Below are 82,513 nucleotides of genomic sequence, written 5' to 3'. Positions count from 1 at the left end.
AGAGCCCCCCCCAGCCCGCTGCCGCGCGCACCCCGTCACCCCGGCCGCAACCCCCGCGCCCCCGCGCCCCGCCGCTCCCGAAGGGAACCCCCATGAACCGCGCCCGCCTCACCACCACCGCCCTCACCGCCCTCGCTCCCCTCTCCTGGGGCTCCACCTACTTCGTCACCACGCAGTTCCTCCCCGCCGACCGGCCGTTGTTCACCGGCATGATGCGCGCCCTGCCCGCCGGACTCGCGCTGGTGGCGCTCACCAGACGGCTGCCACGCGGCGCCTGGTGGTGGAAGGCGGCGGTGCTCGGCGCGCTCAACATCGGGGCGTTCTTCCCGCTGCTCTTCCTCTCCGCCTACCGCCTCCCCGGCGGCATGGCCGCCGTGATCGGGTCCGTCGGACCGCTCTGGGTGGCCGGGCTCGCCGCCCTGTTCCTGGGGGAGAAGCCCACCTCGCGCACCCTGCTCACCGGCATCGCCGCCGCCCTCGGCGTGAGCCTGGTGGTCCTCAAGGCGACCGGCTCCTTCGATGCGGTGGGGGTGATCGCCGCGCTGGGTTCGTCCGCCTCGATGTCCGCCGGGACCGTGTTCACCAAGCGGTGGGGGCGGCCCGAGGGCGCGGGGCCACTCGTCCTGACCGGCTGGCAGCTCACCGCGGGCGGCCTCCTCATCGCACCGGTCGCCTTCCTCGTGGAGGGCGCGCCGCCCGCGCTGGACGGGCGCGAGATCGCGGGGTACGTCTACCTCGCCCTGGTGAACACGGCCGTCGCGTACTGGCTCTGGTTCCGTGGCATCGGCCGCATGAGCGCGACCTCCGTCACCCTCCTCGGCCCGCTCTCCCCGCTCAGCGCCGCCGTCATCGGCTGGGCGGCGCTCGGCCAGGCCCTCGCCCCGGTGCAGGTGCTCGGCATGGTGATCGCCCTCGGCGCCACCCTGGCCGGCCAGGCCGCGCCCCGGGGAGCCGCCCGGACGCGGAAGCCGGCCACCCCGATCCGACCTTTCACTTCTACTGAAGAGACCGCACGGAAACTTTCGATGGACGTGATCGGTCAGCCGGTGCGACGGTAGGGGCCGACCGACACGAGGTCGGGCCGGCGACGGAGCGCCGCCCCCAGCTCTCGCCCCGTCCCCACCCCGCCCCCCCGCACACCCGAAACGGAGTCACCGTGACCGTCCTGGACCACGTCCGCAACACACCGCGCGCCACCGAGACCGGAAGGGGCGAGGGGAGGGGCGACGGGAGGGGCGCCGGGAGGACGGGCGGTTCCGCCGGGCTCGGGCTCGTCCTCGCGGGCGTCGCGACGGTCGTCTGGTCCGGGAGCTTCGTCGCGAGCCGCGCCCTGCACGACTCCGTGCCACCCGTGCAGGCCGCCTTCTGGCGCTGGCTGATCGCCATCGCGGCGGTGGCGCCGTTCGCCGTGGGTGGGGCCTGGCGTCAACGGGCCCTGATCCGGCGGCACTTGGGGTTCCTGACCGTCGCCTCCCTGCTCGGCATCACCGTGTACAACACCCTCGTCAACCAGGCCGGCACCTCCACGTCGGCCGGGAACATGGGCTTGATCATGGCCGCGTCGCCGGTCCTGATGGCCGTCCACGAACGCCTCACCGGGGGACGCCTCGGCGTCCGGCGCACCCTCGGACTGCTCATCGCCGTCGTGGGCGTACTCCTCCTGGTCAGCAAGGGCTCGCTCGGCCTCGACCTCGCGCCGGGGGACCTGTGGATGGTCGCGGCCGCCGTCAGCTTCACCTCGTACAGCGTGCTGCTGCGCCGCCGGCCGGCCGAACTGGGCTCGCTCACCTTCCTGTTCACCACGTTCGTGCTGGGCGCGCTCATGCTGGCGCCCGCCTACGGGGTCAGCCTCGCGGTCCAGGGCGGGTTCAGCGCGACACCCGCCACCGTCGGGCCGCTCCTCTATGTGGGCGTGCTCTCCTCCGCCGTCGCCTTCTTCGCGTGGAACAAGGCGCTCTCCCTGATCGGCGCCGCCCGCGCCGGCGTCGTCTACTACCTCCAGCCGGTCTGCGTGGCGCTGCTCTCCTACCCCCTGCTCGGCGAGGCGACGGGACCCGCGCAAGCGGGGTGCATGGCGCTCGTCCTCGGCGGCGTCGTCCTGGGAAGCCGCAGGTGAGCCGGGCCCCACAGCCGCCGCTAGGGTGCGTGGCATGAGCGAGTGGGATATCAGGAAACTCCACATCCTGCGGACCCTGCGCGAGCAGGGCACCGTGACCGCGACCGCCGAGGTGCTGCGCATGACGCCCTCGGCGGTCTCGCAGCAGCTGTCCAACCTCGCCAAGCAGCTCGGCGTACCCCTGCTCGAAGCGCACGGCCGCCGGGTGCGTCTCACCGACGCCGCCCATCTCGTCCTGCGGCACGCCGAGGCCGTCTTCGCCCAACTGGAGCGCGCGGACGCCGAGTTGGCGGGCTACTTGCAGGGCGAGGCGGGCGAGGTACGGGTCGGGGCGTTCTCCACCGCCGTGCCCGCGCTCGTCGTCCCCGCCGTACGGCAGCTGCGCCGCAGCCACCCCGCCCTTGAGGTACGCGTACGGGAGGCGGAGGCGGCCGAGGCGTTCGAGCTGCTGTCGGCGGGGGCGGTCGACCTCGCCCTGTCGCTCGCCGCGCACGCCCCCAGCGCCCGCGACCCCAAGTTCGCGCTGCTGCCCCTGCTCGCCGACCCCCTCGACGTGGCGCTCCCCGCCGGGCACCCGCTCGCCGCCGAGCCGGGTCTGCGCCTGGCCGACCTGGCGCACGAGGCATGGATCTTCGGCGGCAGCGGCCCCTGGTCGCAGATCACCACGGCGGCCTGCGAGGCGGCCGGGTTCGTGCCCGAGCAGGCGCACAGCGCGGCCGGGTGGACCGCGATCCTGGCCATGGTGGAGGCCGGGATGGGCGTGGCGCTCGTACCGCGCATGGCGGCGGCCGAACGCCGCGCGGGTGTCGTCATGCGGGTGCTCAGCGCGGACCAGCCCCGGCGCCATGTCGTGGCGGCGGTACGGCGCGGCGCGCAGGAGGGCCCGGCGGTGGCCCGGGTCCTGGCGGCCCTGCGCGAGGCGGCCGACGTACGCCCCGGGAGCTGAGCCCCACCGCGCGCCTGCCGCCGCGCACGCGACCGGCCGGGACCCCCACGCGCGTCAGGGGCGCCGCGCCTCCAGGCGGGTCAGTTCGCCGGTGGTCAGGCGCAGTGCGCCCGCCGCCACGTTGTCGGCGAGGTGGTCCAGGTCGCCGGTGCCGGGGATGGCCAGGACGTGCGGCCCTCGGTGCAGTGTCCATGCGAGCCGTACGCGCGCCGCGCTCACCCCGTGCTCACGCGCGATCGCCAGCACCTCCTCGTCCTGCGCGCCGTCCGCGCCCGCGTCCGCGCCCGCCTCGCGCCCCGCCCCCGCGATCGCGTAGAACGGCACGAACGCGATGCCCCGCTCGCCGCACAGCCGCAGCATGGCCTCCTGCTCGGCGGACGCGCCGACGCCGTACGGATTCTGTACGCACACGACGGGCGCGATGGCCTGGGCCTCGTCGAGGTGGGCCGGGCGCGCATTGGACAGGCCCAAGTGGCGGATGAGCCCCGCTTCGCGCAGCTCGGCGAGCGCGCCGAACCGCTCGGCGACCGAATCCGGCCCGGCCACCCGCAGGTTGACCACGTCCAGGTGGTCGCGGCCGAGCTGGCGCAAATTCTCCTCGACCTGCGCGCGCAGCGCCCCCGGCGTGCTGGCGTGCTCGCCCCACTCGCCCGAGGGGAGCCGGGCCGGCCCGACCTTGGTGGCGATGACGAGGTCGTCGGCGTAGGGGGCGAGCGCCCGGTTGATCAGCTCGTTGGCGGAGCGCAGCGGGGAGAAGTAGAAGGCGGCGGTGTCGAGGTGGTTGACCCCGAGCTCAACTGCCCTGCGCAGGACGGCGATTGCCTGCTCACGGTCCCGGGGAACGGCGTCGGGGCGCAGGGCCGCGCCCCGCTGCGGCAGCCGCATGGTGCCGAAGCCGATGCGGTTGACGTCGAGATCGCCGAGCTTCCAGGTGCCCGCGGCGGCCGCGGTGATGGTGGGTGAAGTCATGCGGGGAGCATGCCAGCGGGAAGGGCGACCGCCGCGAGGTGGCCAGAAGTGGCCAGGGGCCCGGGTGCGCGCCCCAGCCAGTCGATCCGGGTGCGCGGCCCGGCCAGACGTCTCGGGTGGGCGCCCCCGGCCAGTCGATCCGGGTGCGCGCCACCGGCCAGACGTCCTGGGTGCGCGCCCTGGCCAGTCGATCCGGGTGCGCGCCCCGGCCAGACGTCTCGGGTGGGCGCCCCCGGCCAGTCGTTCCGGGTGCGCGTCCCGCCAGGCGACCCGGGTGAGCGGCCCTCGCCTTGGCGATCTGGGCGCGTGGCCCCCCGGCCTTGCGGCCCGGGTGCGCGGCCCCCCGACCACGCGACCCGTGCGCGGTTCCTGCCCGGACGATCCGGGTGCGCGGTTCCTGCCCGGACGATCCGACTCCTGCCGAGACGATCCGACAGCGACGCGCTCAACCGTTCACCAGAACTGAAAGGTATGTCCCAAAACTTTCGATGGACGTGGGACCCGGAAGGCGACGAAAGTCTGAGCCATGACCTCCGCCACCGAGCACCCCGGGAACCTCGCCCCCGCATCCTCAGCCGACCCGCACGCCAACGACGCCGCGCCCTACGGCGGCGGCGACCCGTACGCCGACTACCGCTCGGGCCACTTCGCCTTCACCGAGCTCGTCGACCTCGCGGACCGCAGGCTCGGCGCGGGGGTCATCGCCGCCAACGACGAGTTCTTCGCCGAGCGCGAGAACCTGCTCGTACGCGAGCGCCCCGTCTTCGACCCGGAGCACTTCGGGCACAAGGGCAAGATCATGGACGGCTGGGAGACCCGCCGCAGGCGCGGGGTGGACGCCGACCACGTCTTCCCCGCGCCGGAGGACCACGACTGGGCGCTCGTACGCCTCGGCGCGCCCGGCGTGATCAAGGGCGTCGTCGTCGACACGGCGCACTTCCGCGGCAACTACCCGCAGCGGATATCCCTCCAGGCCACCGCGGTCGAGGGCTCGCCCAGCCCCGGCCAACTCCTCGCCGACGACGTGAAGTGGGACGAGCTGGTCCCGCCCACCCCGGTGCGCGGCCACGCCGAGAACGGCTTCGAGATCACGACGGGCCGCCGCTACACCCACGTACGGCTCTGCCAGCACCCCGACGGCGGCGTGGCGCGCCTGCGCGTGCACGGCGAGGTCGTGCCGGACCCGGAGTGGCTGGACACGCTGGGCACCATCGACCTCGTGGCGGCCGTCAACGGCGGCTCCTACGAGGACGCGAGCGACAAGTTCTACTCCTCGCCCACGCAGATCATCCTGCCCGGCACCTCGCGCAAGATGGACGACGGCTGGGAGAATCGGCGCCGCCGCGTCCGCGACACCAACGACTGGGTGCGCTTCCGACTGGTCGCACGGGGGGCGATCAGGGCGGTCGAGATCGACACGGCGTACCTGAAGGGCAACTCGGCGGGGTGGATCGCGCTGAGCGGGCGCGACGGCGAGACGGGCGAGTGGTTCGAGATCATCCCGCGTACGCGCCTCCAGCCCGACACGCTGCACCGGTTCCGCCTCCCGTCCCTGGCGGTGGCGACCCATGTCCGCCTCGACGCGTTCCCCGACGGTGGAGTGGCGCGGATGCGTCTGCACGGCACCCTCACGGCCGAGGGCGTGGCCGAACTACGCCGCCGCCACACGGAGTTGACGGGCTGACCCCGCCACCCCCTCCCACCTCCGCCCGGCGGAACGGTTGCGCAACGACGCCCGTCCGCCGGGCGGTTCTCAATTCCCCACCCCGCTTCCTCCCGAAGGTCCGGAGTGGGTGTTCCGGCCTGCCCGACCGAAAATCCGACGCAGGCGTACGGCTAACGCAGCGCTGCGGCCACCCGCACGCGCAACGTACCGTCAGCGATGGTGTCCAAGCTGCGCCACGCGTACCCGCTGACCTCTTCCTCCTGGAGCTTGACGGTCTGGGCGCCGGTCGTGCGGAAGAGGTAGCGGAAGTCCGCGTGCCAGTGGGCGGCCTCGCCCTTGCTGTCGTTCGCGGGAATGGGATGCACGTCGATGTGTACGGGGGCCGCCTGCACGGGCGCGATGCTGAGCGTGATCCCCGTCTCCTCGACCAACTCGCGGAGAGCCGCACCCAAGAGGTTCACGTCCTCGGGCTCAAGGTGCCCGCCCGGGGTCAGCCACTGATCGAGCGCGTTGTGATGGATGAACAGCGCCTCGCCCTTGTCGTTGACGAGCACCGCCCCCGCCGTGACGTGCCCACGGAACTCCTTCCGGCTGGTCACGTCGGCGCCCTGGTCCAGCAACTCACCGAGCGGGGCAAGGGCGCGCTTGTGCTCGGGGTGCGCGTCGGTGTACTCGCCGAGGGTCGTACGGATGTGGTCTGCGGTGATGGGCATGGGGTCACCTGTTGTAGTAGTGGAGCCAGGTAGCCGCGATGGCTTCCCGGTCGGTGGTCGGCACCTCGTGCATGGTGGTGTCCAACCCCCCGCGAGCCAGCATGGCGGCACCCGCGAGGATTTCGGACTGAACGAGGAAGATGAACGGTCCAACGCTCGCGCCGTGGATGAAGTTGACGGCCTCGCCCCCGTTCAGCAGATAGAAGTAGTGCCCTCGCGTGCTGTAGCAGCTCACGTGTTCGCCGGCACTGTCGCGCGTGTAGCCCGAGGGCAGTCCGTTCAACTCCAACTCGTCCTCGGAGCTGGTGACGGTGGCCACGTAGGCGCCGTTTTTGAGTTGCGGGAAGTCCTCGCCACGGAGCGAGAGCGCCCCGGTCGCGCACAGGACGAGTCCAGCCGTGGCCAGGGCCTGATCCCTGTCTCGTGCCACCTCGAACCCTTGTGACATGGCCTGTGCGCGCCGTACGGGGTCGATGTCGTGGACGACGACGCGCACGCCTTTGACATGCAGCAGGCGGGCGATCGAGCTGCCGAGCTTGCCGAACCCGATGACCAGGGCGGGCCGCCCGTGCAGGATGTCCCCGCGCTGCCGTAACAGCGCTTCTGCGGAGAACACGACCGACTGACCGACCAAGAAGTCCTCCGGGTCCTTGAGCGGGCTCCGGGCCACCGAGACAATCGGGCAGGGGAGCTTGTCCCGCTCGGCATAGCGCTTGTGGCCGTTCTCGGTGTCCTCGACCACGCCGAGGATGGTCCCCGAGAACCGTTCACACAGCGCGTCAAGCGCGGGAGCGAAGTACCCGCCTACGTCGAGCAGCACCACTTTCTCGCCGGCCGCCCTCGTCTCCAGGTAACTCGCCGCGGTGTCGGGCGCGTTGAGCATGTCGCGGGACAGCTCGTCGCACGCCACCGACTTCTCGATTTCTCGGCGAACACTGGCGTAAATGGATTTGGGCTTGGGCAGCACGGCGCGGAGTTGAGTCACCTTGCTCACGGCACGTACGAACGCGGGGCGCCCGGGCAGGAGGTGAGTGATCAGCAGCGAGGACGGACGCTCGGGCGGTACGAACATCTCGGCGATCTTTCCGAAGAACGTATCGAGTCGCGCGCGCTCGGAGGTTTCCATGGACACCCCTTCTGTCTGTCGTGGTTGCGGTCCCGTCCGGCCGCGACGACCGCCGCCATCGTGTGTCCGTCCGATCGCCGGTTGTGCCTGTGCGGATGCCCAGTACAGAGCGCCGCCCGGAGGTGGACCAGCGCACCGGTGCCGCATCTCCGCCGCATTCCTGCCGCATACTGGGGGCGGCAGACCCTCTGAGCTGGTAGAACGGCGATTCGGAGAGTGGGGAGGCGGGATGGCGACCAGGCGCGAGAGCTTCGTAAAGCGACGCAGGGCGTTGGGCTTCAGTCAAGAATCCCTAGCTGATGCCGTGGGCGTTGACCGTTCCACAGTGGGTCGCTGGGAAACTGGGGAGACAGAGCCACAGGCACTCCACCGACCCGGACTTTGTCGAGAGCTAAGAATTTCCGCAGCGCAACTGGAATCTATGATCTCGGTGTCGGCAGAAGGTGCGCCTCTTCAATCCGGCCGTGCGCAACAGAGTGATCCGAGCGGCTCAGGATACGATGATGAAATTGAAGCTCTCGAACTCGCTCGCAGAGTTGAAGCCAGTGACGTGGGAAACGAAACGCTTTCCCGCCTCGAGGGCGTATTCAACGATCTCGCCACGGCGTACCCGACCGCGCATCCACAGGATCTGCTGGGACGCATCCGGAAATATTCTGGATACATCACGCGACTCCTGGACGCCAAGAAGACGCTCGCTGAACACCGACAGTTGCTCGTGCTTGGAGGATGGTTTTCTCTTCTGGGTGCAACGCTGCATATCGACCTCGATCAAGAGGATGCGGCGACGGCCAGGCTGCGAACGGCGATGGCGCTTGCTGGGCATGCCGGGCACTCGGAAATCCAGGCTTGGTGCTTCGAAACTGATGCTTGGCGTGTGCTCACGGAAGGCCGTTACTCGAAGGCCGTGGAACTGAGCAAAGCCGCTCAGGCGCTGGCTCCGAAGGGAAGCTCTGTCGAAATCCAGGCGACAGCGCAAGAGGGGCGAGCGCATGCAAGGCTTGGGGCTTCGAAAGAAACCTACGGCGCGATAGGGAGAGTGCAGAGCCTCGTTTCCTCCATGCGGTTCCCGGACCGCCCCGAGCACCACTATCAGTACGATCCGGGAAAGTGCATCTCGTATACCGCTACGACTCTCGCATGGGTCGGTGATCCGGCGGCTGAGAGATATGCGCGGGAAGTGGTTTCGCGACTCTCGCCATCAGGTGATATCTCGAAGTGGCCGCGCCGTGTGGCATCGGCAAATATTGACCTCGCCCTGTCGCTCATCGTATCGGGCCGGGTGGACGAAGCCTGCAACGCCGCACAAAAGGCTATCCTTTCGGGGCGAGTCGTCCCGTCCAATCGTTGGCGCGCGCTCGAGGTTGTGCGAGCCGTGGAAGATCGAGGCATTTCCGATGCTCGAGAGCTGAGAGACGCGTACGAGGGAATGCGACCCGCTATAGATCCAGCCGGATGAATCCAGCCCAGCCTGCGGCGGAAGACTCCGGCGTACGGGCGGGCGGGGCGGGAGGGCGGCGACAGAGGCACGCGGGCCACTGGGGCTCCATCTGGAGCCCGCTCCTCAAGCGCCGGAGGGGCTGACGGGTTCCGGGCCCCTCGGGTGTTGGGGGCGGGGCGGCTCCAGGCTTTCCTGGAGGCGGGTGGTGGGCGCCCGGTTTCTCGGGGAGTTCGGGACCAGGCGGCCCCGGCTTTCCTGGAGCGGGGGAGGCGGTCCCTCGGCACCACTGGGGGTGGTGGGCGGGGCTCCGTCGCGTAGGGGCGCGGGGGCGGTGTGACGCGTGGGTACGGGATCGCTGCGGGCGCCGCTGCTCAAGCGCCGCATGGGGCAGGCGGGGTGCCGAATCCGGCGGTGGCCAATTCCGTGCGACGCGCCGGGGGTTGAGGGGCGCCCTGCATGGGGGCGCCCCTCTCGGGCGTTACGCGGCGGACGCCGCGTCCGCCGCGCGGGCCCGCAGGGCGCGTTCCACGCCTGCTCGGGATTCCGAGATCAGGCGGCGCAGGGCCGCGTTGGGCTCGGCCTTGGCCAGCCACGCGTCCGTCGCGTCCAGGGTCTCCTGAGAGACCAGCAGCGACGGGTACAGGCCCACCGCGATCTGCTGGGCGATCTCGTGCGAGCGGGTCTCCCAGACGTCCTTGACCGCGTCGAAGAACTTCGGCGCGTACGGCGCGAGCAGTTCGCGCTGGTCGGTCTGGACGAAGCCGCCGATGACCGCCTCCTGGACCGCGTTCGGGAGCGCGTCGCCCTCCACCACCGACGCCCACGCCTCGGCCTTCGCCTCCGGCGTCGGCCGCGCGGCCCGGGCGGTCGCCGCGTGCCGCTCGCCCGCCGCCGTCCGGTCGCGCTCCAGCTCCGCGGCGATGTCCGGCTCGTCGAAGACGCCGGTCGCGGCCAGCCGCTCCACGAACGCCCAGCGCAGCTCGGTGTCCACGACCAGGCCCTCGATGACCTGGGCGCCCGTCAGCAGGTCCTGGAGCAGGTCGATCTGCTGCGGGGTGCGCGCCGTGGCGGCGAACGCGCGGGCCCACGCCAACTGGTGGTCGCTGCCCGGCTCCGCGGTGCGCAGGTGCGCGAGCGTGGCCTCGGTCCACTGGGTCAGACCCGCGTCGCGCCACTCGGGCGCCGCGTACAGGTCGAGGGCCAGCTTCACCTGGCGGTGCAGGGACTGCACCACACCGATGTCCGACTCCTTGGTCACGCCCGACAGGACGAGCGCCAGGTAGTCACGCGTGGGCAGCTCGCCGTCGCGGGTCATGTCCCAGGCAGACGCCCAGCACAGCGCGCGCGGCAGGGACTCGGCGAAGTCGCCCAGGTGCTCGGTGACGACGCGCAGGGACTCCTCGTCCAGGCGGACCTTCGCGTAGGAGAGGTCGTCGTCGTTGAGCAGCACGACCGCCGGGCGGGCCTTGCCCACCAGGGCGTCCACGGCGGTCAGTTCGCCGTCGATGTCCAGCTCGGCGCGGTCGGTGCGCACCAGCTTGCCGGCCTCGTCCAGAGCGTAGAAGCCGATCGCGATGCGGTGCGGCCGCAGCGTGGGCTCGCCCTTGGCGCCGGCGGGCAGCGCGGGGGCCTCCTGGCGGACGGCGAAGGAGGTGATGACGCCCGACTCGTCGACCGTGATCTCGGGCCGCAGCACATTGATGCCGGCCGTTTCCAGCCACGCCTTGGACCACGTCTTCAGGTCACGCCCGCTCGTCTTCTCCAGCGCGCCGAGCAGGTCCGAGAGGCGGGTGTTGCCGAACGCGTGCGCCTTGAAGTAGGCCTGCACGCCCTGGAAGAACTCGTCCATGCCGACGTAGGCGACGAGCTGCTTGAGCACCGAGGCGCCCTTGGCGTACGTGATGCCGTCGAAGTTGACCAGGACGTCGTCCAGGTCGCTGATGTCCGCCATGATCGGGTGCGTGGAGGGCAGCTGGTCCTGGCGGTAGGCCCAGGTCTTCATCGTGTTGGCGAACGTCGTCCACGAGTGCGGCCAGCGCGAACCCGGCGCGTGGGCCTGGCAGGCGATCGAGGTGTACGTGGCGAACGACTCGTTCAGCCACAGGTCGTTCCACCACTCCATCGTCACCAGGTCGCCGAACCACATGTGGGCGAGCTCGTGCAGGATGGTCTCGGCGCGGACCTCGTAGGCGGCGTCGGTCACCTTCGAGCGGAAGACGTACTGGTCGCGGATGGTGACCGCGCCCGCGTTCTCCATCGCGCCCGCGTTGAACTCCGGCACGAAGAGCTGGTCGTACTTGGCGAACGGGTAGGCGTAGTCGAACTTCTCCTGGAACCAGTCGAAGCCCTGGCGGGTCACCGCGAAGATCTCGTCCGCGTCGAGGAATTCGGCGAGCGAGGGGCGGCAGTAGATGCCCAGCGGGACGCTCTGGCCGTCCTTCTCGTAGCTGCTGTGCACCGAGTGGTACGGGCCGGCGATCAGGGCGGTGATGTAGGAGGAGATGCGCGGCGTGGGCTCGAAGACCCAGACGTCGTCCTTCGGCTCCGGGGTCGGCGAGTTGGAGATCACCGTCCAGCCGCTCGGCGCCTTCACGGTGAACTGGAAGCTCGCCTTCAGGTCCGGCTGCTCGAAGGAGGCGAAGACGCGGCGCGCGTCGGGGACCTCGAACTGCGTGTACAGGTAGGCCTGTTGGTCCACCGGGTCCACGAAGCGGTGCAGGCCCTCGCCGGTGTTGGTGTACGCGCAGTCCGCGACCACCCTCAGTTCGTTCGCGCCCGCGGCGAGCCCGGTCAGGGTGATCCGCGAGTCGGCGAAGGCGGCGGCCGCGTCCAGGGCGGTGCCGTTCAGGACGACCTCGCGCACGGTCGGTGCGACGAGGTCGATGAAGGTCTCCGCCCCGGCCTCGGCGCACTCGAAGCGCACGGTTGTGACGGAGCTGTACGTTCCGCCCTCCTGTGCGCCGCTCAGGTCGAGCTCGATCGTGTACGAGTCGACGGTGAGCAGGGCTGCCCGTCGCTGCGCCTCTTCACGGGTCAGATTCGTGCCAGGCACCCGGTCATCTCCTTCAGATGCTTCAGTTCCATCAGATCGTGACGTTCCGGCCATCCTTGCACGGGGGGTGTGGGCGGCGCGATGGCCGTTTTCGGGGTTGCGTTTTCCGGCGACGAGCCGCCGGGTGCCCCTTGGGGGGTGCGTTCTCCCATGCGGGCCGGTGGGGGCGTTCGCGCAGTTCCCCGCGCCCCTTAAGAGGTGCGTTCTCCCGTGCGGGCCGGTGGGGGGCGTTCGCGCAGTTCCCCGCGCCCCTTAAGAGGTGCGTTCTTCAGTGCGGGCTGTTTGTGGTTGCTCGCGCCGTTCCTCGCGCCCCTTGGGGGCGCGTCCCCTTGCGGTGCTGGGCAGCCACGGCTTTTAGGGGCGCGGGGAACTGCGCGGGCAACCCCCGCCGACCCGCAGGCGGACCGGCGCTGGGGGTGCCCAGGGTGTTAGGGGCGCGGGGAACTGCGCGGGCGGCCGCGCCCCGTCGGCGCTGGGGGTGTCCAGGGTGGCAGGGAGCCGGCGGGGTCAGGACGTTAGTTCGGTGGCGACCAGTTCCGCGATCTGGACGGCGTTGAGTGCCGCCCCCTTACGGAGGTTGTCGTTGGACATGAACAGCGCGAGACCGTTCTCCACGGTCTCGTCGACCCGGACGCGGCCCACATACGACGCGTCCTTGCCCGCCGCCTGAAGCGGCGTCGGAATCTCGGAGAGCTCGACCCCGGGCGCCGAGCCCAGCACCTCATACGCGCGCTCCACGCTGATCGGCCGCGCGAAACGGGCGTTGACCTGGAGCGAGTGCCCGGAGAAGACCGGCACGCGCACACACGTGCCGGACACCTTGAGGTCCGGGATCTCCAGGATCTTGCGGGACTCGTTGCGGAGCTTCTGCTCCTCGTCGGTCTCGAAGGAGCCGTCGTCCACCAGGTTGCCCGCGAACGGCAGCACGTTGAAGGCGATGGGCCGCTTGTAGACGCCGGGCTCGGGGAACTCGACGGCGTCCCCGTCGAAGGTCAGCTGGTCGGCGGCCTCGGCGACCTTGCAGGCCTGCTCGTGCAGCTCGGCCACGCCCGCCAGGCCCGAGCCGGAGACGGCCTGGTAGGTGGTGGCGACCATGGCGGTGAGGCCCGCCTCGTCGTGCAGCGGACGCAGCACCGGCATCGCGGCCATCGTGGTGCAGTTCGGGTTGGCGATGATGCCCTTGGGGCGGTTCGCGACGGCGTGCGGGTTGACCTCGGAGACCACGAGCGGCACCTCGGGGTGGCCACGCCACGCGGAGGAGTTGTCGATCACCACGGCGCCCTGCGAGGCGACCTTCTCGGCCAGGGCGCGCGAGGTCGCGCCGCCCGCCGAGAACAGCACGATGTCCAGGCCCGAGTAGTCGGCCGTGGACGCGTCCTCGACCGTCACACCGTCCAGGACCGTACCGGCGGAGCGCGCGGAGGCGAACAGGCGCAGCTCGTCGACCGGGAACGCCCGCTCGACGAGGATCTTGCGCATGACTGAGCCGACCTGCCCGGTGGCTCCGACGATTCCGACCCTCACGGTGACTCCTTTGGTGCTCACGTGCAGCTCACGTGGTCTTCGAACGACTCCGGCGCATCCATGATGCGTCGGCGCCCGGCGGACTTGTCCAATCCATTGTCCGGGGTGTGGGACACCTGCCCACTTGTGACAAGTCCATGGCATCCGTGTTGCATCCGCCCCGAAATGCCCCATGAGACGGTTTTCGCTGGTTACGGTCCTGGCAAGCCGGTCGATCATCGGCGACACCGCACCGCATACCGGAGGATTTCCCGTGCCCGTATCCCACCGCAACCGGGTCATAGCGGCTCTGGCCGCCGCCCCCGTCCTGGTGGCCCTCGCGACCCCGGCCACCGCCCACCCCGCCCCCGGCCGCCACCTCGCCAGGACGCTGGTCGAGGACGCCTCGGGAGAGAGCGCCTACCGCCACCTCGTGAAGTTCCAGGAGATCGCCGACGCCAACGGCGGCAACCGCGCCGCGGGCACCCCCGGCTACGACGCCTCGGCCGCCTATGTGTACGGGCAGCTCCAGCGGGCCGGGTACGACGTCTCGTACCAGGACTTCAACATCTACGAGTCGAAGACGCTGCGCGAGAAGCTGACCGTGGACGGCGCGAACGGGGCCGGCGGCCGTCAACTGCCCGTCTCCGCATTCCAGTTCAGCAAGTCGACCCCCGAGGGCGGACTGACCGCCGAGGTGAAGGCGGCGCGGGTGGACGACACCCCGGGCTGCTCGCTCGACGACTACGCCTCCGGCGCCTTCACCGGCAAGATCGCCCTGGTCAAGCGCGGCAGCTGCACCTTCAAGGAGAAGGAGGCCGTCGCGGCCCGGGCCGGCGCGGCCGGCCTCATCCTCTACGACCACTCAGGGACCGCGCCGGTACGCGGCACGGTCGAGGCGCCGGACAACGCGCACATTCCGGCCGCCGGGATCTCCCTGGCCGACGGCGAAGCGCTCGCCGCGCGGGTGGCCAAGGGCCCGGTGAAGGTCACCCTCGACGTGGCCACCCGGTCCATCGCCAAGAAGACCCGCAATGTGATCGCCGAGACCCGCACGGGCAGCCCCGACGAGGTCGTCGCGCTCGGCAGCCACCTCGACTCGGTGCCCGCGGGCCCCGGCATCAACGACAACGGTTCCGGCTCGGCCGGCCTGCTCGAAGTGGCGCTCAAGCTGGCCGATGAGACCAAGCAGACCAGGAAGCACCCCAAGAGCCTCCCGCACAAGGTGCGGTTCGCCTGGTGGTCGGGCGAAGAGCTCGGCCTGCTCGGCTCGGACCACTATGTGAAGAGCCTCACCGAGCGGCAGAAGCAGCAGATCAAGCTGTATCTGAACTTCGACATGATCGGCTCGCCCAACGCCGCCCAGCTCGTCTACGACGGCGACGACTCCGACAAGAAGGGCGCGGGCCCCGGACCGGCCGGCTCGGCCGGCATCGAGAACCTGATCAACGGCTACCTCGACCAGCGCCACGTACCGCACGAGGGCTATGACTTCGACGGCCGCTCCGACTACGGCCCCTTCATCGAGGTCGGCATCCCCGCCGGCGGCACCTACACGGGCGCCGAGGAGATCAAGACGCCCGAGCAGGCCGCCAAGTGGGGCGGCCGCGCGGGCGAGGCCTTCGACCCGCACTACCACGCGGCCGGCGACACCCTGGACAACATCGACAGGAAGTACTTCGACCTCAACATCGACGTCATCGCGCACGCGGTGGGCACCTACGCCTACGACCTGAGCTCGCTCCGCCACTGAGCCGGGGCGCGCGAAAAAGCGGGGCGGGTGCTCGTGAAGAGCGCCCGCCCCGCCGTCGTTCCCGCGCGGGGCCCTACCGCCGGCCCGCGCGTCCCGCTACTTGGTGACCTTCCCGATGAGCACGCTGCCGGTGCCGGCCGCGGTGCCGCGCTCGTTCACCAGCTGCACGGTGCCGAAGAACTGACGTCCCTCGGGAGCCGCGCCCGCCGCCACGACATCGGCGCTCACCTGCGCCGACGCGCCGCTCGCGAGCGTGACGCTCTTGCTCTCGTCGACCTTGACGGTGCCGAGCGAGGGCGCGAAGTACACGTCCTTGTAGGCGTACGTCGTCGACCCGGACGGGACCGCGTAGCCGGCCACCTGGATCGTGTACGTGCCCGCCGCCGGCTTGACCAGGCTGACCGACTCGTTGGCGCTGCTCGTCGTCGACTGGGCGACCGCCTTGCCGTTCTGGTCGAGGACGTACAGGTCGAGGTCGGCGCCGGTGTCCGAGGTGGAGCCGATGGAGACGTCCAGGTGCTCGACGCCCGCGCCGATGGTGACCGTGCTGGTCTGCGTCTCACCGGTCTTGATGGTGGGGGTCGCGACCTTGGCGGAGCCCAGCGAGCCGCCCTTCAGCTTGCCCTCCAGCGCGGCGAAGCCGTTGGTGACCTTCCACTGCACGGGGGCGGGGGTGCCGGTCTTCGCCTCGGGCACCGTCTGGGTGGCCGGGTCGAAGGTGACGCCGAGCGCCGAGACGTCCAGCTTGAAGGAGTTGTCCAGGTACGGCGACGTACGGCGCGCCTCGACCTCGATCTCCCAGACGCCGGCCTGCGGATTGGCGTAGGACCGCAGGTCGGGGCGGCAGGTGTTGGCCGGGTTGTCGTAGTTGGGGTAGCAGTTCGGCGTGGACGTCGTGTCCAGGGCGACGCCGTAGGGGTGCAGGGAGATGAACCGGGTCTGGCTGCCCGAGCGCAGGGCGCTCATGCGGACCTCCAGGTTCTTCGCGCCCGCCGGGACGTTGACGAAGTACGACTTGGTGGAGTCGCGCTGCACCGTCGAGGAGGCCGAGAAGGTGTAGCCCGGGCCCGCGAGCGGCGTCGCGACGACGACCGTGGCCATGATCTGCTGGTCGACGCCGACCGTCTTGGCGTCGTCGACCTGGAGGATCGCGCTGTGCACGCCCACCGACTTCGGCTGCGCCTGCACCTTGACGGTGACGGGCTTGCCGAGCGGCAGGCTCACCTCCTTGGCGCCGAGCACCGTGAACGTGCCGTCGTCGTTCTTCAGCGACAGCTTGTGCTTGACGTTCGAGTCCGGGCCCGTGGTGCGGGTGATCGTGACGTCGTACGTCTTCTTCTGGCCCGTCTTTAGTCCGCTCTCGCGGTCGTAGATGCCGGTGCCGACGTTCGGGGTCTTGAGCGCGGCGCTCAGGGCGCTGGAGACCGGCGCCGTCACCGTGTACTCGTGGGCCGGGGCGTGCTTCTTCGCGGTCTGCTCGACCGCGTCCCAGGCGCCCACCACGTTGATCAGGCCCGCGCCCTCGGCGTAGGGCTGAACGCCCTTGATGTGCTTGGCCGTTGACGTCAGCGCGGTGCGCAGGTCGGCCGGCGGCAGGTCGATGCCCCGCTGCTTGGCGGCCGAGATCAGCAGCGCGGAGGCGCCGGCGGCCTGCGGGGAGGCCATCGAGGTGCCCTGGAGCATCGAGTAGCCGGCCGGCAGGTCGTAACCCGCCTCCTTGACCGGGCTGCCGGGCAGCCAGGTCTCGGTGGAGTTGATGGCCGCGCCGGGCGCGGTCAGGGTCGGCGTGAAGCCGCCGTCCTCACGCGGGCCGCGCGAGGAGAAGGGCATCATCTGGTACTCCGTGGAGACGCCGGAGCCGTAGTTGGCGGCCCAGGTGTCCTTGGAGATGCCGGCGCCGACCGAGATGACGTGGTCGGCGAGGCCCGGGTCGCCGATGGTGTTGACGCCGGGACCGTCGTTGCCGGCCGAGATGACCAGCTGGACGCCGTAGGTGTCGATGAGGCGCTTGTAGAGCTCCGAGCGCGCGTTGTTGCCGTCGTTGAGCGCCGGCAGGCCGCCGATCGACATGTTCACGATGTCGACGTGGCGGTTGGTGACGAGGTCGATCATGCCCTCGGTCAGCGCGATGTTGGTGCAGCCGCCGTCCCAGTTGCAGGCGCGCGAGGAGACGAGCTTGGCGCCGGGCGCGGCCCCGCTCATCTTGCCGCCGAACAGGCCGTTGGCGGCGGTGATGCCCGCGACGTGGGTGCCGTGCTCGGACTCGATGACGCCGATGTTGACGTAGTCCGAGGTGTGCCCGGCCGCGTCGTAGGCGACGTTCTTGCGGATCTCCACGGTGAACGGGATCCGCTCGGAGACATCGGTGGCCGGGTTGTCGGTGCCGAAGTAGCCGACCTGGTAGCCGTCCTTGTACGGCTTCATCGGGGTGTCGTCCGAGAAGTCGTTGTTGTTGTTCAGGTCCACCCGGACCGTGCCGGCGACCGGGTCGTAGAGCACGCCCCAGCTGTCGGTGGTGTCGCCGTCCCGGTTCAGGTCGCCCTTGGCGTCGCCGCCGGCGGTGACCTTCTCGGCGAAGGTGGAGAAGTCGTAGGAGCCCGCCGGGGCCCGCCACGTCTTGCCGGCCGCGGTGAACGTGGGCCCGCTGACGGCCGTGTTGGCGCGCAGCCAGGTGCCGTCGTTGTCCTGCACGGGGTCCGTCGACGTGACCCAGTCGACGATCTTGCGCTCGCCGGTGGTGGTCTTCTGGAGCGCCGGGTGGCCGAGGTCGACGCCGGAGTCCAGGATGCCGATGGTGACCCCGCGGCCGTCGGCCTGGGGGTGCTGCTTGACGAAGTCGACCGCGCCCGTCTCGAAGTTCGGGTTGTACGGGTTCTTCGCGGGGGTGTCCTTGCCCGGCGCCGGGTAGCTGCTGGAGGTCCGCAGCTGCTTGGCGGAGCGCGTGGTGTCGCCCGAGGGGGTCGGGTCGTCCAGCTGGATGTCCTGCTTGAGGTCGATGCCGTGCACCGAGGGCAGCTTCGCGGCCGCCTTCAGGGCGGCTTCGGCCTGCGCCATCGGGAGCGTCGCGCGGACGTAGCCGAGCTTGTCGTCCTGCTTGCCCACGGTCGCCCCCGCGACCGCGTGCATCTGCTTGGTGACGTCGGACGTGGCGCCCGGGGCGGTGGCCACCATCACGGTGACGCTCTTCTCGCCCTTGGCCTGCGCGTCGGCCAGACGCTGCTCGTCGGCCCTGCCCAGCTTGTCCTCGGGGGTCTTGGCCGGAGCGGTCTTCACCGGCGGCGCGGCCGACGGGCCGTCCCCGCCGGTGGTGGCGAACGCCGGGGCGGCGCCCGCCGTGACGAGCGCGGCCACCAGGCCGGCCGCCGCTATTCGGGCCGCGCGTCTGGCCCCGGATATGGAGCGCGGGGATTCAGTGGTCATCAGCATCCCTGTGAAGTGATTAAGGGTCCGGCTCGTGCACGTTCGTAATTCGGTGCCGGATGACCGCTGAGCATTGCGTATATGACTGTTGTTTGTGGAGAGTTGACCGTTGTGTGATGTGAACATGGCACATTCCCGCCAGGGTGCGGGGCCCGCCACCGGAGCCCGGCGGGCCCCTCGCGCCAAGGGGCGGCGCCCGCGTGCGCCGCCCCGTAACCTCACCCAATGAACACGGAGTTGCGGGTGGCGGCCTACGCCGTATGCGTACGGGAAACCGAGGGTGTCCAGGAGATCCTGCTCGCCCGCTGGGTGGCCGGGGACGGCACCAGACGCTGGACGCTGCCGGGCGGCGGCATGGACCACGGCGAGGACCCCCTCGACACCGTGGTGCGCGAACTCGACGAGGAGACGGGCTATGTGGTCGAACCCGTCCGGCTGCTCGGCATCGACTCCATCAACCGGCGCTATCCGCGCAAGCTCGGCCGGTTCGCCGATTTCCAGGGCCTGCGCGTCGTCTACGAGGGCCGGGTGACGGGCGGCGAGCTGCGCCACGAGACCAACGGCTCCACCGACCTGGCCGCCTGGCACCGCCTCGACGAGGTGTCCGGCCTCGAACGGGTCGAACTCGTCGACGTGGGGCTCCAGTTGTGGCGCACCCGGCCGCCGACCGGCAAGGCGGAGCCCGCCGGGGGCTGACGCCTCACCTGCGGTCGCGGGCGGCGCGCCGCACGGACACCGGGCCGCCGCCCGGGAGCGGGATCAACGTGGCAGCACCACGACATAGGCGGCGGGCTCCCGTTCGGCGGCCGCCATCAGCGCGGTCCGCACCACGGTGGCCTGCTGGTCGGGGCAGTCGCGCAGCTTCTTCGGCGTGAGGTGCACGACGGTGATCCCGAGCCGTTCCAGCGCCTCCCGCTTGCGGCTGCACCGCGACCACACCGCCGCCTGCTCCTCCTGGCCCTGCCGGGGCGCCCGGGTGTCCAGCTCCAGCGCCACCCCCTGCTCGGGCCAGTACGCGTCAAGACCGCCCAGGAGCGGACCGCCCGGCAGCCGCAGGTCCACATTCCACAGCGGGGCCGGCAGGCCGAACTCGCGCACCAGGGCATACAGCCGGTCCTCCGCGATGGAGCGCCCCTCGGCGAGCAGCGCGTCCACCGTGTCCACCACATGCGCCCGCGACAACAGCCGCGCCCGCGTCAACTCCCCCACGATCGCGGCCGGTTCGGTGTGCCCCTGGCGCACCGCCTCGGTGAGCAGACGGCGTACGGTCTCGGCGTCGTCCAGGACCGCGACCGCGTCGGCGAGCGCCCTCGGCACCGGGGCCACCGCGATCCCCGCGATCATCTCGGCGCCGGGCATCGCGTGCGCCCGCACGAGCCGCACCCACCCCGTGGAGCGCAGCCTGCGGGTGCGCGCGACCAGGACGTCGATCCGGTCGAGCGCGAGCAGCGGGGGAGCGCAGGAGAAGCGGTGCAGGGCGAGCGCCGCCAGGCCCGTGACGACAGCGGCCGGCGGCTCGTCGGGGGCGTGGCCCTGCGCGGGGACGGACGCGGCGCGCCCGGCGGCCGGCCGGTCCGCGTACAGCAGCGCGGCGTGCAGGCGCTCCTCGCTGGTGGCGGGCCCCGAGTGCAGCACGTACACGCCCGGCAGCAGCTGCTGCCAGGGGCCGCCCGGCCGGCACTGGGCTGCGGCGCGCGCGGCCGAAATCCCGTGCGCGCGCAGCTGGTCGGCGGACAGCACGCGGCGCTGGACGTCGATGAGGTGGCTCAGGGGGCGGGGGGAGAGCGGGGTGTCTTGGTTCATGCCGGGGGGTTTTCCGCACCCCGGCCGCCCGCTAACCGCTGTTACACACCCGTCGGCAAATCCGGACAACCCCGTCCTAAAGTACGGGCGTTCGAGTGCCGATCAGGGGGCCCGGCGCCGGACCCCCCGAACGGGTGCCACCGAGGTCAGGCGGCGCTCGCCGCCGCCGCGTCGCACGCCTGGCCGCGCAGGGTGCGCGCCAGGTCGTCGCGGGCCTCGATGACCAGGCGGCGCAGGGCCGGGGCGGCGTCCTCGTGCGCGGCGAGCCACGCGTCGGTCGCCCGCAGCGTCGCCTCGTCGCCCTGGAGCCCGGGGAAGAGTCCCCTGACGACGTCCATGCCGATCTGGATCGAACGCTCGGCCCAGATCCGCTCGATCACCTCGAAGTACTTCGGGGCGTAGGGAGCGGTCAGCTCGCGCTGCGAGGGCTGGTCGAAGCCCGAAATGGTCGCCTCCACCAGCGCGTTGGAGAGCGTGTCCGACTCCACGACCTGCGCCCAGGCCTGCGCCTTGACCGCCGCCGAGGGGCGCGCGGCCAGACAGCGCACGTGGTGGCGCTTGCCGGAGGCGGTGTCGTCGCGGGCCAGCTCCGCGTCGATGGCGGCCTCGTCGACGACGCCGTGCGCGGCCAGCGGTTCCAGCAGCGCCCAGCGCAGCTCCTGGTCCACGTCCAGGCCGTCGATCTTCGCGGTGCCCGCGAGCAGCCCCGCAAGGAGCTGGAAGTCGGAGCCGGAGACGGCCGTCGCCGCGAAGAAGCGGGCCCAGGTCAGCTGGTGCTCGCTGCCCGGCTCGGCCAGGCGCAGCTCGTGCAGGGCGCCCGCCGACAGCAGCGGACCGCCCTCGGCGCGCCACTGGGGCGTCGCGTAGTGCGTGAGCGCCGACTGGGCCCAGGCGTGCAGCATCTGGAGTACGCCGATGTCCGACTCGCGTCCCGCGTGCGCGAGGACGAGCGCCACGAAGTCGCGGGCCGGCATGAGCGCGTCCCGCGTCAGGCTCCACAGGGCCGACCAGCACAGGGCGCGGGCCAGCGGGTCGGTCATGTCACCGAGGTGGGCGCGCAGCGTGCCGAGCGAGCCCTCGTCGAAACGGATCTTGCAGTAGGTCAGGTCGTCGTCGTTGACCAGGATCAGATCGGGCCGCTCGGCGCCGACGAGCTCGCTCACCACGGTGCGCGGGCCCTCGACGTCGACCTCGGCGCGGGCGTACCGCACGAGCGCGCCCCCCTCACTGCGGTACAGGCCCACCGCGACCCGGTGCGGGCGCAGTTCGGGGTGCGACGGCGCGGCCTCCTGGATGACGGCGAGTTCGGTGACGCGTCCGTTCGCGTCGTAAGTGACCACCGGGGTAAGGGAGTTGACGCCCGCCGTCTGCAACCAGGAGCGCGACCAGGCCGACATGTCACGCCCGGAGACCTCTTCGAGGACCGACAGCAGGTCACCGAGGCGGGTGTTGCCGTAGGCGTGACGCTTGAAGTAGCGCCGCGCGCCCTCCAGGAAGTCCTCCCGGCCGACGTAGGCGACGAGCTGCTTGAGGACCGAGGCGCCCTTGGCGTACGTGATGCCGTCGAAGTTGAGCTTGGCGTCCTCCAGGTCACGGATGTCGGCCGTGATCGGGTGCGTGGAGGGCAGCTGGTCGGCGCGGTAGGCCCACGCCTTGCGGTTGTTGGCGAAGGTCACCCAGCTGTTGGTGAAGCGGGTGGCCTCGGCGAGCGAGAAGGAACCCATGAAGTCGGCGAAGGACTCCTTGAGCCACAGGTCGTCCCACCACACCATGGTGACCAGGTCGCCGAACCACATGTGCGCCATCTCGTGCAGGATGACGTTGGCCCGGCGCTCATAGGCGGCCTGGGTCACCTTGCCCCGGTAGATGTACTCCTCGCGGAAGGTCACAAGGCCCGGGTTCTCCATCGCGCCCAGGTTGTACTCCGGCACGAACGCCTGGTCGTACTTCCCGAACGGGTAGGGGAAGTCGAAGTGGTCGTGGAAGAAGTCCAGGCCCTGCTTGGTGATCAGGAAGATGTCGTCGGCATCGAAGTGCCTGGCCAGACCCTTGCGGCACATCGCGCCCAGCGGGATGTCCAGGGTGCGGCCGTCGTCGAGGGTCCGCGTGTAGGAGTCGGTGACGTAGTGGTAGGGGCCGGCGACGACGCAGGTGATGTACGTCGAGATGGGCTCGGTCGGCGCGAAGCGCCACACGCCGTCGCTCTCCTGGCCGCCCGCGCCGTTGGACCACACCGTCCAGCCCTCGGGGGCCAGCGCCTCGAAGACGAAGGGCGCCTTCAGGTCGGGCTGCTCGAAGGTGGCGAACACCCGGCGCGCGTCGGCCGGTTCGTACTGCGTGTAGAGGTAGACCTCGCCGTCCTCCGGGTCCACGAAGCGGTGCATGCCCTCGCCGGTCCTGCTGTAGGCGCACTGGGCGTCGACCACGAGGACGTTGTCGGCGGCCAGGTCCTCCAGGGCGATCCGGCTGCCGTCGAAGACCTTGGCCGGGTCGAGCTCGCGGCCGTTGAGCGTCACCGAGGTCACCGACGGGGCGATGAGGTCGGCGAAGGCCGAGGCGCCGGGGCGGGCCGCGCGGAAGCGGATCGTCGTCAGGGACCGGAACGTGCGGGGCCCGTCCGGGGCGTCACCGACCGCGGACCGCAGGTCGAGGAAGACGTCGTAGCCCTCGACGGACAGCAGTTCGGCCCGCGCGCGGGCCTCGTCGCGGGACAGATTCTCACCGGGCACGGGCACTCCTTCGTGTCTCGTTCGAACGGCTTCGATCCTCCCATGCCCGGCAGCCGGCGGCCGAGCGCGGGGAGGACCGGGCTGGGCCGGGCTGGGCCGGGCCGGGCCGGGCTTTACGGACAGCGGTGGAATGCTTTCGGCCAGTTCCGGTGTTCTGCTGGGCAGACGCTTGCTTTTTGCCGTCGCCCGATGGTGAGCACCGCTGCCCGAGGAGAGACATGTCCGAGTCCGCCAAGACCCCCGTCGACTTCTGGTTCGACCCGCTGTGCCCCTGGGCCTGGATGACCTCGCGCTGGATGGTGGAGGTCGAGAAGGTGCGCGACGTCCAGGTGCGCTGGCACGTGATGAGCCTCGCGGTCCTCAACGAGGACCGCCTGGACGACCTGCCCGCCGAGTACGCCGAGAGCATGCGGCCGGGCGGCAAGGCCTGGGGGCCGGTCCGGGTCGTCACCGCGGCCCGCGAGCTGCACGGCGACGAGGTGGTCGGGGGGCTGTACACCGCGCTCGGCACGCGCATCCACAACGAGGGGCTTGGCGTCACGCGTGAGTCCGTCGCCGCGGCGCTCAAGGACGTGGGTCTGCCGGCCGGTCTGATCGACCACGGCGACCAGGACACCTACGACGCCGAGCTGCGCGCGTCCCACCGGAGGGGCATCGAGCTGGTGGGCCAGGACGTCGGCACCCCGGTCATCGCGGTGCCCGGCGCGGATGGGAAGCAGGTCGCCTTCTTCGGGCCGGTGGTCACGCCCGCGCCCACGGGGGAGGCGGCGGCGCGGTTGTGGGACGGGACGGTGCTGGTTGCGGGGACGCCGGGTTTCTACGAGCTGAAGCGCACCCGCACGACGGGCCCCGACTTCACCAACCTCTAACCCGGACCCCCTGGGGCTCCGCCCCAGACCCCGTTCGCGCCTTAAGGGCGCTCGTCCTCAATCGCCGGACGGGCTGAGGCGTGCCTGGCGGGCCAGCACGAGTCCCGCCAGGGGCGCGGGGAACTGCGCGACCAGCCACGCACGGTCCGCAGCCAGGGCCCCTGGGGCTCCGCCCCAGACCCCGTTCGCGCTGAACGCGCTCGTCCTCAAACGCCGGACGGGCTGGGTATGCCGGTGTGGGCCAGCGCGGCCTCTGCCAGGGGCGGAGGTTCCCATGCGGGCCGCCATCAACCCCGCCAGGGGCGCGGGGAACTGCGGGAGGAGCGACCACGGTCCGCAGCCAGGGTCCCTGGGGCTCCGCCCCAGACCCCGTTCGCGCCTTAAGGGCGCTCGTCCTCAATCGCCGGACGGGCTGAGGTATGCCGGGTGGGCCAGCACCAGCCCCGCCAGGGGCGTGGGGAACTGCGCGAGAAGCGACCACGGCCGGCAGCCGGGGTCCCTGGGGCTCCGCCCCAGACCCCGTTCGCGCTGAAGGCGCTCGTCCTCAAACGCCGGACAGGCTGAAGTTGCCGGTGTGGGCCCGCACCAGCCCCGCCAGGGGCGCGGGGAACTGCGCGACCAGCCAACCGTGCGCGGCCGGTGGGATGCGAACGGCCCCCGCGAGTCACGTCCTCGTGGGGGCCGTTCGTTTTCGTCGCCCGCGCGTGAAGGGTGAGAAGACGATCACGAGCAGGACGTCAGGGCCGCGCCGGATGGGCGCGGGGTGTTACGGGGCCAGGATCAGGTTGTTGCCGGCCTGCTTGGCGGCGACGTAACGCTTCGCCACGTCCTGCCAGTTGACGACCCGCCACATGGCCTCGATGAAGTCGACCTTCTGGTTCTTGTACTGGAGATAGAAGGCGTGCTCCCAGGCGTCGAAGACCAGGATCGGGGTCGAACCCTGGCCGACGTTGCCCTGGTGGTCGTAGATCTGCTCGACCACCAGACGCCCACTGATGGGCTCGTACGCGAGCACGCCCCAGCCCGAACCCTGCGTCGTGGCCGACGCCTTGGTCAGCTGGGCCTTGAACTTGGCGAAGGAGCCGAAGGACTCGGCGATGGCGTCGGCGAGCTCGCCGGTGCCGTCCTTCTCCAGGGGCTCACCGCCGCCGTCACCGGTCATGTTGTGCCAGTAGATGGAGTGCAGGATGTGGCCGGAGAGGTGGAACGCGAGGTTCTTCTCCAGGCCGTTGATCGCGCCCCAGGCATCCTTGTCGCGAGCCTCCGCGAGCTGCTCCAGGGTGTCGTTCGCACCCTTCACATACGCCGCGTGGTGCTTGTCGTGGTGCAGCTCGATGATCTCCGGGCTGATGACGGGTTCGAGCGCCGCGTAGTCGTACGGAAGTTCAGGAAGCGTGTAAATGGCCATGTCCGAGCCCTCCGGCTGCTCACTGCACATGCTGTCTGCTCACCGCACATGCTTATTGCAATTGATGCGCAAGTGCACGCTACCAGCAGCAATGCGGGGCCGCAGCCAAGGGTGACCTCAGCAAAAAGTCCTGCGTCCCGGGGCGTAGGACCCGGGGACGCAGGACAGTTGAGCGGGGTGGTGGCGGTGGGTGGGGGCGGCGCGGGTCAGGCGTCGAGAGGGGCGGCGGTCGACGTGCGCTGGCGGATGTAGCCGATGACCGCGAGGACCACCGTGAGGCCGCCGGTGTAGTAGAGCTGGACGCGCGTGCCGTCCTCACGGGCCATCAGGACGAAGACCACCGCCATGCCGAGCAGGGCGAGATAGGTGAGCCAGGGGTAGAGCCACATCTTCACGACCAGCTTCTGCGGACTCTCGCTCTCGGTGCGGCGGCGCAGCAGCAGCTGGGAGGCGGCGATGAAGAACCAGACGACGAGGATGATCGCGCCGATGGTGTTCAGGAGCCACTGGAAGATGTCGTCGGGACGCCAGTAGCTGAGCAGGACGCACAGGAAACCGAAGGCGGACGAGGTGAGCACCGCCACCCTGGGCACCCCGCCCGAGATCTTCCCGAGCACCTTGGGCCCCTGGCCGCGCGCGACGAGCGAACCGGCCATGCGCGAGGCGCCGTAGATGTTGGCGTTCATCGCCGAGAGCAGGGCGACCAGCACCACGATGTTCATGATCTGGCCGGCGGCCGGGATGCCGAGGTGGTCCAGGGTCGCCACGTACGGTCCCTTGGTGACGATGTCCTTGCCGGTCCACGGAAGGAGCGTCACCACGACCGCCATCGAGCCCACGTAGAAGATGGCGATCCGCCACATCGCGGTGCGCACCGCCTTGGCGACGCCCTGGACGGGGTGTTCGGACTCGGCCGCCGCGATGGTGACCGTCTCCAGGCCGCCGTAGGCGAAGACGGAGGCCAGCAGTCCGACGATGAGGCCTTCGCTGCCGTTGGGCATGAAGCCGCCCTGGCCGGTGAGGTTGGTCAGGCCCGGGGCGTGGGTGTCGGGCAGTACGCCGATGATGGCGAGGACGCCGATGGCGAGGAAGAGGACGATCGCGCCGATCTTCAGCGCGGCGAACCAGAACTCGAACTCGCCGAAGTTCTTCACGGCCGCCAGGTTGGTGCCGCAGAACAGCAGCATGAACACGGCGACCAGTGCCCACTCCGGAACGCCCGGCAGCCAGCCGTGCACGATGCCCGCCGCGCCGATGCCCTCAAGGCCGACGGCCACGCACAGCAGGAACCAGAAGGCCCAGCCCGCGGTGAACCCGGCCCACGGCCCCATCGCCCGCTCGGCGTGGACCGAGAAGGATCCGGAGGCGGGATTGGCCGCCGACATCTCGCCCAGCATGCGCATGACGAGCATGACCAGCGCGCCGGATATCGCGTAGGCGAGAATGATCGAGGGCCCGGCCGCGGCGATCGCGGTGCCGGATCCGATGAAGAGCCCGGCGCCGATGACGCCGCCGAGAGCGATCATCGACAGATGCCGCTGCTTGAGGCCGTGGGTGAGCGGGGAGTCGGTCGCTGGCCTGCTGTCGTCCTGCGCGGGCGCGGTTGTCCGAGACATGGGCATGCCCTGTTCAGTAGCTGATCCACCGGGGCGGCGGCACGGGCCCACAGTCTTAGGGCGGCCCCGCTCAGAGGGAACACCCGACCGCTATGCGGACACTCGACTCACACAGAGTGAAGGCATCGGCGCGATGTGTTTACGCAATCTTCACACGCGGCGCGTGCGCAACTCCCGTACCCCTGCCACCACGAGCACCACCGCGGTCGCGCCCGCCGACCACAGCACCTGCGGGCGGGCCGAGGCGTCGAACAGCATCAGGACCAGCACCGCGCCCATCGCGGCGAGCGCCGCCCGGGTGAGCCAGGGGAAGGCCCACATCTTCAGCGACAGGGTCTCGGGCGCCTCGCGCTCGATGCGGCGGCGCAGCCGCAACTGCGACAGCGCGATCAGCGCCCACACGAACAGGAGCACCGCGCCGACCGCGTTGAGCATGTAGAGGAACACCGAGTCGGGCCACTTCAGGTTCAGCAGGACCGAGACGAACCCGAAGGCCACCGAGGCGAGCACCGCCCGGCGCGGCACCCCGCCGCCGGACACCTTCAGCAGGCCCCGGGGCGCCTCGCCCCGCTCGGCCAGCGAGAAGATCATGCGCGATGAGCCGTACAGATTGGCGTTGAGCGCCGAGAGCAGCGCCACGAACACCACGATGTTCATGATCTGCCCGGCCGAGGGAATGCCGATCGCGTCCAGGACGGCGACATAGGGGCTCTGGCCCGGCTTCATCGACGTCCACGGCAGCAGCGTCACGATGACCAGCATCGAGCCCACATAGAAGAAGAGGATGCGCCACACCGCGCTGCGCACCGCGCGCCCCACCGCCCGCACCGGGTCGTCGGACTCGGCGGCGGCGATCGTGACGACCTCGAGACCGCCGAACGCGAAGATCACCGCGAGTACTCCGGAGACCACCCCGCTCACCCCGGCGGGCAGAAAGCCGCCCCGCCCGGTCAGGTTGGACAGGCCCACCGGCGACGTGTCGGGCAGCACCCCGAAGATCGCGAGCAGGCCGAGCACGAGGAACGCGAGGATCGCGAAGATCTTCAGCGCGGCGAACCAGAACTCGAACTCGCCGAAGTTCTTCACCGAGGCCAGGTTGGCGGCCGTGAAGACCACCATGAAGATCAGCACCCAGGCCCACTGCGGCACCCCCGGCGCCCACCCGTTCGCGATCTTCGCCGCGCCGGTCGCCTCCACGGCGAGCACGACCACCAGCAGGAACCAGTACAGCCAGCCCACGCTGAACCCGGCCCAGCGCCCGAGCGCCCGCTCGGCGTGCACCGAGAACGACCCCGACGCGGGCATCGCCGCCGACATCTCGCCCAGCATCCGCATCACCAGCATCGCGATCGCGCCCGCGATCAGATACGACACGACGATGCCGGGGCCCGCCACCGCGATCCCCGCGCCCGACCCGACGAAGAGCCCGGCACCGATCACCCCGCCGAGGCCGAGCATGGTCAGATGGCGCTGCTTCAGCCCGTGCGAGAGGGGTTCGGCGGGCAAAGGCTCGTGCATGGCGCTCGTATCGTTCGGTTTATGGGGAACCTACAGTCTCGCCCAGGCCCGACCCCGGGCGCAAAAGGGGCAGCCGAGCCCATCGGCCGAGTGACGAGGGTCACGCGGGAGAGGGTCTGTAGCCGGTCCTTTGTCCGGACCCCACCACGGCGTCAACACCCGCTTTGTGGACGGCTGCTGGTGATCCCGGGAGATCGGGTGGGCTAACGTCACGATGTCCCCGCACGTCCCGCCCTCCCACCACCTGCCGGAGTCCCGATGAGCACTGCGTCCGCCACCGCCCCCCGTACCGGAACGGTCCTCGCCGACCTGCTGCCCTCGCCCAGGCTCTCGGCCTCGCTCGCACAGGCGGGCGTCCGCGCCCGGGACATCGCGCTCGTCGTGGGCGGCGCGGCCCTCACCGGGATCGCCGCCCAGATCGCCGTGCCCGTGCCCGGCTCGCCCGTGCCGGTCACCGGCCAGACCTTCGCTGCGCTGCTCGTCGGCGCGGGCCTCGGCGCCGGCCGTGGCTTCCTCTCGCTGGCCCTGTACGCCCTGGTCGGCATGGCGGGCCTGCCCTGGTTCGCGAACGGCACCTCCGGCGCGGGCGGCGCCTCCTTCGGCTACGTCCTCGGCATGCTGCTCGCCTCCACCGTCGTCGGGGCGCTGGCCCGCAGGGGCGCGGACCGCTCGGTCCTGCGCACCGCCGGCATGATGGTGCTCGGCTCGGCGATCATCTACGCGGTGGGCGTGCCCTACCTGGCCGCCTCGACCGGCATGTCCCTGAGCGCGGCCGTCGCGGCGGGCCTCACCCCCTTCCTCATCGGCGACGCCCTGAAGGCCGCCCTGGCGATGGGCCTGCTGCCGGCCGCGTGGAAGCTGGTCGGCCGCCGGGGCTGATCTCTGCGACACGAAGGGGCCCGGCGGATGCCGGGCCCCTTCGCGTTCCCGGGGCCAGAGCCACCGCCGGACGACCGCCCCCCACCGCGCCGGGGGATGATGCGGGTCCGGTCACTGCGGGCCGGATCACGCAACGGAGGCGAATGTGCTGATCACTGTGGCGGACGTGGAAGCCGCGGCGGAGCGGATCGCCGGGCATGTCATCAAGACCCCGACCGTGGCCAGCCCCGGCCTCTCCGCGCTCCTCGGCGCGCGGGTCACCGCGAAGCTGGAACTGCTCCAGCGCACCGGTTCGTTCAAGGTGCGGGGGGCGACGGCGAAACTGCTCGGGCTCGGCGCGCGCGAACGGGCCGCCGGGGTCGTGGCGGTGAGCGGCGGCAACCACGGCATCGCGGTGGCGGTCATGGCCGGCGCCCTGGGCATCGAGGCGACCGTCGTCATGCCGAGGTCCGCTCCGAGCCGTGCCGTGGGCATCGCGGAGACCGCCGGGGCCCATGTCGTCCTCGCCGACTCCATGGACGGCGCGTTCGCGCTCCTTGAGGAGTTCACGGCCAAGGGACTCACCCTGGTCCACCCCTTCGACGACCCCGTCGTCATCGCCGCCCAGGGCACGGTCGGGCTGGAGTTGGCCGAGGACGCCGATGAACTCACGGACGTCCTGGTCAGCATCGGCGGGGGAGGGCTGATCTCCGGCGTCGCCGCCGCACTGCGCGCGCGCCGCCCCGGCGTACGGATCTGGGGGGTGGAGACCGAAGGCGCGCGGGCCATGTCGCAGGCCCTGGCCGCCGGCGGGCCCGTGCCGGTCGAACTGTCCTCGGTGGTCTCGACGCTGAGCGCCCCCACCGCCTCGCAGCTCACCTACGAGCACGTCTCGGCGCTGGTCACCGATGTCCTCACGGTGAGCGACGCCGAGGCCGTGCGGGGCACCCTCGACCTCGCCGAGCACGCGAAGGTATGGGCGGAGCCCGCCGCCGGGTGCCTGCTCCCCGCCGCCCGCCGGGTGCTGGAGCGGGTCGGCCAGGACGCGCGGCTCGGCCTGGTGGTCTGCGGCGGCAACGTGACGCCCGCCGACGTCGACACCTGGGCCGAGAAGTTCAGCCTGCGCTGACCGCTCGGGCCCCGACGATCCGGGCGGCCCGGCGCGAAGCTCCGCCGGGCCGCCCGTTCCTCGCGGTTACGCCGCTGTGACGTCGTCCCGTACGCCGGCGGCGACGGGAGCGCGCCCGGCGAGCACCCGCTGGCGGACCAGCGCGATCACGATGACGAGCGCCGCGACGGCAAGCGACCAGAGCACCTGCTCGCGCCCGGAGTCGTCGAACAGCATGTAGACCAGGACGAAGGAGATCATCCCGATCGTCAGCCAGGTGAGGTAGGGGAAGCCCCACATCTTCACCGTCAGCTTCTCCGGCTGCTCGCGCAGGATGATGCCGCGCATCCGCAGCTGGGTGCAGCAGATCACCAGCCACACGAACAGGGCGACCGCGCCCGAGGAGTTGAGCAGGAACGCGAAGACGGTGTCGGGCCACTCGTAGTTGAAGAAGACCGCCACGAAGCCGAACACGACCGAGGACAGGATCGCGACCTGCGGCACGCCCCGCTTGTTGGTGCGGGCGAACGACTTCGGCGCGTCGCCGCGCTCACCGAGCGAGAACGCCATCCGCGAGGCCGTGTACAGGCCGGAGTTGAGGCAGGACAGGACCGCCGTCAGCACGATCACGTTCATGATCTGGTCGGCGTGCGGGATGCCGATCGTCTTGAGGGCCGCCACGTAGGAGCCGTCCGCGACGATCGAGGGGTCGCTCCACTTCAGGAGCGTCAGGACCACCAGGATCGAACCGAGGTAGAACACCGCGATCCGCCAGATCACGCTGTTGGTCGCCTTGGTCACGGCGCGGCGCGGGTCCTCGGACTCACCGGCGGCCAGCGTGACGATCTCGGAGCCCATGAAGGAGAACACGACCATCAGGACGCCGGTGAGGACCGCCCCGTACCCCTTGGGGAAGAAGCCGCCCGCGTCGGTGAGGTGCGAGAAGCCTGCCCCCGGGTTGTCCGAGCCCGGCAGCACGCCGAAGACCGCGAGCAGTCCGATCACCACGAAGGCGCCGATCGCGACGACCTTGATCCCGGCGAACCAGAACTCGAACTCGCCGTAGGAGGACACCGAGGCCAGGTTGCTGGCGGTCAGGACCAGCATCACGATGAGCGCCCAGCCCCACTGCGGGACCCCCGGCACCCACTGGTGCAGGATCTTGGCGCCGGCCGTGCCCTCGACCGCGAGCACCACGACCCAGAAGAACCAGTAGAGCCAGCCGATCGAGAACCCGGCCCAGCGGCCGAGCGCGCGGTCCGCGTACGCCGAGAACGAGCCCGATGAGGGGCGCGCGGCGGCCATCTCGCCCAGCATCCGCATCACGAACACCACCATCACGCCGACCAGGGCGTACGACAGCAGGATGGCGGGGCCGGCCGCGGCTATGCCGGAGCCGGAGCCCACGAACAGGCCCGCGCCGATCACACCGCCGATGGCGATCATGGACAGGTGGCGGTTCTTGAGGCCGGCCTTGAGGCCGCCGTCGGGCGACTGCGACTGACCGGGTTCACCGGGCAGACGGTCTTCCTTCGCAAGGGAGGGTTGCGAGGTCATGGACGCTTCCTTAAGTCTTCGGAGCACTCGGGTCACGAGCCCGTGCATTGAAACCCGGACCGCTTCGGGACGGAAGACCTGAATCCGGATCGTTGTACGAGGCCGAAGGGCCCCGCGGCACGGGACCGAAGTCCCCCACCCGCCTCCCCCTGCCCGGCGCCGCGCATGCCACACTCGGGTGCATGCGCGTGTACCTCGGCTCCGACCATGCCGGCTTCGAACTCAAGAACCACCTCGTGGAATGGCTCAAGGCCCACGGGCACGAGCCCGTGGACTGCGGTCCGCACATCTACGACGCCCAGGACGACTACCCGCCGTTCTGTCTGCGGGCCGCCGAGAGGACGGCCGCGGACCCCGAGGCCCTGGGCATCGTGATCGGCGGCTCCGGCAACGGCGAGCAGATCGCCGCGAACAAGGTCAAGGGCGTCCGCGCCGCGCTGGCCTGGAGCGAGCAGACCGCCGCGCTCGGCCGTGAGCACAACGACGCCAACGTGATCTCCATCGGCGGCCGGATGCACACCGAGGAAGAGGCGACCAGGTTCGTCGAGATCTTCCTGACCACGCCGTACTCGGGCGAGGAACGTCACACCCGCCGCATCGAGATGCTGAGCGCGTACGAGAGGACCGGCAACCTCCCCGAGATCCCGGCCCACCACCCCCAGCAGGGCTGATCAGGGTCCATGCCCGAAGGCCACACCATCCACCGCCTGGCCGCCGACCACGACCTGAGGTTCGGCGGCCGGCCGCTGCGCGCGTCCAGCCCCCAGGGCAAGTTCTCCGACGGCGCCGCCCTGGTCGACGGCCAGGTCCTGGAAGGCGCCGAGGCCCACGGAAAGCACCTGTTCCTCGGCTTCGGACCGGCGGGCTGGGTCCACATCCACCTCGGCCTGTTCGGCAAGTACGGCTTCGGCGACACCCCAGCGCCGCCGCCCACCGACACCGTACGGCTGCGACTGACGAACGACACGGCGTACGCGGACCTGCGCGGCCCCACCACCTGCGCGCTGATCACCGACGGCGAGAAGCAGGCGATACACGACCGGCTCGGGCCCGACCCGCTGCGCCCCGCCGACACCGGCGAGAAGGCCTGGCACCGGATCTCCCGCAGCCGCACCACCATCGCCGCCCTGCTCATGGACCAGAAGATCGTCGCGGGCGTCGGCAACGTCTACCGCGCCGAAGTCCTCTTCCGGCACGGCATCGACCCCTACCGGCCCGGCAAGGAGCTCACGCGCGCCCAGTGGGACGCGATCTGGGCCGACCTGGTGGAGCTGATGCGCGAGGGCGTACGCCTGAACCGCATCGACACCGTCCGCCCCGAGCACACCCCCGAGGTCATGGGCCGCCCGCCGCGCGTGGACGACCACGGCGGCGAGGTGTACGTCTACCGCCGGGCGAACCTGCCCTGCCACCTCTGCGGGGGCGAGATCCGCACCGCCGGCCTCGCCGCCCGCAATCTGTTCTGGTGTCCCGCCTGTCAGAAGCCGTGAGGCAGCCACGGCGCGAGCTCGCTGCCGAACGCCGTGGAGGCCTCGGCCAGCGCGCCGGGGCGCAGCTCACGCACCCGGCCCGCGCCCGCGAGTGAGGCGAGCGTGCACCCGCCGAGGTATGCGGCGCCCAACTCCCGGACCGACAGGGCGAGTTCGGCCGGGTCCTCGGTGCGTACACAGGTCGCCCCCTTGGTGTCGCCGGTCAGCCGCCAGCGGCCCGCGTTCCACGGACAGAACGCGTCCTCGACCTCCAGGACCACATCCACGGGCGCCGCGTACGTCCGCGCCTCCAAAGCCGGGCCCACCTCGACCAGGCGCACGTGCAGCGAGTCCCGCAGCCGGATCCCGCAGCGCCGCACATCGGACACCAGGTGCTGGAACGGGTCGTCGACCGGCCGGGTCCTCACCTTCAACGTGCTCGTCAGGTCGATCTCGAACAGATAGCGCCACAGCGTCGCGGCCACCGCCGGATCCTCGGCCTCCAGGTCCTTCAGCCTCACCGTGCCCTTCGCGCCCGCCGGCTCCGACTCGACGGCGACCCGGTAGCGGGCGTACCCGACCAGTTCCCCGTCGCGCTCGGCGAGGACGCACTGCAAAGGCGAGCCGCCCTCCCGGTAGGACTCCGGGTCGATGACGCCGAACCGGTCCCAGCCCGGCACGCGGGCCAGCATGCCCGGGCGGCGCGGCACCAGGCGCGCGTACAGCTCCTCGCAGCGGGCCAGCGACTCCTCGACCTTCGCGTACCTCAGCCGCACCTCGTCGGCGCCCGGCGGCAACTGGACGCGGACCCGGGCGGTGTCGATCTCGGCGGACAGCGCCATCGTGGCGATGCCGTACCCGAACCGTCCGTAGATGGCCGGCTCGGACGCGGTCAGGACCGCGAGGCTTTCGCCCCGCTCCCGTACGTCGTCGAGCTGGCGCCGCATCATCGCCGTGAGGAGCCCGCGACGGCGGTGGGTGGGCAGCACACCGACCCCGGTCACGCCCGCCGCCGGCACCACCGCGCCGCCCGGCACACTGATCCTGAAGGGGAACGTGCTGGTGGCCGCCACACACGCGGAGCCGTCCCACACCCCGAGGGAACGGTCGGCGACGATCAGCTCACGCCACAGCTCCACCTCCTCCGCGGCGTCCGGGATCCCTCCGAACGCCGCCACTATGGCCGCGTACCACGCGTCCCACTCGGCCGGATCCAGGACCCGCAGCTGCGTCGTCATGAGCCCATCCCTACCAGGGCGCGGCACCGGCGGTCGCCCCCTTTTCCGCCGCCCCGGCCCGGCTCTGTCCACGGGGGCACCTGCACACGGCGGGTCCGGCTGGATAGGGTCCTCGGCAATGGCACGCGCGAGGAGAGCGGACTCGTTCACGGCCCGGTGGCGCAAGGCGCTGCACCGGGTCCGCATCGCGGTGCGCAGATCCGGCGTCGACTACTTCCGGGGCGACGGATCCGACTGGGTGGCCCTGGCCGCCCTCCTGCTCACCGTGCCCGCGATCACCGCCGCCACACTCTGGGCCCCGGTGTGGTGCGCGCCCTCCGCGCTCGTCCTGCCGATCGTGGCCGGCGGACTCCTGCTGCGCCCGGCCAACCTGCTCGGCCTGTACGCGGCCGCCGCGACCGCCCTGATCGTGGAGTCCGTACGGCTCGGCCCCTACACCTCGGGGCCCTCCCGGGTCACCCCGGGAACCGTCCTCGTGGTGGCCGCGTGCGGGCTCTTCGGGCTGCTCATCGCCCAGTTCAGGGCCCGGGTCGGGGTGCCCTGGCGGCGCGGCGGCACCATGCTCTTCGACCTGCGCGAACGCATCCGGGTCCAGAGCGCGCTGCCCCAGCTGCCCAAGGGCTGGCACCGCGAGATGGCGCTGCGGCCGGCCGGCGGCCAGTCCTTCTCCGGCGACTTCGTCGTCGCCGCCCGCACCGGCGACGGACGCACCCTGGAGATCGTCCTCACCGACGTCTCCGGCAAGGGCATGGACGCGGGATCGCGCGCCCTGCTGCTCTCCGGCGCGTTCGGCGGCCTGCTCGGCTCGCTGCCCCCGCACGCCTTCCTGCCGGCCGCCAACGGCTATCTGCTGCGCCAGGACTGGGACGAGGGCTTCGCCACCGCCATCCACCTCGTCCTCGACCTCGACTCCGGCGACTACGAACTCCTCTCGGCCGGGCATCCGCCGGCCCTCCAGCTCCACGCTGGCTCCGGGCGCTGGCACGAACAGGCCGCCGAGGGGCCGCTGCTCGGCGTCTACGACGGCGCGGAATTCCACCCGGCCAAGGGCTCCCTCGCCCCTGGCGACGTCCTGCTGCTCTTCACCGACGGGCTCGTGGAGACCTCCGAACGCGACATCGCCGAAGGCATCGACCGCCTCACCGGCGAGGCCGACCGCTATGTCTCGACGGGCTTCTCGGGCGCGGCCTGGCACCTGATCGAAGCGGTCGCCAAGGACGTCAACGACGACCGGGCGCTGCTCCTGATCAGGCGGGACGCGTAAGAGCCGGCCGGCCCGGGAGCTCAGGCGCCCGGCCGGGCACCCGGCGCCGGGGCGGCGCGCTGTGCTTTCCGGTGGCTGAAACCGGCCGTGCTCGCGGCCCACGCCCGCCCGAACTCGGCGAACACCCTTGGCCAGGTCGCCTGTTGGCCGGATCCTTACCTTGGCGATCCGTCACCGGGGAACAACCAGCGGGGTGTTGGTGGCACGATAGTCACTGTGGGGGTGTGGGCGGCACGCTCCCGGGCCGGCAAGGCGGACCGACCAAGGGTGTGTGATCAGTTGTGGCCATCTCACTGTCAGTGGTGCTGCTGTTGGCGGTCATCCTCGTGGTGCTCATCCGCGGCGGCTCCATCAAGGCCGGTCCGGCCATCGTCGCCATACTGTTCGGCTTCTTCCTGGCCTCGACGGGCATGGCCCCCTCGATCCAGCACTTCCTGAACTCGATAGCGGATTCGATCAACCAGATCAAGTTCTAGGACACGACCGCGGTTTGCGGCCTGCGGTTTGCGGCCTGCGGCCCAGGAAAGGCGCGACGTCCCGCCCGGCGCGAGACGTCCGCCGGGCCCTCGCGCGGACTCAAACGGCGAGAGCCGGTCCCGCGCGTGGCGGTACCGGCTCTGACCTGGTGATTCTGCGTGGAGCGGGCGACGGGAATCGAACCCGCGTAGCTAGTTTGGAAGACTAGGGCTCTACCATTGAGCTACGCCCGCGAGCAGCGCGCCGCCGGTCCTGGTGACCGCGGCACGTAGAGCATCGTAGCGGGTCACCCCCGGGGCGTGCACACCGCGCCCCCGTGGTGGGCTCCGGTCGGCGGCCGGCCCACCGGAGAACGGACCGGGGACGGGCCGGAGACGGCCAGGAGCGCGGCCGCAGGGCTAAGGGGCCGACGCGGGGCGCGCGGGCATGTACCCTACGTCTCGCACCGACGGGGTGTGGCGCAGCTTGGTAGCGCGTCCGCTTTGGGAGCGGAAGGCCGTGGGTTCAAATCCCGCCACCCCGACCAGCGTCACCGGCGTTCGATCTCCGTGGTCTCCGTAGCGGTCTCCGCGTAGCAAGATCACATTGTGGGTGGCATCCCGCTTGCGGTTACTATGCAAGCTGCGTGCCCGTGTGTCTGATGAATGATGTACCGGGCCCCATCCGCCAAGACCGTCGGTCTTCGGCAGAACCCCCCAAAGAAGTCAGCCACAAGGAGACCGAACCGTGAAGAGCGCCGTGGAGACCCTGAACCCGACTCGGGTTCGGCTCACTGTCGAGGTGCCCTTCGAGGAGCTCAAGGACAGCCTCGACGCGGCGTACAAGAAGATCAACCAGCAGGTCACGGTCAAGGGCTTCCGCAAGGGCAAGATCCCGGCCCGCGTGATCGACCAGCGGTTCGGTCGTGGCGCCGTGCTCGAAGAGGCCGTCAATGACGCGCTTCCGAAGTTCTACACCGAGGCGATCAACGAGGCGGAGCTCAACCCGCTGGGTCAGCCCGAGGTCGACATCACCGAGCTGAAGGACGGCGAGACGCTGAACTTCACCGCTGAGGTCGACATCCGTCCGGCCATCGAGATCCCGGACTACTCCGGCATCGAGGTCACCGTTGACGCCGTCGAGGTCAGCGACGAGGACGTCGAGAAGTCCGTGGAGCAGCTGCGCGAGCGCTTCGCCTCCACCTCGCCGGTCGAGCGTGCCGCCGAGGACGGCGACGTCGTGACGATCGACCTGACGGCCAAGGTCGACGGCGAGGTCCTTGAGGACGGCGTGGCCGAGGGTGTCTCGTACACCATCGGCTCCGGCGAGCTCCTTGAGGGCATCGACGAGGCCGTGAAGGGCCTGGAGGCCGGTGGCGAGGCCACCTTCACCTCCGAGCTCAAGGGCGGCTCGGCCGAGGGCAAGGAGGCCGAGGTCACCGTCAAGGTCACCCAGGTCGCCGCCCGTGAACTGCCCGCCCTGGACGACGACTTCGCGCAGCTCGCGTCGGAGTTCGACACCCTGGACGAGCTCAAGGCCGACAGCCGCAAGCGCCTTGAGAACATGAAGCAGTACGACCAGGCCACCCAGGCCCAGGAGCGCGTCCTGGACGAGCTCCTGAAGCTGGCCGAGGTCCCGATCCCCGAGAAGCTTCTCGCGGACGAGATCCAGACCCGCAAGCACAACCTCGAGCACCACCAGCTCGGCCAGATGGGCATCGACCTCGCCAAGTACCTGGAGATCCAGGGCAAGACCGAGGAAGAGTTCACCGCCGAGACCGAGGAGCAGGCGGTCAAGGGCATCAAGACGCAGTTCATCCTTGACGAGCTCGTCAACAAGGAGAAGCTGAACGTCAACCAGGAGGAGCTGACCGAGCACCTCATGCGGCGCGCCGCCTCCTCCGGCATGAGCCCCGACCAGTTCGCCCAGGCTGTCGTCGAGGGTGGCCAGGTGCCGATGCTCGTGGGCGAGGTCGCCCGCGGCAAGGCGCTCGCCGTCGTCGTCGAGGCCGCCAAGGTCACCGACACCAACGGTGAGATCGTCGACCTGGACGACGCCGAGGACGAGGCCGCCGAGACGGTGGAGGCCGCCGCCGACGCCGAGCCCGCCGAGGCCGAGGCCGCGGAGAAGACCGAGGCCTGAGCCTCCGCATGACCCGAGCGAGGGCCCGTACGCAGTCGCGTACGGGCCCTTGTCCGTAGCCGGTCCCCCTTCATTCGCCTTCAACCACCTTGCGCTCCGAGCGAACAGTTCGGGAACCGGGATGGCGTTGTCCCACCTGCGCGTTAGGGTCCATGAATACGAGGGTGGTGGAGTCTGGCGAACCGGAGTCCGCACCCCCGGAACGAAGACGCTGAGACGGTTGAAGCCGTCAGAGACGAGCAGGTGGATACGTGACGAATCTGATGCCTTACGCCGCCGGTGAGCCGTCCCTCGGTGGTGGCCTCGGTGACCAGGTCTACAGCCGACTGCTCAACGACCGCATCATCTTCCTCGGCCAGCAGGTCGACGACGAGATCGCCAACAAGATCACCGCCCAGATGCTCCTCCTGGCCGCCGCCGACCAGGACAAGGACATCTACCTCTACATCAACAGCCCCGGTGGCTCGGTGACGGCCGGCATGGCGGTCTACGACACCATGCAGTACATCCAGAACGACGTGGTCACGATCGGCATGGGCATGGCCGCCTCGATGGGTCAGTTCCTGCTGACCGGTGGCGCCGCCGGCAAGCGCTTCGCGCTCCCCAACACCGACATCCTGATGCACCAGGGCTCCGCCGGCATCGGCGGCACCGCCTCCGACATCAAGATCCAGGCCGAGTACCTGATCCGCACGAAGAAGCGCATGGCGGAGATCACTGCCGCGCACTCCGGGCAGTCCGTCGAGACGATCATCCGCGACGGCGACCGCGACCGCTGGTACACGGCGGAGGAGGCCAAGGACTACGGCCTCATCGACGAGATCATCTCCGCTGCCTCGGGTGTTCCGGGCGGCGGCGGCACCGGGGCCTGAGCCCCGAACCGCACCGCTTCCCCCGCCCACTTGAACGCCACCAGGATGGTGAACACCCCCATGAGCAACATCAACTCGGCTGCCGCGAACGGCCTTTACACGGGCCCCCAGGTCGACAGCCGCTACATCGTCCCGCGCTTCGTCGAGCGCACCTCGCAGGGCGTGCGTGAGTACGACCCGTACGCGAAGCTCTTCGAGGAGCGCGTGATCTTCCTCGGCGTGCAGATCGACGACGCGTCCGCCAACGACGTCATGGCGCAGCTCCTGTGCCTGGAGTCGATGGACCCCGACCGCGACATCTCCATCTACATCAACAGCCCGGGTGGTTCCTTCACCGCCCTCACGGCGATCTACGACACGATGCAGTTCGTGAAGCCCGACATCCAGACGGTCTGCATGGGCCAGGCGGCCTCCGCCGCCGCCGTCCTGCTCGCCGCCGGCACGCCGGGCAAGCGCATGGCGCTGCCCAACGCCCGCATCCTGATCCACCAGCCCTCGGGCGGCACCGGCCGCGAGCAGCTCTCCGACCTGGAGATCGCGGCCAACGAAATCCTCCGGATGCGTACGCAGCTGGAGGAGATGCTGGCCAAGCACTCGACGACGCCGCTGGAGAAGATCCGCGACGACATCGAGCGCGACAAGATCCTCACGGCCGAGGACGCGCTGGCCTACGGCCTGGTCGACCAGATCGTCTCGACCCGCAAGACGGGCGCCCCCGCGGCCGCCTGAACCACTTCGGAGCCCCCGGCGCGGTCCACTCACCAGTGAACCGCGCCAAGGGGGGCCCGGACGGGGGGTTCGGCAAGGTACCGTCGGTAGGGGGTCTGGGGGTGTCCCCCCGGAACACGCAGTAGGCACCAGGAGGCGGCGCACATGGCGTCTCCCAGGCGAAGGGGAAGCACCTCGTGGCACGCATCGGTGACGGCGGCGACCTGCTCAAGTGCTCGTTCTGCGGAAAGAGCCAGAAGCAGGTGAAGAAGCTCATCGCAGGCCCCGGGGTGTACATCTGCGACGAGTGCATCGACCTCTGCAACGAGATCATCGAGGAGGAGCTGGCGGAGTCCTCCGAGGTGCGGTGGGAGGAACTGCCCAAGCCGCGCGAGATCTATGAGTTCCTTGAGGGCTACGTGGTCGGGCAGGAGCCCGCCAAGAAGGCCCTCTCGGTGGCGGTCTACAACCACTACAAGCGGGTGCAGGCCGGCGAGAACGGCGGCGGCACGAGCCGGGACGACGCGATCGAGCTCGCCAAGTCCAACATCCTGCTGCTCGGCCCCACCGGCTCCGGCAAGACGCTCCTCGCGCAGACGCTCGCCCGCATGCTCAACGTCCCGTTCGCCATCGCCGACGCCACCGCGCTCACCGAGGCGGGCTACGTCGGCGAGGACGTCGAGAACATCCTGCTCAAGCTGATCCAGGCCGCTGACTACGACGTCAAGAAGGCCGAGACGGGCATCATCTACATCGACGAGATCGACAAGGTGGCCCGCAAGAGCGAGAACCCCTCGATCACCCGCGATGTGAGCGGCGAGGGCGTCCAGCAGGCCCTGCTCAAGATCCTGGAGGGCACCACCGCCTCCGTCCCGCCCCAGGGCGGACGCAAACACCCCCACCAGGAGTTCATCCAGATCGACACGACGAACGTGCTGTTCATCGTGGGCGGCGCCTTCTCGGGGCTTGAGAAGATCATCGAGTCGCGGGCCGGCGCCAAGGGCATCGGCTTCGGCGCCACCATCCGCTCCAAGCGCGAGATCGAGGCCAGCGACCAGTTCCAGGAGGTCATGCCGGAGGACCTGGTGAAGTTCGGGATGATCCCCGAGTTCATCGGCCGCCTGCCCGTCCTCACCTCGGTCCACAACCTCGACCGCGAAGCCCTCCTCCAGATCCTGGTCGAGCCCCGCAACGCGCTCGTCAAGCAGTACCAGCGCCTGTTCGAACTCGACGGCGTGGAGCTGGACTTCGACCGCCCCGCGCTCGAAGCCATCGCCGACCAGGCCATCCTGCGCGGCACCGGCGCGCGCGGCCTGCGCGCCATCATGGAGGAAGTCCTCCAGTCGGTGATGTACGAGGTCCCCTCCCGCAAGGACGTGGCCCGCGTCGTCATCACCGCCGACGTCGTCCGCAACAACGTCAACCCGACGCTGGTCCCGCGCGAGCCGCGCATCGTGAAGAACGACGGGCGGCACGAGAAGAGCGCGTAACGCCGCTGTCCATCCGCACGACGAAGGGGCGCCCGGTCAACTTCCTTGACCGGGCGCCCCTTTCACGTGCGCTCCGCGACCGTCAGACCTTCTGGCGCGAGGTGTTGTAGAGCGAGGCCGTCAGCTTGGCGGCGTCGTCCTGACTCGCGCCCCCGCCGGTGGCGGCCTTGCCCAGGTCCATCAGGATCACCACGCCGTACGTGCTGTAGTCGGCCCACACGCACGCCGGGGCCGTGAACTCCTTGGGCCCCTTGTCGAGCGAGCCGTCGCCGTTGGCGTTGGTGAACTTCATGTCCTGGCACTTCATCAGCGCGCCTTTGAACCCGGCCGGCTTGACCAGCTTGGCCGTGCCGACCAGCTCCGCCTTGATGGTCTTGTTCTTGGCGGTGCTGTCCTTGGCGTTCTGGAACGAGGCGTCGATCACCTTCGCCGGGTCGGAGATCTGCCCCCACACCGCCTGCACCTGGAGCATCTTGGCGGTCAGCGGGTTCTTGGCGGGGTCACCCTGGTCGTACGAGGTGGCCACCTGCTGCGGGTTCTTGACGCCGAGCGCTTCGGCCTTCTTCTTCTGCTCGTCCGTCATGGCCTGCGTCTGATCGCCCGTCGCGTCCTTCTTGTAGTCGTCGACCGTGGCGGGCAGCACGACCTTGTAGCCCTTGGTGGCGTCCGACACGTCGGAGTTGCTGGCACCCCCCTTGGTGAGGAACCACACGCCGCCGCCGATGACCGCGAGCGCCACGACGGCCGCCGCGACGATCAGGCCCGTCTTCTTCTTCGGGGGCGCGGGCTGCGCCGGGCCGCCGTACGGGGGCTGCTGACCGTAGCCGGGCTGCTGGCCGTAGGGGGCCTGCTGGGGCGGGTAGCCGTAGGGCGGCTGCTGCGGCGGCTGCTGGCCGTAGGGGCCCGCCTGCTGCGGCGGCACGCCCTGCGGGGCCTGCTGCGGGTATCCGTAACCGGGCTGCGGCTGGCCGGGCTGACCGTACGGCTGCTGCGGCGGCTGCTGGCCGTACGGACCGGGCTGCTGAGGCTGGCCACCGTACGGGCCCGGCTGGTTGTAGCTCATTGCTTGGTTCCCCCTAGGGATGTTTATCCGATCCGGACATCCTGGCCGAAGGCCCGTCGCCGTGGTGCATCGGGGGGCCCACCGTTACCAAAGATTCCCGTTTCAGTACGGGCCCGTGACACCCCTAAACTGGCCCGGTGACCGAGAACACTCAGCAGCAGAATCCAGCGCCCCCCACCGAACTGCCGACCCAGTACGCGCCGGCCGAGGTAGAGGGGAAGCTGTATGAGCGCTGGGTAGAGCGCGGGTACTTCACCGCCGACGCGGACTCCGACAAGGACCCGTACACCATCGTCATCCCGCCGCCGAACGTCACGGGCGCGCTGCACCTGGGCCACGCCTTCCAGGTCACGCTCATGGACGCGCTCACCCGCCGCAAGCGGATGCAGGGCTACGAGACGCTGTGGCTGCCCGGCATGGACCACGCGGGCATCGCCACGCAGAACAAGGTCGAGCAGCAGCTCGCCGAGGAGGGCAAGTCCCGCCAGGACCTCGGCCGCGAGGCGTTCACCGAGCGCGTGTGGCAGTGGAAGGGCGAGTACGGCGGCCGGATCCTGGGCCAGCTCAAGCGGCTGGGCGCGGGCCTCGACTGGTCGCGCGAGCGGTTCACCATGGACGAGGGCCTGTCCAAGGCCGTCCAGACCATCTTCAAGAACCTCTACGACGACGAGCTGATCTACCGCGCCGAGCGCATCATCAACTGGTGCCCGCGCTGCCTGACGGCCATCTCCGACATCGAGGTGGAGTACCAGGAGGACCCGGGCGAGCTGGTCTCCCTGAAGTACGGCGAGGGCGAGGACACCCTGGTCGTGGCCACCACACGCGCCGAGACGATGCTCGGTGACACCGCCATCGCCGTCCACCCCGACGACGAGCGCTACCGGCACCTGGTCGGCAAGCTCATCAAGCTGCCGCTGACCGACCGCTCCATCCCGGTCGTCGCCGACGCGCACGTCGACCCCGAGTTCGGCACCGGCTGCGTCAAGGTGACCCCGGCGCACGACCCGAACGACTTCGCCATCGGGCAGCGGCACGGCCTGGAATCCATGACGATCATGGACGAGCGCGGTGTCATCACCGTCCCCGGCCCCTTCCAGGGACTCGACCGCTACGAGGCCCGCTCGGCCGTCGTGGGCGCGCTCAAGGAGCAGGGCCGCATCGTCGCCGAGAAGCGCCCCTACATGCACTCGGTCGGCCACTGCTCGCGCTGCAAGACCACGGTCGAGCCGCGCCTTTCGATGCAGTGGTGGGTCAAGGTCGGCCCGCTCGCGCAGGCGGCCGGTGACGCGGTCCGCGACGGCCGGGTCAAGATCCACCCCGAGGACATGTCGAAGCGGTACTTCGACTGGGTCGACAACATGCACGACTGGTGCATCTCGCGCCAGCTGTGGTGGGGCCACCGCATCCCGATCTGGTACGGCCCCGAGGGCCAGGTCGTGTGCGTCGGGCCCGACGACGAGATCCCCACCGGCGAAGGCTGGCACCAGGACCCCGACGTCCTGGACACCTGGTTCTCGTCGGGCCTGTGGCCGTTCTCCACGCTCGGCTGGCCGGAGAAGACCGCCGACCTGGAGAAGTTCTACTCCACCGACGTCCTGCTCACCGGCCACGACATCATCTTCTTCTGGGTCGCCCGGATGATGATGTTCGGTCTGTACGCGATGGACGGCGAAGTCCCGTTCAAGACGGTCGCGTTGACGGGTCTGGTGCGCGACGAGTTCGGCAAGAAGATGTCGAAGTCCAACCCCAACGCGGTCGACCCGCTGGACTGGATGGACAACTACGGCTCGGACGCGGTCCGCTTCACCCTTGCCAAGGGCGCCAACCCTGGCGCGGACGTTCCGATCGGCGAGGACTGGGTCCAGGCGTCCCGCAACTTCGCCAACAAGATCTGGAACGCGACCCGCTTCGCGCTCATGAACGGCGCCACCGTCGAGGGTGAACTCCCGCCCGTGGAGCGGCTTTCGGCGACCGACCGGTGGATCCTGTCGCGGCTCAACAAGACCGTGGCCGAGGTCGACGCGTACTACGAGGACTACCAGTTCGCCAAGCTCAGCGAGGCGCTGTACCACTTCGCGTGGGACGAGGTCTTCGACTGGTACGTGGAGCTGTCCAAGACCACGTTCTTCGCGGGCGGCGAGCAGGCGAAGGTCTCGGGCCGGGTCCTCGGTGAGGTCCTTGACGTGATGCTGCGGGTCCTGCACCCGATCGTCCCGTTCGTCACCGACACCCTGTGGACGACGCTGACCGGCGGCGAGTCCCTGGTCGTCGCCGACTGGCCCCGCGACAGTGGCTTCCGCGACGAGGCCGCCGAGCGCGAGATCGAGCTGGTCCAGCAGGTCGTCACCGAGGTCCGCCGCTTCCGTTCCGACCAGGGTCTCCAGCCCGGCCAGAAGGTCCCGGCCGAGCTCACCCTGAGCGGCACGGCGCTGGCCCCGCACGAGGCGGCCATCCGTCAGCTGCTCCGCCTCCAGCCGGCCGGCGAGGACTTCCACGCCACCGCGTCGCTGCCGGTCGCGGGCGCCACGGTCGCGCTCGACCTGTCGGGCACCATCGACGTCGAGGCCGAGCGCAAGCGTCTGACCAAGGACCTGGGCGCGGCCGAGAAGGAGAAGGCGGACGCGAACAAGAAGCTCGGCAACGAGGCGTTCCTCGCCAAGGCGCCGGACAACGTGGTCGACAAGATCCGGGGCCGCCTTGCCAAGGCGGAGGCCGACATCGAGCGGATCACCCGCCAGATCGCGGCCCTGCCCCAGGGCTGACCCGGCCGCCGTACCTCCCGTACGCCGTCGCAGTACGCGGGTGAGGGCCCCCAGGACTTCGGTCCCGGGGGCCCTTCGCGTGCGGAGCGCCGCGCGGGCCCGTGCGAGCGTCGCGCGGGGGAGGGGCGGCGTCCATCCGGCCACGTGCGGCATATCACTGCGTGGGGGCCGTTCGGCGCAGGTGTGGGGGTCCCCAGACCTTGGATGATGGAGAGCATGCACTCGCCGTCCCCGACCTCCGCGCCGCGCCGCGCGACGGCGGCGGCGCGTGCCGCGAGCGCGCGCTGGGTCGGCGACGACCGCGCCATGGACGTGCTGATCGCGCTGAGCTGCTTCGGCCTGATGATCCTCGACGTGCCGGGCCTTGCCAGGGACGACAACTCGCTCAACAGCTACACCGCGCCGCCCGTCCTCGCGCTCGGCGCCGCCACCCTGCTCCTGCGCAGGCGCTGGCCGTGGCTGCCCTACCTGGTGGCGCTCGGCTATCTGGGCTGGCTGCACCAGCTGAACCTGGTGCAGTTCGCGCTGTACTCGCTCGGCCGCTTCCGCGGGCGGCGCGCCGGCATCCTCGCCACCTGCGGCTACATCGCGGTGGCGTACGTCCTGTTCAACCTGCCGGGCTGGCCCGACATCCGGGGCGAGACGCTGAGCTCGTTCCTGGCGATCGTGGTGCCGGTCGGGGTGCTCGCCTGCGGTGTCGGCATCTCCGCCTACCGGCACGACCTCGTCCACGAACTGGAGGCCCAGCGCGCCCAGACCGCGGGTCTGCGCGCCGTGCAGGCCGAGCGGATCTCGGTGGCCCGGGACGTGCACGACATGGTGGGGCGCGAGCTGACGATGCTCGCGGTGCGCTCCGAAGTGCTCGCCGTGCGGGCCAGGAACGAGCCGCACCACAAGGACTTCGAAGAGCTCGCCGACAGCGCGCGCCGCGCCCACCTCATGCTGAACGAGATCATCGTGCGGCGCGCCGACGAACGCACCGCGACGCCCGGCCTGGACGGCCTGCCCGCGCTGGCCGAGGAGAGCCGGCTCGCGGGCACCCCGGTCGGGCTCGACATCGAGGCGGACGCGCACCGGCTCTCGCCGCTGCGGCAGGCGGCCGTGTACCGGGTGGTGCAGGAGTGCCTGACCAACTCCGTCAAGCACGCCAGGGGCGAGCCGGTCGCGGTGACGATCCGGCTGGTGGCGGGGGACCTCGTGGTCACCGTGCAGAACCCGCTGCCGCGCTCGGCGCCGGTGAAGGAGCCGGTCTCCTCGGGGACCGGCACGTTCTCGATGCGCGAGCGGGTGGACAGCATGGGCGGCTCGCTCACCACCACCCGTACCGACACCACCTACGAGGTGCGGGCGACGCTGCCGGCGGGCGCGGTGGGCTGAGCCGTCCCGCGCGGGAGGGCCGAGCCGCCCGCTCTAGCTGCCCACCAAGAGCCGCTGCAACTGGTCGAAGTCCTCCACGCACTTGCCCGCGCCCAGCACCACACAGTCCAGCGGGTCGTCCGCGACGAACACCGGGATGCCGGTCGCCGAGGCGATGCGCAGATCAAGGCCCGGCAGCAGCGCGCCGCCGCCGGTCAGCACGATGCCGTGCTCCATCACGTCACCGGCGAGCTCCGGCGGGCACTCCTCCAGGGTGACCCGCACCGCCGCGATGATCGCCTCGACGGGCTCGTCGAGGGCGGCCCGCACCTCGCGCGCCGTAAGCGCGAGCGTCATGGGCAGCCCCTTGACCTTCTCGCGGCCCCGCACCGTGAACGTCCGCTCCTCCAGCTCCGCGTTGCCCGGCACCGGCCACGCGGACCCGATCGCGCACTTGACGTCCTCGGCGGTGCGCTCGCCGATGAGCAGCCCGTGCTCCTTGCGTACGTAGTCGGTGATCGCGGTGTCCAGGCGGTCGCCGCCCACCCGCAGGGACTGCGAGGTCACGATGCCCCCCAGTGAGATCACGGCGACCTCCGTGGTGCCGCCGCCGATGTCCACCACCATCGAGCCGCGCGGCTCGGCGACCGGCAGGCCGGCCCCGATCGCCGCCGCCATCGGCTCCTCGATGAGGTGCACGGCCTTCGCGCCGGCCCGCTGGGAGGCGTGCACGATGGCGCGCCGCTCCACCGGGGTCACCCCGCTCGGCACGCACACCACCATCCGGGTGCGCGGGCGGCGCCCGGGCACGGCCTGTTTCACGAAGTGGCGGATCATTTCCTCCGCCGCCTCGTAGTCGCTGATCACGCCGTCCCGCAGGGGCCTGATCGCGGTGATCGAACCGGGCGTGCGGCCGATGGTCTCCTTGGCCTGTGTGCCCACGGCGAGCGCCGAGCGGCCGCCCTCCTTCATCGCCACCACGGACGGCTCATTGAGCACGATGCCCTGCCCCCGGGCGTAGAGAAGCGTGTTGGCCGTACCGAGGTCGATGCCTATGTCCATGATCGCCAAGTTTGCCCGGACAGTCTGTGGGACCCGGGGGCCGAACGTCCCGAAAGGGGCGGGTCCAAGGTCCTGTCGGTGTCCCTCCGTAGACTGGACCCGTGACCGAGCAGCCCGACCCCAGTGAAGCCGACGACTTCGATCAGATCGTCGAGGCCGAGACCGACAGAGACCCCGACCTCGCGGTGATCGAGGCCGGCAGCCGCACCCTGCGCACCCACGGCGTCCAGCCCCAGGGCGAAGCCGTGCCCGGCCGCCCCGCGGACCCCGAGGTCGACGCGGCGCTGCGCGCGGTCGAGACCGAGCTGGCGGGCCGCTGGGGCGAGACCAAGCTGGAGCCGTCGGTGCGCCGGATCGCCGCGTTGATGGACGTTTTGGGCGAGCCGCAGCGCGCGTACCCGACGATCCACATCACCGGCACCAACGGCAAGACCTCCACCGCCCGGATGATCGAGGCCCTGCTCGGCGCCTTCGAGCTGCGCACCGGGCGCTACACCTCGCCGCACGTCCAGTCGATCACCGAGCGCATCAGCCTGGACGGCCTGCCGATCCCCGCCGAGCGCTTCGTCGAGACGTATGACGACATCAAGCCGTACGTCGAGATGGTGGACGCGCGCGAGGAGTTCCGGCTCTCCTTCTTCGAGGTCCTGACCGGCATGGCGTACGCGGCCTTCGCCGACGCGCCCGTGGACGTTGCGGTCGTCGAGGTCGGCATGGGCGGCACCTGGGACGCGACGAACGTGATCGAGGCGGGCGTCGCCGTCGTCACCCCCATCGACCTCGACCACACCGACCGGCTCGGCAACACCACCGGCGAGATCGCCACCGAGAAGTCCGGGATCATCAAGCAGGGCGCGACGGTGATCCTGGCCCAGCAGCCCGTCGACGCGGCGCAGGTCATGCTGAAGAAGGCCGTCGAGGCGGACGCCACGGTGGCCCGCGAGGGCATGGAGTTCGGCATCGTGGGGCGCGAGGTCGCCGTCGGCGGCCAGCTCCTGACCCTGCGCGGCCTCGGCGGTGAGTACGAGGAGATCTTCCTGCCGCTGTACGGGGCCCACATGGCGCACAACGCGGCGGTGGCGCTCGCCGCGGTCGAGGCGTTCTTCGGCGTCGGCTCCCAGCAGCCGGGCCCGCTCGACCTCGACACCGTCCGCAAGGCGTTCGCCTCCGTGGTCTCGCCCGGCCGCCTTGAGGTCGTGCGCCGCTCGCCCACCGTCGTCCTGGACGCGGCGCACAACCCCGCGGGCGCCCGGGCCACCGCGGAGGGCCTGACCGAAGCGTTCGGCTTCTCGCGCCTGATCGGCGTGGTCGCCGCGAGCGCCGACAAGGACGTCAAGGGTTTGCTCGAGGCGTTCGAGCCGGTCTTCGCCGAGATCGTGGTCACCGCCAACACCACCGCGCGCTCCATGGACGTGGACGAGCTGGCCGCGCTCGCCGTCGAGGTGTTCGGCGATGAGCGCGTCGTGGTCGAACCGCGCCTGGACGACGCGATCGAGGCCGCCATCACCCTGGCCGAGGAGGAGGACGAGTACGCGGGAGCGGGCGTCCTGATCACCGGTTCCGTGTTCACGGTCGGCGACGCCCGGCTCATGCTGAAGAGGGGCTGACCCGATGCGTACGCTCTGCGCGTCCACCCTGATCGGTGAATTCTTCGTGATCGCCTTCGCGGGCCTGGTCGCGATGAAGGACCCGGAGCTGGCCACCACCACCGTGTGGACGGTCTGCGGCATCGGCATGCTGCTGTCGGTGCTGCTGTGCGGGATGCTGGGCCGGCGCGGCGGCGTCGCGCTCGGCTGGGGGCTCCAGATCGCCCTGGTCGCGAGCGGGTTCGCCGTCCCGCTCATGTTCTTCATGGGCGTCCTGTTCGGCGCCCTGTGGTGGGCCTCGGTGCACTACGGCCGCAAGATCGACGAGGCGAAGGCGCGGTTCGCCGCGCAGGCCGAGGCGGGGACCGGGGCGCAGGCCGGGGCGCAGGCGCAGTAGGGCCGGTGCGCGACGGCGGGGCTTGGCCGAGTCCGGATGCCACCCGTTCGGCCTCACCCGGTAGCCTCGCCTCACCGCACCCGTAATGCCTGCAAGGAGATCCGCACACCATGACCGAGCGCACCCTGGTCCTGCTCAAGCCCGACACCGTTCGCCGTGGCCTGATCGGCGAGGTGATCAGCCGCATCGAGCGCAAGGCCGGCTGGAGCATCTCCGCTCTTGAGCTGCGCTCCCTGGACCAGGACACCCTGGAGCAGCACTACGGCGAGCACAAGGGCAAGCCCTTCTACGAGCCGCTGGTGGCCTTCATGTCCTCGGGCCCGGTCGTCGCCCTGGTGGTCGAGGGCGAGCGCGTCATCGAGGGAGTACGCCAATTGGCGGGCCCCACCGACCCGATCGCGGCCGCCCCCGGTTCCATTCGCGGCGATTTCGGCACCATCGTCCGGGAAAACCTCATCCACGCCTCGGATTCGGCCGAGTCCGCCGAGCGGGAACTGAAGATTTTCTTCCCGGGTCGCGACTGACCGTTACTGACACAATGTCCGCCATATAGCGCTCACGACCTGGGGCGACCGAAGGAATTTCGGTCGCCTTTGGGCATATGCGGGCCGACTTCGGGAACGCATCGCCCCGACACGACGTCACCCATACTGAGGTGGACCACCGCGCCGTGTCCGTGCGGGCCGGACTACGATGGGGCCTCACGCTCATCGCACCCACCTCGCCGACCTGAGAAGCCGTCAACGCTCGAATAGGGAAGGCCGGACGCATCCTCATGGGGAGCAACAAAATGTCGTTCATCGGCCGTGACATGGCTGTCGACCTCGGGACCGCCAACACGCTGGTGTACGTCAGGGGCCGCGGAATCGTCCTGAACGAGCCGTCCGTCGTCGCCATCAACACCAACACCGGCGGCATCCTCGCGGTCGGCGCGGAAGCCAAGAAGATGATCGGCCGCACGCCGGGCAACATCGTCGCCGTACGGCCCCTGAAGGACGGCGTGATCGCCGACTTCGAGATCACCGAGCGGATGCTCCGCTACTTCATCCTGAAGATCCACAAGCGCCGGTACCTGGCCCGTCCGCGCGTCGTGGTCTGTGTGCCCTCGGGCATCACGGGAGTCGAGCGCCGCGCCGTCATCGAGGCCTCCACCCAGGCCGGTGCCCGCCAGGTGCACATCATCGAGGAGCCCATGGCCGCGGCCATCGGCTCGGGTCTGCCGGTCCACGAGGCCACCGGCAACATGGTCGTGGACATCGGCGGCGGCACCACAGAGGTCGCCGTGATCTCGCTCGGCGGAATCGTCACGGCGCAGTCGATCCGGGTCGCGGGCGACGAGCTGGACAACGCGATCATCCAGCACATCAAGAAGGAGTACTCGCTCCTTCTCGGTGAGCGCACCGCGGAACAGATCAAGATCACGATCGGTTCGGCCTACGACCTCGACAAGGACGAGCACACCGAGATCCGCGGCCGCGACCTCGTCTCGGGGCTGCCCAAGACCGTGGTGATCTCCGCGGCCGAGGTGCGCAAGGCGATCGAGGAGCCGGTCAACGCGATCGTCGACGCGGTCAAGACGACCCTGGACAAGTGCCCGCCGGAGCTCTCCGGCGACATCATGGACCGCGGCATCGTCCTGACCGGCGGCGGCGCCCTGCTGCGCGGCCTCGACGAGCGGCTGCGCCGCGAGACCGGCATGCCGATCCACATCGCGGAGGACCCGCTGGACTCCGTGGCCCTCGGCTCCGGCAAGTGCGTGGAGGAGTTCGAAGCCCTCCAGCAGGTGCTCGACGCCCAGCCCCGCAGGTAGCCTCCGGGCCCGCCGTCCGCCGTATGGGTCACTGCCAACCCGTACGGCGGATCGTTGATATACAGATCGAAGAGATCTTGTAGATCACCCACATTCCTACGAGGAAGGCACGGCCGCCGCACGTGAGGGACACACGAGAGAGCCGGCTGCTCCTGGTGCTGCTGATCGCCGTAGCGTTCGCGCTGATCACGGTCGATATCAGAGGCGGGGCGAATTCACCGGTGGACGGTGCCCGGCAGGCCGCCGCCGCCGTCTTCGGACCGGTGGAGAACGGGGTCGCCGGCGCCGTCGACCCGGTCGGCAACGCGATCGGCGCGGTACGCGACTCCGGCAAGCGCCACGACAAGATCGCCGCCCTCCAGGCCGAGAACGAGGCGCTCAAGCAGCGGCTCGGCAGCGACGCCCGCAACCGCAGCCGCCTGGGCCAGCTCGACTCGATGCTCAAGACCGCCGGCGAGGGCCAGTACGGCATCAAGGCCGCCCAGGTCGTCGCCATAGGAGCGGCCCAGGGCTTCTCCTGGACGGTCACCATCGACGCCGGGTCCAACGACGGCATCCAGCGCGACATGACGGTGCTCAACGGCGACGGCCTGGTCGGGCGGGTCACGACGGTGGGGCCCTCCACCTCCACCGTGCTGCTCGCCAACGACCCCGACTTCACCGTCGGCACCCGGATGGAGAAGAGCGACGAGCTCGGCTTCGCCACCGGCCACGGCGACCGGCCGCTGTCGGTCCAACTGCTCAACGGCAAGGCCAAGGTGAGCCCCGGCGACCGTCTGGTGACCTTCGGCTCCCAGGCCGACAAGCCGTTCGTGCCCGGCGTCCCGGTCGGCGAGGTCGTCAAGGTCGACCCCTCCGGCGGCGACCTCACACGCACCATCTACGTACGCCCCTACGTCGGCTTCACCAAGCTCGACATCGTCGGCGTCGTCGTCCAGGCCCCGCGCACCGACCCGCGCGACCAGGTGCTGCCCGCCAAGCCCCAGCCCACCCCGACGCCCACGGTCACGGTCACGGCCACCCCCACCGGCGCCGCGACCCCGAATGGCCAGGGCAACACGAACATCGCCGACCAGAGCGCCGACGCGAACCAGGGCGCCGACCCGAACGCCAAGCCCAGCCCCCAGGCCGGCAAGCCCAACGTGCCGGCCGGCACCGCGCAGGCCCCCGACGGCAACGCCCCCGCGAACCCGCCCCCGGGCGGCGATCCCAACGGCCAAGCCAACGCCGACGGCGAGCAGTAGGAGCTGATCCAGATGCGTGTCAACAGGGTCATCCTCTCCGCCGCCCTAATCGTCGTCGCCCTCGTCGTCCAGGTGAGCATCCTCGCCCGCCTCCAACTGCCCGGCGCCGTACCGGACTTGGTGCTTTTGACCGTCCTTGGTCTGGCCCTGGTCTACGGCCACGTCGGCGGCGCCTTCGTCGGCTTCGGCGCGGGCCTGCTCGCCGACCTCGCGCCCCCCGCCGACCACGCCGCCGGGCGCTACGCCCTGGTCCTGTGCGTGATCGGCTACCTCGCGGGCCTGGCCAAGCCCGACCACGGGCGGCTGCGCAGCGCGGCGGGACCGATGATGGTGGTGGTCGGCGCGGCCATCGGCTCGACGCTGCTCTACGCCACGGTGGGTGCCCTGGTGGGAGACACCGCGGCCCGCCATGTCGGCCTGCCCGGGCTGCTGTTCACGGCCGCGCTCTACGATCTGCTGCTCGCGCCGTTCACCGTGCCGCTGATCATGGCGATCGCCCGGCGCGCCGAGAACGACCCGCTCGCGGACACCACCGGCAACGGCAGCCCCAGGAACAACATCGGCTCCGGCTGGCTCTCCGGCGGCACCGGCCTGCGCATCGGCAACCAGCGCGGCGGGCTGCGGATCAAGGCCGCCAGGAACAGAGCGGCCCGGGCGGGCCGCATCAAGGGTGTCAAGCGACTGTGAACCAGGGGGCCGCCACAGCATGAGCAACATCCCCGAGACGGGCCGCACCCCCCGGGTGCAGATCCGGCTCATCATCATCCAGGTCCTGGTCTTCTCGCTCCTGCTCACGCTGGGCGGACGCCTGTGGTACCTCCAGATCCGCAACGGCCGGCAGTACGAGGACGAGGCCAAGAACAACCACGTCCAGCAGGTCGTCCAGCCCGCCGTGCGCGGCTCGATCCTCGACGCGCGCGGCGTCCCGCTCGCCGACAACGAGACGCGCCTGGTGGTCTCCGCCTCCCGCACCGACCTGTCCAAGATGCCCGACCGCGGCAAGGCCGTCCTGACCCGCCTCGCCGCCGTGCTCGGCATGAAGCCGCAGGACGTCATGGACAAGGTCAGGCTCTGCGACGCCAAGACCCCCAAGCCCTGCTGGAACGGCTCCCCGTACCAGCCGATCCCCGTCACCGACAAGGCCACCACCCAGCAGGCCCTCCAGATCCGCGAGCGCTCCGAGGACTTCCCCGGCATCACCGCCGACCCCACCGCCGTGCGCCGCTACCCCGCGCCCGGCAAGTCCAACACCGCCCAGGTGCTCGGCTACCTCTCGCCCGTCACCGACGACGAGATCACCAAGGCCAAGGACACCGACTCGCCGTATCTGCGCTCCGACCAGGTCGGCCGCTCGGGCCTTGAGCGCACCTACGACAAGCAGCTGCGCGGCAAGGCGGGCGTCACCCGCTACGAGGTGGACAACCTCGGCCGGGTCATCGGCCAGGCCGAGAGCGACAAGGCACAGCCCGGCGCCAACGTCGTCACCTCGATAGACGCACGCGTGCAGGCCGTGGCCGAGTACGAGCTCAACAACGCGATGGTCGAGGCCCGCCAGCAGTACGACAAGATCACCAACGAGAACTACAAGGCCGACTCCGGCGCGGTCGTCGTCATGGAGGCCAAGACCGGGCGGATCGTCGCCATGGCCTCGGCGCCCACCTACGACCCCAACGTCTGGGTCGGCGGCATCTCCGGCAAGGACTACCAGGCGCTCACCGGCAAGGACGGCAACTACCCGCTCCTTAACCGCGCCATACAGGGTCAGGCCGCGCCCGGTTCGACGTTCAAGGTGGTCTCCACCGCCGCCGCCGTCGAAGCCGGCTACAAGTGGGACGGCGGTTACCCCTGCACCAGCTCGTACTCCGTGGGCGGTCAGGTCTTCAAGAACTTCGAGGGCGAGAACTTCGGCCCCATCTCCCTCGGGCGCGCCCTTGAGGTCTCCTGCGACACCGTCTTCTACGGACTCGCCGACAACGAGTGGAAGAAGGACGGCGGGATCAACCCCAAGAAGGGCCAGCCCAAGGACTACTTCTACAAGGCCGCCCACCAGTTCGGCCTCGGCAAGATCACCGGCGTCGACCTGCCCAACGAGGTCACCGGCCGCGTCCCGGACCGCCAGTGGAAGGAGAACTACTGGAGCGCCAACAAGGACAGCTGGTGCAGGACCGGCAAGAAGGACGGCAGTTACGTAGAGAAGATCGCCTACGAGAACTGCCTAGAAGGCAACAAGATGCGTGAGGGCGACTCGATCAACTACTCCATCGGCCAGGGCGACACCCTCGTCACGCCGATCCAGGAGGCCATGATCTACGGGGCCATCGCCAACGGCGGCACCATGCACGCCCCCACCATCGGCAAGGCGATCATCAGCGCCGACGGCAAGTCCGTCCAGGAGATCAAGCCGAAGGTCAACGGGAAGCTCCCCGTCACCCAGGCCACCCTCGACGGCTTCAACAAGGCCCTCGCGGGCGTCGTCACCAGCGGCACCGCCGCCTGGAAGTTCCAGGGCTGGCCCCAGGACAAGATCGAGCTGCACGCCAAGACCGGCACCGCCGAGGTCTACGGCAAGCAGACCACCTCCTGGCTCGCCACGTACTCCAAGGACTACACGGTCGTGATGACGATCGCCCAGGCCGGTACGGGCTCCGGCGCCTCCGGTGAGGCCGTCCGCAAGATCTACGAGGCGATGTACGGCATCGACGACGCCGGCAACCAGGACCTCAAGCGCGCCCTGCTCCCGCAGCCCGAGCAGTCCCTGCCCAAGATCCAGCCCGACGGCTCCATCGACGCCCCGACGGTCACCGCCTACGACCCCAACGCAGGCAAGACCAAGGACAAGGGCGACAAGAGCAAGGGCACCAAGCAGCCCGACAACCCGCCCCAGCCCGCCACCTCACCGGCCGGCACCGTCGACAACCGCAACCCACGAAGGGACTAGCGCCATGGCAGGCTTCTCCGTCCAGCGCTACGCCCCCAAGGAGCGCGGGGCCCTGGCCAGACTCACCGCCCGCGACTCGGTGCTGCGCAGACTCGACTGGCCGCTGCTGCTCTCGGCCCTCGCGCTCTGTTTCATCGGCTCGCTCCTGGTGTGGTCCGCCACCCGCAACCGCACCAGCATCAACCAGGGCGACCCGTACTTCTTCCTGATCCGGCACATCATGAACGCCGGCATCGGGGTCTGCCTGATGATCGGCACCATCTGGCTCGGCCACCGCACCCTGCGCGGCGCGGTCCCGATCCTGTACGGACTCTCCATCCTGCTGCTGCTCGCCGTGCTCTCCCCGCTCGGCGCCACCGTCAACGGCGCCCACTCCTGGATCGTGCTCGGCGGCGGATTCTCCCTCCAGCCCTCCGAGTTCGCGAAGATCGCGATCATCCTGTGCATGGCGATGCTGCTCGCCGCGCGGGTGGACGCCGGCGACCAGGCGCACCCCGATCACCGCACGGTGATGAAGGCGCTCGCCCTCGCGATGATCCCCATCGGCTGCATCATGCTGATGCCCGACCTCGGCTCCACCATGGTCATCGTGGTGATCATCCTCGGCGTGCTGCTGTCCTCCGGGGCCTCCAACCGCTGGATCTTCGGGCTGCTCGGCGCGGGCGTGGTGGGCGCCGTCCTCGTCGCCGCGCTCGGAATACTGGACAAGTACCAGATCAACCGGTTCGCGGCGTTCGCCAACCCCAACCTCGACCCGGCGGGCGTCGGCTACAACACCGGCCAGGCCAGGATCGCGATCGGCTCCGGTGGCCTCACCGGCACCGGGCTCTTCAAGGGCTCCCAGACCACCGGGCAGTTCGTCCCCGAACAGCAGACGGACTTCGTGTTCACCGTGGCCGGCGAGGAGCTGGGCTTCGTCGGCGCGGGCCTGATCATCGTGCTGATCGGCGTCATCCTGTGGCGCGCCTGCCGCATCGCCCGCGAGACGACCGAGCTGTACGGCACCGTCGTCGCGGCCGGCATCATCGCCTGGTTCGCCTTCCAGTCCTTCGAGAACATCGGCATGACCCTCGGCATCATGCCGGTCGCGGGCATCCCACTGCCGTTCGTCTCCTACGGAGGGTCCTCGATGTTCGCGGTGTGGGTGGCCATAGGGCTGCTCCAGTCGATCCGGGTGCAGCGGCCGATAACGGCGTAGCCCCCGGGTGGCCGACAGGGGCAGCGAGGGCGCGGGAGCGGCGACGGCCGCCCCGCGCCCTGCCATTTCGGGTGCGACGCGACTAGGGTCGGTTCATGGCGGACACGAAACGCGAGATCGAGCGGAAATTCGAGTTCCCCGCGTCGCACGGGGCCCCGCCCCAGCTCCCCGACCTGACCGCGGTCCCCGGCGTCGCCGCCGTCACCGACGGGGCCGTCACCGAACTCGACGCGGTCTACTACGACACCCATGACCTGCGCCTGGACGCCGACTCCCTGACCCTGCGCCGCAGAACGGGCGGCGCCGACGCCGGCTGGCACCTCAAACTCCCCGTTTCCGCCGGCGTCCGCGACGAGATCCGCGCCCCGCTCAGCGACGACGTGCCGCCCGAACTCGCCGCCCTGGTGCGCTCCCGCGTACGCGAGGGCACGCTCGTCCCCGTCGTACGCCTGCGCTCCTCGCGCGCCGTACGCCACCTCCTGGCCGAGGACGGCGCCCAGCTCGTCGAGATCAGCGTCGACACCGTACGCGCCGAAGGGCTGCGCCCGGGCTGCTCCGCCACCTCCTGGACCGAGATCGAGGCCGAACTCGCCGACGGCGTCCAGGACGACACCCACCTGGACCACATCGGCGCGCTGCTCGCCGAGAGCGGTATCAAGCCCGCCACCAGCCCCTCCAAGGTGGCCCGCGCCCTGCGCGAGACGGCCCCGGCACGGGCGGACGCGGACGCGGACGCGCATGCCGGGCGGACCGAGGACGTGCCGTCCGAGGCCGCCGAGCCCGCCGAGGGCACCGCCGGCGCCCGGGTGCTCGCGCATCTGCGGGCCCAGCGCGACGACCTCGTCGCCCTCGACCCGGCCGTCCGCCGCGAACTGCCCGACGCCGTCCACCGGATGAGGGTCACCACGCGCCGCCTGCGCAGCGCGTTCACGTCGTACGCCAAAGTCCTCGACCGGACCGTCACCGATCCCCTCGGCGACGAGCTGAAATGGCTCGCGCGTGAACTCGGCGCCGTCCGCGACGGCGACGTGCTCGCCCAGCGCCTCGACGCCCACATCCGGGCGCTGCCCACCACCTTGGTCCTCGGCCCCGTCACGGCCCGGCTGCGCGTCCACCGCGTCGCCCAGCACGCCGAAGCCCGGCGCACCACCCTCGCCGCACTCGACAGCCCGCGCCAGCTGGCGCTCCTCGGCGCCCTCGACCGCCTCCTCGCCGACCCGCCGCTGCTGCCCGGCGCCCACCGGCCCGCCGCCCGCGTCCTGCGCCAGGCCGTACGCAAGGACCACCGGCGCCTGGCCCGCCGCCTCGACACCGCCCTAGCCCTGGCCCCCGGCCCCGAACGTGACCGCGCCCTGCACGCCGCCCGCAAGGCCGCCAAACGCGCCCGCTACTCCGCCCAGGCCGCGACCCCCGTGCTCGGCAAGCCCGCCAAGAAGCTCGCCAAGCGCCTCAAGGCCGTACAGAACACCCTCGGCGACCACCAGGACAGCGTGGTCGCGCGCGCCGCGCTGCGCACCCTGGCCGCCCGGGCCCACGCGGCCGGCGAGACCGCGTTCACCTGGGGGCTCCTGTACGGGCGCGAGGAGGCGCGCGCGGCGGCGCGCGAGCGGGAACTGCCCCAGGTGTGGGCCCGGGCCCGCCGGGCCCGGCTCCACGGCGGCTGACGGCCGGCCCGTGATCGGCGGGCGAGGGGGCGACGCGACGCGCGTTACGCTAGAGAGTCGCCCCCTGCCAGCCCACGAAGGTCGAGATGTCTGCCGAGTCCGTCTTCCCACAGCTCGAAGCGCTGCTCCCGCACGTGCAGAAGCCGATCCAGTACGTCGGCGGTGAGCTCAACTCCACCGTCAAGGCCTGGGACGAGTGTGACGTCCGCTGGGCGCTCATGTACCCGGACGCGTACGAGGTGGGCCTGCCCAACCAAGGCGTCATGATCCTCTATGAGGTGCTGAACGAGCGCGAGGGCGTCCTGGCCGAGCGCACGTACAGCGTGTGGCCCGACATGGAAGAGCTCATGCGGGAGCACAAGGTGCCCCAGTTCACCGTGGACTCGCACCGCCCGCTGAAGGCGTTCGACGTCTTCGGCCTCAGCTTCTCCACCGAGCTCGGCTACACCAACATGCTCACGGCCCTCGACCTCGCGGGCATCCCGCTGGAGTCCAAGGACCGCACGATCGACGACCCGATCGTCCTCGCGGGCGGCCACGCGGCCTTCAACCCCGAGCCGATCGCGGACTTCATCGACTGCGCGATCATCGGCGACGGCGAGCAGGCCGTCCTCGACATGACGGAGATCGTCCGCGCGTGGAAGGCCGAGGGCCGTCCTGGTGGCCGCGAGGAGGTCCTGTTCCGCCTGTCGCGCACCGGCAGCGTGTACGTTCCCGCCTTCTACGACGTCGAGTACCTGCCCGACGGCCGCATCGCGCGTGTCGTGCCGAACAGGTCGGGCGTGCCGTGGCGGGTCTCCAAGCACACCGTCATGGACCTCGACGAGTGGCCCTACCCCAAGCAGCCTCTGGTCCCGCTCGCCGAGACCGTCCATGAACGCATGTCCGTGGAGATCTTCCGGGGCTGCACCCGAGGCTGCCGCTTCTGCCAGGCCGGCATGATCACGCGCCCCGTGCGGGAGCGAAGCATCACCGGCATCGGCGAGATGGTGGAGAAGGGACTCAAGGCCACCGGCTTCGAAGAGGTGGGCCTGCTCTCCCTGTCCTCGGCCGACCACACCGAGATCGGCGACATCGCCAAGGGCCTCGCGGACCGCTACACGGACGACAAGATCGGCCTGTCGCTGCCCTCGACCCGCGTGGACGCCTTCAACGTCGACCTCGCCAACGAACTGACCCGCAACGGCCGCCGCTCGGGCCTCACCTTCGCCCCCGAGGGCGGCTCCGAGCGCATGCGCAAGGTCATCAACAAGATGGTCTCCGAAGAGGACCTGATCCGCACCGTCGCGACGGCGTACGGCAACGGCTGGCGCCAGGTGAAGCTGTACTTCATGTGCGGCCTGCCCACCGAGACCGACGAGGACGTCCTCCAGATCGGCGACATGGCGGTCAACGTCATCGCCAAGGGCCGCGAGGTCTCCGGCCAGAACGACATCCGCTGCACGGTCTCCATCGGCGGATTCGTACCCAAGCCGCACACCCCCTTCCAGTGGGCGCCGCAGCTGTCGGCCGAGGAGACGGACGCGCGCCTGACCAAGCTGCGCGACAAGATCCGCGGCGACAAGAAGTACGGCCGCTCCATCGGTTTCCGCTACCACGACGGCAAGCCCGGCATCGTCGAGGGCCTGCTCTCGCGCGGCGACCGCCGGGTCGGCGCCGTCATCCGCGCCGTCTACGAGGACGGCGGCCGCTTCGACGGCTGGCGCGAGCACTTCAGCTACGACCGCTGGATGGCCTGCGCCGACAAGACGCTGCCCGCCTTCGGCGTGGACGTCGACTGGTACACCACCCGCGAGCGCACCTACGAGGAAGTCCTGCCCTGGGACCACCTCGACTCGGGCCTCGACAAGGACTGGCTGTGGGAGGACTGGCAGGACTCCCTCGACGAGACCGAGGTCGAGGACTGCCGCTGGACGCCGTGCTTCGACTGCGGGGTGTGCCCGCAGATGGACACGTCCATCCAGATCGGCCCCACGGGCAAGAAACTGCTGCCGCTGACGGTCGTCAAGTAGCACCGCGCACAGACCGAAACGCTGCCGTGTCCCTCCGAGCCGGGGTGGACACGGCAGTGTCATGTCCGGGGCCTCTGGAGCGCACCGGCTGCTGCCGACGCGACCGGAAGCCCCTCACCCAGCCCGATCCAGGGCTCGACACGCCCCGCCCGCCGCCTGCCGCCCGCCGCCTGCCCGATGCGCGACGGATGCCTTACGCGGCGCCGGGCCTTCACCGGTATCAGCCGGTGGCACCGACGTCATGTCCCGCCATACCCAGGTACGGGTACTCAGGCGATATGAGTGACCGCACGGGCAGCTGGGGGAGAGCCATTCCGTAGCGTGTGCGGAAGCGATGTCGATGAGCGCACCGGCCGCCGAACGGAGCCTCGCGCACGGGGGCCCGGGTCACGGGGAGGGAACTGCGGATGGCGTGGGACGAGTGGGAACAGCTCAAGGCCGGTGCCGTCGCTCGCAGTGATGCGGCCCGCACGCAGATCAACGGTGTGCCACCGGACGGAGCAAACGCTTCGGCAAACGATCGGCGCCCTGAACGGGTTACCTGCGGACGTGCGCGACGAAGCCAATCGCTCGATCCTCACGGAAAAGCGTGTCCCGGTCGACAACGCGATCCTGGTGGGTAGCCCGGGGGTGGGAGTGAACCACGCGAAGGACCTGAACATCCCTGCCGACCACGTGTGGGCAGCCACGGCGAAGAACGACCTCATCAATCTCGCTCCACCGCCGGCAGGCCCGTTGGCCCCGCTCAATCCGAAGGCATACATGCGGCTCTTCGACGATCACTCCCTCCTTTACGGTTGCGACCCCACATCGGACGATTTCGGCGGAAAGACGTTCCATGTCGCGGACGGAAAATTCCCGGGGACGGATGGGTTCATGCCTGCCCACTCGCAGTACTGGGAGAATGAATCCTTGGTGAACATGGCAACGATCGCGACCGGAGGAAAGCCGTGAGGCTTCGCGCAGCCGTCATGACGGCCCTGTTTTTGGTCATGGCGGCCGGAGCGGCGTCGTGCGGGCACGGGGGCGATGGCCATGGCGGCCAGGGCGACAGGACCACACAGAATCGGACCGGCACCATGGACGAGCAGCATGCGACCCGACGCGCGCAGGAAATCATCCGTCAAGCCACGGACGGGATGGTGCCCAAGCCGACCTTGAAGCAGGTCGGCCCCGGCCCCGTGGGCCCGTGCCTGGCAGATGACGACGCCACCGCAAGCGGGCGCAAGCAGGTCGGTCTCACGTACCAGTTGACCGATGTGCCGGGAAGCGAGGCCAAGCGGTTGCTCCGTCATGTTCGTGACGCCTGGGTGAAGAAGGGGTACACCTTTATCTCTCGTGACGCTGACTGGAGCGTTCCGTTCCCGAAGTTCTTCATGCGCACGCCCACCGATGACTTCTGGATGAACGGCATCATCGGCCCGACCAACAAGGAGGCCGGCGAGGGCATCGTGGCGATCTCGGTCACGTCTCCCTGCTTTGCCGAGACGGCGCAGACGCCTTCGGGAGCAAACCCGGCCGCTCACCGGACGCCGCCGGGTACGACGGACGCGGAACGTCGCGCGCTGGGGCACTCGAGCCGGATTTACGAAGCCCTGGGTGTGCCATACCAAGAACAGGCCGGTGACGGGGTGAGTCGCGTCGAGGACGGTGCGGACGTGCTGACGCACCACACCTGGTCGACCGTGCCCCTCAGCAAAGAAGCCCGAAGGGGCGCGATGCGCCGTGGGCGGGACAGCCTGAGTGGAGCGGGGTGGGACGTGCGCGCCCTGTCGCTGGAGAACGATGAGGAAATGATCGTGGCACGTCACCATGTGGACGGTAGCCTCGCCCGCGTCGCGGCGTCGGCGAACGGCTCGGTACGGGTCGCCGTCACGGCGGTTGATGACGAGGGCTTCCGACCCGCTTGAGCCGTGACGGCACGAGGCCGCAGGCGGCGTGACGTCCGGCGACAACGGCCGCCCGACGGAGGCCTTTCGTACGTCCTCGACCATACGCAGAACCACTCGCCCTCCGGGGGCCTCCAAGGGCGTCTCGCCGAAGCCGACCGCGTTCCCGTGTGGATCGTGGTGTTCGGGCAGAGGGCGACTGTCTCCGGGTGCCGCACTCAAACCGAGTTGACTAGCTGGGCGGATATCACGTCGAACATCCAGACGTAACCTGTGCGCCAGCAATCTCCCGTCGTGTACTGGGAGTTGCGTGACAGCGCGGGCCCGCCACGGCACGGGAGGGGTGGTTTGGCGTGGGACGAGTGGGGACAGCTCAAATGGCCGACCCGGGCGGAGGTGGCGGCACCACGAGCGGTGTGACGGGCGGCCTCAAGCGAAGCAAGGCTTCGATCAACGAACGTTGTGGCAACGTGAAGGGGGCCCTCGAGCAAGTCCGGCACGACATGGTCCTGAATGACGAAAAAAGAGCCTTGGCCGCATCGCCCACGGCGTCATGACCTGCGCCGCCAAAGCCTCGTCGGCCTTGGCGACTGGTGGGCGAACCCTACTGACGAGGACTTCGGCGCCAATGTGATGCAGAACGACACCGGCAGCTTCCTGTCGGGGCACAGCTCCTACTGGGATTACAACGAGGGACAGGCTTCGACGAGCCTGAAAAACCAAGCCGCCGTCATCGCGGGAAGGTATGGGGATGTCAAGCTGGAATAGAGGGCGCGGTGCTCGGCGGCCCCTGCTTATGGTCGCGCTTGTGACGTCATCACTCCTTCTCTCTGCGGGATGTTCCATGGAAACGGGCAGCAGCAAGCCTCTTGTCACGCGGGATTCTTCTGCGGTGGAACAGGAGGGGAAGGTCACCGAACCCGGAGCATATGCGTCGGACTGCGGCGACGACGGCACTAAGGGCATATGGGTGAGGCACCCATGGTCCATGTATGGGATCGACAACAATCAACTGGGTGAAGGATTTGCCAATCTGAAAAGGTCCCTGCCTGGCGAGGGGTGGAAGATCGTGAAGGACGGAGATGACGGGAGCCGAAACAAGAACCCCGAGATTCTGGCCGTCCACGAGGAGACGCGCAGCCAGCTGGAAGCCAGGTGGCTCAGAGGTCTCGACGGAAATCCGCCGCTCCTGGAAGTGACTCTGTACTCACAGTGCTTCAAAAAAGCTGACTGATTTCGATGCGGTACCGGGGCCCCACGGCGCCGTTCGACGTGCGCTGCCCGGTGTCCGTATCCAGTCCGTGACGCAACCGCCCGATCGCCCAGAGCCCCCCACCGCAACGCCGTGGGCCCTTCGTGCGTCCCTGAAGGCATGGAGAACCACCCGTCCCCCCAGCCCTCCGAAGGCTGCCTCGCCGTCGCCGTGCGCATACCCGTGCGGATTGTCGTCTTTGTGCTCGTCGTGCCCGTGCGGGTGGTGTGGGACCTGCTCGCGGTCGGGGTCAAGGCGCTGGGGCGGCGGGTGTTCGCGCCGGTGTGGCGGGGGCTGGTGGTGATCCCGTTCGGGTGGTTGTACCGGGCGGTGTTGACGCCCGTCGGGCACGCGGTGTGCTGGGTCGGCCGGGGGATCGGGGCCGGGATCGGCGCGCTCGCGCGAGGCGTGGGCTGGGTGCTCGCCACGCTGGTCGCGCTCCCGCTCGTATGGCTGTACCGGACGGTCCTGACCCCGCTGGGGCGGGGCACCGCCTGGGCGCTCAAGGGGATCGGGCTCGGGCTCGCGTGGGGCATCAAGGGCATCGCCGCCGCCCTCATCTGGGTACTGCGGGCCGTGTTCGTGTGGCCCTGGGTCGCGCTTTGGCGCTGGGTGCTCGCGCCGCTGCTGCGCCACGGCCTGCTCGAACCGGGGGCCTGGCTGTACCGGCACGTGCTCACCCCGGTCGGACACGGCCTCGCCCGGCTCGCCTCGCTGGCCGCGGCCGGACTGGCCCTGACGGGGCGCGGACTCGCGGCGGTGGGCGCGCTGCTGCTCGTGGTGCCCGCGCTGTGGCTGTACCGCACGGTCCTGACGCCCCTGGGACGCGCGGTCCGCGTCGTCGTGCGGGAGACCGGCGCCGCCTTCGCACACGCCTGGCGCGCCGCCGGCTTCGTCTCCCGGGCGGCGGGACGCGCCCTGAAGTGGCTCGCCTGGAACCTCCTGGGACGACCCGTGCGCTGGGTGTACGTGACCCTGCTCACCCCGGTCGGGCACTGGGTGCGCGACGCGGTGCTGCGACCAGTCGCACGCGTCGCCCTGGCGGCGGGACGCGCCGCGAGCGAGACGGCCCGCAGCGCCGGGCGCGCCACGCGGGAAGCGCTGGCCTCGGCCCGCCGGACCGTACGCACCGCCCGGCAGGACGCCTGGCGAGCCCTGGTCGGCGGCCCGCCCCGGGAACCCGCCGCGCACCGGGCGCGTACTCTGGGTAGTACAACTACTGCCTCCGGCGCGGTGCCCGCCCCCGAGATCTCCCTCAGCGAAGCCGAGGGATGAGCCGGGCGGCGTACGGTCCGTGACCGGAGGGGCCCCACAGGACGGTGGGCGGCGCCCACCGCGCCCGCCCCGCACGAGGAGAAGAACCACTGGGCAAGCGACAGCCCGAAGGCCCGCCGCCCGCACCCGCGGTGCAGCGCATCCGCCTGCGCTACACCAAGCGCGGCCGCCTCCGGTTCACCAGTCACCGTGACTTCCAGCGCGCCTTCGAGCGGGCCCTGCGCCGCGCCGAGGTGCCCATGGCGTACTCGGCGGGCTTCACCCCGCACCCCAAGGTGTCGTACGCCAACGCCGCGCCCACCGGAGTCGGCTCCGAGGCCGAGTACCTGGAGATCGCCCTCACCGCGCACCGCGACCCCGAGGAACTGCGCGCGCTGCTCGACGAGTCGCTGCCCACCGGGCTCGACATCATCGACGCCGTCGAAGCCCGCACCTCGGGCCTCGCCGACCGTCTGACCGCCTCCATCTGGGAGCTGCGCCTGGACGGCGTCACCCTGGACGAGGCCGAGAAGGCCGTCGCCGCCTTCCTCGCCGCCGACAGCGTCGAGGTCCAGCGCAAGACCAAGAACGGCCTGCGCACCTTCGACACCCGGGGCGCGGTCGCCGAACTGCGGGCACTCGCCCCGGGGGCCGATAGGCCTCTCGGCGAGGCCTGTGCGATACTGCGGCTGGTAGTGCGGCACGTGACACCTGCCGTGCGACCTGACGACGTCCTGTCCGGTCTCCACGCCGTGGCCGACCTGGCGCCGCCCGTCGCCGCAGCGGTGACCAGGCTGGCGCAGGGGCTCTTCGACGAGGAGTCCGGCACGGTGACCGACCCCCTCGCGCCCGACCGCGAGGCAGCCCCGGCCGCTCCACAAACGGCCGCCGGGACCGTCTCTGCGACGGCGCCTGAAGGTCCCGCCGCGCAAGGGCGGCCGTCGTAGCGCAGCCCTGGCACTCGGGAGCCACCTGAGCCGGGCAGCGCACTGACCTAAAAGACTTTCGCCAGGCCGTGCGTACACCGCGCAGGGAACCGGCGAGCCAGACATATCAGCTCCCGTGCGGCGCCCGCGCCCCGGACGGCGACACCCGCGCACATCACGCGGTACGTGCCGCCGGACCGGAACAGGCGCGGCGCCCGGGAGCGTGACGGGAGCTACGCCCGCATGCTTGAGCAGAACGAATCCGGCACCCCCGGAAACACCAACGACCAGAGCAGCCCCAGCGACACGCTGCCGCCGCGCCGCAGGCGCCGCGCGGCGTCGCGGCCCGCCGGGCCCCCGGCCGGAGCGCAGGGCACCGAGCCCACCGCCCAGGCCCCGGCCCCCGCCCAGGCCGAGAACCAGCACACCGCGCCGGACGCGCCCGCCGCCGACGAGGCCGCCGCACCCGCGCCCCGCACCCGCCGCCGCGCCACGCGCACCGCGTCCGCCCCGGCCACCACCACGGCCCCGGGCGCCGAGACCGCGCAGACGCCGGCCACCACCGAGGCCCCCGCCACCGAGGCGCCCGCCGCCGACGACACCGCCGCCGCGCCCGCCCCGCGCACCCGCCGCCGCGCCACGCGCAAGGCCACCGCCCCCGCCGGCGCCCCGGCCCCCGCCGAGGAGATCGTCGAGGCCGAGCCCGCGCCCGCCGCCCCCGAGGCGACCGGCGACAGCGCCGAGACCCCCGCCCCGCGTGCCCGCCGCCGCGCCACCCGCAAGGCCACCGCGCCCGCCGGCGCGCCCCGCGCCGCCGAGGAGATCGTCGAGGCCGCCCAGGCCCCGGCCGCCACGCCCGTAGCCCCCGACGAGACTGCGGCCCCCGCCGCGCCCGCCGCCGAAGAGGCCACCGAGGCGCCCGCGCCGCGTACCCGCCGCCGCGCCACCCGCAAGGCGACCGCGCCGGAGACCACCGTCGCCGCCGAGGTCACCGCGCCCGAGCAGCCCGAGGCGCCCGCCGCCCCCGAGGAGACGGACGAGGACCAGGCGACCGCCGTCGCCGAGGCCCCGGCCGCAGCCCAAGCACCCGTCGAGGACGAGGCACCCCGGGGCCGGAGCCGCCGCCGCGCCGCGCGCCCCGCCTCCGCCCCGCAGTTCACCCCCGTCGAGCCGGAGCCGCAGGCCGCCGCCCCGCGCGCCGAGGAGCCCGCCCCCACCGGCCGCTCCCGCCGCCGCGCCACGCGCCCCGCCGTCGCCGTGTTCCAGGCGCCCGTGTTCACCGAGCCGATGTTCCAGACCCCGGAGACGGCCGCCGCTGCCGCCGCCGCGCGCGTCGACGAGCCCGCCGAGGACGAGGAGACGGTGGTCGAGGCCGCCGCCCCCGAGCCCGTCGCCGCCGAGCCCGCCGCCGAACCCCAGGGCCGCTCGCGCCGGCGCCGCCGCCGCGGCGAGAGCGCCGAACCCGTCCAGGACAAGCCCGCCGACGAGGTCGAGGAGCAGTCCCACGAGCCCGCCGAGGCCGAGGCCGACGCGGACTCCGACGACACCGACGACGACCGCCCCTCGCGCCGCCGTCGCCGAGGCGGCCGTCGCCGTCGCCGCGGTGAGAGCGCCGAGGCGGAGGACGCCGCGGACGAGCAGACGTACGAGCAGGCCGAACAGGGCGAAGCCGCCCACGGTGAGACCGAGTCCGAGTCCGACGAGCACGAGCACGAGGACGAGGACGACGACACCGACGGCACGCCCTCCGCCGCCGGCACCAGCAGCAGCCGTCGCCGGCGCCGCCGCCGTCGCCGCACGGGCGACGCGGGCCCCGAGGCCGAGACCGGCACCGACGACCCGGAGCGCACGGTCGTCAAGGTCCGCGAGCCGCGCCCGGTCCGCGAGCGCATGGACGCCCTCGCGTCCTCCTCGTCCGACGAGGTCCAGTCCATCAAGGGCTCGACGCGTCTGGAAGCCAAGAAGCAGCGCCGCCGCGAAGGCCGCGAGCAGGGCCGCCGCCGCGTCCCGATCATCACCGAGGCCGAGTTCCTGGCCCGCCGCGAAGCCGTCGAGCGCGTGATGGTCGTGCGCCAGAGCGGCGAGCGCACCCAGATCGGTGTCCTGGAAGACGACGTGCTCGTCGAGCACTACGTCAACAAGGAGCAGGCCACCTCCTACGTCGGCAACGTCTACCTGGGCAAGGTCCAGAACGTGCTGCCGTCCATGGAGGCCGCGTTCGTCGACATCGGCAAGGGCCGCAACGCCGTCCTGTACGCCGGTGAGGTCAACTTCGAATCGCTCGGCATGGGCAACGGCCCGCGCCGCATCGAAGCCGCACTCAAGTCCGGCCAGTCGGTGCTCGTCCAGGTCACCAAGGACCCCATCGGCCACAAGGGCGCCCGCCTGACCAGCCAGGTCTCGCTGCCCGGCCGCTACCTGGTGTACGTGCCCGAGGGCTCGATGACCGGCATCAGCCGCAAGCTCCCCGACACCGAGCGCGCGCGTCTGAAGACCATCCTCAAGAAGATCGTCCCCGAGGACGCGGGCGTCATCGTGCGCACCGCCGCCGAGGGCGCCAGCGAGGACGAGCTGCGCCGCGACGTCGAGCGCCTTCAGGCGCAGTGGGCCGAGATCCAGAAGAAGGCCAACCAGATCTCGACGTCCTCGCCGTCGCTGCTCTACGGCGAGCCGGACATGACCGTCCGGGTCGTCCGCGACATCTTCAACGAGGACTTCACCAAGGTCATCGTCAGCGGTGACGAGGCGTGGGAGACCATCCGCGGGTACGTCGCCCACGTCGCCCCGGACCTCACCGAGCGCCTGTCGCGCTGGACCAGCGAGGTCGACGTCTTCGCGGCGTACCGGATCGACGAGCAGCTGGCGAAGGCGCTCGACCGCAAGGTCTGGCTGCCCTCGGGCGGTTCGCTGGTGATCGACAAGACCGAGGCGATGATCGTCGTCGACGTCAACACCGGCAAGTTCACCGGCCAGGGCGGCAACCTCGAAGAGACCGTGACGAAGAACAACCTCGAAGCGGCCGAGGAGATCGTGCGCCAGCTGCGGCTGCGCGACCTCGGCGGCATCGTCGTCATCGACTTCATCGACATGGTCCTTGAGTCCAACCGCGACCTGGTCCTGCGCCGGCTGCTCGAGTGCCTGGGCCGCGACCGCACCAAGCACCAGGTGGCCGAGGTCACCTCGCTCGGCCTGGTGCAGATGACCCGCAAGCGGGTCGGCCAGGGCCTGCTCGAATCGTTCTCGGAGACCTGCGTCCACTGCAACGGGCGCGGCGTGATCGTGCACATGGAGCAGCCGGCCGCGGTCGGCGGCGGCGGCGCGGGCAAGCGTGCCAAGAAGCGCGGCCGCGGCGGCGCCGAGCACGACCAGCATGACCAGCACACCCACGAGCACGAGCACGAGACCGCCGAGGCCGAAGCCATCGAGGACGTCGAGGACGTCGAGGCCAGCGAGTCCGAGGCCGAGGTCGCCGCGGAGATCGCGGCGCCCGTCGCGCTCGCCGAGCCCGAGTTCGTGCCCGACGAGGAGCTGTACAGCAGCGTCGCAGAGGCGGAGTATGCGGCCCGTGGCGGCCGCTCGCGCCGCCGCGCCACCCGCAGGGCATCCGCGCCCGCCGGCGCGCCGCGCGCCGCCTCCGCCGAGACTCCGGCGGCCCCGGCCCCCGTGGCCGAGGAGGCCAAGCAGGGCAGGGAGCCCAAGGAGGCGGAGCCCGAGCGGGCCCCGGCCGCCGTGACGGTCGCCTCGTTCATCGAGGACGACGCGCCGCGCGGCCTCTCCCGGGGCCTCAAGGGCCAGGGAGGCGCCCCCAACCGCCGTCGCGCCACCCGCAAGGCGACCGCCCCCGCGGGCGCGCCGACGTCGGCCGCCGCCGAGCCGGTCGTGGTCGTCACGGAGCCCGAGCCGAAGGCGCAGGAGGCGAAGGCCGAGGCGCCCGTGGCCGAGCCCGCCGCGCCCGTGACCGAGTCCGTCGTCGAGGAGGCGCCCGTCGCCGCCCCGCCGCGGGCCCGCCGTCGCGCCACCCGCAAGGCCACGGCCCCCGCCGGTTCGCCGTCGGGCGCCGAGGACGCCGCGGTCGTCGTGGTGGTCGCCACCCCGGCAGCAGAGCCGGCCGCGCCCGCCGAGTCGGCCGTGTCCTCGGACCCGGCGCAGTCCCCGGAGAGCGCCGAGGAGGCCGCACCGGCCAAGAAGGCGGCCCGCAAGACGGCGAAGAAGGCCACCGCGAAGAAGGCCGCCACCAAGAAGACGGCGGCCACGAAGACGGCGGCGAAGAAGACGGCGGCAAAGAAGACGACCGCGAAGAAGGCCACGGCGAAGAAGACGGCGGCGGCCGAACAGCAGCCGCCGTCGGTGTCGGCGACGACGGAGGACTGACAGTTGGCGGACGACAGCTGACAACTTTCCATCGTCAGTTATCAGTTGTCGTCCGCCGTCACCCCTCCCACCGTCACCCCTCTCGCCATCCCGCACCCGCCCGTCGCCGGCTGCCCGCCGCCCCCCGCCACCCGACAGCTGACGGACAGCCGCCGCTCAGCCCATGTACATCGAGCGGTAGTTGGCTGATGCGAGGCCCAGGAGCCCGCCCCCGGATCGCCGGGGGCGGGCTCTGTCGTGACGAAGGAGAGTCCGCGCCCCGCATGAGTGTGATCAGCAAAGCCGTCATCCCCGCAGCCGGTCTCGGCACCCGTTTCCTGCCCGCCACCAAGGCCACTCCCAAGGAGATGCTGCCGGTGGTCGACAAACCGGCGATCCAGTACGTCGTCGAGGAGGCCGTCGCGGCGGGGCTGTGGGACGTCCTGATGGTCACCGGGCGCAACAAGCGGGCCCTTGAGGACCACTTCGACCGCAACCACGAGCTGGAGTCCGCGCTGGCCCGCAGGGGCGACGCCGACCGGCTCGCCAAGGTCCGCGAGCCCAGCGGCCTCGGCGCGATCCACTACGTACGCCAGGGCGATCCCAAGGGGCTCGGGCACGCGGTGCTGTGCGCCGCCCCGCACGTCGGGGACGAGCCCTTCGCGGTGCTGCTCGGCGACGACCTGATCGACGCCCGCGATCCGCTCCTCGCCCGCATGGTGGAGGTGCGCGAACGCGAGGGCGGCAGCGTGGTCGCGCTGATGGAGGTGGCGCCCGAGCAGATCCACCAGTACGGATGCGCCGCCGTCGAGGCGACCGGCGAGGCCGACGTCGTCCGCGTACGGAGCCTGGTGGAGAAGCCGGACCGGTCGGCGGCGCCCTCGAACCTGGCGGTGATCGGCCGCTACGTCCTTGACCCGGCCGTCTTCGAGGCGCTGCGCCGCACCGGGCCGGGCCGGGGCGGCGAGATCCAGCTCACCGACGCGCTCAACCGGCTCGACACCGTGCACGGCGTCGTCTTCACCGGCCGCCGCTACGACACCGGTGATCGGGCGGAGTATCTGCGGGCCATCGTCCGCCTGGCCGGCGAGCGCGCGGATCTGGGCCCGGACTTCCGCTCGTGGCTGCGTGGTTTCGTCGCCGAGGAGTGCGGGTAATGACGCTGGTTTGACCCGCCACGTCCGGCCCCGTAGCCTTGTCCCTCGGCGTGTTTGTCTACGCGCCCGCCCCTGAGCACCTCACCTCCCGGTCCGCCGGGGGAGGCCCCCTGCTTCTTCGCGGGACGGCTGGCTTCAAGGGTTCCGTATCGAGCGAGAGAGAGATCCGCGTGTACGCCATCGTGCGCAGCGGTGGTCGCCAGCACAAGGTTGCTGTCGGCGACATCGTTGAGGTTGACAAGATTTCCACTGCCAAGGTTGGCGACACGGTCGAGCTCTCGACCCTGCTCGTTGTCGACGGCGACGCTGTGACCAGCGACCCGTGGGTGCTGGCCGGCATCAAGGTCACCGCCGAGATCGTGGACCACCACAAGGGTGCCAAGATCGACATCCTTCGGTACAAGAACAAGACCGGTTACCGCCGTCGCCAGGGCCACCGCCAGCAGTACACGGCGATCAAGGTCACCGGCATCCCCACGGCTGCGAAGTAAGGGACTGAGGAGACATGGCACACAAGAAGGGCGCATCGTCCACTCGGAACGGTCGCGATTCCAACGCTCAGCGGCTCGGCGTCAAGCGCTTCGGCGGTCAGACCGTCAACGCCGGTGAGATCCTGGTCCGCCAGCGCGGCACCCACTTCCACCCGGGCGCGGGCGTCGGTCGCGGTGGCGACGACACCCTCTTCGCGCTCCAGGCCGGTGCGGTGGAGTTCGGCACCCACCGCGGCCGCAAGGTCGTGAACATCGTTCCGGCTGCCTGATCACTTAGGCATCTGTAGAGCGGTTTCAGCGGAGGCGGACCTCACTTCCCTTTCGGGAAGCGGGTCCGCCTTTCGCGTGTTACAGAATAGACATCCCCGTATCTTCCCCCGGTCTTTCGCCGGGGGCCCCAGGAGGCACATCCCATGACCACCTTCGTGGACCGCGTCGAGCTGCACGTCGCCGCGGGTAACGGAGGCCACGGCTGTGCCTCCGTCCACCGTGAGAAGTTCAAGCCGCTCGGCGGCCCGGACGGCGGCAACGGCGGCCGTGGCGGCGACGTCACCCTGGTCGTCGACCAGTCGGTGACCACGCTCCTCGAATACCACCACTCGCCGCACCGCAAGGCCACCAACGGCCAGCCCGGCGCCGGCGACAACCGCTCGGGCAAGGACGGCCAGGACCTGATCCTGCCCGTGCCCGACGGCACCGTCGTCCTGGACAAGCAGGGCAATGTGCTCGCCGACCTCGTCGGTGAGGGCACCACCTACATCGCGGGCCAGGGCGGCCGCGGCGGCCTCGGCAACGCGGCGCTCGCCTCCGCCCGCCGCAAGGCCCCCGGTTTCGCGCTGCTCGGCGTGCCCGGCGAGTCGGCCGACATCGTCCTGGAGCTCAAGACCGTCGCCGACGTGGCCCTCGTGGGCTACCCGAGCGCCGGCAAGTCCTCGCTGATCTCGGTGCTCTCCGCGGCCAAGCCGAAGATCGCGGACTACCCGTTCACGACGCTCGTCCCCAACCTGGGCGTGGTGACGGCCGGCTCGACCGTCTACACCATCGCCGACGTCCCCGGTCTGATCCCCGGAGCCAGCCAGGGCAAGGGCCTCGGCCTGGAATTCCTGCGGCACGTCGAGCGCTGCTCGGTCCTCGTGCACGTCCTGGACACCGCGACGCTCGAATCCGACCGCGACCCGGTCTCCGACCTCGACATCATCGAGGAGGAGCTGCGCCAGTACGGCGGGCTCGACGACCGGCCCCGCATCGTGGTCCTCAACAAGATCGACATCCCGGACGGCCAGGACCTCGCCGACATGATCCGGCCGGAACTGCAAGAGCGCGGCTACCAGGTCTTCGAGGTGTCGGCCGTGGCCCGCACGGGCCTGAAGGAGCTGTCCTTCGCGCTCGCCGCGATCGTCGCCGAGGCGCGCGCCGCCAAGCCGAAGGAGGAGGCGACGCGCATCGTCATCCGCCCCAAGGCCGTCGACGACGCGGGCTTCACCGTCACCTACGACGAGGCGAACGAGGTCTACCGGGTGCGCGGCGAGAAGCCCGAGCGCTGGATCCGCCAGACCGACTTCAACAACGACGAGGCCGTCGGCTACCTCGCTGACCGGCTCAACCGCCTCGGCGTCGAGGAGGCGCTGATGAAGGCAGGCGCCCGTTCGGGTGACGGCGTGGCCATCGGCCCCGAGGAGAACGCGGTCGTCTTCGACTGGGAGCCCACCATGATGGCGGGCGCCGAAATGCTCGGCCGCCGAGGCGAGGACCACCGCCTCGAAGCCCCCCGGCCTGCCGCGCAGCGCCGCCGGGACCGCGACGCCGAGCGGGACGAAGCCGACCAGGAATTCAAGGAATTCGGACCGTTCTAATCGGTCAGGGTGGCCCTTGGTCGAGACCAGGGGCCACAGCTGGCTCCCGTAGGATTCCCGCGTGACCCAGAGCCCCCCCACTTCGGACGGCCCTCGCGGCGTCAGTGTCGTCGTCATCGCCTACAACGACGCCGAGCTGGTCGCCGAGGCCGTCCGCTCGGCCCTCGCCCAGGGTCCGGACGTCTTTGAGGTCGTGGCCGTGGACGACTGCTCCCACGACGCCACCCCCGCCGTCCTGGAGCATCTGGCCGCCGTCGAACCCCGGGTCAAGGTGGTGCGCCGCACCGAGAACAGCGGCGGCTGCGGAACGCCCCGCAACGACGGGATCGCCGCCGCCACCGGCAGGTACGTGATGTTCCTCGACAGCGACGACGTGCTGCCGCCCGGCGCCGTGCCGGCCCTGGTGGGCGCGGCCGAGGAGAGCGGCGCCGAGGTCGCCGTGGGCCGGGTCGTGCGCCGCGAGCTGCCCGAGCGCCAAGACGTGCGCTGGCAGCCCGGGCTGTACCGGGAAGCGGCGGTGCACGAGTCGCCCGAGGCGGCCCCCGAACTCCTGCACGACACCCTGTGCGTCAACAAGCTCTACCGCCGCGACTTCCTGACGGGCCATCAACTGACGTTCCCCGACGGCAAGTTCGTGTACGAGGACTTCGTCTTCACGGCCCGCGTGTACGCCGCCGCCCCCCGCGTCGCGATCGTGCCCCGGCTCGTGTACGTCTGGCATGTGCGCCGCGCCGCCAGCCACGTCTCCATCTCGCTCGCGCGCCAGGACATCGGCAATTGGCAGGCGAGGATCGCCGCCCACGTGCGCGCCGTCGAGACCTTCCGGGGCGCCGACCGCAAGGCGCTCGCCGCCGCCTGCCGCACCAAGTTCATCGACTACGACCTCTGTCTGTACCTGCGCGAACTGCGGGTGCGCGACGTCGGCTACCGGGCGGACTGGTGGCGTCTTACCCGCGCCTATCTCACCGGCTTCGACCCCGCCGAGTTCGCCGCCGCGACGGCGCCGGCCCGCTGGAGCGCCCAGGTGGTGCTCGCCTGCGAAAGCCCCCGCGATCTCGACCGGCTCGCGCAGCTCGCCGCCGACCCGGCCCGCCTCATCCCGCCGTACGCCACCGCCGATGGCGGCCCGGTGTGGGCCAAGGACCTCGCGCGGGTGCCCCTCGACGGGCTGGCGGCGCTGCCCGCCGAGCGGCTGCCGGTCACCGTGGACGCGACGTTCCAGGCAGGCCGGCGCAGCCTGCTCAAGCTGCGGGTGCACGAACTGTACGGACGGCTCACCGCGAGCGGCGCCCCCGCGCGCGCCGACGTCGAGTTCGTGCCGCGCGACGGCGACCGCGGCGTCCTGACCATCACCGCGCCGCTGCGCGCGGCCGAGGGCGGCTGGGCCGGGCAGGTCCTGGTGCCGCTGACCCGGCTGGCCGCGGCGGGCGGGCGCGGCACCCAGATCTGGGATCTGCGGGTCTGTCTGAGCGGCGCCGCGCCGGTCGGACCGTGCACCTCGCTGCGGGCCCGGCCCTCGGGTCTGCGGCGCACGGTGGTTCCCGCCAGAGGGTACGGTGTTCTGCTGGTGCAGCCGTACCGCACATCGAGCGGATCGCTCTCGGTGCGGCTCGCGCCCGGATTGCAGGGGGCTCTCGGAGTGGTCGGCGGGAAGCTGCGCAGACTCGCCCGGGCGGCCCGTTCAAGGCGACGATGAGGACGTGGACGCGCACATGACTTTTCTGATCACTGGCGGCGCCGGATACATCGGGTCCCACGTAGTGCGGGCCATGACGTCGGCGGGGGAGCGGGTCGTCGTCCTGGACGACCTCTCCACCGGCGACGCGGCCCGGCTGCCGCAGGACGTGCCTTTGGTGGTCGGCTCCGTCCTCGACCGTGAACTCGTCGACCGCGCCCTGGCCGAGCACGCCATCACCGGCGTGGTGCACCTCGCGGGCAAGAAGCAGGTCGGCGAGTCGGTCGAGATCCCGCTGCACTACTACCGCGAGAACGTCTTCGGTCTGACCGTGCTCCTCGAAGCGGTGGCCGCGGCGGGCGTGCGCACCTTCCTGTTCTCGTCGTCCGCGTCCGTGTACGGCATGCCCGACGTCGACCTCGTCACCGAGGACACCCCGTGCCTGCCGATGAGCCCCTATGGCGAGACCAAGCTCGCCGGTGAGTGGCTGGTGCGCGCGGCCGGGAAGGCGCACAACATCTCCACGGGCTGCCTGCGCTACTTCAACGTGGCGGGCGCCGCCGCCCCCGAACTCGCCGACACCGGCATCTTCAACCTCGTACCGATGGTGTTCGAGAAGCTGGAGGACGGGCAGCCGCCGCGCATCTTCGGCGACGACTACGCCACCCCCGACGGCACGTGCGTGCGCGACTACATCCACGTCGAGGACCTGGCCGACGCCCACCTCGCCGCCGCCCGCAAGCTCGCCGAGGCCCCCGGCGGCGCCGTGGACCTGACGGTCAACATCGGCCGTGGCGAAGGCGTTTCGGTACGCGAGATGGTCGACCTGATCAACGAGATCACCGGGCGCGGCATCGCCCCCGAGGTCCACCCGCGCCGCGCGGGCGACCCGGCGCGTGTGGTGGCCTCCGCCGACCGCATCGCCGCCGAGCTCGGCTGGAAGGCCCGCCACGACGTGCGCGCGATGATCTCCTCGGCGTGGGCGGGCTGGCGCCACCACCGCGACGGCTGATCCACGCGGCCCCGCGCACACCAAGGCGCCGGGCACACGAAGGCCCCGCGCACACAAAAGCCGCGCACACGAAGGCCTCGCCCGTCGGGCGGGGCCTTCGCGCTGTGCTCAGTGTCCGCGCAGTACCGAGGCCGCCCTGCGGCGCACCTGGCGCACCAGCGGGACCGGAACGCTCAGCCGCACCGGCGCGCCCGAGGCGTCGCTCACCACGAGGTCCCGCCGGAACCCGCCGGCGATCAGGCGCAGCCGCAGCTCCCAGGTGCCCGGATCGACGCCGTCGGCGCGGGCCACCGCCGAGACGCGGCCGTCGGCGCCGACCTCGGTGGAGGTGGGCGCGGTCAGGGTGCGCCGGCCGGAGACGAGCAGCAGCCGGGCCTTGCCGAGGCCGGGCCGCCAGCCCGGCACGGTGACGCGGGCGGTGGCCTCGACGCGGCCGAGGCGGGTGCGGGTGACGGCGCCCCGTGCCGTGGTCGGCAGCAGCACGCGGGTGTCGCCGATGTCGAGGTTGAGGTGCTGGTGGGCCGCCGAGTGGAAGACGGCGGCCGCGACGGGCCCCGCCCGGCCGCGATCGACCAGGCGGGGCCCGGGCGGGGCGTCGTACCGGCTGCCCTCGGGGCGCGCGAGCCACGCCTCCCTGCGCAGCTCGCCCGCGCTCGCCACGATCCGCATGCTCCATGTCCCCTCGGGCAGCGGCTCGCCGTCGGCGGCCCGGCCGATGTCGATGGAGAGCGTGTACGTGCCGTCCTCGGAGACGTCGGCGGGCACCCAGTAGGTGTAGCCCTGGCGGCGCAGCAGCACGCCGACGCGCAGGCCCTCGTCGTCGATCTCGCTGAGCCGGGCCGTGCCGCTCAGCCGCAGCACCGGCCCCTGCCACGTATAGGAGTCGACGCGCTGGACGAGCCGGACGCGGGAGGTCAGGTCGTAGCAGGAGTCGGGGATCGCCGCTCGCTCGTCGCGGAAGTAGGGGTAGGCGGCGTAGGCGCGGTCGCCCTCCAGATGGGCGGGGGGCGGGGTGGCTCCGGTGTCGGCGCGGATGATCTCGGCGAGCTCGTCCAGGAGGCCGGCCCGCAGACAGTGCGCGCGCAGTCTGAGCCGGGGCGGCAACGCCCGCGTGATCCGGTCGGTGCTCCACTCGTCGAGCAGGACGCGGGCGGCGGCCGCGATGGCCTCGCGGTCCTCGGCGTCGCGGGCCAGATAGGGCTCGGCGAACATGCTGAGGACTTCACCGTGGAAGTGACGCTCCATCAGTTTGTCCCGTTCGGGGCCGGCCGGCACCAGATCGGCCACCGTGCGCAGGATGCCGCCCACGAAGGCGAGTTGATCGGCCCAGTCGACGTCCTGACGGCTGGCGTTGGTCCCGTCGCCGCGGCCTTCGAGGAAGTAGCAGTCGTGGTCGGCGACCACGGAGATCTTCTTGGCGCGCAGCACCGCGGGGACGGCGAAGGCCACGTCCTCGTTGAGCAGGCGGTGCTCGGCGAACCTGAGCCCGTGTTCCTCGATCAGCGAGCGGCGCCACAGTTTGTAGGGGGCCAGCGTCCAGTAGACGGGGGAGTCGTAGAGGCTGACCTCGGGGCTGGTGGTGCGCAGGTCCACCGGGGCGTTGCGGCCCACGCCCACGATCCGGCCGTACACGACGTCGGACTTCTCCCGGTCGGCCATCGCCACCATCCGCCGCAGCGCGTCCGGGCCGAGGTGGTCGTCGGAGTCGAGGAAGAACAGGTAGGTGCCGCGCGCGAGACCGATGCCCACGTTGCGGGGCTTGCCCGCGCCGCCGGAGGCCGCCTGGTGGATCACCCGGGCGTTGTCCCGGTCGCGGGCCCAGTCGTCGAGCCAGGCGCCGCTGCCGTCGCCGGAGCCGTCGTCGACCACGATCACTTCGAGCCTGCGCCGGCCGATGGTCTGCGCGTCCACCGATCCCAGGCAACGCTCCAGATAGCGCAGGGTGTTGTGCACGGGGACGATCACGGTGACGACGGGGTCCATGGACACAGAACACATCCTCGGCCGGGAGCACGGATGGCAGGCATGGTCGGGGCACGCCAGGACACCGGCTCACCAAGCAAGGGACGCTGGCACATTTCCTCCTTTTCATTGGACGACGCCCGAGGGACCTGTGTCAAAGGGTGTGGACAACCCGCCCCGCGGACGGTTCGCAGGTGAGGACGGCGAAAGGCCCCGGCACACACGGTGTGCCGGGGCCGGAGGCGATCGCGGCCGGTCAGCGGCCGATCAGCAGTCGGTCGGCGGCCGATCGGCGGTCGATCGGCTCACCGCGCGCGCCGGCGCGCGCGGCCGTCGGCTCAGCGCTCCAGGAACGCGAAGCGCGCGGCCGTCGGCTCAGCGCTCCAGGAACGCGAAGCGCGCGGCCGCCGGCTCAGCGCTCCAGGAACGCGAACAGGTCCTCCCAGCGCCGGACGATCTCCTCGGTCCGGTAGCGCTGGATGTTGGCCCGGGCCGCCTCGCCGAGGCGGTCGCGCAGCTCCTGGTCGCCGAGCAGGCTGTCGAGGCGGCGCGCGAAGGCCAGCGTGTTGCCGGGCGGCGCCAGCAGGCCGTCCTCGCCGTCCCGGATGATCTCCCGGATGCCGGGCGCCACGTCGAAGGCCACACAGGGCACGCCGGTCGCCATGGCCTCAAGGAGTGACAGCGGGAAGCCCTCGCCGCGCGAGGCGAGCGTGAAGACCGAACCCTCGCGCAGCGCGCCCGCCGGATCGTCGGTGCGGCCCATCCACTCCACCGAGCCGTCCAGGCCGAGCTCGGCGCACTGGCGGCGCAGCGCGGCCTCGTCCGATCCCGTGCCGTACACGCGCAGCGTCCAGCCCGGGTGCAGCGGCGCCACCTCCGACCAGGCGTCGAGCAGCAGATCGGTGCCCTTCTCCTCGTGCAGGCGGCCGATGCTCACCACGTGCTTGCCGGTGCGCGGCGACGGCGTCTGGGGGAAGAACGGCAGCGGGTTGGGCATGAAGTCGACGTTGTCGAGCCTCTGTTGGGCCCACAGGTCGGCGTCCTCGCGGGTCAGCGCGAGCAGCCGGTCGACGCCGCTGTTGCCGTAGAACCGCTTGACCCGTCCGAAGCGGGAGGATCTGCGGCAGGTCTCGAACGACTCGTGCGTCATGCCGATGACGGTGAGCGCCGAGGTGTCGGCGAGCGCCACCCACTCCATCGCCCACACCTGCGTGACGATGACGACCGCGCCGGGCCTGGCCCGGTCGAACATCCGGGTGAGCTTGTCCGCCTGCTCCCGCATGCCCTCGGCGCGGGCGGCGCGCCGGCGGCGGTCGGCCACGTTCAGCTTGCCCTTGATGCCGCGCGCGCCGGGCACCGACGGCGGGTGGACGTCGTAGAGCGTCGTCGTCCCGTACGGCAGGTCCTCGTCCAGCTCGAAGGGGTGCGAGGGCGGGGTGATGCCGACGACGTGCACCAGGTGGCCCCGGGCCGCGAAGAGGCGGGCCATCTGGTGCGTCCAGGTCCCGACGCCGCCGAGCTCGTTGACGGCGTTGCAGACGAGGAAGATGTCACGGCCGCCGTCCTTGGCGGGCTGCTCGGTCACTTGCCGCTCCCGGAGGTGAAGAACTTCGCGACGATGCGCTCGGCCGCGGTGCCCTGGTCGTACTCGGCGAACTCGGCGGTGAAGCGCTCGCGCGCCGCCGCGAACTCGGTGTCGGCCGCCTTCAGGTCCTCGACGGCCGCGAACAGTTCGGCCTCGCTCGTCACGACCGGGCCCGGCGCCTTCTCGCGCAGGTCGAAGTAGGTGCCCCGGCTCTCGTCCGCGTACTCGTCGTAGTCGTACGCGTAGAAGACCATCGGGCGGTCCAGGAGCGTGTAGTCGAACATCAGCGAGGAGTAGTCGGTGATCAGGGCGTCGGCGAGGACGAGCAGTGGCGAGATGTCGTAGCCGCTGGACACGTCGATGACCCGGCCGCGCACCGAGGGCGGCAGCACGACCTGGTTGAGGTAGTGCGAGCGGATGAGCAGCGTGTACTCCTCACCGAAGCGCCTGGCGAACTCCTCGACGTCAAAGGGCAGTTCGAAGGCGCGGACCGCGCCCTGGGGGGTGGCCCGGAACGTCGGCGCGTACAGCAGGACCTTCTTGGCCGGGTCGATCCCCAGTTCCCCGGCGAGCGGGCCGCGCTCGCGGGCGCCCAGGGCGGCTTCCGCCTCGCGGGCCTTGACCAGTTCGTCGTTGCGCGGGTATCCGGTGCGCAGCAGCCGGTCCTCGCGCAGTCCGAAGCTCCGGGCCAAGGTGCGCACATCGTGCTCGGAGCGGACCAGGAAGTGGTCGAAGCGGTCCAGGGCGCGCTGGCGGCGCTCGCGCTCGGGGCGGCCCAGGAGCTTCATCTGCGGCAGGTCGAAGCCCATCCGCTTGAGCGCGCTGCCGTGCCAGGTCTGGATGTAGGTGGTACCGGGGCGTTTGGTGAGGGAGGCGGGGAAGCCCTGGTTGTCGATCCAGAACTCCGCCTGCGCCAGCGCCCTGAGATAGGCGTAGCTCCAGCGCCGTACCAGCGTGGCGTCCTTGGGGAACCCGGTCGGCTTGGCGCCCTCATAGGACCACACGGCCTCGAAGTCCACGCCCTGGCGGCGCAGTTCGTCGTAGATGGCCTTGGGGCTGTCGCTGAACTGCTTGCCCAGGTGGCTCTCGAAGACCACCAGGCCCTTGCGGAGGGGCAGTTTGCTCAGCACCTCCTCGTACACCCGGACCTTGGTGGCGCCCGAGCTGAGGTCCTTCTTGGCCCGGCGGGCCTTGCGCAGGCTCTTCTTGGCGACGCCCGCCGCCCGGCTGCGCAGCGCCTCCTCGATCAGACCCTGGGCGCGCACGGCCGCCGCGCCCCGGGCGGTCAGGACGTAGGACAGGTTGCCCTTCTTGGAGACGGAGGGCTCGATGCGGTCGGAGACCAGGCGGGTCAGCCGGGGGCGCACGCGCAGCGGATGCCCGGAGTTCACGTCGATGCTGCCGGCCGAGACCCGGGTGGAGACCGTGTCGCCGTCGATGTCCAGGTTGAGCCAGACGTCCCAGACCACGTCGATGATGCCCAGCGGGCGCAGCTTGCGGGCGATGTCCGCCTGCGCCGTCCAGTCCAGCGTCCGCCCCGCGTGGGTCAGCGAGGTGAGCGGGAAGTGGAAGGACTGCAAGCTGGTGCGCCGGGCCCGGAACTCCAGGGAGCCGTGCAGTTCGGCGCCGGGCTTGACGCGGCCCAGCGGGTTGACCACCGAACCGGCCAGGCGCACCTTGCCGTGCCCGTCGTCGGCGTAGGAGGTGAGGCGGTTGCCCAGGGAGAGCTTGGTCAGCGGGCGGGTGTGGTAGCCGGCGTCGGTGACGTCCAGGATGCGGGCGCCGTCCGGGTCGTCCAGGTGCTCGGCGCACCAGTAGATCCGGCCGTCCTTCTCCACCAGCGGCGTGGTGACCTTGCCGGGGGTGATCAGGGCCTCGGCGGCCGGCATCAGGTTCTGCCAGTCCTCGCGGCCCAGGAGGTAGGCGCAGATGGCCTGGATGGGTGTCACCTCGGCGTAGGCGTCCGGCGAGATGGTCGCCAGATAGCTGTTGGCGAGCTCGGCGAACTCGTGCCGGTAGGCGTTGTCGAGCAGCGGCAGATCGCGCAGATGGAGGACGAGGTCGTGCTTGAGGAACTTGACGTCCTTGCGGAACTTCAGGTCGTCGTAGCCCTTGGCGTCGAGCAGGTCGTCCACGCGCCGGTGGATCTCCATGCGGTGCACGAAGTTGGCGATCTCGTGGCGCCGGTTGCTGATCGACTTCGCC

The 82,513-nt window shown here is 70.9% G+C and carries 61 protein-coding genes and 2 tRNA genes (1 of these 63 running past the window's edge); 44 read left to right on the top strand and 19 right to left on the bottom strand.

From position 1 onward, the window contains the following. Window positions 1-92: 92 nt before the first annotated feature. From ACFYM2_RS22365 to ACFYM2_RS22355, 3 genes are all read left to right on the top strand, one after another. Entirely contained in the window at window positions 93-1,058 is a 966-nt protein-coding gene (locus ACFYM2_RS22365) for an EamA family transporter (RefSeq protein ID WP_388455028.1), read from the top strand. Window positions 1,059-1,156: 98 nt separating this feature from the next. Further along, the gene (locus tag ACFYM2_RS22360) at window positions 1,157-2,116 is read left to right on the top strand and encodes a DMT family transporter (protein ID WP_358994848.1); all 960 of its coding nucleotides are present in this window, start codon (window positions 1,157-1,159) and stop codon (window positions 2,114-2,116) included. 34 nt (window positions 2,117-2,150) lie between these two features. Then, window positions 2,151-3,062: a LysR substrate-binding domain-containing protein gene (locus ACFYM2_RS22355; RefSeq protein WP_388455025.1), complete on the top strand. Its 912-nt coding sequence runs from the start codon at window positions 2,151-2,153 to the stop codon at window positions 3,060-3,062. 54 nt (window positions 3,063-3,116) lie between these two features. On the opposite strand, the gene ACFYM2_RS22350 is transcribed toward ACFYM2_RS22355, so the two are convergent. Further along, entirely contained in the window at window positions 3,117-4,031 is a 915-nt protein-coding gene (locus ACFYM2_RS22350) for an aldo/keto reductase (protein WP_358994842.1), read from the bottom strand. Between the two features lie 526 nt (window positions 4,032-4,557). Here ACFYM2_RS22350 and alc point away from each other — a divergent pair. Next, window positions 4,558-5,715 (top strand): allantoicase, encoded by a 1,158-nt coding sequence (gene alc, locus ACFYM2_RS22345; protein ID WP_388838505.1) that lies wholly within the window; start codon window positions 4,558-4,560, stop codon window positions 5,713-5,715. A gap of 152 nt (window positions 5,716-5,867) precedes the next feature. Here alc and ACFYM2_RS22340 read toward each other — a convergent pair whose 3' ends face one another. Then, entirely contained in the window at window positions 5,868-6,410 is a 543-nt protein-coding gene (locus tag ACFYM2_RS22340; protein WP_388455020.1) for an NUDIX hydrolase, read from the bottom strand. A 4-nt stretch (window positions 6,411-6,414) separates the two neighbouring features. Beyond that, the gene (locus ACFYM2_RS22335; protein ID WP_388455018.1) at window positions 6,415-7,536 is read right to left on the bottom strand and encodes an adenosylhomocysteinase; all 1,122 of its coding nucleotides are present in this window, start codon (window positions 7,534-7,536) and stop codon (window positions 6,415-6,417) included. A gap of 229 nt (window positions 7,537-7,765) precedes the next feature. Here ACFYM2_RS22335 and ACFYM2_RS22330 point away from each other — a divergent pair, with 229 nt between their 5' ends. Beyond that, window positions 7,766-8,995 carry a helix-turn-helix domain-containing protein gene (locus tag ACFYM2_RS22330; RefSeq protein WP_388455016.1) on the top strand — a complete coding sequence of 410 codons (1,230 nt, stop codon included), beginning with the start codon at window positions 7,766-7,768 and terminating at the stop codon, window positions 8,993-8,995. Window positions 8,996-9,455: 460 nt separating this feature from the next. Here the strand turns inward: ACFYM2_RS22330 and pepN (ACFYM2_RS22325) are convergent, their stop codons facing one another. Together pepN (ACFYM2_RS22325) and ACFYM2_RS22320 are read right to left on the bottom strand one after the other, a co-directional pair. After that, complete coding sequence (pepN, locus tag ACFYM2_RS22325; RefSeq protein WP_388838502.1) at window positions 9,456-12,029, bottom strand: aminopeptidase N; 2,574 nt, start codon at window positions 12,027-12,029, stop codon at window positions 9,456-9,458. A 507-nt stretch (window positions 12,030-12,536) separates the two neighbouring features. Continuing rightward, window positions 12,537-13,553: an aspartate-semialdehyde dehydrogenase gene (locus ACFYM2_RS22320; RefSeq protein WP_388455012.1), complete on the bottom strand. Its 1,017-nt coding sequence runs from the start codon at window positions 13,551-13,553 to the stop codon at window positions 12,537-12,539. A gap of 253 nt (window positions 13,554-13,806) precedes the next feature. On the opposite strand from ACFYM2_RS22320, the gene ACFYM2_RS22315 reads away from it, so the two are divergent. Beyond that, a complete protein-coding gene (locus ACFYM2_RS22315) occupies window positions 13,807-15,285 on the top strand; it encodes a M28 family metallopeptidase (RefSeq protein WP_388838499.1) in 1,479 nt (492 codons plus the stop codon). Window positions 15,286-15,381: 96 nt separating this feature from the next. Here ACFYM2_RS22315 and ACFYM2_RS22310 read toward each other — a convergent pair whose 3' ends face one another. Beyond that, window positions 15,382-18,711 carry a S8 family serine peptidase gene (locus ACFYM2_RS22310; protein ID WP_388838496.1) on the bottom strand — a complete coding sequence of 1,110 codons (3,330 nt, stop codon included), beginning with the start codon at window positions 18,709-18,711 and terminating at the stop codon, window positions 15,382-15,384. Window positions 18,712-18,930: 219 nt separating this feature from the next. Between ACFYM2_RS22310 and ACFYM2_RS22305 the strand changes: the two genes are divergently transcribed. Then, the gene (locus ACFYM2_RS22305; RefSeq protein WP_359000267.1) at window positions 18,931-19,401 is read left to right on the top strand and encodes an NUDIX hydrolase; all 471 of its coding nucleotides are present in this window, start codon (window positions 18,931-18,933) and stop codon (window positions 19,399-19,401) included. 63 nt (window positions 19,402-19,464) lie between these two features. On the opposite strand, the gene ACFYM2_RS22300 is transcribed toward ACFYM2_RS22305, so the two are convergent. Then, window positions 19,465-20,508 (bottom strand): hypothetical protein, encoded by a 1,044-nt coding sequence (locus ACFYM2_RS22300; protein ID WP_388838493.1) that lies wholly within the window; start codon window positions 20,506-20,508, stop codon window positions 19,465-19,467. A 146-nt stretch (window positions 20,509-20,654) separates the two neighbouring features. Next, the gene (gene pepN / locus ACFYM2_RS22295; protein ID WP_388838490.1) at window positions 20,655-23,237 is read right to left on the bottom strand and encodes an aminopeptidase N; all 2,583 of its coding nucleotides are present in this window, start codon (window positions 23,235-23,237) and stop codon (window positions 20,655-20,657) included. 218 nt (window positions 23,238-23,455) lie between these two features. Here pepN (ACFYM2_RS22295) and ACFYM2_RS22290 point away from each other — a divergent pair, with 218 nt between their 5' ends. After that, window positions 23,456-24,106 (top strand): DsbA family protein, encoded by a 651-nt coding sequence (locus tag ACFYM2_RS22290; protein WP_388455002.1) that lies wholly within the window; start codon window positions 23,456-23,458, stop codon window positions 24,104-24,106. A 766-nt stretch (window positions 24,107-24,872) separates the two neighbouring features. Here the strand turns inward: ACFYM2_RS22290 and ACFYM2_RS22285 are convergent. From ACFYM2_RS22285 to ACFYM2_RS22275, 3 genes are all read right to left on the bottom strand, one after another. Next, window positions 24,873-25,514: a superoxide dismutase gene (locus ACFYM2_RS22285; RefSeq protein WP_350230277.1), complete on the bottom strand. Its 642-nt coding sequence runs from the start codon at window positions 25,512-25,514 to the stop codon at window positions 24,873-24,875. A gap of 206 nt (window positions 25,515-25,720) precedes the next feature. Beyond that, a complete protein-coding gene (locus ACFYM2_RS22280; RefSeq protein WP_359000256.1) occupies window positions 25,721-27,130 on the bottom strand; it encodes an amino acid permease in 1,410 nt (469 codons plus the stop codon). A 150-nt stretch (window positions 27,131-27,280) separates the two neighbouring features. Further along, entirely contained in the window at window positions 27,281-28,648 is a 1,368-nt protein-coding gene (locus ACFYM2_RS22275; protein ID WP_359000253.1) for an amino acid permease, read from the bottom strand. Window positions 28,649-28,906: 258 nt separating this feature from the next. Between ACFYM2_RS22275 and ACFYM2_RS22270 the strand changes: the two genes are divergently transcribed. After that, window positions 28,907-29,527: a biotin transporter BioY gene (locus ACFYM2_RS22270; RefSeq protein ID WP_388454998.1), complete on the top strand. Its 621-nt coding sequence runs from the start codon at window positions 28,907-28,909 to the stop codon at window positions 29,525-29,527. 148 nt (window positions 29,528-29,675) lie between these two features. Further along, the gene (locus ACFYM2_RS22265; RefSeq protein ID WP_388838613.1) at window positions 29,676-30,635 is read left to right on the top strand and encodes a threonine/serine dehydratase; all 960 of its coding nucleotides are present in this window, start codon (window positions 29,676-29,678) and stop codon (window positions 30,633-30,635) included. Between the two features lie 66 nt (window positions 30,636-30,701). On the opposite strand, the gene ACFYM2_RS22260 is transcribed toward ACFYM2_RS22265, so the two are convergent. Continuing rightward, on the bottom strand, window positions 30,702-32,171 hold the full coding sequence (locus tag ACFYM2_RS22260) for an amino acid permease (RefSeq protein ID WP_359000247.1): 1,470 nt from the start codon (window positions 32,169-32,171) through the stop codon (window positions 30,702-30,704). A gap of 182 nt (window positions 32,172-32,353) precedes the next feature. Here ACFYM2_RS22260 and ACFYM2_RS22255 point away from each other — a divergent pair, with 182 nt between their 5' ends. Then, window positions 32,354-32,842, top strand: coding sequence for a ribose-5-phosphate isomerase (locus ACFYM2_RS22255; RefSeq protein ID WP_388838486.1), 489 nt, complete (start codon window positions 32,354-32,356; stop codon window positions 32,840-32,842). 9 nt (window positions 32,843-32,851) lie between these two features. Next, entirely contained in the window at window positions 32,852-33,661 is an 810-nt protein-coding gene (locus ACFYM2_RS22250; protein WP_388454994.1) for an Fpg/Nei family DNA glycosylase, read from the top strand. On the opposite strand, the gene ACFYM2_RS22245 is transcribed toward ACFYM2_RS22250, so the two are convergent. Then, window positions 33,649-34,878, bottom strand: coding sequence for a GNAT family N-acetyltransferase (locus ACFYM2_RS22245; RefSeq protein WP_388838483.1), 1,230 nt, complete (start codon window positions 34,876-34,878; stop codon window positions 33,649-33,651). The two genes, ACFYM2_RS22250 and ACFYM2_RS22245, sit on opposite strands and share 13 nt — an antisense overlap. Before the next feature lie 118 nt (window positions 34,879-34,996). On the opposite strand from ACFYM2_RS22245, the gene ACFYM2_RS22240 reads away from it, so the two are divergent. Both ACFYM2_RS22240 and ACFYM2_RS22235 read left to right on the top strand, forming a co-directional pair. Further along, on the top strand, window positions 34,997-36,142 hold the full coding sequence (locus ACFYM2_RS22240) for a PP2C family protein-serine/threonine phosphatase (RefSeq protein WP_359000237.1): 1,146 nt from the start codon (window positions 34,997-34,999) through the stop codon (window positions 36,140-36,142). Window positions 36,143-36,423: 281 nt separating this feature from the next. Then, complete coding sequence (locus tag ACFYM2_RS22235; protein ID WP_359000234.1) at window positions 36,424-36,618, top strand: hypothetical protein; 195 nt, start codon at window positions 36,424-36,426, stop codon at window positions 36,616-36,618. Window positions 36,619-36,778: 160 nt separating this feature from the next. On the opposite strand, the gene ACFYM2_RS22230 is transcribed toward ACFYM2_RS22235, so the two are convergent. Next, window positions 36,779-36,852, bottom strand: a tRNA-Gly gene (locus ACFYM2_RS22230). Between the two features lie 216 nt (window positions 36,853-37,068). Between ACFYM2_RS22230 and ACFYM2_RS22225 the strand changes: the two genes are divergently transcribed. The 5 genes from ACFYM2_RS22225 (at window position 37,069) to clpX (ending at window position 41,810) form a co-directional block, all read left to right on the top strand. Then, window positions 37,069-37,145: transfer RNA gene (locus tag ACFYM2_RS22225), tRNA-Pro, on the top strand. Between the two features lie 200 nt (window positions 37,146-37,345). Continuing rightward, window positions 37,346-38,740, top strand: a complete 1,395-nt coding sequence (gene tig, locus ACFYM2_RS22220; protein WP_359000231.1) for a trigger factor — start codon at window positions 37,346-37,348, stop codon at window positions 38,738-38,740. A gap of 263 nt (window positions 38,741-39,003) precedes the next feature. Further along, complete coding sequence (locus tag ACFYM2_RS22215) at window positions 39,004-39,612, top strand: ATP-dependent Clp protease proteolytic subunit (protein WP_350234561.1); 609 nt, start codon at window positions 39,004-39,006, stop codon at window positions 39,610-39,612. A 45-nt stretch (window positions 39,613-39,657) separates the two neighbouring features. After that, the gene (locus tag ACFYM2_RS22210) at window positions 39,658-40,341 is read left to right on the top strand and encodes an ATP-dependent Clp protease proteolytic subunit (protein ID WP_350234560.1); all 684 of its coding nucleotides are present in this window, start codon (window positions 39,658-39,660) and stop codon (window positions 40,339-40,341) included. A 176-nt stretch (window positions 40,342-40,517) separates the two neighbouring features. After that, a complete protein-coding gene (gene clpX / locus ACFYM2_RS22205) occupies window positions 40,518-41,810 on the top strand; it encodes an ATP-dependent Clp protease ATP-binding subunit ClpX (RefSeq protein WP_350230266.1) in 1,293 nt (430 codons plus the stop codon). Window positions 41,811-41,892: 82 nt separating this feature from the next. Here the strand turns inward: clpX and ACFYM2_RS22200 are convergent, their stop codons facing one another. After that, window positions 41,893-42,873 carry a hypothetical protein gene (locus tag ACFYM2_RS22200; protein ID WP_388838481.1) on the bottom strand — a complete coding sequence of 327 codons (981 nt, stop codon included), beginning with the start codon at window positions 42,871-42,873 and terminating at the stop codon, window positions 41,893-41,895. Window positions 42,874-43,010: 137 nt separating this feature from the next. Here ACFYM2_RS22200 and ACFYM2_RS22195 point away from each other — a divergent pair, with 137 nt between their 5' ends. Both ACFYM2_RS22195 and ACFYM2_RS22190 read left to right on the top strand, forming a co-directional pair. After that, window positions 43,011-45,635, top strand: a complete 2,625-nt coding sequence (locus ACFYM2_RS22195; protein WP_388454987.1) for a valine--tRNA ligase — start codon at window positions 43,011-43,013, stop codon at window positions 45,633-45,635. A gap of 216 nt (window positions 45,636-45,851) precedes the next feature. Then, complete coding sequence (locus ACFYM2_RS22190; RefSeq protein WP_359000221.1) at window positions 45,852-47,012, top strand: ATP-binding protein; 1,161 nt, start codon at window positions 45,852-45,854, stop codon at window positions 47,010-47,012. Window positions 47,013-47,045: 33 nt separating this feature from the next. Here the strand turns inward: ACFYM2_RS22190 and ACFYM2_RS22185 are convergent, their stop codons facing one another. Continuing rightward, window positions 47,046-48,053 carry a rod shape-determining protein gene (locus ACFYM2_RS22185; protein WP_359000218.1) on the bottom strand — a complete coding sequence of 336 codons (1,008 nt, stop codon included), beginning with the start codon at window positions 48,051-48,053 and terminating at the stop codon, window positions 47,046-47,048. A 101-nt stretch (window positions 48,054-48,154) separates the two neighbouring features. Between ACFYM2_RS22185 and ACFYM2_RS22180 the strand changes: the two genes are divergently transcribed. The 23 genes from ACFYM2_RS22180 to galE all read left to right on the top strand — a co-directional run bounded on the left by ACFYM2_RS22180 (window position 48,155) and on the right by galE (window position 76,761). Then, window positions 48,155-49,660, top strand: a complete 1,506-nt coding sequence (locus tag ACFYM2_RS22180) for a folylpolyglutamate synthase/dihydrofolate synthase family protein (protein WP_359000215.1) — start codon at window positions 48,155-48,157, stop codon at window positions 49,658-49,660. Window positions 49,661-49,664: 4 nt separating this feature from the next. Then, window positions 49,665-50,036, top strand: a complete 372-nt coding sequence (locus ACFYM2_RS22175) for a DUF4233 domain-containing protein (protein ID WP_359000212.1) — start codon at window positions 49,665-49,667, stop codon at window positions 50,034-50,036. A gap of 110 nt (window positions 50,037-50,146) precedes the next feature. After that, window positions 50,147-50,560 carry a nucleoside-diphosphate kinase gene (gene ndk / locus ACFYM2_RS22170; RefSeq protein ID WP_359000210.1) on the top strand — a complete coding sequence of 138 codons (414 nt, stop codon included), beginning with the start codon at window positions 50,147-50,149 and terminating at the stop codon, window positions 50,558-50,560. A gap of 266 nt (window positions 50,561-50,826) precedes the next feature. Next, entirely contained in the window at window positions 50,827-51,846 is a 1,020-nt protein-coding gene (locus ACFYM2_RS22165; protein WP_053727412.1) for a rod shape-determining protein, read from the top strand. Window positions 51,847-51,968: 122 nt separating this feature from the next. After that, complete coding sequence (mreC, locus tag ACFYM2_RS22160) at window positions 51,969-53,090, top strand: rod shape-determining protein MreC (RefSeq protein WP_359000207.1); 1,122 nt, start codon at window positions 51,969-51,971, stop codon at window positions 53,088-53,090. Between the two features lie 12 nt (window positions 53,091-53,102). Further along, on the top strand, window positions 53,103-53,777 hold the full coding sequence (mreD, locus tag ACFYM2_RS22155) for a rod shape-determining protein MreD (RefSeq protein WP_388454982.1): 675 nt from the start codon (window positions 53,103-53,105) through the stop codon (window positions 53,775-53,777). A 19-nt stretch (window positions 53,778-53,796) separates the two neighbouring features. Further along, the gene (gene mrdA, locus ACFYM2_RS22150) at window positions 53,797-56,028 is read left to right on the top strand and encodes a penicillin-binding protein 2 (RefSeq protein WP_359000204.1); all 2,232 of its coding nucleotides are present in this window, start codon (window positions 53,797-53,799) and stop codon (window positions 56,026-56,028) included. Between the two features lie 4 nt (window positions 56,029-56,032). Then, window positions 56,033-57,226, top strand: coding sequence for a rod shape-determining protein RodA (gene rodA / locus ACFYM2_RS22145; protein WP_359000201.1), 1,194 nt, complete (start codon window positions 56,033-56,035; stop codon window positions 57,224-57,226). A gap of 95 nt (window positions 57,227-57,321) precedes the next feature. Further along, entirely contained in the window at window positions 57,322-58,890 is a 1,569-nt protein-coding gene (locus tag ACFYM2_RS22140; protein ID WP_388838478.1) for a CHAD domain-containing protein, read from the top strand. A gap of 86 nt (window positions 58,891-58,976) precedes the next feature. Further along, window positions 58,977-60,902, top strand: coding sequence for a TIGR03960 family B12-binding radical SAM protein (locus tag ACFYM2_RS22135; RefSeq protein ID WP_359000195.1), 1,926 nt, complete (start codon window positions 58,977-58,979; stop codon window positions 60,900-60,902). A gap of 549 nt (window positions 60,903-61,451) precedes the next feature. After that, entirely contained in the window at window positions 61,452-61,856 is a 405-nt protein-coding gene (locus ACFYM2_RS22130) for an alpha/beta hydrolase (protein ID WP_388838475.1), read from the top strand. A gap of 125 nt (window positions 61,857-61,981) precedes the next feature. Continuing rightward, the gene (locus tag ACFYM2_RS22125; protein WP_388838472.1) at window positions 61,982-62,812 is read left to right on the top strand and encodes a hypothetical protein; all 831 of its coding nucleotides are present in this window, start codon (window positions 61,982-61,984) and stop codon (window positions 62,810-62,812) included. Between the two features lie 492 nt (window positions 62,813-63,304). Continuing rightward, complete coding sequence (locus ACFYM2_RS22120) at window positions 63,305-63,559, top strand: hypothetical protein (RefSeq protein WP_359000187.1); 255 nt, start codon at window positions 63,305-63,307, stop codon at window positions 63,557-63,559. Window positions 63,560-63,635: 76 nt separating this feature from the next. Further along, window positions 63,636-64,025 (top strand): hypothetical protein, encoded by a 390-nt coding sequence (locus ACFYM2_RS22115; protein ID WP_388838469.1) that lies wholly within the window; start codon window positions 63,636-63,638, stop codon window positions 64,023-64,025. A 138-nt stretch (window positions 64,026-64,163) separates the two neighbouring features. Next, entirely contained in the window at window positions 64,164-65,318 is a 1,155-nt protein-coding gene (locus ACFYM2_RS22110) for a hypothetical protein (RefSeq protein WP_388838466.1), read from the top strand. Between the two features lie 131 nt (window positions 65,319-65,449). Next, window positions 65,450-66,244: a TIGR03936 family radical SAM-associated protein gene (locus ACFYM2_RS22105; RefSeq protein WP_388838462.1), complete on the top strand. Its 795-nt coding sequence runs from the start codon at window positions 65,450-65,452 to the stop codon at window positions 66,242-66,244. Window positions 66,245-66,466: 222 nt separating this feature from the next. Next, window positions 66,467-70,594: a ribonuclease E/G gene (locus ACFYM2_RS22100; RefSeq protein ID WP_388838460.1), complete on the top strand. Its 4,128-nt coding sequence runs from the start codon at window positions 66,467-66,469 to the stop codon at window positions 70,592-70,594. 263 nt (window positions 70,595-70,857) lie between these two features. Continuing rightward, a complete protein-coding gene (gene galU / locus ACFYM2_RS22095; RefSeq protein WP_388838457.1) occupies window positions 70,858-71,730 on the top strand; it encodes a UTP--glucose-1-phosphate uridylyltransferase GalU in 873 nt (290 codons plus the stop codon). A 170-nt stretch (window positions 71,731-71,900) separates the two neighbouring features. Beyond that, the gene (rplU, locus tag ACFYM2_RS22090) at window positions 71,901-72,221 is read left to right on the top strand and encodes a 50S ribosomal protein L21 (RefSeq protein WP_120723413.1); all 321 of its coding nucleotides are present in this window, start codon (window positions 71,901-71,903) and stop codon (window positions 72,219-72,221) included. Between the two features lie 14 nt (window positions 72,222-72,235). Then, a complete protein-coding gene (gene rpmA, locus ACFYM2_RS22085) occupies window positions 72,236-72,490 on the top strand; it encodes a 50S ribosomal protein L27 (protein WP_350230244.1) in 255 nt (84 codons plus the stop codon). A 144-nt stretch (window positions 72,491-72,634) separates the two neighbouring features. After that, window positions 72,635-74,074 carry a GTPase ObgE gene (gene obgE, locus ACFYM2_RS22080; protein ID WP_350230243.1) on the top strand — a complete coding sequence of 480 codons (1,440 nt, stop codon included), beginning with the start codon at window positions 72,635-72,637 and terminating at the stop codon, window positions 74,072-74,074. A gap of 61 nt (window positions 74,075-74,135) precedes the next feature. Beyond that, window positions 74,136-75,770, top strand: coding sequence for a glycosyltransferase family 2 protein (locus ACFYM2_RS22075; RefSeq protein ID WP_388454967.1), 1,635 nt, complete (start codon window positions 74,136-74,138; stop codon window positions 75,768-75,770). Between the two features lie 16 nt (window positions 75,771-75,786). Beyond that, window positions 75,787-76,761, top strand: coding sequence for a UDP-glucose 4-epimerase GalE (gene galE, locus ACFYM2_RS22070; protein ID WP_359000164.1), 975 nt, complete (start codon window positions 75,787-75,789; stop codon window positions 76,759-76,761). A 108-nt stretch (window positions 76,762-76,869) separates the two neighbouring features. On the opposite strand, the gene ACFYM2_RS22065 is transcribed toward galE, so the two are convergent. The 3 genes from ACFYM2_RS22065 to ACFYM2_RS22055 all read right to left on the bottom strand — a co-directional run. Then, the gene (locus tag ACFYM2_RS22065) at window positions 76,870-78,744 is read right to left on the bottom strand and encodes a glycosyltransferase family 2 protein (RefSeq protein ID WP_388838610.1); all 1,875 of its coding nucleotides are present in this window, start codon (window positions 78,742-78,744) and stop codon (window positions 76,870-76,872) included. 391 nt (window positions 78,745-79,135) lie between these two features. After that, on the bottom strand, window positions 79,136-80,308 hold the full coding sequence (locus ACFYM2_RS22060; protein WP_359000161.1) for a glycosyltransferase: 1,173 nt from the start codon (window positions 80,306-80,308) through the stop codon (window positions 79,136-79,138). Beyond that, window positions 80,305-82,513 carry the 3' portion of a CDP-glycerol glycerophosphotransferase family protein gene (locus tag ACFYM2_RS22055; RefSeq protein ID WP_388838453.1) on the bottom strand. 662 nt of this gene lie beyond the right edge of the window, so only the last 2,209 of its 2,871 coding nucleotides appear in the window; the start codon falls outside the window, past its right edge; the stop codon is at window positions 80,305-80,307. Before ACFYM2_RS22055 ends, ACFYM2_RS22060 begins: the two co-directional genes overlap by 4 nt.

It is taken from the genome of Streptomyces sp. NPDC006711 (assembly GCF_042869775.1).
Taxonomy (GTDB): Bacteria; Actinomycetota; Actinomycetes; order Streptomycetales; family Streptomycetaceae; genus Streptomyces.
The sequence above is the reverse complement of the archived record's forward strand: the minus strand, read 5'-3'. Positions and strand labels throughout refer to the sequence as shown.

Bases quoted from the DNA above. Each gene is read 5' to 3' on its own strand.
- ACFYM2_RS22330 (WP_388455016.1), top strand. From the start codon at position 7,766: ATGGCGACCAGGCGCGAGAGCTTCGTAAAGCGACGCAGGGCGTTGGGC.
- ACFYM2_RS22300 (WP_388838493.1), bottom strand. From the start codon at position 20,508: ATGAACCAAGACACCCCGCTCTCCCCCCGCCCCCTGAGCCACCTCATC.
- mrdA (WP_359000204.1), top strand. From the start codon at position 53,797: ATGAGCAACATCCCCGAGACGGGCCGCACCCCCCGGGTGCAGATCCGG.
- ACFYM2_RS22290 (WP_388455002.1), top strand. From the start codon at position 23,456: ATGTCCGAGTCCGCCAAGACCCCCGTCGACTTCTGGTTCGACCCGCTG.
- rodA (WP_359000201.1), top strand. From the start codon at position 56,033: ATGGCAGGCTTCTCCGTCCAGCGCTACGCCCCCAAGGAGCGCGGGGCC.
- ACFYM2_RS22215 (WP_350234561.1), top strand. From the start codon at position 39,004: ATGCCTTACGCCGCCGGTGAGCCGTCCCTCGGTGGTGGCCTCGGTGAC.
- ACFYM2_RS22285 (WP_350230277.1), bottom strand. From the start codon at position 25,514: ATGGCCATTTACACGCTTCCTGAACTTCCGTACGACTACGCGGCGCTC.
- alc (WP_388838505.1), top strand. From the start codon at position 4,558: ATGACCTCCGCCACCGAGCACCCCGGGAACCTCGCCCCCGCATCCTCA.
- ACFYM2_RS22210 (WP_350234560.1), top strand. From the start codon at position 39,658: ATGGTGAACACCCCCATGAGCAACATCAACTCGGCTGCCGCGAACGGC.
- ACFYM2_RS22270 (WP_388454998.1), top strand. From the start codon at position 28,907: ATGAGCACTGCGTCCGCCACCGCCCCCCGTACCGGAACGGTCCTCGCC.
- ACFYM2_RS22125 (WP_388838472.1), top strand. From the start codon at position 61,982: ATGGACGAGCAGCATGCGACCCGACGCGCGCAGGAAATCATCCGTCAA.
- ACFYM2_RS22135 (WP_359000195.1), top strand. From the start codon at position 58,977: ATGTCTGCCGAGTCCGTCTTCCCACAGCTCGAAGCGCTGCTCCCGCAC.
- ACFYM2_RS22175 (WP_359000212.1), top strand. From the start codon at position 49,665: ATGCGTACGCTCTGCGCGTCCACCCTGATCGGTGAATTCTTCGTGATC.
- ACFYM2_RS22190 (WP_359000221.1), top strand. From the start codon at position 45,852: ATGCACTCGCCGTCCCCGACCTCCGCGCCGCGCCGCGCGACGGCGGCG.
- ACFYM2_RS22310 (WP_388838496.1), bottom strand. From the start codon at position 18,711: ATGCTGATGACCACTGAATCCCCGCGCTCCATATCCGGGGCCAGACGC.
- ACFYM2_RS22065 (WP_388838610.1), bottom strand. From the start codon at position 78,744: ATGGACCCCGTCGTCACCGTGATCGTCCCCGTGCACAACACCCTGCGC.
- ndk (WP_359000210.1), top strand. From the start codon at position 50,147: ATGACCGAGCGCACCCTGGTCCTGCTCAAGCCCGACACCGTTCGCCGT.
- mreD (WP_388454982.1), top strand. From the start codon at position 53,103: ATGCGTGTCAACAGGGTCATCCTCTCCGCCGCCCTAATCGTCGTCGCC.
- ACFYM2_RS22240 (WP_359000237.1), top strand. From the start codon at position 34,997: ATGGCACGCGCGAGGAGAGCGGACTCGTTCACGGCCCGGTGGCGCAAG.
- ACFYM2_RS22365 (WP_388455028.1), top strand. From the start codon at position 93: ATGAACCGCGCCCGCCTCACCACCACCGCCCTCACCGCCCTCGCTCCC.
- ACFYM2_RS22110 (WP_388838466.1), top strand. From the start codon at position 64,164: ATGGAGAACCACCCGTCCCCCCAGCCCTCCGAAGGCTGCCTCGCCGTC.
- ACFYM2_RS22120 (WP_359000187.1), top strand. From the start codon at position 63,305: ATGACGAAAAAAGAGCCTTGGCCGCATCGCCCACGGCGTCATGACCTG.
- ACFYM2_RS22255 (WP_388838486.1), top strand. From the start codon at position 32,354: ATGCGCGTGTACCTCGGCTCCGACCATGCCGGCTTCGAACTCAAGAAC.
- ACFYM2_RS22355 (WP_388455025.1), top strand. From the start codon at position 2,151: ATGAGCGAGTGGGATATCAGGAAACTCCACATCCTGCGGACCCTGCGC.
- ACFYM2_RS22335 (WP_388455018.1), bottom strand. From the start codon at position 7,536: ATGGAAACCTCCGAGCGCGCGCGACTCGATACGTTCTTCGGAAAGATC.
- ACFYM2_RS22140 (WP_388838478.1), top strand. From the start codon at position 57,322: ATGGCGGACACGAAACGCGAGATCGAGCGGAAATTCGAGTTCCCCGCG.
- ACFYM2_RS22200 (WP_388838481.1), bottom strand. From the start codon at position 42,873: ATGAGCTACAACCAGCCGGGCCCGTACGGTGGCCAGCCTCAGCAGCCC.
- ACFYM2_RS22280 (WP_359000256.1), bottom strand. From the start codon at position 27,130: ATGTCTCGGACAACCGCGCCCGCGCAGGACGACAGCAGGCCAGCGACC.
- ACFYM2_RS22245 (WP_388838483.1), bottom strand. From the start codon at position 34,878: ATGACGACGCAGCTGCGGGTCCTGGATCCGGCCGAGTGGGACGCGTGG.
- galU (WP_388838457.1), top strand. From the start codon at position 70,858: ATGAGTGTGATCAGCAAAGCCGTCATCCCCGCAGCCGGTCTCGGCACC.
- obgE (WP_350230243.1), top strand. From the start codon at position 72,635: ATGACCACCTTCGTGGACCGCGTCGAGCTGCACGTCGCCGCGGGTAAC.
- ACFYM2_RS22275 (WP_359000253.1), bottom strand. From the start codon at position 28,648: ATGCACGAGCCTTTGCCCGCCGAACCCCTCTCGCACGGGCTGAAGCAG.
- ACFYM2_RS22165 (WP_053727412.1), top strand. From the start codon at position 50,827: ATGTCGTTCATCGGCCGTGACATGGCTGTCGACCTCGGGACCGCCAAC.
- ACFYM2_RS22250 (WP_388454994.1), top strand. From the start codon at position 32,852: ATGCCCGAAGGCCACACCATCCACCGCCTGGCCGCCGACCACGACCTG.
- rpmA (WP_350230244.1), top strand. From the start codon at position 72,236: ATGGCACACAAGAAGGGCGCATCGTCCACTCGGAACGGTCGCGATTCC.
- galE (WP_359000164.1), top strand. From the start codon at position 75,787: ATGACTTTTCTGATCACTGGCGGCGCCGGATACATCGGGTCCCACGTA.
- ACFYM2_RS22350 (WP_358994842.1), bottom strand. From the start codon at position 4,031: ATGACTTCACCCACCATCACCGCGGCCGCCGCGGGCACCTGGAAGCTC.
- ACFYM2_RS22305 (WP_359000267.1), top strand. From the start codon at position 18,931: ATGAACACGGAGTTGCGGGTGGCGGCCTACGCCGTATGCGTACGGGAA.
- ACFYM2_RS22185 (WP_359000218.1), bottom strand. From the start codon at position 48,053: ATGGACATAGGCATCGACCTCGGTACGGCCAACACGCTTCTCTACGCC.
- ACFYM2_RS22260 (WP_359000247.1), bottom strand. From the start codon at position 32,171: ATGACCTCGCAACCCTCCCTTGCGAAGGAAGACCGTCTGCCCGGTGAA.
- ACFYM2_RS22100 (WP_388838460.1), top strand. From the start codon at position 66,467: ATGCTTGAGCAGAACGAATCCGGCACCCCCGGAAACACCAACGACCAG.
- ACFYM2_RS22340 (WP_388455020.1), bottom strand. From the start codon at position 6,410: ATGCCCATCACCGCAGACCACATCCGTACGACCCTCGGCGAGTACACC.
- ACFYM2_RS22115 (WP_388838469.1), top strand. From the start codon at position 63,636: ATGGAAACGGGCAGCAGCAAGCCTCTTGTCACGCGGGATTCTTCTGCG.